Genomic DNA, 97,349 nt, shown 5'->3' on the forward strand with positions numbered 1-97,349 from the left:
GCTACGCGCGCCGCAACGCGGCCATGCCCTGCTGATTCCGCTTTATCCCCGCGTCAACCCCGCCCGTCGGCATAGTTCTTCCGGACGATGCCGGCGGGTCCCGCCTAGGCCAATCGCCGTCGCTCCCCTGCTCCACCAGCGAATGGCCTGCGCGGCACGCGCTCCGTAAGCTGCAAGTGTCCCTGCTGGAGCCAAACCATGAGTCATTTCCTCGATCGACTGAAGTTCCTGTCGCGCGTCACGTCCACCTATGCCGACGGCCACGGCGCCGTGGTCAACGAAGACCGCAAGTGGGAGAACGGCTACCGTACCCGCTGGCAGCACGACAAGGTGGTGCGGTCCACCCACGGCGTCAACTGCACGGGCTCCTGCTCGTGGAAGGTCTACGTCAAGAACGGCCTGATTACCTGGGAAACCCAGCAGACCGACTACCCCCGCACCCGCCCGGACCTGCCCAACCATGAGCCGCGCGGCTGCCCGCGCGGCGCCTCGTACAGCTGGTACGTCTATTCCGCCCAGCGCGTGAAGTACCCGATGATCCGCGGCCGGCTGATGGAAATGTGGCGCGAAGCCCGCCAGACCATGGACCCGATCACCGCCTGGGCCTGGATCAGCCAGGACCCGGAGCGCGCCGCCCGCTACAAGAGCGTGCGCGGGCTGGGCGGCTTCGTCCGGGCTGACTGGAACACCGCCACCGAGATCATCGCCGCCGCCAACGCCTTCACGGTCAAGCAGTACGGCCCGGACCGCGTGATCGGCTTTTCCCCCATCCCGGCCATGTCGATGGTGTCCTACGCGGCCGGCGCGCGCTACCTGAGCCTGCTCGGCGGCGCCTGCCTGTCCTTCTACGACTGGTACTGCGACCTCCCGCCGGCCAGCCCGCAGACCTGGGGCGAGCAGACCGACGTGCCCGAGTCCGCCGACTGGTACAACGCCACCTACCTGATGGTCTGGGGCTCCAACGTGCCGCAGACGCGCACGCCAGACGCCCACTTCTACACCGAGGTGCGCTACAAGGGCACCAAGACCGTGGCGGTCTCGTCCGACTACGGCGAGATGGTCAAGTTCGGCGACATCTGGCTCGCCCCCAAGCAGGGCACCGACGCCGCGCTGGCCATGGCCATGGGCCACGTCGTGCTCAAGGAATTCCACGTGGGCGGCAAATCCGCCTACTTCCGTGACTACCTGAAGCAGTACACCGACATGCCGATGCTGGTGCGGCTGCGCGAGCAGGACGGCACGCTGGTGCCTGACCACTTCCTGCGCGCCTCCCACCTGGACGGCAACCTCGGGCAATCCCGGCATGCGGAGTGGAAGACGCTGTTGATCGACGATGCCACCGGCGAAGTCACGGCCCCGAACGGCTCGATCGGCTTCCGCTGGACCCCCGGCGACGATAATAATGACCGCGCCGGCCGCTGGAACCTGGAGCTGCGCGACAGCCAGGACGGCCGCGCTATCGATCCGCGCCTGTCGCTGCTCGGCAATGAAGACGCTGTGGTGGAGGTCGGCTTCCCCTACTTCGGCGGCGAGCACGACGCGCTGCTGCGCCGCCGCGTGCCGGTGCGCCGCCTGACGCTGGCCGATGGCAGCACGACGCTGGTCGCCACGGTCTACGATCTGCAACTGGCCAACTATGGCGTGGACCAGGGCCTGGGCGGGCCGAACGTGGCGGCCTCGTTCGATGATGACGTGCCCTACACCCCGGCCTGGCAGGAGAAGCACACCACGGTGCCGGCCCGGCTGGTGACACAGGTGGCGCGCGAGTTCGCCGAGAACGCCCACCGCACGCAGGGCAAGAGCATGGTCATCGTGGGCGCCGCGCTGAACCACTGGTACCACAACGACATGATCTATCGCGGCATCATCAACCTGCTGATGATGTGCGGCTGCATTGGCAAGAGCGGCGGCGGCTGGGCGCACTACGTGGGGCAGGAGAAGCTGCGGCCCCAGTTCGGCTGGGCGCCGCTGGCCTTCGGGCTCGACTGGTCGCGCCCGCCGCGCCAGATGAACGGCACCTCGTTCTTCTACAACCACACCAGCCAGTGGCGCCACGAGAAGCTGGCCGTGGACGAAATCCTCGCGCCGACGGCGGACAAGGCGCGCTATGCCGGCCTGTCGCTGCTGGACCTCAACGCCAAGTCGGAGCGCATGGGCTGGCTGCCGTCCGCGCCGCAGCTGGGCGCCAATCCGCTCGATGTGGTGGATGCCGCCGAGCGCGCCGGGCAGGACCCCGTGGCCTACACCGTCAGCCAGCTCAAATCCGGCGCGCTGCAATTCGCCTGCGACGACCCCGACAACCCCGCCAACTTCCCGCGCAACATGTTCGTGTGGCGCTCCAACATCCTGGGGAGTTCCGGCAAGGGGCATGAGTACTTCCTCAAGTACCTGCTCGGCACGCAGAACGCCGTGTTCAGCGACGAGCGCGACGCCATCCGCCCGAGCGAGGTCAACGTGCGCCCGGCCGCGGAGGGCAAGCTGGACCTGCTCACGGTGCTCGACTTCCGCATGAGCACGACCTGCCTCTACGGCGACATCGTGCTCCCCACGGCCACCTGGTACGAGAAAGACGACCTGAACACGTCGGACATGCACCCGTTCATCCACCCGCTCTCCGAAGCCGTGCAGCCGCTGTGGGAGAGCAAGACCGACTGGGAGATCTACAAGGCCATCGCCGCGAAGTTCAGCGAGATTGGCGGCCCCTGCCTGGGCACGCGCAAGGACCTGGTCTGCACCCCGCTGCTGCACGACACGCCGGGCGAGCTGGGCCAGCCCTTCGAGCCGCGCGACTGGAAGCACGGCGAGTGCGATCTGATTCCCGGCAAGACGGCCCCGTCGATGACCGTGGTGGAGCGCAACTACGCGGACCTTTACAAGAAGTTCACCTCGGTGGGGCCGCTGCTGGACAAGCTGGGCAATGGCGGCAAGGGCATCGGCTGGGATACCACCCACGAGGTGGCCGAACTGGGCCGACTGACCCAGACCGTGACCGCGCCCGGCGTCAGCTACGGCCGGCCCCGGCTGGAGACCGCCATCGACGCCGCCGAGATGATCCTGACCTTGGCGCCGGAGACCAACGGCCACGTGGCCGTGAAGGCGTGGGAAGCGCTGTCCAGGATCACCGGCCGCCCGCACGCCCACCTGGCGCTGGGCCGCGAGCACGACAAGATTCGCTTCCGGGACGTACAGGCCCAGCCGCGCAAGATCATCTCGGCGCCGACGTGGTCCGGGCTGGAATCGGAGGAAGTCAGCTACAACGCCGGCTACACCAATGTCCACGAGCTGATTCCCTGGCGCACGCTGACCGGGCGCCAGCAGTTCTACCAGGACCACCGCTGGATGCTCGACTTTGGCGAGGGCGCCTGCGTCTACAAGCCGGCCATCGACACCCGCACGGTGGCGCCGATGCTGGGCCGGAAGCCCAACGGCAACCCGGAGCTGGTGCTGAACTGGATCACCCCGCACCAGAAGTGGGGCATCCACTCCACCTACTCGGACAACCTGCGCATGCTCACGCTCTCGCGCGGCGGGCCGCACGTGTGGATCTCGGAGGCCGAGGCCAGTGCCAACGGCATCCGGGACAACGACTGGGTGGAGGTTTTCAACGTGAACGGCACGCTGACCGCCCGGGTGGTGGTGTCCCAGCGCGTGCCGCAAGGCATGTGCCTGATGTATCACGCGCAGGAAAAGATCGTGAACGTGCCCGGCGCCGAGATGAGCGGCATGCGCGGCGGCATCCACAACTCGGTCACGCGGGCGGTCACCAAGCCGACCCACATGATCGGCGGCTACGCGCAGCTGGCCTACGGCTTCAACTACTACGGCACGGTCGGCAGCAATCGCGATGAATTCGTGATCCTGCGCAAGATGAACAAGGTGGACTGGATGGATACCCCCCTGCCCCAGTCCGCACAAGAAGAAGGAGCCCCGCGATGAAGATCCGCGCCCAGGTGGCCATGGTGCTGAACCTCGACAAGTGCATCGGCTGCCATACCTGCTCAGTAACCTGCAAGAACGTCTGGACCAGCCGCGACGGCGTGGAGTACGCCTGGTTCAACAACGTCGAGACCAAGCCCGGCATCGGCTACCCCAAGGAATGGGAGAACCAGCGCAAGTGGAATGGCGGCTGGCAGCGCCAGCCCGACGGCTCGCTCACGCCGCGCCAGGGCGGCCGCGCCCGCATCCTCTCGAACCTGTTCGCCAACCCGAACCTGCCGCAGATCGACGACTACTACGAGCCGTTCACCTACGACTACGAGCACCTCCAGAAGGCGCCGCTGATGCCGACGCCGCCCACCGCCCGGCCGGTGTCCGTGCTGACGGGCAAGAAGATGGAGAAGATCGAATGGGGGCCGAACTGGGAGGATGACCTCGGCGGCGAGTTCGCCTCGCGCAGCCGCGACCAGCTGTTCGAGAACGTGCAGAAGGAGATGTACTCGACCTTCGAGAACACCTTCATGATGTACCTGCCCCGCCTGTGCGAGCACTGCCTGAACCCGGCCTGCGTGGCGTCCTGCCCGAGCGGCTCGGTCTACAAGCGCGAGGACGACGGCATCGTGCTGGTCGACCAGGACAAATGCCGGGGCTGGCGCATGTGCATCTCCGGTTGTCCGTACAAGAAGATCTACTTCAACTGGCAGAGCGGCAAGGCGGAGAAGTGCACGTTCTGCTTCCCGCGCATCGAGGGCGGCCAGCCGACGGTCTGCTCCGAGACCTGCGTCGGCCGCATCCGCTACCTCGGCGTGATGCTGTACGACGCGGACCGCATCGCCAGCGCCGCCGGCGTGGAGGACGAGCGCGACCTGTACCAGGCGCAGCTCGACGTCTTCCTCGACCCGAACGACCCGGCCGTGCAGGCCGAGGCGCTGCGCCAGGGCATTCCGCAGGGCTGGCTCGACGCCGCGCGCAAGTCCCCGGTCTACCGCATGGCCTGCGAGTGGAAGATCGCCTTCCCGCTGCATCCCGAGTACCGAACGCTGCCGATGGTCTGGTACGTGCCGCCGCTCTCGCCGATCCAATCGGCGGCGGAAGGCGGCTTCATGGGCATGAACGGGATGATCCCCGACGTGCAGAGCCTGCGCATTCCGCTCAAGTACCTCGCCAACCTGCTGACCGCCGGCGACGTGGCGCCCGTGCTGACCGCCTTGCAGCGCATGCTGGCCATGCGGGCGTTCAAGCGCTCGGAGGTGGTGGATGGCGAGGCAGACCTCGCCGTGCTGCGGCAGGTGGGACTGACCCCGGCGCAGGTGGAAGACATGTACCGCCTGCTGGCCATCGCCAATTACGAGGATCGCTTTGTGATTCCATCATCACACAAGGAACTGGTCGAGGACAGCTTCAACGAGAAGGGTAGCTGCGGCTTCACGTTCGGCAACGGCTGCTCGGGCGGCACGTCCGAGGGCTCGCTGTTCGGCAGGAAATCCGAGGGCAGCGTGGTGTTCGCGGACATGCCCAGGTCGCGCAAGAAGCCGACCGAAACCTGCTGATACCTGCTGACATTGGAGCCATCATGACCTTGTACCCCGTGCTCAGCGCCCTGCTGGGCTACCCCGAAGCGCCGCTGCAGGCGGCCATGCCCGAGATCGAACAGGCGCTCGACGCCTGGCCGGCCGCCCGCGCGGTGCTGGCCCCGCTGACCGGCCCGCTGCGCGACAGCCCGCTGATCGCGCTGCAGGAGCAGTACGTGGCCACCTTCGACCGCAATCCCGCGCATTCGCTGCACCTGTTCGAGCACGTCCATGGCGAGTCCCGCGACCGCGGCCAGGCCATGGTCGATCTGATCGACGAATACCGGCGCGCCGGCTTCGAGCCGGTGGCGAACGAGCTGCCGGACTACGTGCCGCTGTTCCTGGAGTTCCTCGGCGCGCTGGCCGATGACGGGCAGGCGGCGCGCGCCGGGCAGTTGCTTGGCGAGGCCATCCACGTGCTGGCGGCCATCGGCGACCGGCTGGCGCGCCACGACAGCCCGTACGCCGCCGTGTTCACGGTGCTGCGCTCGCTCACCTCCGTGCAGCCCGAGGCCCGCACCGATCCGCCCGTGCGGGACATGGACGAAGCGCTGGAACGGTTCGGCCCCGGCGCGGATGGCGTGGAGCCGCTGCTGACGGCCGCCATGCCGGCTGAACAAGTGGTGCGCTTCCACGACCGGCACGCGCCCTCCCCCCAATGACCTCCATGACCTCCATGACGACGCAGGCGACCACCATGTCATTCGCCCACCAGTTCCTCTTCGGCATCTACCCGTATATCGCCGCCGCGCTGTTCCTGTTCGGCAGCCTGGCGCGCTTCGAGCGCGAGCAATACGGCTGGAAGGCCGACAGCTCCCAGTTGCTCTATCGCGGCAACCTGCGGCTGGGCAGCATCCTGTTCCACGTTGGCATCCTCGGGCTGTTCTTCGGCCATCTGGCGGGCCTGCTCACGCCCGTAGTGGTGTGGGACGCGCTCGGCGTCTCCCACACCCTCAAGCAGGCCGTGGCGATGGGCGCCGGCGGGGTCATGGGCACGATCTGCCTGATCGGCCTGCTGATCCTGCTGCACCGGCGCTTCACCAACGCCCGGGTTGCCGCCGTCACGCGTACCGGCGACAAGGTGCTGCTGCTCTGGCTGCTGGCGACGCTGCTGGCCGGGCTCTCGACCATCTATGTCTCCGCCGGCCACATGGACGGCCACATGATGGTGCAGCTGATGACCTGGGCCCAGCACATCGTCACGCTGCGCGCCGATGCGCCCGACTTCATCGCCGATGCCCCGCTGCTGTTCCGCGTGCATCTGTTCCTGGGCATCTCGCTGTTCGCGATCTTCCCGTTCACGCGGCTGGTGCATGTCTGGAGCGGCTTCGCCTCGGTCACCTACCTGGGGCGGGCCTGGCAGCTTGTGCGGGGGCGCTGATCCGCGCGCTTGATGGGCGTCAACGGGGCGGCCGGGCATCCGGCTCATCATGGCGGGCACGCAATCCTGCCCGCCGCCCCGGATATCGCCATGATCGACGAGACTGCACTCTATCAACGCCTTCGGCAAGATTTCCCGCTGGAGCCACGGCCCTACCGGTGCCTGGCCCGGGCGCTCGGCCTGTCCGAGCATGGCTTGCTGTCGCTGCTGGCGCGCGACGTCGGCAGCGGCCGCATCAGCCATATCGGCGCCCGCTTCGCGCCAAACACCATTGGTGCCACCACGCTGGCGGCGCTGTCCGTGCCGCCAGCGCGACTGGAGAGCGTGGCGCGGCGCCTCAATGCCGACCCGTCCATTGGTCATCATTACTGCCGGACCGGCCACCGCTACAACCTCTGGTTCGTGGCCGGGGCGCGCAACGCCGGCGACCTGGCGGCGGTACTCGACGGCATCGGGGAGGACGTCCGCCAGACGCCCCTGGCGCTGCCACTGGAATGTGAGTACCACGTCGATGCCGGGGTGCCGCTACGGCCCCTGATGACCGATGCCGACTGGCGGCTGGTGGCCGCGCTGGAGGACGGCCTGCCGCTGACACCCGAGCCTTACCGCGCCATGGCGCGCGGCACGGGCATCGGGCAGCACGAACTCTGGCGCCGGCTGGCACATTGGCGCGATGCCGGTGTGATCCGCCGCTTCGGCGCCATTCTCCAGCCCGGTCAGCTCGGCTTCGTGCACAACGCGATGTGCGTATGGAATGCGCCCGACGAGCGTGTGGATGTCCTGGGCAAGCGGCTGGCCCGCCTGCCCGCCGTGGCGCTCTGCTACCGGCGCGCACGCCGGGGTGCAGCATGGCCCTTCAACCTGTTCGCGCTGGTGCGGGCGCGCAGCCCGGCCGACCTTCAGGCGACGCTCGACGGCTTCGCGGCCATGCCCGCGCTCGCCAAACTCCCCGGCGCCGTACTCCGCGCCCGTTGCTGCTTCAAGCCGCGCGGCGTGCGCTACGGCGATCTGGCGCCCGAGGCCTGACGGGCACACCCGCCCCGTTCACACGGCGCGGACTTCGGGAAACAGGACCGCCAGCCGCGTCACAAAGGGCTCCACCCAGGCCGGACGCGGCGTGGCATCGAGCCAGTACTTGACCTCCAACCCCAACGCCGTGTCACCGTGAATCGAGAGCCGGCGCTGGAAGAACAGCGTGTCGGTATCGGCGTGGCCGGCGAGCAGTTGCAGGTAATCGGCGGCGCGGGCGCGTAGTGTCAGCGCCGGGGCCGATCCGGGATCGAACGGCCCCATCCGGAACACGCCCCCCACGCAGCGGAAACGCAGGTCCAGCCCGAGGTCTTCCACGCCAAGCCGGAAGGCATGGCCGTCCAGCGCGGCCGGCGGCTGGAGCCAGCCGGCGCGGCGCGCGGACTCCAGCGCCATCACGAACGGCAGGGCCTGCGCGGGCGCGGGCAGGCGGCGGTGGATGCGGGCAATCAGGGAGGAAGACATCATCGATGGTTTCGTGGCAGTCATGCGGGCGCGCCGGCTATCCAGGCAATGCCGGGCTGGCCGGTCCAATAGCCATTGCTCGCCGGGGCGCCGGCGGGCGCGATGCCGCTGGGCGCGGCGCCGGTGCGGCCATGGCGCACGGCGTCGAGCAGCGACACCACGTCCAGCGTGCCGGCGGCGTGCGGGCTGACGCGGACCAGATCCACGCCCATCGCCTGGATCTCCGGCAGATGCGCGCAGAGGTCCAGGCAGCTTGCGGACTGGGTCTGGATGCCGTTCAGCGCGAAGAACGGCTGCCCTTCGCCCGTGCGGGCAACCAGCCCGTCCGGGTAGTCCAGGCAACGGAACTCGCACGCGTCCTTGCGCAGCCGGTGGTGCCGGGCCGTGAAGCAACGCGCGGAGATCGCCAGCGGCATGCGGCCCCAGACCATCGCCTCGAACTGCATGCCGGCGGGTCGCGCCGCCGCCAGCGCGGCCAGCGCCGCGTGGTCCATCTCGACCGGCGCCACGGCCCCGCGCGCGCCCAGCGTGGCCAGCCAGGCCGCCGTATCGGCGTGATAGACATTCAGATGCGGCCCGGCGACGAACGGCCGCCCGTGCCGCGCACGCACCGCGCCGAGATCATTGGCCTCCACGAGGAATTCGTCCTGGTCGCAGATGCGGCGCATGGCGGCGATGTCGCTGTCCGACTCGACCAGTACCGGGCTGGACAGCACCACCTCCTTGCCGGCATCGCGCAGCATTCGCGCCACGTCCAGCCAGTCGGCAGGGCGCAGTTCGTGGCGGCGCGTGCAGACCGCCTCGCCCAGGTAGACACGGTCCACGGGGGCGTCGGCGATGTCGGCATAGAACCGCAACACGTCCGCGCGAGGCCAGTAGTAGAGCAGCGGGCCGAGTGCGATGGCGATTGGATAGGGAAAATCGGGAGTGGTCATGGTGGGTAGGGTGCGGACGGTTTCAGCGCCACGGACGGTCATAGGCGCCCTGGGTCACCTGGTCGCCCTCGGCGTGGCGCCCCAGCGTGGCCTGCCATTCCTGGCGCGGCACGAAGCGCCGGGGGTCGCCCCAGGCATCGTCGATAGCGGCGCGCAGCACGCCCACCACATCGGCCACATAGCGCGGGCTGCGCTGGCGCCCTTCGATCTTGATGGCGGCAATGCCGATGTCGATCAGTGCCGGCAGCAGGGACAGCGCGTTGAGGCTGGTGGGCTCCTCCAGCACGTAGCCGTGCTCGCCCTCCACGGTGAAACGGCCCTTGCACAGCGTGGGATAGCCGGCCGGCTCGCCGGGCGCGTAGCTGTCAATCAGGATGCCGGAGAGCCGCGCGTGCATCGTGCCGTCCGCCTCGTCCCAGCGCACGGCGTGGGCCGGCGAGCAGACGCCGCGGTTGTTGGGCGAATCGCCGGTCGCGTACGAGGACAGCAGGCAGCGGCCCTCGGCCATCACGCACAGGCTGCCAAAGCCGAAGACCTCGAGCTCCACATCGGTCTGCCTGGCGAGCTTGGCGATCTGCGCCAGCGTCAGCACGCGTGGCAGCACTACGCGCCGGATGCCGAAGCGCTCGCGCATCAGCGCGATGGCATCGGCATGCGTGGCCGAGCCTTGCACGGACAGGTGCAGGCGCAGGTCCGGATGCTTCTCCGCCGCGTAGACCATCAGGCCGGGGTCGGCCATGATCACCGCGTCGGCACCCAGCGCGGCGGCGGCGTCCACGGCGCGATGCCAGCGGTCCACCTGCCCCATCTGCGCAAACGTGTTGATGGCGAACAGCACTTCGGCGCCGCGCGCGCGGGCCTCGGCCACGCCCGTGCGGATGTCGTCCTCGGAAAAGTTCAGGCCGCCGAAGTTGCGCGCGTTGGTGGCATCGCGCAACCCCAGGTAGATGGCATCTGCGCCGTGCTGCAGGGCCATGCGCAGGGCCGCCAGTGAACCGGCCGGGGCCACCAGTTGCGGCCGGCGCGACTGGCGCGGCTGGCAGGGTGGCGAGTCGGATGGAGATGTTGGCACATGATGCGCATCATGCACATTGGGTGCAGCGGGCGGGAAAGCATCCATGGCGAGAAATGCGCGTGGCGGCGCATGGGGTGGGGATCGACCAAAGATGCTAGTCATGCCCATAGGGGGAACCCTTGACCGCGCGCAAACCCCGGCGGGGTTACATTTTTCTGGTTCCATCGAACTAGGTCCTCGGAACAGGCCGCCGATCCCCCGCAAATTGATCTGGCGCAAACTGCCACCCCGGTGCGCGTGAGACGCTGGGCCGTTTTTTGCCCCTCCTGACTCCGGATTTCCTCATGACACATCGATGGCTCAACCTGGCCGGCCGCAAGCTGCTTCCTATCGTGCAGGGCGGCATGGGCGTGGGCATTTCCGCGCACCGGCTCGCCGGCACCGTGGCCCGCCACAACGCCATGGGCACCATCGCCAGCATCGACCTGCGCCATCATCACTCCGACCTGATGGCCGGCACGGCCAGACGCGACAAGGTCGCGATCGAACACGCCAACCTCATCGCGCTTGACCGCGAGGTGCGCGCGGCGAAGGCGTTGGCGGGTGGGCAAGGGATGATCGCCGTCAACGTGATGAAGGCCGTCGGCGCCCACGCGGCACTGGTCCGGCAGGCGTGCGACAGTGGCGCGGATGCCATCGTCATGGGCGCCGGCCTGCCGCTCGACCTCCCCGAACTGACCGCCAATCACCCGAAGGTGGCCCTGATCCCGATCCTGTCCGACGCCCGTGGCGTCAGCCTGGTCCTGCGCAAGTGGATGAAGAAGGGGCGGCTGCCCGATGCCATCGTGATCGAACATCCCGCACATGCCGGCGGGCATCTCGGCGCCTCGCGCATGGAGGACATCGGCGACGCGCGGTTCTCGTTCGCGCGTGTGCTGGACGAATGCCGCACGCTGTTCGCCAGCCTGGGGCTGGCCTGGGAGTCCGTGCCGCTGATCCTGGCTGGCGGGTTGGGCCACCACGGCAAGCTGCATCACTGGCTGGCGCAGGGCGCGGCCGGGGTGCAGGTGGGCACCGCCTTTGCCGTGACCGAGGAGTGCGACGCGCACCCCGCGTTCAAGCAGGTGCTGGCTTCCGCACCGCAGGAACAGATCAGCGAGTTCACCAGTGTGGCGGGGCTGCCGGCGCGCGCGGTGCTGACGCCGTGGCTCAAGCGCTATCTCTCGCGGGAATCGGCGCTCCAGGCACGTGCCAAGGTGCGCGAGTGCCTGGAGGGCTTCGACTGCCTGCAATCGTGCGGCCTGCGCGACGGCGTGGCGCGTATCGGCCAGTTCTGCATCGACCGCAAGCTCTCTCAGGCGCTCAAGGGCGACGTGGAGCGCGGCCTGTTCTTCCGCGGCAAGGGCACGCTGCCGTTTGGCGACGCCATCCGGCCCGTGGCGGACCTGATTCACTACCTGATGTCGGGCGAAAAGCCGGCGGGGATCGCACGGGCCTGATCGGGGTGTTGCCGGAATGCGAATCCCGCGCGAGTTCCCAATCCATCCCTCGGCAATTTGATCCAGCGCAGGAAACGGCACAATCGCCGGCACCAGAATGGCAGGTGTCCTGACGCCCTGCCCTCGCCCCCACAACATGCCAGCCCCCTTTCCTGACGCCGCGTTCGATACGCACGCGGACCCCCAAGCCACCTCGGCGGTCGGGCTGCCGGGGCTGCGCCACCGCCTCTCCACCCGCATCATCTCGCTGTCCCTGATCTCGCTGCTGGTTGTCCTGACAATGATCGGCGGCACCCTGTGGCTCTCCTGGAACCTCGAAGGCGCCGGCGCGGCGATCAACGATGCCGGCAGCGTACGGATGCACGCCAACGCGGTGGCCATCGAACTGACCCGGGCCCGCACTCATCAACCCCACGCCCTCGCGCCACGGATCGCCCAGTTGGACGAGACGCTGGCGCAACTGCGCCGGGGCGACGCCAAGCGGCCGCTGTTCCTGCCTGCCGTGCCAGCCATCCACGACCAGCTGGACCGCGTGGCCCGGGCGTGGGATGAGCGGATGAAGCCGCTGGCCGAGCAGGACATGAACGCGCCGGACGGCACGCCGCTCGCCTATGTGGCCGCACTGTCCGACTTTGTCGCGCAGGCGGACCAGCTGGTGCGCATGATCGAGGCCGACAACGCACGCAAGACGGACCTGCTGCGCATGTCCCAGGCCGCGCTGGCCGCCATCGCCTGCATGGGCACCGTCGCAGTCATCTACCTGCTCTATCTCTGGATCATCCTGCCCGTGCTGACGCTGCAGGACGGGCTGCGCCGCATGGCGGCCCGCGAATTCTCGCTGCGCCTGCCGGTCACCAGCCGTGACGAATTCGGCACGCTGAGCACCGGTTTCAATCGGATGGCGGCCGAGCTCCAGGAACTCTACCGGGGGCTCGAGGCCCGCGTGGCCCAGAAAACCGCCGAACTGGCCCGGCGCAACCGCGACCTCGAGACGCTCTACGACATCGCCGCCTACCTGAACCAGCCGAACGAGGCCGAGGCGCTGTGCCGGGGCTTCCTGACACGGATCATGCGGCGCCTGGACGCCGATGGCGGCAGCGTGCGCATGCTCGATGCGGTGCCGGAGAACCTCCACATGGTGGTTTCCGAAGGACTGCCCGCCACGCTGGTCGAGCAGGAGCAGCGCATGGGGGCCGATGCCTGCCACTGCGGCGCCGCCACGCGGCAGCGCGTGGTCACCTGGCCGGCCCTGCCCCATGCGCGGCCCTCGCCGCCGATGGCGTGCGGCTTCGGCGGCTTCGCGGCGTTCCGCATCGACACACCGCGCGGGGTGATCGGCATGTTCTCCCTCCACTTCCGCTCGCCACGGGTGCTTAACGCGTCAGACCGGCAACTGCTTGAAACGCTGGCCCAGCATCTGGGCGTGGCGCTAGAACACCAGCGCCTATCCGCCACCGCGCGCCAGTTGGCCGTGGTGGAGGAGCGCAACCTCGTGGCGCAGGGCCTGCACGACAGCATCGCCCAGGGCCTGAACTACCTGAACCTGCAAGCCCAGCTGCTGGAAGAAGCCGTCTCGCGCGGGGCGCTGGCCGATGTGGCGGCGATCGTGCCGATGCTCCGTTGCGGGGTGGACGAGAGCTACCAGGATGTGCGCGAGTTGCTGCTGAACTTCCGCACCCGGCTCACACAGGGCGAGTTGCGGCAGGCAGCGGAAGACACCGTGGCGCGCTTCCGGCGCCAGTGCGCCACCGAGGCGCGGCTGGAGGTGGAAGGCTACGACAACGCCCGGCCGCTGCCGCCCGATGCCCAGCTGCAGGTGCTGTTCGTTCTGCAGGAGGCGCTCTCCAACGTGCGCAAGCACGCGCAGGCCGGCCACGTGCTGGTGCGGCTGCAAGGCGGGCGCGATCTTGAACTGGTGGTGCAGGACGATGGCGAGGGCTTCGACGCCGCCGGGCTCGCCACGCGCTGCGAGATGCAGGTGGGCCTGCACATCATGCGCGAGCGCGCCGCGCGCCTCAACGCACAGTTGTCGATTGAGTCCGCACCCGGGCGCGGCACCCGCGTGGCCCTGCGCGTGCCCGGCGCCCATGTGTCCGGCGAGGCCAGCGAGGCCAATGAAATCAACGAAATGAGTCTCCAGTCATGACCATCCGCATCCTGCTGATCGACGATCACACGCTGTTCCGTTCGGGCATTCGCGCGCTGTTGCAGCGCCAGCCCGATTTTGCCGTCGTGGACGAGGCGGCCGATGGCGTGGAGGGGCTCAAGCGCGCCAAGCAGCATCGCCCCGACGTGATCCTGCTGGACCTGAACATGCCCGGGCTATCCGGGCTCGAGACACTGGCCCTGCTGGCGCAGGACCTGCCGGACACCGCGGTGCTGATCCTCACGGTGTCCGAGGAGGCCGAAGAGCTGGCCAGCGCGCTGCGCGGCGGTGCCCGGGGCTATCTGCTGAAGAATATCGAGGCGGACTTCCTGGCTTCGGCCATCCGCCGCGCCGCGTCCGGCGAGCCGGTGATTTCGGATGGCATGACGGCCAAGCTCGTGGCGCAGTTCCGCGCGCCGGCGCAGCCATCCGCCACGCCGGCCCCGAGCGCCGAGGACGGCGCGCGGCTGACCGTGCGCGAGCGCGAGATCGTGCGCGGGCTGACCCGGGGCGAGAGCAACAAGCAGATCGCGCGCGACCTCGGCGTGGCCGAGAGCACGGTCAAGATCCACGTGCAGAACATCCTCAAGAAGCTGAATCTGGCCAGCCGCGTGCAGGTGGCGGTGTTCGCGGTCGAACATGGCCTGACCGCGTGACGGCTTCCCCGATCGGGGACGTTACCGCCGGGCGCCGAGCCGGGCTGACAGTTGGTCCGCCAGCGCCCGCACCTGCTGGCCGATCCGCTCGCCGGTGGCCGCATCGATCTCGTTGGTCAGATAGCTGACCGCGATGGCCCCCGCCGCGCACGGGGCGGCCGCATCGAACACCGGCGCGCCGAAGCACGTCATGCCTTCGCGCATCTGACCGTTGTCGGTCGAATATCCCACCTCCCGCACCTGCGCCAGTTCGGCCTGCAGGGCCTCCACATCGGCCACGCTGGCCCGCGTAAGCGGCGGCGGCATGCCCGGCGCGAACAGGTCGCGCACCTCGGCCGGCAGCAGCGTGCTTAGCATCGCCTTGCCCGTGGCCGTATAGGGCGCCGGCAGGCGCATGCCGATGCGGAACGTGACGCCGAGCGGGCGGTCGCCATTCTGGCAGGCCAGGTAGACCACCTCCGCGCCATCCAGCATCGACAACGTGACCGTGGCATCGTGGAAGGCATCGGTCTGCTCCCAGAGCGCGCGGAACTCGCTCGTCATCTGCGTCTGCGAGAGGAACGCGTTGGCCCAAGCCATCACGTGCGGGCCGACCGCCATCGCCCCGTTCGGCAGGCGCTTGAGCAGTTGCAGCTGGACGAGGGTGTCGCACATGCCGTGGAGGGAACTCTTGGGCGCGCCGGTCAGCCGGGTCAGGTCCGCCAGCGTCAGCGGTTCCGGGGCGGCGGCCACGGCATCCATGACATGTACCGCGCGCACCACCGCCGGCGACGTGGACTTCAGCGACGGCGCGGCATCATCGGCAGGAGCGTTATAGGCGGACTTGGGCATCGGGGAATACGGAAGGATTGGGCGGAATTGTACCGGCTGCGCGGAACACTTCCGGGCGGTTGGCAGTCTGCCGTGCATGGGCGTATCATACGCTCACGTTCGACATACCGAATATCGTTCCATCTATTGAACGATATAAATCAACCCGCTCAGGAAAGCCGCCATGCAACTCAAGGACCCCTCGCTACTGAAACAGCTGGCCTATGTGAATGGCCAATGGATTGGCGCCGACTCCGGCGCCACCTTTGACGTCACGGACCCGGCCACCGGGGAGGTGGTCGCCAAGGTGGCCGACCTGGGCGCGGCCGAGACCGGGCGCGCCATCGCCGCCGCCGAGGTTGCGCAACGCGCCTGGGCCGCCAAGACCGGCAAGGAGCGCGCCAACCTGCTGCGCCGCTGGTTCGACCTGATGATCGCCAACACGGACGACCTGGCCTACCTGATGACGCGCGAACAGGGCAAGCCGCTGGCCGAGGCACGCGGCGAGATCGCGTATGCGGCCAGCTTTATCGAATGGTTTGCCGAGGAAGCCAAGCGCGTGGACGGCGAAGTGCTGGCCACGCCCGCCGCCGACAAGCGCCTGGTCACGCTGCGCCAACCCGTTGGCGTCTGCGCGGCCATCACCCCGTGGAACTTCCCGGCGGCGATGATCACCCGCAAGGCCGCCCCTGCCCTGGCCGCCGGGTGCGCCATCGTCATCAAACCGGCCGAACTGACCCCGCTGTCCGCCTTCGCGCTGGCCGAACTGGCGCACCGGGCCGGCATTCCGGCCGGCGTGCTCCAGGTGGTGACCGGCGACGCCAAGACGATCGGCGCCGAACTGACTGGCAGCCCCATCGTGCGCAAGCTGTCGTTCACGGGATCGACCGAAGTCGGGCGCATCCTGATGGCGCAGTCGGCGCCCACCGTGAAGCGCCTCTCGCTGGAACTGGGCGGCAATGCGCCGTTCATCGTCTTTGACGATGCCGACGTGGACGCCGCCGTGGAAGGCGCACTGGCCGCCAAGTACCGCAACGGCGGGCAGACCTGCGTCTGCGCCAACCGCTTCTACGTGCAGGACGGCATCTACGAAGCCTTCGCCACGAAGCTGGCCGAGCGCACCGGCCAACTGCGCGTGGGCAACGGGCTGGAAGACGGCGTGACGATCGGCCCGCTGATCGAGGGCGCCGCGCTGGACAAGGTGGCGTCCCTGGTGGACGACGCCCGCGCCAAGGGCGGCCGCGTGCTGACCGGCGGCGCCGCGCACGCACTGGGTGGCACCTTCTATACCCCCACCGTCATCGCCGACGCCACCGCCGACATGCGCATGGCCCGCGAGGAGATCTTCGGGCCGGTGGCGCCGCTGTTCCGCTTCAAGACCGACGCCGAGGCCGTGACCGCCGCCAACGCCACCGAGTACGGACTGGCCGCCTATTTGTATACGCGCGATATCGCGCGGGCCTGGCGCACGGCCGAGGCGCTCGAGTACGGCATGGTCGGCCTGAACACCGGCCTGATCTCGAACGAGGTGGCGCCGTTCGGCGGCATCAAGCAGTCTGGCGTGGGCCGCGAGGGGTCGCGCCACGGCATCGACGAATATCTCGAGATCAAGTACCTCTGCCTGCAGATGTGATGCAGGCGGGCGGGCCGGGTGCATACTGTGCCGGCCCGCCTTATTGGCACCCTTATGGGCACCCTTATTGGCCCCATCGCTGACCAAGGGCGACCCCGATCGCCCGGCGTGCCCCGCCCGCCCGATATTCCGGAGACAACATGAACCCGTTCCGCTTTCAGACCGTGCCGACGGTCATCGTCGAATTCGGCGCCGCGCGCCGGCTGGGCGCCCTGCTGCGCGAGTCGTTCCCGCAGGCCCGGCGCCTGTGCGTGGTGACTGACGGCTTCCTGGCCAAGAGCGGCCTGCTCGCGCCGGCGCTGGAAGACCTCGCCAGGCATGACTGGCAGGTCACCGTGATCGACGATGTTATTGCCGATCCGCCCGAGCACGTTGTGCTGGACGCCACCGAGCGCGCGCGCCAGGCCGACGCCGAGGTGGTGCTGGGGCTGGGCGGCGGGTCGTCGATGGATGTGGCCAAGCTGATTGCCGTGCTGCTGCCCGCCACGCAGGCGCTCAAGGACATGTACGGCGTGAAGAAGGTCACCGGCGCCCGGCTGCCGCTGGTGCAGATGCCGACCACCGCCGGCACCGGCTCCGAAGTGACGGCGGTATCGATCGTCACGACCGGCGAAACCACGAAGATGGGCGTGGTGGCGCCGCAGCTCTTCGCCGACCTCGCCATTCTCGACGCCGAACTGACACTCGGCCTGCCCCGCGCGGCCACCGCCGCCACCGGCATCGACGCCATGGTGCATGCCATCGAGGCCTACACCAGTGCCCACCTCAAGAATCCGGTCTCGGACATGCTGGCCATCCGCGCGCTGGACCTGCTCTCGCGCAACCTGATGCTGGCCTGCGACAACGGCAACGACCGCAACGCCCGGGAGGCGATGCTGCTCGGCGCGATGTTCGCCGGCCAGGCCTTTGCCAACTCGCCGGTGGCCGCCGTGCATGCGCTGGCCTACCCGATCGGCGGCATTTTCCATGTGCCGCACGGCCTCTCGAACGCGCTCGTGCTGCCGCACGTGATGAAGTTCAATGCCGACGCCGCCAGCAAGCGCTACGCGGAACTGACCGATGTGGTACTGCCCGGCACGACCGGCAGCTGTGAAACCAAGACTGCGGCGCTGATCGCCCATATCGAAGGGCTGGTGCTGGCCACCGGCATCCCGCGCACGCTGCGCGAAGTCGGCGTGAAGGAAGCAGACCTGAACCGCCTGGCCAGCGACGCCATGCTTCAGACACGCCTGCTCGTCAACAATCCGCGCGAAGTGAGCGAGGCGGACGCACTGGGGATCTATCGCGCGGCGTTTTGAGCAATGGAAAACTACCCTGGATAACCCAAAGTCGTCCAATTCCTACACCGATATCAGCCCTAGCCCGCCTTGGTTGTGCCGCCTGCTGTTCTACCCTGAATCTACAAGGCAACGAGGCAACGCCGAGGCAAGGCTTGGGCTGCGCCTCCTGAACAACAATAGGGAAACAAGGAGCACGCCATGGGTATCGGCACCATTCTTCTCATTATTCTGATCCTGCTGCTCGTCGGCGCGCTCCCGGCGTGGCCGTATAGCTCGGGCTGGGGCTATTGGCCCAGCGGCGGGCTGGGTCTCATCGTTCTCATCGTGGTCCTGCTGGTGGTATTGGGCCGAATATAAGGAGTGCTTGTCATGCCCGCGAAATCGAAGGCACAGCAAATGGCCGCAGGCGCGGCGCTCTCCGCCAAGCGTGGAGACAAGAAGGCTGGCGCGCTGAAGGGCGCGTCCAAGTCGATGTACAAGTCCATGAGCGAAAAGGAGCTGGACAAGATGGCCAGCACCAAGCAAAAGGGCAAGCCGATGCACAAATCCAAGCGCTGACACCTTCCTGCTTCGTGGCGCCTCGTGCCCCTGACGGATCGCATCCGCAGGGGCACGAGGCTTTTCAGGGGCCTATTTCTTGCGCGGCACGCAGGGGCCGGTCCAGCCCGGGAGCTTGCGCGCCTTGCTGGTGCGCGCCAGCGGAATAGCGAGAGTCATCGCGCGCGCGAAGCCGGCGATGCTGTGCATGTCTTCCTCCACATGGCTGCGGAAGAAGCCCGCCCAGCTGAAGTCGCCGTAGGCATTGCCTGGTTTCGCGTAGGCGCCGGCGTTGCGCGTGAAGGCGGCCAGGCTGCGGTAGGGGTCGTCGCGCATCCCCATCACCGTGGCGGGGAGCGCATCGATGTCGAGGTGCTTGCCGTGTTCGTCCACTGGATGCACATGCCCAAGCGCGCGCATCTTCTTCCAGAACGCGCTGAGGGAAAGATTGCTGAGATCGGCGTCGATGCTGACCGGCGCCGTCCGCCAGCCGAGTTCCAGCCACGCGCGCGCCCAATGGTGATGATCGGCGATGTACAGTGCCCCGCCCGGCCCGGCGATGGTCCGGATGCGGTGGTCGCGCAAGAACTTGCGCATCGCGGCCGGCTCACGCGGCTGGGCGCTGACGTCCATCTTCTCGTGGACCTGATAAAAGCCCAGCGTCAATTGCGTGGGGCGCAGGGTGTCGAGATCCGCCGTTTCGGTCTTGGCCATGGATGGCACCCGAGCTAGCTGTGGCTCGACACCTGCCGGTCCACGTAATGCTCCAGCTCGCTGCCGGGGTCTTCGTTACCCGTGCTGTCCACGGCGACGGCCTCCTCGGCTACCGGCGCGGCGTGCGCAGGCCGCGCGTCGCCATTGGACTGGCTGGACTGGCTGGACTGGCTGGACTGGCTGGACTGGCTGGAATAGCGGGACGCGGCGGGCGCGGGCCAGCACTCGCCTTCCGGGGTATCCACCAGCTTGGGCTGCCGCTTCGGGTCGAAGTCGGCCCACTGCCCGCCTTCCCACGTGCCGCTGGCCCGCTCGATGTCGCAGGCGCCGCCTTCACGCAGCACGTCCGCCACTTCCTCGCGGCGGTCGCCCTTGGCGCGGGCGGCCAGCAGCACGCCCGGCGGGCGCGCGCCGCCCGGATTGACGGACATGATCGACACATTCCAAACCGAGAACCCGCGCGCGTACAGCTTCTGGGCGATGTCCTCGGCTTCGGGGATGGAGGCGAACCGGCCGGCTACGATGGATGACATGATGTGCTCCCTTGCGATGCGTCGCGATTAATCGAATCGATGCGGGCGTGGTCAACCGTTGACCACTTCGCCGCCATTGATGTGCAGGATCTGGCCGGTGATATAGCTCGCGGCGTCCGACGCCAGGAAAACATAGCCGGCCGCCACCTCGAACGGTTGGCCGGGCCGCCCCATCGGCGTCTTCTTGCCGAACGCGGCCACTTCTTCCTCGGTGAATGTGGACGGAATCAGCGGCGTCCAGATCGGCCCCGGGGCCACGCCGTTGACGCGGATGCCACGCTTGACGATCTGGAGCGCCAGCGAACGCGTGAACGACACGATGGCCCCCTTCGTCGCCGAATAGTCGAGCAGATGCCCGCTGCCGCGGTAGGCGGTCACTGATGTCGTGTTCAGGATCGACGCACCTTTCTGCAGGTGCCGCAGCGCGGCGCGCGTGACGTGGAACATCGCGAAGACGTTGGTGCGGAAGGTGGCTTCCAGCTGGCTGATGTCGATGTCATCCAGCGAATCCTGCGGATGCTGCTCGGCAGCGTTGTTGACCAGGATGTCGAGCCGGCCGAACCGCCTGACGGTCTGGGCCACCACCTCATCCGCGTGACTGACATCGGACAGATCCCCGGCGATGACCAGGGCCCGGCGGCCCGCCTGCTCGATCAGGCTGGCGGTTTCCTTCGCGTCGCCGTGTTCGTCCAGATAGGCGATCGCCACGTCAGCGCCTTCGCGCGCGTAGGCCACGGCGATGGCACGGCCGATGCCGCTGTCGCCGCCCGTCACCAGTGCGACCTTGCCTTCGAGGCGCCCGCTGCCCACGTAATCATCGGCGCCGCTGTCCGGGCGCGGTTCCATCTCGCTTTCCAGACCCGGCTGGCGCTGCTGATGCTGGGGCGGTACCTGTTTCGGTGTAGCCATGACAATACCTTTGGGGAAGGGTCGAATTGGGATGTCAGGCAAGGTCAGCGCAAATTCCATGCCGCGCGCCGTGGCGCGCCCGCTATGGAAGGTTAGACGCCGGTAGCCTTCACGGCGCGTAACGGTTACAACGTGTGGCAAGGATTGCACCCGGCGCCCGGCGCGACGGGCATCGCGCACATCGCGCCGGCACGGGCGCGCGCGGCATGGAACTTGCGGCTGGGCGAACACCGAACCGCAAGGAGCGCGACATGTTCAATTTCCGAGGAGACCGCGGTACCAGCCGCATGGGCCGCGCCACGCCCGAGCCGGCCAGCCCGACGCATGAGGACTGGGGACAGGAATGGGGCGAAGACTGGCGCGGCGATCCAACCTCCCCCAACTGGCGCGAGCAGGCCGAGCGCGACCGCGCACAACGCGGCGGCCAGCCATCCTATGGCGGCGCCGGCTACTACGGCGACAGCCGTAGCGGCGGGCAGTCGTACAACAGCGCCCAACGCGTGTATCCGGGCGATCCCGGCTATCGCGAACATCCCACGCGGCCGCAAACACTCTCCGGCACCGGGGTGGGCAGCCGCCGTCCAGTGGGCCCCAAGAACTATAAACGGCCCGACGCGCGCGTGCTGGGCGATGTGTGCGACCGCCTGGCCCACCACCCCGACGTGGATGTGTCCGATGTGACCGTCGATGTCGACAAGGGCCTGGTCAAGCTCGGCGGCACGGTGGCAGACCGGCGCCAGAAATACATCGTCGAGGAAATCGCCGATGCCGTGTACGGCGTGAAGGACGTGGAGAACCAGATTCGCGTGCGCCGGCCGGGCGAGGCCGCCGATTCCGCCCAGCGTGACAGCATTGGTAGCTGGGCTGCCGGCGACGAAGCCACCCCCTCCCCCGAACGCACGCTCAACAAGAGCTGAGACCCCCATGGCAAAGCCTCTACGCGAAGGCGCAAAGCTGATGGTGCCGATGGATCATCTGCGGCCCACGCAGATCACCATCGGCGCCTACCACGTCGCACAGAAGATACATGTCACGCGGCGCCTGTCACATGCCGACCTGCCCCCGTTTCTCGACAAGCACCGCGTCCACGTGGTGCTCGGCCCGGAGCACACGCTGTACGTGGTGGATCACCATCACTGGGTTCGTGCCTGGCATGAGATGGGCATGGAGATGGTGCCGGCACACGTGCGGGAAGACCTGAGCCATCTGTCGCAGCGCAAGTTCTGGGCATACATGGTGGATAACCACATGGTCCACCCGTACGACGAGCAGGGCCGGCGCCAGCCCATCAAGGCGCTGCCGCCGGACATCCATGCCATGCGCGACGATCCCTACCGCAGCCTGGAGGCGTTCGTGCAGCTTTCCGGGGGGTATCGCAAGGTCAAGGCAGCCTACCCGGATTTCCGCTGGGCCGACTTCTTCCGCAGGCACATCGAAGGGCCATTCGACACCCATCACGGCTTTGCCGCCGCGCTGGCCCGCGCGGTACAGCTCGCGCTAAGCACCAAGGCGCGCGGGCTGCCCGGCTATATCGGGCCGTGCCGCAAGCGGACGGCCGGGTCAAAGGCGGCCAGCAAGAAGAAGGCTTAGTCAGACACCCCTTCAGGCGCCGCGGTCCAGCGGCGCGTCGGGGCGCGGCGAATAGGGGCGCGGGGATTTCGCGGGCTGCGGGGCATCGGGCCGGTCGGGGGCATCGCCCCGGCGCGCCAGGTCGCGCGCCTGCGTCAGCACGCAGCACAGCAGGTAATAGGCACGCTTGAATTCGTTGGCGGCTTCGCGCGTACAGCCATTGGCGGCCTGCCGGAAGCCCGCGTCGAGCCGGGCCTCGATGCCCTGCTCCCATTCCGACTCCGTGAACAGATGGCGCGCACGGTTGCGCCAGAGCGCCATCGTCGACATCCGCCGGCTGGCCAGCGTGGAGGCTTCCCAGCGCCCCTCGCCGTTGCCGAGGTCCAGGCGCATCTCGCACAGCGCCTGCATCAGCACGCGCGTCTGCCTGAGATCGCGCGCGCGTAGCGGCCGAACCGTACCACCGCGCCCCTTGCGGGCAACCGTGGCCAGTCGCGGCATCGGCACTTCGTGATGGTTGTTGAGGGCTGCAACTGCGGACTCCACTTGCGGGAAGTCGTGCTGCACCGTTTCGTGCTGGCTGCCGTCGATACTCAGGCAACGGATGACTGCGTTTTCCACCTTGGCCTCTTGCTAGACTCGCTACGCTGTTGTTATTCATCGGTAGGCGTAGCAATGCAATTGCCGTGCCGGACAACACCGCCTGGCTCATGCTGCTTTGCGAGGCGTCGCCGCCGGCGCACAGGTGCGCTCCAGCAGCGCCAGCAGGCGCGCTTCGTCCGCACGCAGGCGCACGCCGGCACGCGGTGCCGGCAAGCCCTGCAAGGTGTCATCCATGAAAGCTGCGAGCACATCCGGGTGTACGTAGCATTTTCGACAGACGGCCATGGTGTTGCGCAGCCGCTGTGCCACTTCGCGGATGACCTCGGTCACGGCCTTCTTGCGCGCGGTCTCGCTGTCCGCCGTGGTCTTGCGCAGCAGCGCCAGCGCATGGACGCTGCCGGCCCAGGTGCGGAAATCCTTGGCCGTGAAGTCGCCGCCGGTCACCTCCTGCAGGTAGGCGTTGACGTCGACCGAACCGATCTCGCGGATCTCGCCCTCCCCGTCCTTGTACTTGAACAGCCGCTGCCCCGGCAGCTCCGTGCAGGTGCGGACGATGCGGGCCAGCCGCGCATCGTTGACGGACACATCGTGGGTCACACCACTCTTGCCCGTGAACTGGAAGCGCAGGCGGCTGCCGCGCACGGCCACGTGGCGCCGGTGCAGCGTGGTCAGCCCATAGGTGCGATTCTGCCGCGCGTAGCGCGGCGTGCCGACGCGCACGAGGGTGGCGTCCAGCAATGTGACCACGGCAGCGAGGATCTTCTCGCGCGGCATGCCATTGCGCGCCAGGTCACGGGCCAGCCGCGCACGCAGACGCGGCAGCGCATGCCCAAAGGCCATCAGGCGGGTGTACTTGTTGGTGTCGCGCAGCGCAGCCCAGTCCGGGTGATAGAGGTATTGCTTGCGGCCGCGCGCATCCCGGCCCGTGGCCTGGAGATGCCCGGCGGGATCGGCGCAGATCCATACCGACTCATAGGCCGGCGGAATCGCCAGCGTCTGGATGCGCGCGAGCGTGGCCTTGTCCTCGATCCGCTTGCCCCTGGCATCGACGTAGTAGAAGCCCGTGCCCGCGCGGCGCCGCGTGATCCCCGCTTCACCGTCATCGGCATGGCGCAACCCCACGGCGCGCAACGCCGCGTCGACCGGTTGCTCGGCAGTCTCTGCGGGGGAAGGGGTGACGGACGCGGGGCTCATGTGGCTCCGCCAACGCACAAGGCATGCCAGCCGATAGCCGCCTCAGATGCAGCAACTTACACGGCCATTGCAAAAATTTCCGGCGCGTCTGGCAGGAACCACACGGCCTGCAATCGCTACAAAGCGATCTTCGCGGGGCGCCCCGGGGCTACTTGCGGGTCGATAGCGCCGACGCCGCAATCACCTGCGGATCATTCTCGTCATCGGCATCGCCAGCCGCCACGGCGGTCTCGTTGTCGTCCTCGTCGGGCGCCAGGCCGGCATCGGCCCGCGGCGGGGGTGGCTTTTGCCGCGCTACCGTGAATTCGGGGGATGGGGTCGACGTCGTCTTGACGGTAGAGGGTGCACTTGGCCGGGGCGGCGCCACCGCCGGGCCGGTACGCGCTTCGGTCACCATCTCGCGCAGCCATCCCACCAGCAGCTTGCCGTAGGCGCGCTGGTGGTCTTCCGTCGAGAGGCCGTGGTCGGCGCCTTTCAGAATCCGGTAGGTGATCGACCAGGCCTCGCAGCAGGCGTCCACGTAGCTGAGTACCGCCGCGTGGGGCACGATGTTGTCATGCTGGGATTCCACCACCAGCACATCGCCCTTGAAGTTGGTGCAGGCGCGCAGCGCCCGGTTGGTATCGGGGGCCACCACCTTGCGCCGGTAGGCCACCAGATCCTGGTCATGGTGCAGCTGCCGCTTGGGCGACTCCCATCCGCTATCCATGTAGAGCGCCGGGGCGCGCAGGGCCAGCCAGCGCACCGGGCGCAGTTCGCAGAGCACCGCGGCCAGGTAGCCGCCGTAACTGCTGCCCACCACGGCGATGGCGTTGCGGTCTACCTCGGGGTGCCGCACCAGCACGTCATAGGCAGCCAGCACATCGGCCAGGTTGCGCATGCGGCTGACGGTTTCGTATTGCGCGGCGGTACCGGCGTGACCGGTCAGGTCGAATGTCATGCAGACGCAGCCCAGGCCGGCCACCTCGCGCGCGCGCGCCAGGTATTGCTGCTGGCTGCCGCCCCACCCGTGCACGAACAGCACGCCGGGGAGCTTGGTGGCCGGCGTGATCAGCGTGCCGGCGATGGTTCCGCCATCGGTATGGATCTGTAACGATTCCTCATGTGTGGCCATCAGAACTGGACTCCAGAATTGCATACTTCGTCAACGGGCCGACGTTGCGGTCTTCTCCCTGGTAATAGACGTCCGCGCCGGGCGGCACGGGTACGTCGGTGCCATAGATCTCGCGCGTGCTGGCCGTGGCCCGCACGCATTGGGGGTCGGCCTGGAACGCCGCCAACGCGGCCAGTTCGGCCCCGGTGGCGCCGCCCACGCGCCAGGACTGTTCGAGCACACCCAGCCGCCGCTGGCCGTTGTCGGTGCCCATCGCCACGTCGTAGTTGCAGCGGGAGACCATCGTGCCCGGATAGCACGCCACAGCTGCGGCGTGATAGGCCAGCGCGGCCTGCACGGCTTCGCGCAGGTGCGCCTCGATCGGATGCGCGCACAGGTCTTCCAGCGAGCCCCGCACCACGCGCAACGTCGAGCCGCCGTAGACCATCTCGCCGGCATGGTTGCGGGTGAGGCCCTGGGTGCCGCAATAGCTCGCGCGCAGCGCGCCCACTTCCACTTGCCCGACGCTGAAGGTAGTCACGTCCTCGAGGTTGCGTTCCAGCACCAGCCCTTCGCGCTCGATCTGCCGGGCGTCCAGCGCCGCCAGCGCGGCGTCGAGTTCGGCGGCGTCCGCCACCACCTGCTGGCCGAGTCCGCCGATGCCGCACGGCTCCTTCACGCGAACCTTGCCCCCGCCCAGCATGGCCTGCCCGGCCCGCCGCGCATCCTCCACCGAGAACGCGGTGTAGCCCGGCAAGACGTACGGCGCGATGCGCGCGCCGAAGTCTTGGCTCCAGCCCTCCGGCGCCCTGCCATCGGGCGCGACCAGCCCGTGGGAAATCGCCTTCGTGCCAACGAAATCGTGCGGCACCACGCCACCGAGCAGGTCGTGCAGGCTGGCGATGCCGAGCTGGTGCGCGCTGTCGATGCCGGTCAGCGTGTCGGCGGGCACGAAATAGAGGCGGTCCGTCGCGGCGCGGTGGGTCACGGCGTCGTAGCTGCCCGCGTAGCGGAAGCCAGCCAGTGCCGCCACGCGCTCTGCGATGTTCCGCAGCGTTGTGCCCGGATGGCTCGCCGGGTCGTCGCAATCCGCGCGCCCATAGACCACCACGCGCACCTCGCGTGGCTGGGCCAGCGGCGCCGGCTCGGTGGACGCCGTCGAAACTGCAGGATTCGGAGTTGCCGGGGTGGCCAAAATGGTCTCCTCAGGGATCAGACGTGCCAGGAATGTGGAGCCAGATCCATGCCAGCTAGGTGGCGGGCTCGGCATCGGCGTGGGCGGCACCCGATTCACGTGCAGCGTGCCGCGCGCGCCGTTTCGCGGCGTGGTTCTCGTTGGCGTCGTCCAGGGAGTGGCTGCACTTCACTCCGCCCTCCCGGTCCGCCAACTCGGCCAGATGGCGATAGAACAGCACCAGCTGGCGCAACTCGTCCTCGTCGAGTTCCTCGATCGAGATCAGATGGTTGCTCGCCGGCTTGCTCGACGCCAGCAACTCGTTCAGCTTCAGGTGCACCGCCATCGAGTCCTTGTTCTGACTCTGCTGGATCAGGAACACCATCAGGAAGGTGATGATCGTGGTGCCGGTGTTGATCACGAGCTGCCAGGTCTCCGAGTAGCCGAAGATGGGGCCGGTCAAGGCCCAGATTCCCACCACCAGCACGGCCAGCACGAAGGCCGCTGGAGAGCCCGCATGGCGCGTAGCGGCGCCGGCGAAGTGATCGAACAGATGCATGATCCGGTGCTGCTTCATGAAAGGCTCCTGCGCAAACCCATGACTGTCTACATTGTAGAGAGCGGACCGTGGCCTGATCAGGCGGCGGTGTCCTACAAGGCTGTCAGCGCGTTGTGACGCGTCGTTTTTACAAGACAGCGCCAGCTCGGGCGGCGCCTCCGATGCGGCGCAGCAGGCATGCCGATTGCGTCGCACGGCCATGCAGGACTCTTGTTACCCAGTGAAAGGAAGCGCCATGCAGACGGAAACCCAGGACACCGCCCGGACCAGTCCAGACGAAGACGACGAATTGCTGCGCGAACGCGTGGGCACGTGCATCGCCGAAGCGTGCGGCGGGGACATGCCCGATGGCGTGGCCGTGCACGTGGTGGACCGGCGCGTCACGCTCACGGGCCGCGTGGAGGACATCGACCTGTCGCAACGGCTCGAGAAGGCCGCCGCCACGCCGCCGGGCATTCTCGGTGTGTCGAACCAGCTCAGCACGCGGGTACCGCCGCCCCCGGAGCCGGCCGGACAGCCTGCCGCCAGCGGCATGCGCGCCGATCCATCGAGCAAACCCTCGGGGCAGGTCAACCACAAGGTCTGAGCCGGTCTGAGCCGGTCTGAGCCGGTCTGAGCTCCACCTCCGCCCAACGAAAAACCGGCGCCCTCGGGCGCCGGCTTTGTTTGATTGGGCCTCAAGCCCACGGATCGTACCGATCCTTCTCCCAGTACGGCGAAATGCCGTAGTACTCGTGGATCGTGGTGGCCCACTGCGAGTTCGCCATGGTCGGCCAGTGCTCCTTGTCGAAACCCGGCGCGGCCTTGATGCGTTCGCGCTCCACGCCCAGCACGAAGCACTTGCGCCGCGTGTCCAGCGTCAACGCCGACCACGGCAGGGCGTGCAGTTTCTCGCCAATGCCGAGGAAGCCGCCCATCGCCAGCACCGCATAGGCGATGCGGCCGCCCAGCACGTCGAGCATGATGTGGTCGATGGTGCCGATTTCCTCGCCCGAAGGATCCACCACCTTGTTGCCCTCGAGCGTATCGGACGCCATCACGAACGGTCCCGGGCCGGCACTGTGCTGCTCCGCCCCGCCGATGATGGCTGCGCCCTTCGCTCCGGGCCCGCCGGGCGGCATGCCGGGCGGTTCTGGCGTGTTGTCTATGCGATGCATGGCTGCTCCTCTTGTGAAGGGGTGAAAGGCATGGTGATAAAAAAACCGCGCGGTGCCTACGCCTACGCCTACTACTGGTGCCGCGCGCGAGCTGAATCTTCCCCGACCAACGGACCCGCCGGCACCGGCGGCGCCAACGGATCGAAATCTTCCCAGCGGCCATCGCGCCACTGGCCTTCGGCACGCTCGACATCTTCCGCGCCGCCCTGCCGCAATTCGTTGGCCACCAGCGCCGTGTTATCGGGCGAGACGTGCGCGGCCAGCAGCACGCCGGCATGCCGCATGCGGACCTCGCCGGTGCGCGGATCGCGCTTGCCGGCGCTCGTCATCGACAGCGCGCCCATCAGCGACCCGCCATAGGCGCCCACGCCCGTGGCAATCGCCAGCGTCAGCACGATCACCCAGGGCTGCGGCGGCGTGGCGAACCACGCGCGCACGGCGGCGGCCAGGCAGATCCCCACGGCCGCGCCCAGCGCCGCGCCAATCATCAGACCCCGCCCGGCGCCCTTGCCAGACTGCCGGGCGGCTGGATCCACCGCCTGGTCGCCCCCGATCGGGTACGTGGCATGCTGGCCGGCCGGGTTCACATAGAACAGGCTGAGGTCCTGCTCGCTCACCCCCTTGGCCCGCAAGCGGGCGGCGGCGGTCTCTGCGTGGTCAAACGTATCGAATCGTCCTGCGATGATCGTAGACATACGGATGCTCCGTTCAAAGCGTTGATGCGGTACAGATGTGCCAGGGCGCACGAAGAATCACAGGCGGCCACCCGAAGGCAGGGGCCGCCTGTGTTCAGGCTACTTCTTGCCGGACTTGGCCGTGCTCTTGTCCTTGCGGGCGGATTGGGCAGATTGGGCGGATTTGACGGACTTGCCGGCCTTGCCTGACTTGCCCGCCTTGTCGCTGGCGCCCTTCCGTTCAGCGGCAGCCTTGCCGCTGGCCACCTGATGCTCGCTACCCTTCTTCAGGGTCCAGTCCACGTCATCACGCTTGGTGGTGGTCTTTTTCTCGGCATGCAACGCCGCGCTCGGCGAAATCGGGTCGCTGGCCGGGAAGGTCATGTCGAGCGAATCGTCCACGGCGGCCTGATAGGTCTTCTTTTTGGGCTTGTCCTTCTCGTGCTTGCCATCCGCCTTCTCGGCGCCGGTGATGGCAGGCGCTGCAGGATGATTGGCAGCCGTGGGGAAGGGGTTCTGCGATCCCTTGGAAGCGTGGGCTTTCTGCATGGCATCTCTCCTGTTGGGTATCGAGTTCGGGTCCCCTCATGGCGGGGCTCCACGGATAACCATGCAAACGCTGGGCCAGCGGGTGGGTCACCTGACGGGGCTGCGGCCAGCGCGCGCCAGGCGTCATTCCCGCCGCTTTTTCAGGTGACGGAAAGGGGGCGGATGGGTGCAGATTGTGCTGGATGCGGTAAAAAATGCCGGAATGCGGCAGAGCGGCGGAGGGTCAGACGGCCGGCCGGCGCGGAATGCGCACGGCGATGCAGACGCTGACGTTGTCGGCGTCGCAGTTATCGTTCTCGGCAGTCAGCTGGGCGCCCTGCAGTTCCACCATGCGCCGCGTGAGCAGCAGCGCCGTGCTCTGCCGGGGCGAGTGGGCACCGGCTTCGGCCACGCTGCGCCCGAAGAAGTCGGTCAGCACCGCCAACCGGGAGGCCCCGCGCGAGCGGTCCAGCGGCGGGCTCTCGGAGATGCGGAATTTCACGTAGTCGGCCTCGGCCACCAGGTGCACGCGCACCGATCCGCCGGCAGGCGCGCGCCAGATGCAATGGATCAGCAGGTGGCGCAGCAGCGGCGCCAGACGCAGCCCATCGCCCTGCACGCAGAAGTCCGCCCCGCCCGGGCTCTGGCATTCGAGCGAGGCCAGGATCACGCCGCGCGCTTCGGCCGCCGCGCGCTTGTCCGCCATGGCTTCCTCAGCGGCCACGCGCAGGTCCGTGGTTTCCCATTCCGGCTTGCGCTCGTCGGCCAGCAGGCGCACGGCCTCCTCCATCTCCTCGATCAGCGCCAGCTGCTGCTGCATGCCGGAACGGATGCCGTCGAGCGCGCGCTGCGCCGGGGCTGCCGGGGTGTCGATGGAGCGGTCCAGCACGTAGCCCCAGCTCTGGATCGCGTTGAGTGACGAGCGCAAATCATGGGACGCCTGCTCGATCAGCGCGGCCACCTCGGCGATGCTGCGCACGGCCGGGAACGCGAGGTCCCCGGCGGCGCCGTCGTGCGAGGGTTGTGGAGTGGGGCTGGGTGCGTCGGCCATGGCCATCTTCAGGTCAGCTCAGTCAGAGCGTGTCAATCAAAAGGAATCCGCCAAAGCGGTCTTCATGCAAGAACCATGCACCGGCAAGCCCGGCGCCGCGGATTTCCTGTCACGCACCCTGCCTGCGCCCGCCCTCACGAGGCGGCGGGCGGGCCGGAGTCGCCGTTGCGCGATGCGCGCAGCCATTCGGGCAGCTCGCCCTTGGCGGCATAGTCTTCCAGCCGGTTATACAAAGTCTTCAAACTGATGCCCAGAATCTCCGCCGCATGCTTCTTTACGCCCGAGCACTGCTCCAGCGTGGCGAAAATCAACTGGCGGTCCGCCTCGGCCAGGGACATGCCCACCGGCACCGACACAACGGCCGTGCCGGCCGAGGGCGCCGCCGCCACTTGCAGCGGAATCTGTACCTCGGTAATCACATCCTGGTCGGCCATGATGTAGGCGCGCTGCACGAAGTTGCGCAGTTCGCGCACATTGCCGGGCCAGGCGTGCATGCGCAGGCTCTCCAGCACACTCGCCGAAAAGCGCCGCTGGGTGCCCTGCTCGCCGTTCAGCTGTTCCAGCATGGTGTTGGCGATCTGCACCACGTCGTCGCCGCGCGCGCGCAGCGGCGGCAACTCGATCGGAAACACGTTCAGCCGGTGGTACAGGTCGGCGCGCAGCTTGCCCTCGGCCACGGCTTCCTCGGGGTTGCGGTTGGTGGCGGCCAGCACGCGCACATCGGCGTGCTGCTCGCGGTTGGTGCCCACGCGCATGAAGGTGCCGGTCTCGAGCACGCGCAGCAGCTTGACCTGCAACTCCAGCGGCATCTCGGTAATTTCGTCGAGAAACAGCGTGCCGCCGTCGGCCCGTTCGAAATAGCCCTTGTGCTGGCGATCGGCGCCGGTGAAGCTGCCGCGCTCGTGGCCGAACATCTCGGTCTCGATCAGCGTGGGCGAGATCGCGCCGCAGTTCACGGCCAGGAACGGCTGGCGCCGGCGCGCGGACAGCTCGTGCACGGTCTGCGCCGCCAGTTCCTTGCCCGTGCCGCTCTCGCCAATCAGCAGCACGGTGGCCTCGGTCGGGCCAACCTTGCTCAGTTGGTCGTAGACCGCCTGCATGGCTTCAGAACTGCCCAGCAGCCGGCCGAAGCGCCCGTAGCGGCGCAACTCGCCGCGCAGCGAATGGATTTCCGCCTTCAGCTCGCCGGTGGTGGCGATACGCTTGAGGACGGTCTGGAGCCGCGTGACGTTGATCGGCTTGACGAGGTAGTCGGTGGCGCCCAGGCGCAGCGCCTCCACGGCGCTCTCCACACTGGCGTAGCCGGTGGTCAGGATGACTTCCACGCCGGACGAACCCACTTCCTCGAACAGCTCCATGCCGCTGCCATCGGGCAGGCGCAGGTCCGCCAGCACCGCATCGGGCATGCGCCAGCCAATCTGGAGGCGCGCCTCGCGCAGGTTGCCGGCGGTGGCGGAGGAAAACCCCTCGATCGCGACAATTTCTGCCAGCGCCGCGCAGGCGTTTTCGTCGTCGTCTACGATCAGGATGTGTGGCATAGGCTGCGCTGGGGTCCGTTGGCGCGGGATTCCTGTCGGAAATCGGTCCGGAGTCTGATTCTCATGGGCCCGTTGGCCTTTCGATTCGGTGGATGCGGAGTTGTGCGGCGCTGCCGCGACGACAAACCGCCTGGCAAAGGTTTCGCAAAGGTCTGGCTAAGGTTGGCAAAGGTCTCGCCGTGCAACGGGCGGCACAGGCCGCAAGATAGGCTGAAGTCTAGCCACAGCCTCTTGGCCGATATGCCGGTGTCCGTCTGACACAGGTGTCGGACCTTTCCGCGACGGGGCCTTGGGCGGTAGCCACCCGTAACGCGACCAGTTAGCATTAAAGCATCAATGACCAATCCGATGCCGTCGGCCCCCTTCCCCCAATTTCCTGGGATGGCGGGCGCAGGCGGCCACACTGCCACCCGTGTCAACCACCGCGACGCTTCCTTCCGCACGTTCCTCGGCGCCCCCGCCGCGCGCGCCGGGCCGCCGTGCCGCGCCCGGGCAGGTTTCCCTGCTCTGGGAGAGTACCGCGCCAGCCATGCAGCGGCTGATCACCCAGCTCAACCGGGTGGCGGCCACGGACGTCACCATGCTGGCGGTGGGCGAGAGCGGCAGCGGCAAGGAAGTGGTGGCGCGGGCCGTGCATGAGCGCAGCAGCCGCGCCGGCGGCCCGTTCGTGGCGGTGAACTGCGGCGCCATCGCCCCCACGCTGATCGAATCCGAGCTGTTCGGGCACGAAAAGGGCGGCTTCACGGGCGCGCTGGAGCAGAAGGCCGGCTACTTCGAGCAGGCTCAGGGCGGTACGCTGTTCCTCGACGAAGTCACCGAAATGCCGGTGGAAATGCAGATCAAGCTGCTGCGCGTGCTGGAAAGCCGCAACTTCCACCGCGTGGGCGGCGACACCCTGCTGGTGAGCGACGTCCGCATCCTGGCCGCCACCAACCGCGACCCCATGGAGGCCGTGCGCGATGGCCAGTTGCGCGAGGACCTGCTGTACCGGCTGGCGGTCTTCCCGCTCCATATTCCGCCGCTGCGCGAACGTACCGAAGACATCGTCCCGCTGGCGCGCCACTTCCTGGCCGAATTCAACGCCATGGAGCAGACCGAAAAGGCCTTTTCGGCGAGCACGCTGGAACGGCTGGTGCGCTATGACTGGCCCGGCAATGTGCGCGAACTGAAGAATTCCGTTTATCGCGCCTATATTCTGGCCGATAAACTCGTGGAAATCGGCAATCCCAATCTCGCCAACCAGCCGATGCGGCCCACTACCGTCGATGGCGTGGTCAGCGTGCGGGTGGGAACGACCCTGGCCGATACCCAGCGGGAGATTATCCTGGCCACGCTGGCGCGCTTCGACGGCGACAAGCGGCAGGCCGCCAAGGCGCTAGGCATCAGCCTGAAGACGCTTTACAACCGGCTGGATGTATATCGGGCCGGATAATGACCCGCCACCCCCACTGAAAATCGTCCCTGCCCTATGGCGGGGTTTTTTTTGCCTGCTGCCCGCAGGTTATCTGGCCGATTTTCCGGCGCTATTCCACGGCATTTATCGATCCATTCGATTTCACGCAGGCCGTATTCCTTACTTTACATCCGCCCGTCACCGTGTATTTCTTACATATGCGGTCCGGACGCGCGGCCGGACGCATCGGTCCCCTGCCCTTGCTGCACCGCAGTTCCCGGCCCGCGCGCCCCCCGACCCCGCCGCGTTGGCACACCCTTCGCGTGCCCGGTCAGAATCGGCGCGCAGCAGGCGCCACGGCCAAGGACCTGTCACGTGCGAATCTGCCAACTGAACCTGACCGATTCCCGAAAGGTGGACCCGGAAGCGCTTGCGCGCACCGCCACACTCGGTTTCGACCATGTATTGCTGGCCGGCTGGGCCATCCCGCATATCCGCCCCGACCTCCTGGCATCGACCTTTGCGGCGTGCCGGTCACATGGGCTGCTTCCCCTGCTCGATCTCTCCCTGGACCGCTTTCCCGCTGAGGCGGCGGCCATGCACGATGGCTGGGTGGACCATGCCCGCCCCGCCGGCAGCCCGGACGCCACGGACAGCCATCTGCCCGGCGTGCGTCTGCGCTGGTACGACGAGGGGCTCGCCCCCGCCCTGGTGGCATGGTGGAGCGCCCAGATCCGTGAAGCGATCGATGCCGGCGCTGCCGGCTTCTGCTGCCGCGCGCCATCGCGCGTGCCGGGCCGGCATTGGGCGGAGATCATCGAGACCGCCGGGCGGGGCAGCAGCAAGAACGGCGGCGACGATCCCGTGTTCCTCGCCTTCACCCCCGGCACCCATCCGCAACAGCTGGCCGACCTGGCCCTCGCCCCGTTCAACGGCGCGTTCTGCTCGCTCCCGTGGTGGGACTACCGCAGCGCGTGGCTGACCGAGGAGATGGCGCGCCTGCGCTCCTTCGGCCGCGTGCTGGCCGCACCCGCGCTGGCGCCCGATGGCACTGACGTGCTGGCCGCCCGCCGCGCGCTGTGGACCGCCGCCGCCATCGGCGACGGGCTGATGGTGCCAGCCGGCTTCGAGACCGGTGCCCAAGGGAGCGCCCCCGAAGCGCAGTCCGATGGCCATCCCGACGACATCGTCGATGCCCCCTACGACCTCACCCACGAGCTGATGCAGTGCAACGCCTGGCTGGCCGCGCGCGATCCTGCGCCGGCCGTCACGGTCAGGCAGGTCAGCGGCCCGGACGCCCCCCTGACCGTGCTGGCCCGCCTGCCGCGCCATCTTGCCAATGGTGCCAATGGCGCCAATGGCGCCACCGGCCCCGCCGCGCTGACCGTGGTGCTGAACCCCAGCCCGATCGAGCCGGCCTCGTTCGGCGCGGACCGCGTGCTGAGCGCGCTGCCGCAGGCCGCTGCCACGCTGCGATCCGCCGATGGCGGCCCCGGCGGCACGCTGGACGCCGCCAACCAGCTCGACCCCAGCGCGACCATCACCCTGGCGCCGGCCGATATCCGCCTGTATGAAGCGCTGCCGGTCAGCGCGCAGGCCAAGACGCGCCGCAATGGCGGCGGCAATCACCGCAAGGCCATCGACCGCGAGCTGGCCACCGCCATGCAGGCGCCGCGCGTGGCCATCGAGAACCTGGCCCCCACAGCCGACCACGGCCGCTTTGCCGTGCGCCGCACGGTGGGCGAGCGCGTGGAGGTCACCGCCGATATCTGGATGGACGGCCACGACAAGCTCGCCGCCGCCGTGCTGTGGCGCGCGCCGGGCGAGCAGGTCTGGCATGCCTCGCCGATGGAGCCCGTCATCAACGACCGCTGGCGCGGCAGTTTTCCGATCGTGGCGCTGGGCCGCCACGAGTTCACTGTCGAAGCATGGCGCGATACCTTCGCCAGCTGGCTCGACGAGATCGGCAAGAAACGCAAGGCCGGCGTGGACGTGACGCTGGAGATCGAGGAAGGCGCCCGGCTGGTGGCCGCCACACTGGACACCCCCGAAGGCAGCGCCATCCCCGATGCCGGCGCGCTGCTGGCAGAACTGAAAGCCGCCGCCGGCGACGACGCCCTGCGGCTAGAGATCCTGCTCTCCCCGCGCACCGGAAGCGCCATGCACGCCGCGATGGACACGCCCGCCGGGCGCCCGTTCATCAGCCGCTATCCCACGGTGATGCCGGTGGAAGCAGACCGCCTCGCCGCCCGCTTCGCCAGCTGGTACGAGCTGTTCCCGCGCTCGGAGAGTGGCGACGAGAACCGCCACGGCACCTTCGACGACGTGATCCGCCGGCTGCCGGCCATCCGTGCGATGGGCTTCGACGTGCTCTATTTCCCGCCGATCCACCCCATCGGCCAGGCCCACCGCAAGGGCCGCAACAACAGCCTCAAGGCCGAGCCGGGCGACGTGGGCAGCCCTTACGCCATCGGCAGCGCCGAAGGCGGCCACGATGCCCTGCACCCGCAGCTCGGCACGTTCGAAGACTTCCAGCGGCTGCGCCGCGCCGCCGCCGACCACGGCCTGGAGCTGGCCCTCGACTTCGCCATCCAGTGCTCGCCGGACCACCCGTGGCTGCGCGAGCATCCCGAGTGGTTCTCGCACCGCCCGGACGGCACGCTGCGCTACGCCGAGAACCCGCCCAAGAAGTACGAGGACATCGTCAACGTCGATTTCTACGCGCCCCCGCCCGCCGGCGAGCATCTCTGGCAGGCGCTGCGCGACGTGGTGATGTTCTGGGCCGACCAGGGCGTGCGCATCTTCCGGGTGGACAACCCGCACACCAAGCCGCTGCCGTTCTGGGAGTGGATGATTGCCGACGTGCGCGCCAAGCATCCGGACACGCTGTTCCTGGCCGAGGCCTTCACGCGGCCCAAGATGATGGCGCGGCTGGCCAAGCTCGGCTTTTCCCAGTCGTACACCTACTTCACCTGGCGCAACACCAAGGCCGAGCTGACCGAGTACATGACCGAGCTGACGCAGACCCCGCTGCGCGAGTTCTACCGCCCGCACTTCTTCGTCAACACGCCGGATATCAACCCGTACTTCCTGCACGACGGCGGCCGCCCGGCATTCCTGATCCGCGCGGCGCTGGCGGCGCTGCTCTCAGGGCTCTGGGGCATGTACAACGGCTTCGAGGTCTGCGAGGGCGCGCCGCTGGTGCTGAACGGCGTGGAGCGCGAGGAATACCTCGACTCCGAGAAGTACCAGATCCGCGTGCGCGACTGGAACCAGCCCGGCAACATCGTGGCCGAGATCTCGCGGCTGAACCAGATCCGCGCCAGCCATCCGGCCCTGCAGGACCACCTTGGCGTGCGCTTCTACCACGCCAGCGACGACGCGGTGCTGTACTTCGCGCGCTACGTGCCGGCCGGACCCGGTGGCCCTGCAGGAGGACCCGGCAGCGGCCCCACCTTCGGCAACGACGTGCTGCTGGTGGCCATCAGCCTGGACCCGCGCGCGCCGCGCGAATCCGCGATCGAACTGCCGCTGTGGGAGTGGGGCCTGCCCGACCACGGCACCCTGCAGGCCGAGGAACTGATGTCCGGCCGCCGCTTCACCTGGACCGGCAAGGCCCAGCGCATCCGCTTGAATCCGCATGAACTGCCGTTCGCGCTGTGGCACGTCCGGCCCCAACCACAAACCGGAGAAACGGCATGAAGCGCGCATCCGACCGCGTCAGCGCCGCCCTGCTCAACGCCGACCCGCTCTGGTACAAGGACGCGGTCATCTATCAACTGCACATTAAGTCGTTCTATGACGCCAATGGCGATGGCGTCGGCGACTTCGCGGGGCTGCTGGCCAAGCTGGACTATCTGGTCAACCTCGGCGTGGACACGATCTGGCTGCTGCCGTTCTATCCCTCGCCGCGCCGCGACGACGGCTATGACATTGCCGACTACCGCAACGTGCACCCGGACTACGGCACGCTGACCGAGGCCCGCCGCTTCGTCGCGGCGGCCCATGCGCGCGGGCTGCGCGTGATCACCGAGCTGGTGATCAACCACACCTCCGACCAGCACCCGTGGTTCCAGCGCGCGCGCAAGGCCAAGCCCGGCTCGGCGGCCCGCAACTACTATGTGTGGTCCGACAACGACCAGTCCTACGCCGGCACGCGCATCATCTTCTGCGACACGGAAAAGTCGAACTGGAGCTGGGACGCCGAGGCCGGCGCCTACTTCTGGCACCGCTTCTACTCGCACCAGCCGGACCTGAACTTCGACAACCCGCAGGTGCTCAACGAGGTGCTGAGCGTGATGCGGTTCTGGCTCGACATCGGCATCGACGGCCTGCGGCTGGACGCCGTGCCCTACCTGGTGGAGCGCGAAGGCACCAGCAACGAGAACCTGCCCGAGACGCACGAGGTCATCCGCAAGATCCGCCGCCACCTGGACGAGCACTACACCGGCCGCCTGCTGCTGGCCGAAGCCAATATGTGGCCGGAAGACGCCCAGCAGTACTTCGGCGGCGCCAGCGGCGGCGGCACGGCAGACACCACCGGCGCGGCCAGCCCGGACGGCGGCGTGGTGGGCGACGAATGCCACATGGCCTTCCACTTTCCGCTGATGCCGCGCATGTACATGGCCATCGCCCGGGAAGACCGCTTCCCGATCACCGACATCATGCGGCAGACCCCCGAGGTGCCGCCGAACTGCCAGTGGGCGATCTTCCTGCGCAACCACGACGAACTGACGCTGGAAATGGTCACCAGCAGCGAGCGGGACTACCTGTGGGAGGTCTACGCCTCCGACCGCCGCGCGCGCATCAACCTCGGCATCCGCCGCCGGCTGGCGCCGCTGATGGAACGCGACCGCCGCCGCATCGAGCTGATGAACAGCCTGCTGTTCTCGATGCCCGGCACGCCGGTGATCTACTACGGCGACGAAATCGGCATGGGCGACAACATCCACCTCGGCGACCGCGACGGCGTGCGCACGCCGATGCAGTGGTCGCCGGACCGTAATGGCGGCTTCTCCCACGCGGACCCCGAGCGGCTGGTGCTGCCGCCGCTGCAGGGGCCGCTGTACGGCTATGAAGCGGTCAACGTGGAGGCCCAGAACCGCGACCCGCACTCGCTGCTGAACTGGATGCGCCGCATGCTGGCCCTGCGCCGGCAGCATCACGCCTTCGGGCGCGGCACGCTGCGCTTCCTGTTCCCCGGCAACCGCAAGGTACTGGCCTACCTGCGCGAGTTCGACGGCGAGCACGTGCTGTGCGTGGCCAACCTGTCGCGCGCGCCGCAGGCCGTGGAGCTGGACCTCTCGCAGTTCCAGGGCCGCGTGCCGGTGGAGATGCTCGGTGCCACGCCCTTCCCCGCCATCGGCCAGCTGACCTACCTGCTCACGCTGCCGCCGTATGGCTTTTACTGGTTTGTGTTGAGCGAGGACGCCCAGCCGCCTTCCTGGCACGTGGATGCCCCCGAGCAAATGGCCGATCAAATCACCCTGGTGCTCCAGAACAACGCCGGCCGCTCGGAGCTCACCGAGTCCGCCCGCCGCGCGCTGACCACCGAAGTCCTGCCGATCTACCTCGCGCGCCGGCGCTGGTTCGCCTCGAAGGCGGACCGCATCGAGCGCGTGAGCGTGGCCTATGCGTGGCCGATCGCCCGGGTCGGCAACAACGAGGAGGTGTTCCACTGCGAGGTCGAGGTGACCCTGCCCGGCCGCATCGAGTGCTACCAGCTGCCGGTGGCGCTGCTGTGGGACCGCGAGAACACCGAAGGCATGCCGCAGCTGATGCACGGCCTGTCCATGGCGCGCGTGCGCCGGGGCAGCCGCGTGGGCGTGGCCACCGACGGCTTTGTGGTGGAGGCCTACGCGCGCGCCGTGGTCAAGGCCATGCGCGACGGCACCGAGGCGCCGACCACGCACGGCGTGATCCGCTTCCTGCCCGAGCCGGGGCTGGCCGACGTCACGCTGGAGGACCAGCCCGTGCAATGGATGTCCGCCGAGCAGTCGAACAGCTCGCTGGCCTACGGCAACAACGGCGTGCTCAAGCTGGTGCGCCGCGTGGCGGGTGGCATCCACCCCGAAGCCGAGATGACGCGCTACCTGACCAGCCACGGCTACACGCACTCCGCGCCGCTGCTGGGCGAGGTGGTGCGCACCGGCGCCGACGGCACGCCCCACACGCTGATGCTGTTGCAGGGCTACATCCTCAATCAGGGCGATGGCTGGGACTGGACGCTCGACTACCTGAGCCGCCTGATCGACGACGCCATGCCGTCCGAAGACGCCAATGGCGAATTCGTCGAAGCCATGGCCGGCTATTCGACCATGGTCGGCACGCTGGGCCGCCGCCTGGCCGAGCTGCACGCGGTGCTGGCCCAGCCCACCGACGAGGCCGCCTTCTCGCCCGAACCTGCCACCGAGGCCCAGGCCGAGGAATGGGCCGAGGGCGCGCTGAAATCCCTCAACGAGGCCCTCGACCTGCTCGAGGCGCGCCGCGATAACGCCACCGGCGCCTTCGCCACGGATATCGAAACGCTGCTCGCCGCACGCGGCAAGCTGCCCAAGCTGGTGGCGCGGCTGGCGCAGGCCGCCCCGGGCGGCCTCCAGACCCGCATCCACGGCGATTTCCACTTCGGGCAGGTGCTGATCGCCCAGAGCGACACCTATATCGTCGATTTCGAAGGCGAACCGCGCCAGCCGCTGGCCTTCCGCCGGCGCAAGACCTCGCCGCTGCGCGACGTGGCCGGCCTGCTGCGCTCGCTCGACTACGCGGCGGCCACGGTGGGCACGGACCGCCACGAGCGCACCCACGCCACGCTGCCGCCCGCGCTGGCGGAGCGCCGCGCGGCGCTGCTGGAGCGCTTCCGCAGCGCCGCCAGCCAGGCCTTCTTGCACTGCTACCAGCTGTCGATGCAGGCCGCGCCGCGGCAATGGGCGGAGCCTGGGGAAAGGGGGCAGGCGGGGCAGATGGAGCAGCTGCTCGACCTGTTCCTGCTCGAGCGCGCCGCCTATGAAGTGGGCTACGAAGCCGCCAACCGCGTGGCATGGATCGACCTGCCCACCAGCGGGCTGGCCCGGCTGGTCCGCAAGCTGCTGGGAGCCAACGATGGCACGAACTGATAGCGCCACGATGGAACGGGCCCCGACGCTGCCCGACGCCGTGATCGACGCGCTGCTGCAAGGCCGGCTGGCCGATCCGTTCGGCGTGCTCGGCCCCCACCGGGACGAGCACGGGGTGGTGGTGCGCGCCATCGCCCCCGGCGCCGAATCGGTCTCGCTGGCCGACCGGACGGGCAAGGCCATCGCACCGATGACCGCGCTGCACCCCGGCGGCGTGTTCGCCGGCCGCCTGCCCGGCACGGAGCCGCCAAAGCCGGGCGACTACCGCCTGCTGATCCGCTGGCCGGACGGCAACGAGCAATGCAGCGCCGACCCCTACGCCTTCGGCCTGCTGCTGGGCGATCTGGACCTGCACCTGCTCAACGAAGGCCGCCACCTCGAACTCGGCAACTGCCTCGGCGCGCAATGCCTGACCGTCGATGGCGAAGCCGGCGTGCGCTTCGCGGTGTGGGCGCCCAACGCCCAGCGCGTGTCGGTCATCGCCGACTTCAACGGCTGGAACCCGGTGCGCCACCCCATGCGCCTGCGCCACGGCGCCGGCATCTGGGAGCTGTTCATCCCGGAGGCGCTCGGCGCCCACGGCGGCAGCCGCTACAAGTACGACATCATCGGCGCGCAAGGCCAAGCCCTGCCGGACAAGGCCGACCCGGTGGCGCTGGCCACCGAACCGCCGCCCGCCACGGCGTCCGTGGTGGCCTGTCGCGGCCACGGCGCCCCGCCGTTCCAGTGGAACGATCAGGCGTGGATGGACAAGCGCGCCCGCACCGATCCCTACGCCGCGCCGATGTCCGTCTACGAACTCCACGCGATGTCCTGGCAGCGCGCCGCCAACGACACCGCGCACGGCTGGCAGATCCTGGCCGACCGGCTGGTGCCCTATATCCGCGACCTCGGCTTCACGCATATCGAGCTGCTGCCGATCACCGAGCACCCGTTCGGCGGCTCCTGGGGCTACCAGCCGCTGTCGCTGTTCGCGCCCACCTCGCGGCTCGGCCCGCCGGACCAGTTCGCCGCCTTTGTCGACCGCTGCCATCAGGCCGATATCGGCGTGATCCTCGACTGGGTGCCCGCGCACTTCCCCACCGACCCGCACGGGCTGGCCGAATTCGACGGCACGGCGCTCTACGAGCACCAGGACCCGCGCGAAGGCTTCCATCAGGACTGGAACACGCTGATCTACAACCTCGGCCGCAACGAGGTGCGCGGCTTCCTGCTGGCGGGGGCGGTGCACTGGCTCGAACAATTCCATGCCGATGCGCTGCGCGTGGACGCCGTGGCCTCCATGCTCTACCGCGACTACAGCCGCCAGCCGGGCCAGTGGGTGCCCAACCGCTTCGGCGGGCGCGAGAACCTGGAGGCCGTGGCCTTCCTGCGCGACCTCAACACCATCGTCCACGAACGCTGCCCCGGCGCGCTGACCATCGCCGAGGAATCCACGGCATGGCCCGGCGTGACGGCCAGCGTGGCATCCGGCGGGCTCGGCTTCGACTTCAAGTGGAACATGGGCTGGATGCACGACTCGCTGCGCTACCTGAGCCAGAACCCCATCCACCGCCCCTGGCATCACAACGAGCTGACCTTCGGCCTGGTCTACGCGTGGTCCGAAGCCTTCGTGCTGCCGCTTTCGCACGATGAAGTGGTGCACGGCAAGGGGTCGATGATCGGCAAGGCACCCGGCGACGACTGGCAGCGCTTTGCCAACCTGCGCGCCTACTACGGCTTCATGTGGACGCACCCCGGCAAGAAGCTGCTGTTCATGGGCGGCGAGTTTGCCCAATGGCGCGAGTGGAACCACGACGAGGAACTCGACTGGCCGCTGCTGGACCAGCCGCTGCACCGTGGCGTGCACTCGCTGGTGCGTGACCTGAACCGGCTGTACCGCGAGCTGCCGGCCCTGCACGCACTGGATCACCGGCCCGAGGGCTTCCAGTGGATTGTCGGCGATGACCACCAGAACAGCGTCTTCGCCTACCTGCGCCGCGCCGCGCCAGACAGCCAGGAGGTGGTGCTGGTGGTGGTCAACATGACCCCGGTGCCGCGCGAGGGGTATCGCCTCGGCGTGCCGTTCGCGGGCGACTGGGAGGAATGCCTGAATACCGATGCCGGCTACTACGGCGGCAGCAACCTCGGCAATGGCGGCCGCGTGCAGGCGGCCAACGCGCCGTCGCACGGCCAGCCGGCCTCGGTCACGCTGACCCTGCCGCCGCTGGCGACGCTGGTTCTCCGCTACAAGCCGGATGGGCCACCCGGCTGACCCCTGAGCGAACGAAACCCCATCATCACGAGCCACCCAGAATAACCAGAACAAAGGAGCCATGCACATGGCGATTGCCACCATCGACCGTCTGCTGCCCGGCAAGCCCTACCCCCTTGGCGCGCATTGGGACGGCCTGGGCGTCAACTTCGCGGTTTTCTCCGCCAACGCCACACGCATCGAGCTGTGCCTGTTTTCGCCCAACGGCCGCAAGGAGATCCAGCGCCTGTCGCTGCCCGAATGCACCGACGAGGTCTGGCACGGCTACCTGCCGCTGGCCCAGCCCGGCGTGCTGTACGGCTACCGCGCCTACGGCCCCTACGAGCCAGGCAGAGGCCAGCGATTCAATCCGCACAAGCTGCTGCTGGACCCCTACGCGCGCCTGCTGAGCGGCCCGGTGCGCTGGTCCGACGCGCTGTTCGGCTACCGGCTCAACAGCCCGCGTGCAGACCTGACGCCGGACCGCCGCGACAGCGCGCCGATGATGCCGAAGGCCGTGGTCGTGGACGAGAGCTTCTACTGGGGCGATGACCGCCCGCTGGACCGGCCATGGCCGGAGACCTCGATCTACGAGGTGCACGTGCGCGGCGCGTCCATGCTGCGCGAAGACCTGCTGCCGCACCAGCGCGGCACCTTCGCGGCACTGGCCGATCCGCGCTTCGTCGACCATCTGCACCGGCTGGGCGTGACGGCGGTGGAGTTGCTGCCGGTCCACGCCTTCCTGCAGGACCGCTTCCTGGTGGAGCGCGGCCTGCGCAACTACTGGGGCTACAACACGCTGGCCTTCTTCGCGCCGGAGCCGCTCTACCTGTCCGCCAACGAGCTGCACGAGGCCAAGGTGGCCATCCGCCGGCTCCACGCGGCGGGCATCGAGGTCATCCTCGACGTGGTCTACAACCACACCTGCGAAGGCAACGAACTGGGGCCAACCATGTCCTGGCGCGGGCTGGACAACGCCAGCTACTACCGCCTGATTCCGGGCGACGAGCGCTACTACATCAACGACACCGGCTGCGGCAACACGCTCAACCTGTCGCACCCGCGCGTGCTCCAGATGGTGATGGACTCGCTGCGCTACTGGGTGGAGGCCTTCCACGTGGATGGCTTCCGCTTCGACCTCGGCAGCACGCTGGGCCGCGAGGCCACCGGCTTCGACCCCGGTGCGGGCTTCTTCGACGCCATCCTCCAGGACCCGGTGCTGTCACGCGTGAAGCTGATCTCGGAGCCATGGGACCTTGGCCCCGGCGGCTACCAGGTGGGCAACCAGCCGCCCGGCTTTGCCGAATGGAACGACAAGTTCCGCGACAACGTGCGCCGCTTCTGGCGCGGCGACGCCGGCCAGCGGGGCGAACTGGCGGCGCGGCTCACCGGCTCGGCGGACCTGTTTGACCGCCGCCACCGCAAGCCGTGGGCCAGCGTCAACTTCATCACCGCGCACGACGGCTTCACGCTGGCCGACCTGGTCAGCTACCACAGCAAGCACAACGAGGCCAACGGCGAGGACAACCGCGACGGCAACGACGACAACGCCAGCGCCAACTGGAGCCCGGACGGCAGCGTGGAAGGCCCCACCGACGACGAACAGATCCTGGAGACCCGTGGCCGCGTGGCCCGGGCGATGATGGCCACGCTGCTGCTCTCCCAGGGCACGCCCATGCTCACCGCCGGCGACGAATGGGGCCGCAGCCAGCAGGGCAACAACAACGCCTACTGCCAGGACAGCCCGCTCTCGTGGCTGAACTGGGAGGACGCCGCCGACCCCGCCAACGCGCCGATGATGGCCTGCGTGAGCCAGTTGCTGGCGCTGCGCCGCCAGTTGCCGATGCTGACCGAGAACCGCTTCGTGCACGGCCGCTCGCGTCCGGCGCCCGGCGTGCCGGACATCGCGTGGTTCGGCCCCGATGGCAACGAGCTGTCGCCCGAGCAGTGGGCCAATGGCGAGGACCGCACGCTGGCGCTGCGCCGCGCCACGCACGGCAACGGCGAGGACGAGGTGGCCGTGATGCTGCTGTGCCTGAACGCCAGCAACGACGACGTGACCTTCCGCGCGCCGGCCCCCGGCGAGGACTGGCGCGTGCTGTTCGACAGCGCCGCGCCGGACGCCGGCGAAAGCCCGCTGCCGAATGGAGAAGGTGGAGAAGGTGGAGAAGGTGGAGAAGGTGGCGAGGGCCGCGACGGCCAGCCCAGCTACACCGTGGTGGCCCACAGCGTGGCGCTGCTGCTGGCCAGCGTGCCGAAGGTCCGCAAGGAGGAACCCCCGCGATGAGCCACGACGCCGCCGCCCTCCAGCGGCTGGCCGAGCGCGCCGGCCTGCAAACCCAGTGGCGCGATGCCTGGGGCCGGCCCCAGGCCCTCACCGAAGAGGCCCTGCATACGGTGCTGGCTGCGCTCGACCTGCCCTGCGACACGCCCGGCGCCTGTGAATCCTCGCTCGCGCGGCTGGCCGCCGACGACGCCGCCCATCCGCTGCCGCCGCTGCTCACGGCCAACCAGGGCCAGCCCGTGGCCGTGCCATGGCCGCATACGCTGGCGCAGCGCCCCTATCGGCTGGAAATGGAAGATGGTCGCGTGATCGAGGGCATCGCCCAGCGCAACGCGGACGGGTTGATGGCGATTCCCCCGGTGGCGGACTGGGGCTACCACCGGCTGCTGCTGGGCGATCTGGCCACCACGCTGGCCGTGGCGCCGCCGCGCTGCTACGGCGTGGCCGATGCGCTGGCGGCTAGCCCGCGTGCCGTACACACCAGCAAGCCATGGGGGCTCTCCGTGCAGCTATACAGCCTGCGCCGGGGCGCGCCCACCGGGCTGGGCGACCTCACCGCGCTGGCCCTGACCTGCGAGGCCGCCGCGCGTGAAGGCGCCGACGCGGTCGCCATCAACCCGCTCCACGCGGGCTTTGCCGGACTGCCGGCGCGCTACAGCCCCTATGCGCCGTCCAGCCGGATCTTCCACAACGCGCTCTACGCCGACCCCGCCGCCGTGTTCGGGCAGGACGCGGTGGATCAGGGCATCGCGGCGCTGAACATCGGCCACCGGCTCGCCGCCGCCGAGGCGCGCGACGAAATCGACTGGCCCACGCTATCCGTGGCGCGCCATGCGCTGCTGCGCTGGCTGTGGGACCGTCACGACACCCTGCTTGGCGCAGACGCCCAGCAGGCCTTCGCCGCCTTCCGCGCGCGGGGCGGCAGCGGGCTGCTGGCCCACGCCTGCTTCGAGGCCATCCAGGCCAGCCTGCTGGCGCAAGCCAGAGATGATGCTGATGACATGCGGCGGCAGGCGGCATCCGACTGGCGCCAGTGGCCGGTGACGCTGCGCTCGCCAGACAGCGCGGCGGTAGCCGCCTTCGAGACCCAATATCCGCAGGAGATCGGCTATCACGCCTTCCTGCAGTGGCTCGCCGCGCAAGGGCTGGAGACCGCCCAGCACCGCGCGCGCGCCGCCGGCATGGCCGTGGGGCTGATCGCCGATCTCGCCGTGGGCACCGACCCCGGCGGCAGCCACGCGTGGATGCGCCAGACCGAGATCCTCAACGGCTTCCACGCCGGCGCGCCGCCGGACGTCTACAACCCGCTCGGGCAGGACTGGGGCGTGGCGGTGTTCTCGCCGCGCGGGCTGCGCCGCAACGGCTACGCCGCCTTTATCGAGATGCTGCGCGCCAACCTCGCCCATGCCGGCGGGCTGCGCATCGACCACGTGCTGGGGCTGGCGCGGATGTGGTTGGTGCCAGCCGGTGCGCCGGCCACGGCGGGCGCCTACCTGACCTATCCGCTGGACGACCTGCTGCGGCTGGTGGCGATCGAATCGTGGCGGCAGCGCGCCATCATCATCGGCGAGAACCTCGGCACGGTGCCGGAGACGCTCAACACGGCACTGGCCGCGCGCGGGGTGATGGGCATCGACGTGCTGTGGTTCGAACGCCAGCCGGCGGACGAGGATGCCGGTGCGGATATCGAGACTGACACCCCCGCCCCCTTCCTGCCGCCCGAGCAATGGCCCGCCGAGGCGGTGGCCACCACCACCACGCACGACCTGCCGACCATCGTCGGCTGGTGGACCGGAAACGACATCGCCTGGCGCGCGCGGCTGCATCAACTGGGCGAGGGGGAGACCGAAGCCGGCCTGATGGCGATGCGCGCCGCCGAGCGCACGGCGCTGTGGCAGGCCATGTGCGCGGGCGGGGTGGTCAACGATGTCGATGATGTCGATGGTGCCGAGCCCGACGCGGCATCCGCGCCGGTGGAAGCGGTGCTGCGCTGGCTGGCCCGCGCACGGACCCCGCTACGGCTGGTGCCCGTGGAAGACCTGCTTGGCGCCGCCGAACAGCCCAACCTGCCCGGCACGGTGAGCGGGCACCCCAACTGGCAGCGCCGGCTCGATGCCGACGTGCGCGAGCTCTTCGATCATGCGGACGTACGCGTCCGTGTGGCGGCGGTACGGGGGGACGGTTGAGATGGGCGTGGTTGGCAGGGACGGCCTCGTGACATCACCCCGCCCCATCCCCCGCCAGCGCGCGGCACAGCGCCTCGATCGACAGCGGCTTGACGAGGTGCGCGTCGAAGCCCGCCGCCAGCGTGCGCCTGCGGTCGTCCGAGGTACCGTGTCCGGTCAGGGCGAAGATGCGCGGGCCAGTGCCATCGACGCTGGCCGGATCGGGCCGCAGCACCGCCAGCACCTCGAAGCCGTTCATGTCCGGCATCTCCAGGTCGAGCAGCACCACGTCCGGGTCAAAGCCGCGCGCCAGTTCCAGCGCCTGCGTGCCGCTGTAGGCCGGCCGGGCGTCGTGGCCCAGCACGGTCAGCAGTTCGGCCATGCTGTCGGCGGAGTCGGCGCTGTCATCCACGATCAGGATGCGCAGCCCGGTGCAATCGGTGGCCGTTGCGCGCGGCACGGTGGCGCCGTCCATTTCCACCTCCGGCAGGATCACGGTGAAGGTGCTGCCGCACCCGAGCCCGCCGCTGCTGGCCTGGATGGCGCCGCCATGCGCCTCCACCACGGCACGCGCCAGCGCCAGGCCGATGCCGAGCCCGCCGCGCGCGCCATCGTCGCCCTCCTGCGCGAACAGGTTGAAGATGCGGTCCAGCGCCTCCGGCGCGATGCCCTGCCCCGAGTCGCTGATGGCCGTGATCACGTTGCCGCCCTCGGTGGCCACGTGGAGCGAAACGGCGCCGCCGCGTGGCGTGTACTTGGTGGCATTGCTCAGCAGGTTGGAGAGCACCTGCCCCAGCCGCCCCGCATCGGCATTGACGAAGACCGGGCCGGCGGGCAGCGTGAGCGAGAGGCTCTGCCCCGCCGCCTCCAGCGCAGGCCGGATGGCTTCCACCGCCGCCGTGACGATGTCGTTGACCATCGTCGGCACCGGCTGCACCTTGAGCTTGCCCGTGGTGACGCGGCCCACGTCCATCAGGTCGGTGACCAGCCGCGTCAGCAGTTGCAGCTGGCGGCCGATGATCTCGGCGCAGTGACGGGTGCGCGCGTCCGTCGCGGGCATCAGGCGGATCACGTCCACGGCGTTGCGGATGGGCGCCAGCGGATTGCGCAGCTCGTGGGCCAGGATGGCGAGGAAGGCCTGCACGCGCCGGCCGGCGCCCTCCAGTTCCTCGAGCCGGGCCTTGTCCGACATATCGCGCGCCGTCCACAGGATGCCCATCGGGCAGCCGCCGGCATCGCGCAGCAGCGCCTGGCGGATATGACAGCGCACCAGCGCGCCGTCCTGCCGCTGCAGGCGCGCCTCGCCGGTCCACTGGCCGTTGGCGCGCACCTCGCCCAGCGTGGCCAGGTCATGGCCGCTGGCCACGTCCTGGCGCGAGTACAGCAGCGAGACCGGCCGGCCCACGGCCTCCTCCGCGCTGTAGCCGAACAGCGCACCCGCGCCGCTGTTCCAGACGCGGATCTCGCCATCGAGGCCGAGTTCGCACACCGCCTGCTCGTGCAGCGTATCGAGCAGTTGCTGGTGGCGCGCCTCTACCTCCCGGGTGCGCTCCTCGGCGGCGTAGCGGATGGTGATATCGCGGTAGACCACCGTGAAGCCGTCCGGGCCCCCATCGGCATCGGTCATCGCCTGGATGACCACGCTGGCATAGAACGCGGTGCCGTCGCGGCGCACGCGCCAGCCGCGTTCCTCGGCCCGGCCCAGCGTGCGGGCGGTGTCCAGCAGGCGCGCGGGCTCGCCGGCCTGGACCGATTCCGGCGTGTGGAAACGGGCGAGCTGGCAGCCGGTTACCTCGTCGGCGGTGTAGAGCAAGGCACGTTCGGCGGCCCCGCTCCATGTGCGGACGCGCCCGTCGGGGGTCAGATCGAAGATGGCGACGTCATCCAGCGCGGCGAGCCAGACACCCGCGCGCGCGGTCTGGGGTGCCGTGTCATGCCTGGCGCCCGCGGCGGCAAGGACCCCCTCCCCGATGGATGCGAGATCCGGCGTCTGCCGATCCGGCATAGGAATTCCCTCTCTGATGGCGTTGTCGTGATTATTCTTGGAAGCCAGGCTGAAGGCCAGGGGTGCGCCGGAGCCGGCTACTGGCGCTTCCATCATAGACGGTGCGCCCGCCGGCGCCATGGACGGGCGCCCACGGGCACCTTTATCTTTGCCGTTACCTTTACCTTTACCTTTACTTTTACCGTTACCGGCAATCCATGCAAAACCGCCGTCGGCGGTGAACCAGACGGCGGTTTGCGCGGTCTCTCGGCAATCAGTAGTTCTCGACGGGCGGCTCGTCCGATTCGCTGTTGTGCCGCTTCACCGACGGCGGCACGGGATGCTTGTCAGGCAGGTTGCGCGCGGGTTGATCCCCTTTTTCCTTGTTGTGATCGGGACACTGGTCGGGCCGGCGGTCTGGCCGGCGCGCGGGGTCATGCGGAATATGGTTCGACATGCTGGGGGCCTCGTCGTCGCAGGAAATGGGTAGAACATCCAAGGGTAGAACACCCACGGGTAGACACCCCCGACAAGGCAGCAGTTTCCATACCAGCCTGCTTTTTCAGCCTTTCAGGAGCCAAGTGATGAACGAAGCATCCCGGCTGCGGCCAGCCCCATCTGGTGCCTCTGGCCCCTCTGGCCCCTCTGGTCCTTCTCCGGCCGCCGAACCGTCGGACGACACCCGGACGTCGATGTCCAGCGCCACCATCCGGCGCGCCTTTCTCGATCACGTGTTCTACACCCAGGGCAAGCTGCCCGGCCACGCCAGCGGCAACGACCTCTACCAGGCGCTGGCCCACACCGTGCGCGACCGCCTGGTGCAGCGCTGGATCAGCACCGCCGAGGCCTACCAGAGCCAGCCATCGCGCACGGTGGCCTACCTGTCCGCCGAATTCCTGATGGGGCCGCACCTGGGCAACAACCTCGTCAACCTCGGCATCGTGGAGGAAGTGCGTACGGCCATGGCCACGCTCAACCTGGACCTCGACCATATCCTCGCGCAGGAGGAGGAGCCCGGACTCGGCAACGGCGGCCTGGGCCGGCTGGCGGCCTGCTTCATGGATTCGCTGGCCACGCTGGAGATTCCCGCGCTGGGCTACGGCATCCGCTACGAGTACGGCATCTTTCACCAGAGCATCATCGACGGCATGCAGGTGGAGAGCACCGACACCTGGCTGCGCAACGGCAATCCGTGGGAGATCCAGCGCTCCGAATGGGCGGTGGAGGTGCGCCTCGGCGGCCATACCGAGCACTACACCGACGACCGGGGCCGCTACCGCGTGCGCTGGGTGCCGGCCAAGACGGTGGTGGGCGTGCCGTTCGACTCGCCGATCCTCGGCTACCGCGTCAACACGGTCAACACGCTGCGGCTGTGGCGCGCGGAGGCCACCGAGGCGTTCGACTTCCACACCTTCAACCGGGGCGATTACCTGGGCGCGGTGAACAAGAAGGTGACGTCGGAGAACCTTACCAAGGTGCTCTACCCCAACGACGAGACCCAGCAGGGCAAGGAGCTGCGGCTGGAGCAGCAGTACTTCTTCGTGGCCTGCTCGCTGCAGGACATGCTGCGCCTGCTCGCCACGCAGGGCCTGCCGGTCACGCGCTTCCACGAGAAGTTCACGGTGCAGCTGAACGACACCCACCCGGCGGTGGGCATTGCCGAGCTGATGCGGCTGCTGATCGACGACCATGACCTGGCCTGGGACGAGGCCTGGCACATCACCCGCCGCGCCTTCGCCTACACCAACCACACCCTGCTGCCGGAGGCGCTGGAGCAATGGCCGCTGCCGCTGTTCCAGCGCATCCTGCCGCGCCATCTGGAGATCATCTACGAGATCAACGCGCGCTTCCTGGACGAGGTGCGCATCCGCTTCTATGGCGACGAATCGCGGCTGGCGCGGCTCTCGCTGATCAGCGAGGGTGGCGAGCGCCATGTGCGCATGGCCCATCTGGCGTGCGTTGGCAGTCACACCATCAACGGCGTGGCGGAGTTGCATTCCCGGCTGATGCGCGAGGACGTGCTCAAGGATCTCTACGAGATGTGGCCCGAGAAGTTCACCAGCATCACCAACGGCGTCACCCCGCGCCGCTGGCTGGCGCTGGCCAACCCCCGGCTGACGCGGCTGGTCAGCGAGGCCATCGGCGACGGCTGGATCAAGGATCTCGGGCAGATCCGGGCGCTGGAGCCCTATGCCGACGACCCCGCCTTCCGGGAGCGCTGGCAGGCCGTGCGGCGCGAGAACAAGCAGGACCTGGCCCGGCTGGTGCGCGACACCACCGGCGTGGTGGTGGACCCCAACTCGATGTTCGACGTGATGGTCAAGCGCATCCACGAGTACAAGCGCCAGCACCTGGCCGTGCTCCACATCATCGCGCTCTACCACCGCATCAAGTCCGATCCGCACGCGGATGTGCAGCCGCGCACCTTCCTGTTCGCCGGCAAGGCCGCGCCGGGCTACCACTACGCCAAGTTGATGATCCGCTTCGTCACCTCGGTGGCGGGCGTGGTCAACCGCGACCCCCAGGTGCGTGACCGCCTGAAGGTGGTGTTCCTGCCCAACTTCAACGTCACCCACGGCCAGAAGATCTACCCCGCCGCCGACCTCTCCGAGCAGATCTCGCTGGCTGGCAAGGAGGCTTCCGGCACCGGCAACATGAAGTTTGCGATGAACGGCGCCATCACCATCGGCACCATGGATGGCGCCAATATCGAGCTGCGCGACGCCATCGGCACCGACAACTTCTTCCCGTTCGGCCTCAACGCGTCCGAGGTCTACGCGCTCAAGGCCGCCGGCTATCACCCCTCCACCTACTACGACAGCAGCCCCGAGCTGCGCGCCGTGGTGGACCTGATCCAGCACGGCTTCTTCTCGAAGGGCGACGCCGCCGTGTTCCGCCCCCTGTTCGACGGCCTGCTCCAGCACGACCCCTACCTGTTGATGGCCGACTTCGCCTCCTACCTGCACTGCCAGCAGCAGGTCTCGGCCGCCTATGGCGACACCGAGCGCTGGCAGCGCATGTCCGTGCTCTCCAGCGCGCGCTCCGGGCGGTTCTCGTCCGACCGGGCGATCGAGCAGTACTGCCAGCGCGTCTGGCACGCGCAGGCGGTGCCGGTCTGCCTGCTGCACCGGTCGAGCGGGCAGGTGCAGGGCGCCCGCCGCGCGGAGGCCGACGGCATCGGCACCTTCAGCGAGCGCTGCGGGGGCGGCGGATCGTAAGTGCTATCAACGGCGGCGGGCGCGGTAGTTTCTACAACCGGGCAAGCACCTTATACACAACCCGGCCCCGCCGCGCCGCCCGCCCCGCCGCCAGCCCCCCGCCAGCCCCCCGCCAGCCACGACGCGGCGCGCCCGTCACGCAGTGCAACATGCTGGCACGGAGTTCGCATTGCTGAAGCCGCGCGATTTTCCGGCGCCCTTCGCATCCCGGGTTGTTCGCTCGCCATCCGCCGCCTTCAGACTTCTTCCTTCTGACTGCGCGGATCGGTGTCCCGGTGGTCCCATATTGCGACGGCGCCCTGCGCAGGCAAGACAAGAAGAACGAACCCGGCGCCATGGCGGCAGGCAAGCCCGCCCGCGCGTTCGTTTCCAATCGACCTGGAAGCGGAGTCTCATCTTGAAGGCGAACATCCTGTTTGTGGCGGCAGAGGCGCATCCCCTGGCAAAGACCGGCGGGCTGGCGGATGTAGTGGGCGGACTGGCGCAGGCGCTGCATCAGCGCGGCGCCGATGTCACGATCCTGATGCCCGGCTATCCCCGGGCCATGGCGGCGGCAAAGCACCTGCGCAGCCTCGGCGCAATCCGGCTGCCGATGGCGCTGCCGCCCGGCCACAGCCCGGCGCGGCTGCTGGAGGGCCAGGCGCCGGACAGCGGCGTGCGCGTGGTGCTGCTGGACTGCCCATCGCTCTACGACCGCCCCGGCTCGCTCTATGTGGACGCCACCGGGCGAGACTTCTGCGACAACGCCCAGCGCTTCGCCGCGCTGGCCCACGCCGCCACACTGGTCGCCGCCGGCGAGACGCCGCTGCCCGCGCCCCAACTGGTCCACGCGCACGACTGGCATGCGGCGCTCACGCCACTGCTGATGCGCGCGCGCGGCCTGCCGGTGCCCACGGTGGCCACCATCCACAACCTCGCCTTCCAGGGTGTGTTCCCGATGGAATGCGCCCCCGCGCTGGGCCTGCCGCCGGCCTGCCTGACGCCGGACGGCATCGAGTTCTGGGGCAAGCTCAATTTCCTGAAGGCCGGCATCCGCTACGCGGACCGCGTGACCACGGTGAGCCACACCTACGCGCGCGAGATCCTTACCGAGCACTTCGGCCACGGGCTGGATGGCCTGCTGCGCCACCGCGCCGACGTGCTCGGCGCCATTCCCAACGGCGTGGACACGGACGCGTGGTCGCCCCACGCCGACCGCCTGCTGCCGCAGCGCTACGACGCCCGCGACCTCGCCGGCAAGCGCGCCTGCAAGGCCGCGCTCCAGGCGCGCCACGGCCTGCCGCAGGCGCCGGACCGGCCCCTGATCGCCATGGGCAGCCGGCTCACGCACCAGAAAATGGCTGATGTGGCGGTGCTGGCGATGGAGGCCGCGCTGCGCCGCCATGACGATGTGCAGTTCGTGGTGCTGGGCTGCGGCGACCCGGCGCTGGAGGCGGCGTACCGCGCGCTCGGCGCCCGCCACCCGGACCGCGTGGGCATCTCCATCGGCTATCGCGAGGAAGACGCCCACCTGCTCCACGCCGGCGCGGACGCCCTGCTGCACGGCAGCCGCTTCGAGCCATTCGGCCTCACGCCGGTCTACGCCATGCGCTACGGCACGGTGCCCATCGTCTCGCGCGTGGGCGGCATGGCCGACACCGTGCGCGACGTTGGCGAAGTCGGCGAGGACACCGCGCCCGCCCCACGCGCCACCGGCATCGTGTTCGATGGCGAATCGGTCGAAACGATGGGCGCCGCCATCGCGCGCGCACTAGACTGGTTCCACCGCCCCCGCCACTGGCGCGCGATGCAGCGCGCCGGCATGCAGACGGAGTTTGGCTGGGACGGCCCGGCACAGCAGTATCTGGCGATGTACCGCGCGCTGGCGCCGGCCCTCGCCCACGTGCCTGCCAACATGCCTGCCCACGTGCCTGCCGCCGTGCCCGCCCTGCAGCCGGAAGCCATGGCGGCTCCCGCCGCGCGCCCGTCGCGCGTTCGCCGTCCCTCCCCGACCACGCCCGCCGTGGAACCGGTCACATCGGGCCTGCCGGCCTGAAGGTAGCGCACCATGATGTATGCCATGCCCGCGCCCGGCTCCGGCGCCCGGCCCGCCCCCCCGGTTCCGCAATGGCAGACGCTTGGCGCGGACACGCGCCTGCTGCCGTGTGACGATGAAAGCGCCGAGGCCTACCGCTTCGGCCCGGCGCGGCTGGCCGATGGCCGCGTGCGCTTCCGCCTCTGGGCGCCGGACGCCGCCGCGCAGGACCAGCCCGTGCGGCTCGAAGTGGCCGGCATGACGCCAGTGATGATGGCGCCCACCGAACACGGCTGGTTCGAAGCCGTGACCGCCTGCTGCGACGGCGCGCGCTACTGGTTCCGGCTCGACGACGGCACCATCGTGCCGGACCCCGCCTCCCGGCTCCAGGCCGACGACGTGCACGGCGCCAGCGTGCTGTGCCAGCCGGCCGAGCCGTTCCCGTGGCAGCACACCGAGTGGCGCGGGCGCCCCTGGCACGAGGCCGTGATCTATGAAATGCACGTGGGGCTGGCCGGCGGCTACGCCGGGGCCACCGCGCAGCTGCACCGGCTGGCCGCGCTGGGCTTCACCGCCATCGAACTGATGCCGCTGGCCGAGTTTCCCGGCGCGCGCAACTGGGGCTATGACGGCGTGCTGCCGTTCGCGCCCGAGCGCAGCTATGGCACGCCGGACGAACTGCGCACGCTGGTGGACACCGCGCACGGCCTGGGCATGATGGTGCTGCTCGATGTGGTCTACAACCACTTCGGCCCCGAGGGCAACTACCTGCACCGCTACGCCAGCACGTTCTTCCGGGCCGACCGCCAGACCCCGTGGGGGCCGGCCATCGACTTCCGGCGCCCGGAGGTGCGGCGCTTCTTTGGCGAGAGCGCGCGCTACTGGCTCGAATCGTTCCGCTTCGATGGACTGCGGCTGGACGCCGTACACGCCATCGAGGACGAAGGCTGGCTGCCGCAGCTGGCGCACGACCTGCGCCAGTGCCTGCCGGGCCGCCATCTGCACCTGGTGCTGGAGAACGATCACAACGACGCGGCGCTGCTGGCTGCCGGCTACGATGCCCAGTGGAACGACGACGCCCACCACGCGCTGCACGTGCTGCTGACCGGCGAGCACGACGGCTACTACAAGGAGTACCACGCCAGCCTGCCGGAGACCGTGGCGGTAAGCGTCGACAAGGCGGCCAGCACGCCGCCGATCCACCATCTGGCCCGGGTGCTGGCCGAAGGCTTCGCGTGGCAGGGCGAGGTGTCGCCCCATCGCTCCGGCGACGAAAACGGCCCGCTGCAGGGCCGCGAGGTGCGGCGCGGGCAGCCTAGCGCGCAACTGCCGCCCACGGCCTTCGTCACTTTCCTCCAGAACCACGACCAGACCGGCAACCGCGCCTTCGGCGAGCGGCTGGCCAGCCTGGCCGAGCCGGACGCGCTGCGCGCCGCCGTGGCGCTGCAACTGCTCTGCCCGCAGATCCCGCTCGTTTTCATGGGCGAGGAGCACGGCGCGCGCACGCCGTTCCTGTACTTCACCGATCACCCGCCCGAACTGGCCCAGGCCGTGCGCGACGGCCGCCGGCGCGAATTTGCGGCGTCCGAAGCCTTCCGCGACGACACCCGCTCGGCGCAGATCGCCGATCCCAACGCGCCAGAGACCTTCGACGCCTCCTGCCCGATCTGCGACGACACCGACGGCTATTGCCGTGCGTGGAACCACTACTACGGCGAGCTGCTGTCCATCCGCCGCAACGAGTTGATGCCGCGCCTGCGCAACGCCCGCGCCGATGGCGTGACCGTGCTGGGCGACAAAGCCCTCGTGGCGCGCTGGCGGCTGGGCGACGGCAGCCGGCTGTCGATCTGGCTGAATCTGGGCGAGGAGCCCGTGGTGGTCGACTGCGACGGCGGCGCGATGATCCACGCCAGCCAGCCCGGCGCCATCGCCACGCTGGCTGCCGGCACGCTGCCGGAACACTGCTGCGTGACCTGCCTGCAACGCCCATGACCGACCTCGACCACGCCGGCGTGCCGCGCGCCACCGCGCGCCTCCAGCTGCACGCCGGGTTCACCTTCGCCGATGTCGAGGCGCTGGTGCCCTATTACGCCGGGCTGGGCGTCAGCCACCTGTATCTCTCGCCGGTCACCACGGCGCGCCCCGGCTCCACCCACGGCTACGACGTCACCGATTTCACGCAGGTCAACCCCGAACTGGGCGGCGAAGATGGCCTGCTGGCGCTGGCCACGCGCGCCCGCGCGGCGGGGCTGGGCCTGGTGGTGGACATCGTGCCGAACCACATGGCTGCCGATGCCACGCACAACGGCTGGTGGCGCGACGTGCTCGCGCACGGCCAGCGCAGCGCCCATGCGCAATATTTCGACATCGACTGGCAGCCGGCCGACCCCGCGCTGCACGGCAAGGTGCTGCTGCCGATCCTCGGCGACCCGTACTGGGACACGCTGGCCTCGGGCGCGCTCCGGCTGGAGCGGCCCCCGGGCGGGCCGGCCACGCTGCGCTACGGCGATCACAGCCTGCCGCTGGCCGAGCCGATGCCCGAGCCGATGCCTGACATGGCCGAGCTGGGCGACCCGAGCACTCCCGAAGGGCTGCACGCGCTGCTGGAGCGCCAGCACTACCGGCTGGCGTGGTGGCGCACCGGCGCCGCCGAGCTGAACTGGCGGCGCTTTTTCGAGATCACCGAGCTGGTGGGCGTGCGGGAGGAAGACGAGGACGTGTTCGAGGCCGTTCACGCGCTGGCCTTCCGCCTCTATGCCGAAGGCTGGGTGGACGGGCTGCGCGTGGATCATGTTGACGGGCTGGCCGACCCGGCCGGCTACTGCCGGCGCCTGCGCGCCCGGCTGGACCTGCTGCGCCCCGGCCGCCCCGCCGAAGGCGCCCGCGCGCACCCGTGGATCGTGGTGGAAAAGATCCTTGGCGAGGACGAACCGCTGCCCGCCGACTGGGGCGTGGACGGCACCACGGGCTACGACTTCATGGACGAGGTGGCCGCCGTGCTCCACGACGCCAGCGGCGAAGGCGCGCTGAACATGCTGTGGATGCGCATCAGCGGCGACAGCCGGCCCTACGCGGACTATGTGAAGTCGGCCCGCCACCGCGTGATCGCCCGGCACCTCGTGGCCGAAGTCGACGCGGTCTGCACGCGCCTGCACGCGCTGGCGCGCTCGGCACCGGCCACGCGCGACCTCAGCGCTCACGCACTGCGCCACGCGCTGACCGCCTTCCTCGCCGCAGTGCCGGTTTATCGCAGCTACTACACCGCCTCGCCACATGGCGCGGACCCAGATGCGCGGGCCTTCGACGACGCCATGGTCGCCTCTGCCGCCGCGCAGGCGCGCACCCACCTCGCCCCGGACGAGGCGGCGGCGCTCGACTTCCTGCTCGGCTGCCTGCAAGGCGATGCCGGGGCGGACACCCCAGCCGACACCCCGGCCAGCGCCATCCGCACCCGGCTGCAGCAGGTCATGCCAGCGCTGGCGGCCAAGTCCACGGAAGACACCGCCTTCTATCGCTACGGCCGGCTGCTGTCCCGTAACGAAGTGGGCAGTTTTCCCGGCACGCTGGCGCTGGCGCCGGAACGGTTCCACGCGCGCATGGCGCACCGCCAGGCGCACTGGCCGCACGCGATGCTGACCGTGGCCACGCACGACCACAAGCGCGGCGAGGACGCGCGCATGCGGCTGGCGGTACTGAGCGAGATGGCCGGGACGTGGGCCGAGGCCGTGGCCGGCTGGGAAGCGCAGATCGGCCCGCTGCTGGTGGCCTCCCCGAAGGGGCCGGACGGCACCGACCGGGCGATGCTCTACCAGACGCTGCTGGGTGCCTGGCCGGCGGAGCCCGGCGCGCTGGCGAGCGAGGACGCCCAGCGCGACTTCATCGCCCGCATTCTGGCGTGGCAGCGCAAGGCCATCCGCGAAGCCAAGCGCCACGGGAGCTGGACCCATCCCGACGAGGCCTACGAGGCCGCCTGCGAAGCCTTCCTGGCGGCGCTTGGCATGGGTGGGAAAGACAGTGGGGAAGACAGTGGGAAAGACAGCGTGCTGGAGCAGATCGGCCGCTTCGCGGACCGCATCGGCCCGGCCGCCGCGCTCAACAGCCTTGCCCAGACGCTGCTCGCGCTGACGGCGCCCGGCGTGCCGGACTGCTATCAGGGCAACGAGGGCTGGGACTTCAGCCTTGTCGATCCCGACAACCGGCGCCCGCCAGACTACGCGCTGCTTCAGGCGCGCCTGGAATGCCGGGCCGGCTGGGCGCAGTGGCTGGCGCGCTGGCGCGATGGCCGCATCAAGCAGCAGTTGATCCGGTCGGTGCTGGCGTTCCGGGCCGAACAGCCGGCGCTGTTCAGCCGGGGCGAGTACACCGCGCGGGCGGCCACCGGCAAGCTGGCGCCGCAGGTGCTGGCGTTTTCGCGCCGCTGCGGGTCGGTGGGGTCGGTGGGGTCGGTGGGGTCGGTGGGGTCGGTGGAGGCGATGGTGATCGTCACCCGGCTTGCCGCCGCCCATGTGGACCCGGCGCTACCCCGCATTCCGCCGCATTGCTGGGGCGATACCGCGCTGCATGCGGAAGGGGATTGGGTCGATGCGCTGACCGGCCACGCGGTGCCGTCCCACGCGGGCTACGTGCGCGTGAAGGACGCGCTGGCCAGCCTGCCGGTGGCGCTGCTGGTGCGGGCTTGAATCGACAAACTCGCCTGCACCAGCTCACTCACTCCTGGCGCCGCCGCAGTTGCACCAGCCCCGCCATGGTCGCTGCCGCGCCCACCATCAGCGCCGTGGTCAGCAGCGGGTGCCGGGTGGACGCCGTGTACGGGCAGGACTGGATCGCCCTGCGGTTGCCGGTGCGCTCCTGCAGGCAGTTGCCGGCGTCGTAGAGCGTATTGTCCTCGCGCGGGCCCGCCGGGTCGCGCGTCTGCTGGGCGCGGCTCATGAAGCGGCTCATGAAGCGGTCGAACGCGTGGGGGGCATGGTAGGCGGCGGCGGAGAACGCCTTGGCGGAGGCGCCCACGAACATGTCCCGGCGCGGGTGCGCGGCGGCGAACAGGATGGCGTCGGCGGCCATCGCCGGGTCATAGAGCGGCGCCGCCAGTTTCGGCTCCACGTGCAGGAAGTTCTTGGCGTGACTGACCATCGGCGTCTCCAGCCCGGCGGGCTTGATCAGCGTCACCGAGATGGGCGCCTTTTCCTGCTCCAGTTCCAGCCGCAGCGTGTCAGTGAAGCCCTTGATGGCGTGCTGGGAGGCCGCGTAGGCGCCCTGCAGCGGCATGGCGCAGTCGGACGCCTCGCTGCCCATGTTGATGATCGCCCCGCCATGCTGGCGCAGGTGCGCGGCGGCGGCCAGCGAGCCGTGCACCACGCCCCAGTAGTTGGTGTCGAACAGGCGGCGCTGGTCTTCCAGCGGCACGTCGTCATGGCGGCCGAAGATGGTCACGCCGGCATTGTTGACCCAGGTGTCGAAGCCGCCGAACCGCGCGATGGCCGCCTCCGCCAGCTGGGCCACGTCGTCCTGGTTGCCCACGTCGGTCTTGACGGTAATGACCTCGGTCCCGTGTTCGCGCAACTCCTCGGCCAGCTTGTGCAGCACGTCCTCGCTGCGCGCCGCCAGCACGAGCCGGGCGCCGGCGGCAGCCGCCTTGCGCGCGGTGATCAGGCCCACGCCGCTGGTGGCGCCGGTCAGCACGATGACCTGCGAGCCAATTGGTTTCAGGGGTCTCATTTCCGTGTCGTCCTCTGCCAGGCCCGGTTCGGATGGGATGCGGCGCGCGGGCATCCGGGCTACTGCGGGCGCACGCAGGGGGTTCTCCCCTGTCGACGTCGCAAGTCCCGTTCCCGGCTGGCGGCAGCGGCGCGCCGATGTGCGGCGCAGCATTGGGGGTCAGGAATTACAACAACCGGAAACAACCACCAGGAAACAACCACCAGGAAACAACAACTGGAAAGTAAAAGCGGCGGCGGTGTAGGACGGCCCCCGCTTTCGCAGGCGGCGTGTGCTGCATAAGCTGGAAGCCGTAGCCCCCGCCGCCTCCGAAGGACAGACCATGGCCAAGACCACCCGTGCCACCGACGCCGCGCCCGACGCCGCCGAACCGCTCGGCAAGTACCGGCGCAAGCGCGACTTCGCGGCCACGCCCGAGCCCAGCGGGGCCAAGGCAGCCCGCCCCACTGCACGCAAGCGCGCGGGGCCGGCGCTGTCGTTCGTGATCCAGAAGCACGCCGCGCGGCGGCTGCATTACGACTTCCGGCTCGAACTGGACGGCACGCTCAAGAGCTGGGCGGTGCCCAAGGGGCCGAGCTACGACCCGGCCGACAAGCGCATGGCCGTGCACGTGGAGGACCACCCGCTCGATTACGCCAACTTCGAGGGCGTGATTCCGGCCGGACACTACGGCGCCGGCACGGTCATCGTGTGGGACCGGGGCACCTGGGTGCCCGACGGCGACCCGGCCGCCGCCCGACGCGCCTATCAGGACGGCAAGCTCAAGTTCGAACTGCGCGGGGAGAAGCTCAAGGGCCACTGGACCCTCGTGCGCATGGGCGGCAAGCGCCAGCGCGACGACCAACGCGACAACAACGGCTGGCTCCTGATCAAGGAGCGCGACGAATACGCGCAAGCCGCGTCGGCCTTCAACGTGGTGGACGCCATGCCGGACAGCGTGCTGGCCGGGACGGCCAAGGCGGCGAAGACAGCGAAGACAGCCAAGGCGGCAGCAAAGAAGGCCCCGGCCAAATCAGTCGCCAAATCGGTCGCCAAGTCAGCCGCCAAACCAGTCGCCAGGAAGGCCAAGGCCCGCGACCTCCCCGCCCTGCCCGAGGGCGCCAGGAAGGCCAGGCTGCCGCTGGCGCTGGCGCCCCAGCTCGCCACGCTGGTGGAAAAGGCGCCGGCCGACAGCAGCCAGTGGCAGTACGAGATCAAGTTCGACGGCTACCGCGTGCTGGCCCGGGTCGATGGCGACGACGTGCGCCTGTTCACCCGGCAGGGCAACGACTGGACCTCGAAGCTGCGCGGCCTGGCGGCGGAGATCCGCACGCTGGGCCTGCCCGATGGCTGGCTGGACGGCGAGATCGTGGTGGTGGATGCGCACGGCATCACCGACTTCCAGGCGCTGCAGAACGCGTTCGAGACCTCACGCGTGGACGCCATCCAGTTCTACGCCTTCGATCTCCCCTACTACGCCGGCCACGACCTGCGCGCCGTGCCGCTGGACCAGCGCCGGATGCTGCTGCGCCGGCTGTTCGAGGCCAACACCGCGCCCCGGCTCCATTTCAGCGAGAGCTTCGAGGCCAGCCCGGACGAGATGCTCGCCGCCGCCTGCCGCATGAAGCTGGAAGGCGTGATCGGCAAGCGCAACGACGCGCCCTACGTCAGCACGCGCGCCAATACGTGGATCAAGCTCAAATGCACGCTGCGGCAGGAGTTCGTGATCGGCGGCTTTACCGACCCGAAGGGCAGCCGCAGCGGGCTCGGCTCCCTGCTGCTGGGCGTGCACGACGCGCAGGGCAAGCTGCGCTATGCCGGCAACGTCGGCACCGGCTTTGACACGGCGATGCTCGACACGCTGCGCAAGCAGCTCGATCCGCTGGTCACGGATGCCACGCCGTTCGACGACCTGCCGCGCGGCATTCGCGGCCACTGGGTCAAGCCGAAGCTGGTAGCGGAGGTGTCCTTCGGCGCCTGGACCAAGGAGGGCCGCGTGCGGCATTCGGTGTTCCACGGCCTGCGCACGGACAAGCCGGCCGGCGCGGTCTCGGTAGAGAAGCCGGCGGCGGCGGCAAAGACGGTGGCAAAGACGGCAGCAAAGCAGACACCGGCCCGGAAAGGCGCCGCGAAGGAGACCATCGGCAAGATCGTCGTCAGCCATGCGGACCGGGTCATCGACAAGTCCACCGGGCTGACCAAGGGCGACCTCGTGCGCTACTACGCCAGCGCGGCCGGGCTGATGCTGCCCTACCTCAAGGGCCGGCCAATCGCGCTGGTGCGCGCGCCGTCCGGCGTGGAGGGCGAGCAGTTCTTCCAGCGCCATGGCGACACCCTCAAGATCGATGGCGTGCGCCCGCTCGACCCCAAGCTCTGGCCCGGCCATCCGCCGCTGCTGGAGATCACCACGGAGGCCGCCATCGTGGCAGTGGCGCAGCTCAATGTGGTGGAGTTTCACACCTGGAACGCGGTGGCACGCAGCCTCGACAAGCCGAACCGGATCATTTTCGACATCGACCCCGGCGAGGGCGTGAAATGGCCGGCGATCCAGGAGGCCGCCGCGCTGACCAAGGGGCTGCTGGACGAACTCGGGCTGCAAAGCTTCCTGAAAACCAGCGGCGGCAAGGGCCTGCACGTGGTGGTGCCGCTGGCGCCGCGTGCGAACTGGGGCTGGGAGCCGGTGCGGGACTTCGCCCAGGCCGTGGTGCAGCACATGGCAGCCGCCATTCCGGACCGTTTCGTGGCCAAGAGCGGGCCGCGCAACCGGGTTGGCAAGATTTTCATCGATTACCTGCGCAACGGTGTCGGGGCTACTACGGCTGCCGCGTTCTCGGCACGTGCGCGGCCCGGGCTGGGCGTGTCCGTGCCGGTGGCCTGGGAGGAGTTGGCCGAGCTGACCTCGGCGGCGCACTGGACCATCGCCAACGTGGGCCCGCGCCTTGAGGAAATGGCCCGGCATGACCCGTGGGCCGGGCACGACGCCGTGCGCCAGACGCTGACCCAGGCCAGCAAGCGGTTGGCCGGGTCCTGAGCGCCGGCCGGACCACCCCGAACCTCACTCGCCCGCTCCGGTCAGCCTGTCCGGCTCCGTTCTGTCCGGCTCCGTCTGTCAGCGTCTCGGCATGTGCGGCACGCTTCTTGCCAGTCTCATCGGAAAACCCCCGCCGACGCCGGCACACAAGACGAGGCAAATCCGATGAGACATCTTCCTGATCCATGGTTCTCCAACGACTTCTGGCAACGCGCCGTGCTGGGCGGGCTGACGTTGGCGATGGTCTTCCTGCTCGCCGCCAATGCCGAGGCCAAGCTCCCTCCGCCCACCCCTGAACAACAGCAGGCAGCCGAGGCCAAGAAGGCCAAGGAAGCCGAGGAAGCCAAGGTGCAGGCGGCTCAACTGGCGCAGGTGCAGGACAAACTGGCCGCGCGCTTTGGCAAGGGCCCCAGCGCGGGCGGGCAGACCTCGGAGAGCAAGTTGCCGCAAAAGTCGGTCGAGGCACCCGGCTCGGCGGGCCCGCAAGGCGGCACCTCGCCCAGCGCGGAAGCGCATAGCGGCGAGGCGCAGCGCAAATGACGGCCACGCGGACAGCCAATGAAAAGTAAATTTATCGCCACTTTTCAAGCCTGAACGGCGCATGTCGAAACTACAACGGAACCGGGCTGTATGCAGGTAATTATTACAATACGATCCTTAATCCCGACACCTGACGCCGCGTTGCCGGCACGTCCGGCCGGCCTTGCCACGTGTGGCGCACTCCGGGCACCTGTTTTCACTATCGCGGCCGATCCTGCCGCCTGCCAGCCATGAACGCCTCGACCGCCCATCCCAGCCGGCGCCCGCTGATTCTCAACGTGGAGGATCGTGAGGGACCGCGCTACGTCAAGAGCCGGATCCTGCACCGGGCCGACTTCTCCGTGCTGGAAGCGTCGACCGGCCAGGCCGCGCTGTCGCTGGTCCGCCAGCACACCCCGGATCTCGTGCTGCTGGGCATGCAGTTGCCCGATGTGGACGGCCTGGAAGTCTGCCGCCTGATCAAGAATGACCCGCAGAGCGCGCGTACGCTGGTGCTGCTGACGTCACCCGGCGTCTCGGATTCCCACCGGCGCGTGCAAGCTCTAAACGGTGGCGCTGACAGCTTCCTGATCGAGCCGGTGGAGTCTGAGGAACTGGTATCCAGCATCAACGCCCTGCTGCGCATGCGCGGGGCCGAGGATGCCTTCCGTCGCACCTCACAGGCGCTGCACGAGAACGAGGATCTGTTCCGCCAGTTGGCGGAGGCGCTGGCCGATGTGGTCTGGATTCTCGACCCCACCACCCGGCGCTTCCTGTTCGTCAGCCCCTCGTTCGAATCGCTCTGGGGCCGCCCGGCGCAATCGGTGCTGCAAGACCCGCACCGCTGGCTCGAATGGGTACTGCCGGAGGAACGTTCGCGCATGGAAGCCGAATGGCAGAGCATGCTGCGCGACGGCCGGCTCGACACCGAATTCCAGCTCGAACGCCCTAACGGCGAGATCCGCGAAGTCCATATGCGTGCCTTCCCCGTGCGCGGCGCGGATGGCCGCTGCCTGCGCGTGGCGGGCATCTGCCAGGACGTGACGCGCCACAAGCGCGCCGAGCGCACACTGCATAACGAGGAACGCCGCAAGGACGAATTCCTCGCCATGCTGGCCCACGAGCTGCGCAACCCGCTGGCGCCGATGCGCAGCGCGGTGGACATGCTCCAGCAGTTCTCCCCGAGCCGCGAGGACATGTTCCGCGCGCGCGACATCATCGGCCGGCAGCTGCATCACCTGACCCGGCTGGTGGACGAACTGCTCGACGTGTCCCGCTTCAACCAGGGCAAGATCACGCTGCGGCGGGATCTCGTGGAGTTGCGCGGCGCGCTGAACACGGCCGTGGAGACCGTGCGCCCGCTGCTGGAGGAACGCCAGCACGCGCTGCGGCTGTCGCTGCCCGAGCAACCGCTGCCGATTCGCGGCGACATGGTGCGCCTGACCCAGATCTTCGCCAACCTGCTGCATAACGCGGCCCAGTACACGCCCGAGGGCGGCACGCTGGCCGTGGAGGCCGCCGCGGCCGATGGCAAGGTGATCGTGCGCGTTAGCGACAACGGCGCCGGGCTCTCCCCGGCGCTGCAACGGCAACTGTTCGATCCGCTGGCGCCGGAGTCCGGCAACCCGCTGGAGGAGATGCCGACCCCGGACGCCACCTCGATCGGCGCAGCCAATCTCACGGCCAACCCGCCCCCGAGCCTGAACACGCTGCACGCCGAGCACGATGACCGGCACGGCGATGGCTCCCGGCCGCCAGAGCCCGCCTCGGACAACGAAACCTTTGCCGCGCGCGAGGGCGCCGGCATCGGCCTGACGCTGGTGCAGAAGCTGGTCACGCTGCATGGCGGCCGGGTCAGCGCCGAGAGCCCGGGCCGCAACCTGGGCAGCACCTTCGTGGTGGAACTGCCCGTGGAACCTTGGCAGAACTGGCATCCGCCGACCGGGAAAGCGCGCCCGCAGCCGGGTGCGGCGCACACCATCATGCTGGTCGATGACAACGCCGATGCGCTGGAAGCCATGACCATGACGCTGGAGACGCTGGGGCATACCGTGGTGACGGCGCCCGACGGCCAGAGCGCCGTGGCGTGCGCGGCCAGCGTGCGGCCGGACGTGGTGCTGCTGGACCTGGGCATGCCGACCATGGACGGCTTCGAGACCGCACGCCGGCTGCGCGAGATTCCCGAACTGCGCCACGCGCGCATCGTGGCGCTGACCGGCTTCGGCCAGCCCGACGACCGCCGGCGCACCCGCGCGGCGGGGTTCGATCTGCATCTGGTCAAACCCGCCGACCTCGGTGCCCTGACCCGCATGCTCGATGAACTAGACGCCTGACCAAGGAGCCTCATGCTGGATCTGCCCCTGCCCCCGCCCCTGCACCTGCACATCACGCCCGAACCCGACATCGTGCCCCCCAAGCCCGAGGCCCCGCCGCCGGAGCCGCCACCGGGTCCGCCCGAGCCGGTCAGCGATCCGCCCCCGGGCGATCTCCCGCCCCCGCCGCCGCAGCGCGCCTAGGGCCGCCGAGGCATGTCCCGCATCATCTGGAAGGGGGCCATCAGCTTTGGCCTCGTCAATATCCCGGTCGCGCTGAAGGCTGCCTCGCGCAGCCACACGCTTGACCTCGACCTGCTGGACCAGCGCGACATGGCGCCGGTGGGCTACCAGCGCATCAACAAGCACACCGGCAAGGTCATCGACGCCGAACACATCGTCAAGGGCTACCAGTACGAGAAGGACGAGTACGTGCTGCTCAGCGACGAGGATTTCCGGCAGGCCAATGTCGAGGCCACGCAGACGGTGGATATCGTCAGCTTCGTGGAGGCGGACAGCATCCCGCCCTACTACTTCGACACCCCCTATTACCTGGAGCCGGACAAACGTGGCGAGCGCGGCTACGCGCTGTTGCACGAGACCCTGCGCAAGACCGGCCGCGCCGCGCTGGCGCTGGTGGTACTGCGCAACCGCCAGCACCTGACGGCGCTGCTGGTGGTGGGCAAGGCGCTGGTGCTGAACACGATGCGCTTTGCGGACGAGGTGGTGCCGATCGAGGACCTGAGTCTGCCCAAGGGCGGCAAAGGCAAGGCGGCGAGCCCGCGCGAGGTAAGCATGGCCACCAAGCTGGTGGAGGACATGAGCGAGGACTGGAAGCCCGAGCAATACCGCGACACCTATCGCGACGATTTGATGGCCCGCATCCACGCCAAGATCAAGGCCGGCAAGACGCACCTGCTGACGCCGGCATCCGAGGAACCGCCGCCGAGCGGCAAGGGCGCCAAGGTCATCGACATGATGGCGCTGCTCAAGCAGAGCATTGGCCAGCGGGGCCACCGGGGCCACGCGGGCGCGAAGCCGGCTACCCGCAATGCCGATCTTCAGGAAGACGAGGAAACGGAAGAGGTAAACAAGCCCGCGCGGAAGAAGGCGGTAGCGAAGCAGGCATCGGCCAAGAAAACGGCGACAAAGAAAACGGCGACAAAGAAAACAGCGACAAAGAAGGCGGCGCCGAAGAGAGCCGCGGCCAAAAAGGCCGCTCCCGCCAAAAAACGCAAAGCGGCTTGATCTAAGTCAAAGCCGCAAAAAGAGCCGCGGTACGTGGGATGACCGCGGCTCCGCGCAGCGGGCGACCACGAGGTCGCCGCGCACAAAAACTAGCGCGTGTGCATGGACGGCGCGTGCATGAACGGCGTGTGCATTAACGCGACGACACCTTCAGGTTATCGCGCACCGAACTCACACCTTCCACCGAGCGCACGGTCTCCAGCGCCATCTCGTGCTGGTCCTTCGTCGGCACCGTGCCGGTCAGGTCCACCACGCGGTCCTTCGTCTTCACGTGAATGCCGGTGGACTTGAGATCCTTGGTGGCCAGCAGCTTGGTCTTGACCTTGGTGGTCAGCGCGCTGTCGGTGACGGCCTGCTTGGTGTTGTCCACGCCCTTGTCCACACTGGCATCGACCTTGGCGTCAGTGGTAGCGGCGGGACGCTTTTCCTTGTCACCTTCGGTATGGCCCGGCATGCCCGGCGCATTGTTGGCCGGCGGGGCCGCGCTATTGTCGCTGCGGACGTCGCTGCGGACGCTGGCGTCGGCCACCTTGATAAAGCCGCCGCCACCCATTTCGAGGGCATGCGCGCCACCCGCAGCGGCGAGCGCCGCGGTCATCAGTGCAATACGCAGGGTCTGTGCTGTCTTCATGCTCGATCTCCTTGTTGAGGCAGTGACAGCCACTGTTCTGCACATCGCGTGCCAGATCGGCGAAATGACGCGTGGACGGGGCCTGGCGGCGGTTTCTCGCCCCGGAGCGGCGTGGGCGCATCGCCCGACCGGTAAAAACACGGCACGCGTTGTAAATCGGCGCACATGGGGAGCCACGCATGCGTTACCTGTATGTCTGACAGATGCCATACCCCCGACATTCGCGGCCCCGGCGGGGATGGCACGGCCATTGCAACTCTGGGCCTGCGGCAGCCTCGCCGCGCGACATGGAGACTAGCAATGGGACAGCAGCAACAGGGGAACCAATCCCAACCGGGCCAGAAGCAGCAAGAGCAGCAGCAACCCGGCCAGCGCGGTAACCAGCAAGGTGGCAGCCAGGACCAACAACGCCAAGGCGGGGGCCAGATGGGCAACCAGGACCAACGCGGTGGTCAGCAGCAACAGGAGTCCGGCCGTCAAGGCCAGCAGGGCGGACAACAGGGCGGCCAGCAAGGACAACAAGGCCAGCAAGGTGGCCAGAAGGACCAGGACAAGAGCCGCCAGCCGTAAGTCGGCGCCCTCTTCGTTTTCTCTTCGTTTTTCCGGACCCCGCGCGGCATTTCCACGGTTGCCGCAGCGCGCTGAAATCAAGGCGCGGCAGATGAACGGGGTCCACCGCCGGGGCACTCGCAAGGGTGCCCCGGCGTCTTTCTTACCATCCTCTCTCTATATATAGGCAGCTCGCCCGGACCAAGCCCGGACCAAGCCCGGACCAAGCCTGGACCAAGCGTCAGGCGAGCCGGCTGGCCACGCGCCCGATGGCCTGCCGCCATACCTCGCGGTCGCGCGCCAGGTAGTCGGCCGCCTGCGCGCCAGTGAGCGCCAGCGGCTCGGCGCCATCCTGCCCGAGGCGTTGCCGCAGTGCCGGCGTGCGCAGCAGCCGCGTGAAGCGGTCCGCCAGCGCCGCGCAGGCGCGCGCCGGCATGCTGGGCGCCGCCAGCACGCCGTACCAGGCGTCCTGCCGCATGCCGGGCACGCCGGCCTCCTCGAAGGTCGGCACACCCGGCGCAAGCGGGCTGCGCGCGGCGCCGGTCACCGCCAGCGCGCGCACCTTGCCCTGCCGCATCAGCGGCAGCGCGGCCTGCAGCGTGCTGACCAGCAGCGCCACGTGACCACCCTGCAGATCGACCAGCGCACGGGCACTGCCCGGATACGGCACGTGGTTCATCGACACCCCCGCCTGCTGGCAGATCAGTTCGCCCACCAGATGGGCGCTGGAATGGGTGCCGAGCGAGGCGTAGGCCAGTTCGCCGGGGCGCCGGCGCGCTTCCGCCAGCCGGGCCTGGAGCGTTTGCGTGGTAGCAGGCGCCCCGGCGGAGGCCAGCAGCACGTGCGGCGTGCTGGCGACGATGGCCACCGGCTGCAACGGCGTGGCCGGCGGCTCGGGTGCGGCGGCCAGCAAGGGGCCGATGCTGACCGAGCCCACCGTGCCAAGCAGCAAGGTGCGCGGGCCGGACGTGGCGCGCGCCACCTCGTGCAGGGCGATCTGGCCGGCAGCGCCGGGGCGGTTCTCGACGATGGTGGGCACGCCGTCCGTGGTCAGGCTGTCGGCGACGAGACGGGCGATATGGTCGGCACCCCCGCCGGCGGCATAGCCGACCAACAGGTGCGTGGTGTCTGCGCCGTATGCGGCGCGGGGGAACAGCGGGAGTACCGCCAGTCCGGCCAGTCCAGCCAGACCATGGGTCAGGCGGCGGCGAGCCCGGTCAGGCGGAACCGGAGGGAACGGCATGGATGCAGGGGCGCGAGTCGAATAGCTCGCGGCATGCTAGCACCACCCCGCCCCGCCCGCCGTGGGGGCAAACCCCGTCTTGCCCAGGCCCTTACAGCTGCGGCGCGCGGCACGCGGCGCCCGCCGCATTGGCAGCCGGGTCCATGCCAAACACAGCCTGCGCGCCACACTGCGAGCCGAACATGCGCGCCTGATCGTGGCCCACGCCCACCACTTCAAAGGCGCGATGGCGACTGGTCTGGCCCGGCTTGGCGAGGAATTGCTCGTAGCGCTGGTAGGCCCGCCCGCGCTGGAGACGCGTGGGGCCTTCGGCCTCGGCCCCACATGCCTTATCGAGCACACGATGGTTCGGATCGTTGTCCTCGCTACCCACCATGTAGGTAACCTGACGCTGCATGTAGCGCTGGTAGAGCGTCATGCCATCGGCGCCCTTGGCGTAAGCCACGATGTCCTGCATGCCGTAGCGGTACTTGTTGTAATCGGCACAGGTGGCGGTGCTGTAGGGCGCGAAGCGCTTCAGGTCGGGCGCCACCGGCCGGTCTGGCGTGAAATAGAGATAGGACGAGGGATTGGCCACCACGTAGCGCAGGTCGATGCCGCGCGCGCGCACGCGCTCGTCCACGTTGTTGAGCACCGCGTAGCGGTGGACGATCTGGGCGCCGCCCGAATGGCCCGCCACCGTGACCTTGCTCACGGCGGGGAAGCGCGACTTGTCGGTGACGAAGGCCAGCAGGTCGTCCAGCACCTGGAGCGAGCTGACGCCGGCGCCGGGGCCGGACACCGCGTCTTCGCCGCCGATCCAGCCTTGCACGGTCCAGACCGGCATGTTGTCGAAATGCTTGGCGGCATCGGGCGTGCCGGGGAAGTTCGGGGCAATCAGCAGCACCTCTTCCGGCTTGCGGCCGCTGGCCTGGAGCAGCGCGGCACCGGCGGCGTAGTAATCGTCGCCATTGCGCTGGAGGCCGTGCTGTACGAACACCACCTCGCGGATGCCACGCAGGTCCGCCGTCAGCGGGTGGTTGGCGTAGACCGGGAAGTCATAGCCGGCACCGCTGCCCAGGTGTACGCGCTGCCATTGGGGCTTGGCGGCGGCGGAGGGGGCGGCTGGCGCGGCGGACGGCGCGGAAACCGAAGGCGCCGGGGGCTGGCTGGCGCAGCCGGCGGCAAGCGCCGCCGTGGCGGCCATCAGCAAGGTGAATCGGGCGAAGCGCGGCGCGCCGGGCATGGGTGTCTCCTTGGTCTTATGTCTGCCGTATCAGGCAAAACGCCAATACTAGGCCGGCGGGGCCCGCTCGTAAAATATATGCTTTCGGCATCTGCCATATTCACGACATATCGGACCACCGATGGAACTGAGACACCTGCGTTACTTCCTGGCCGTGGCCGAGACCGGCTCCGTGACCCGCGCCGCCGAGCAACTGGGCATCCAGCAGCCCCCGCTCTCCCAGCAACTGAAGGCGCTGGAGACCGAGCTGGGCGTGTCCCTGTTCGACCGCCAGCCACGCGGCGTGGCGCTGACCGCCGCCGGCACCGCGCTCCATGGCGACGCCGTGGAGCTCTTCGCCCGCATCGAGCAGATGCGCGCGCGCATGCAGCGCATGGCGCGTGGCGACGAAGGCGCGCTGGCCATCGGCTTCACCAGTTCGGCGGCGGCGCACAAGCTCACCCCCGAGGTACTGCGCGCATGCCGGCGGCAGTTTCCGCGCGTGACGCTCTCCCTGACCGAGCGCAACGCGGCGGAAGCCATCGAGCAACTGGCCGATGGCACGCTCAGCGCCGCCCTGCTCCGCGCGCCGGTGCAGCACCCGGAAGGCGTGCGCTTCGACCTCCTGCTCGAGGAAGAAATGGTGATCGCCCTGCCGCTGGACCACGCGCTGCTGCGGCGCCGGGCGGCGGAAGGCGTGGCCGCCGGCACGCCGGTATCGCTACGCGAACTGAAGGGCGATCCGTTCATCCTGGTTCGCCGGCCCGGCGCGCCGGGCATGTACGGCGACCTGCTGCGCGAGTGCGAGGCCCTGGGTTTCACGCCCCGCATTGGCGCCGAAGTGGAACGCATGCTGACCAACCTCAACCTGGTGGCCGCCGGCGCCGGCGTGAGCGTGGTGCCGGCGTCGATGGCCGGCCTCAACCGCCACGGCGTGGCCTATTGCCGCATGGTCGAGACCGACCGCCTGCGCGCCCCGCTCACCCTCGGCTACCGCACCAACAACGCCGACCCCGCCGTCGCCGCGCTCGTGGCGCTGACGCATCGGATTGCGGCCAGGCACAGGAAGGATCGGGATGCGGCGGGCGGGGAGGTGCCGGATTGATTTTCCTTTTTTGGGGGGGCGAGAACAGCCGGTGCGGGCCATTCAACCGAATTCCTCGTATTGCGGCAGTCCGTCAGTAATGGCATACCACGGCGCCTTTGACCCCACGAAAATATGAGCCGTGGGGCGAATGGAGGGCGTATCGGCGAGCGTCCCCAGGGTGACGTGAACGTATTGGCCATCACGAACCACCGAGAACATCAGGCTTCCGCATACCTTGCAGCGGACATCGTGCGATGCATCGTCATCGCCGAAAATCGATACCTTGTCTTCGCCTTCCGTGATACGCAATTTGTCGCGCACGATCCCCGCGAAGGGCTTGAACGCGGAGCCCGTCGCGCGGCGGCAATTTGAGCAGTGGCAGTTCAACGCATAGACGAATTCGTCTTCTACCGAGTAACGGACCACACCGCACAGGCATCCGCCGGCGAGCAATGATTTCATGGCTGCTTCCTGGACTGAGGGCACTTTCGGAAGTAAAGCAGCGATGATTATCGGCGAGCCACGGGTCGATGTCGAATAACTGGAGGTGGTCGAACTTTGATATAGACCTGGCACTTCGCTTGTGGGTCAGCCTGGTACTGCAACGCGCCGGCCGAAAAATAGCTGCTGCATGTGGTGTCAATTACAGTATCGCGAATCGCGCGAAACGCTGCAGACGTAGTACTTCGACGCGGTCAGGTAGTCTTTTCTGAAGATGCCGCCGTTCTGTTTATCCAGATCCAGGGCTTTGTGGAAATATGGATAGGCACTCGCGGCATCACCCTTATCCATCGCAGATTGCCCCATGTCGTTGTACATGATGGCTACCAGTAGCATTAGCCCAACCGCATCCATCCCCTCACGCTTAGACTGCGCAATGAAAGCTTGCATCTCGGGATAGGAGCCACCCCATCGTGGGGTGATGTATGCAATATAGCGCGTTCGCGCAAGATGGTTAGACGGCAGAGCCTTGTTGGCAATTTGGATTGCACGCCTGGAAGCGGCCCGGTCCCCCTCTAGGGAGGAAATGCCCAGTAGATGAAATGCTGCCAGATACGGCTTGGGAGTCAGTGCCAAGGCACGTTCCGTTTCAGGGCGGGCTTCATCCAGAAGCGCACGCATGCGGGCGATTTTCTCCGGAGGCGTCTTGTCAATGAATTCATTGCCGCGTGCCTCCCCTGCCCTTCGCCGCAAAAACACTCCTAGCGCCAGATGTGCGGAATACGAATTTGGCGACACACGAACCCATTCTCGTGCCGCAGCTTCTTGCGATGGAGTGAGTTTGTAGAACGGCCGAAAGGCGTCACGAAGCTCGACCTCCGTGGCTTGACCAGCTTCGAAGCGCGCCTGCAAACCATTCAGGGTGGCATCCAGTTGCTTGAACTGACGGCTGTCGAGTGCTACCAGCGTTGGATTCGCCTGTGCGCTGGTCATAAGCGCACAGAAAAGTCCCAGCAGGACGGACACTTTATGAAATAGACGGATTCGCAGCGGCCGATTGCCGGCAAGAAGCATTGATGACTCCGCTCAAGACACGGGTGGACGAAAATACCTGGACTCAAAGGGGGGTAATCTATCAATGAACTGCCGCTCACCGTGTGTGACGAAGTGGGGTGTCTGAACACCGCAACAGCCAGAAGCGGCCAATCACGGAGCCGCCTTGCGCCCCAATAGCAGTCGGTCCAGCGGACTGCACACCCCCAAGCCGCCCATACGCATCACGTGGGTGTAGATCATCGATGCGGCTGCGTCCGCATAGCCTGGCAGTTCCAGCACCATGCGAAGTAACAATGCCCCACAACACGTTAGGCCCCACAGACAGTACCGACCTCAACCGAAGGACCGAACGATGACGAAATACCTGATTTCATTTCCTGGAAGGGCGATGGAAGTCCCCGTCGAGGACTTTGCCGCGGTGGGCGAAGCGGCGCGCGAGGTCATACGCGAGGCGAAGGCTGCCGGCGTGTATGTGTTCGGTGGGGGTATCAACGAGGGTGTCGCACCACTCATGGTCGCCGCAGACGGCGCGGTCTCAAGCGAGACTTATCCGCAGACGAAGGAGTTCGACGGCGGCTTCTGCGTCCTGGAGCTCCCCTCGCGCGAAGCCGCCATCCAGTGGGCTGCAAAGATCGCCCAAGCTTGCCGCTGCTCGCAGGAACTCCGCGAGTTCGGCTATGACCCGGAGAGCTGACATTTGTCACGCTCCAGGACCGCCGCGAGTCCTTGTGAACGCGCGGCGGCATTCCTGACAACCGTCAGGATCAATAATCCCACTGCACCGGCACGAAACGGTAGCTTTCCCCGTTCTTGGCAATATGGCCGATGGACGGGAACGCGATGTGCGCCGCGGCCAGCATGGAGCCGGTTTCAGCGGCTTCGTCGAGCAGCGCGATACGGGCTTGCGTCGCTACCTCAGGCTCGTGCTCGAAGCCGTTTTGCCACGTGGGATGCTCGAAGCCGACTTCGAAGATCGCGTCGCCGACGAAGGTCAGCTTCTCGCCTTTCGATGCGACGTCCACCACGCAGTGCCCCGGCGTGTGGCCGCCGGTCACGCGCGCCGACACGCCCGCGGCAACTTCCACGGTCTGGCCGAACTGCACGATGTTCTCGCTGTAGAGCTCCACGAACCGTGCCGCCGCCTTGCGCAGCGCAGGCGGCACCGTTTCCGGCATCACCGTCTTGCTGAAATCCGGATTCTTCCAGAACTCCACCTCCGCCGCCGCCACGTGGATGCGCACGTCCGGGCGCAGCTTGGCCTTGACGCCAGCCACGTTCAGCCCGCCGACGTGATCCATGTGCATATGGGTAATCACGATATCGGTGATCGCAGCGAGGTCGATGCCAGCCGTTTCCAGGCGCAACACCGAGCGACCGGCGCGCGAGAAGTATTCGAAACCGTCGCCCACGCCCGAATCGACCAGGATCAGGCGGTCACCGCTGCGCACGAGCGCGATATTCAGCGCCCAGTCGAACATGTCACGTTGCAGGAAGCGATCATCGAACCATTCGTTGCGGTCCGCTTCGCTCACGTTGGTGGACATCGTGGTGGTCGGCAGCGGCAGAACGCCATCGCTGATCAGCAAGACATCGACGTCCCCCACGCGCACGGCGTAGCGGGAAGACACGAGCTCGCCAAAACCTTCCTTGCCAACGTTGGCGATAACCGGCTGCACATTATGGATTGTTTCGCTCATTTTCATTCGTCCTGTTATTTGCGGGGGGTAAGCCGCACGGGGTGGCGCGGTGCACAAGCACGACCGCGAATCTCGCGCGCTTCGTTGTGCTCGCGTTTTCGACTGACCGTGTGACCGAGTGTAGGCATGGGGCGCGCGCGCCGGTAGTACCGTGAAGGCACTCAGCATGTTGTCCTGGCGGCAACAATCGCCAGCCCTCGTGAGAGAATCCGCCGTATCAACTTTTTGAAGTCGACTATGGCGGATATCGAACGAGAAGCCCTCGGGGTATTAACGCTTGCGCCTTCCACCGCTGCCGACGGCCGCCCACCAGACGCCACGGGCTTCTCAATCTCCGTACGGCATGTCACGGTGACATTGCCGGATGGCAGGACGCTGCTGCACGACCTGAATGAAACATTCCAGCGCGAGCGTACCGGATTGCTGGGTCGAAATGGCACGGGCAAGAGTGTGCTGGCGAGAGCGTTGGTTGGCTTGTTCAAACCGGAGAATGGACAGGTCACACGTCATGGCTCGGTCGCCTACGTGCCTCAGGAAATCGTCCCTGCAACAGGGGCGACGGTTGCAGACGTCGCCGGATTGACACCGATACTCGATGCGCTGACGCGAATGGAAGGCGGGGCGCCGCATCCCGCTGACTTCGACTTGCTGGATGGAAGGTGGAATATCCGATCGAGTCTGGAGCAGGCGCTGACGGACAGCGGCTTGGCACACCTGCACCCGCAAGGGCTGGCGGGCGCGCTGAGTGGCGGTGAACTCACCCGCGTTGCCTTGATAGGCGCGTTCCTTTCCGACGCCGAAGGTCTGGTACTCGACGAACCCACCAACCATCTGGACCGCACCGCGCGCGACTGGCTGCGTGACAAGCTGACGCGGTGGACAGGCGGTCTGATCCTCGTCAGTCACGACCGCGAATTACTGGACCTGATGGACCGCATCGTAGAACTGACGCCGGGCGGGATGCGCAGTTACGGCGGTAACTACACGCTCTATGAGGCTCAGCGCAGCGCCGAAGCGTCGGCGGCGCAAGCTTTGCTCGACCGCGCACGGACAGATCGCAACGCCGCCGAACGTGCGGCGCGGCGACAACATGACGCACAGCAGCGCCGCACCGCCCATCAGGCAAAAGGCGCGAAGGAGGCGAACATGCCGGGCATCGCCCTGGGCCGTCGCAAGGATGGCGCAGAGGCGTCTGCGGGCCGGCAGCGCCTTCGCCGGCAGGAAATGCAGGTTAAGGCCGACGAGGCGGTTCAACAGGCGGCGCGGCGCATCGAGCCCGACAAAACCGTCGCACTCATCCTGCCAGCCACTGCCATTGCGGCGGGAAAGCGCGTGATCCATCTGCAAGACGCCGTCCCGCCGTTTCCGCAAGACAGCGCGCCCCTTACGCTGAGGCTGACGGGACCGGTGCGCGTCGCCGTGACCGGTCCAAATGGCTGTGGCAAAACCACGCTGCTAAAGATGTTGGCCGGCACACTTGCCCCGGTCTCTGGCATTTGCCAGACTGGCGTGCGCAGCGCATGGCTCGACCAGCAGGCGACCCGCGTATTGCCACCGCAACTATCGGTGCTCGATCGCTTGCACGCGCTGAAAACACCGCTGCCGGACGGGCTGCTGCGCAGCCATCTTTCGTTGCTGGGCTTGAATGCCGACGTGGTGAACCTGCCATCCGGCGCGTTGAGCGGCGGTGAGCGCCTGAAAGGTGCGTTGGCGTGCGTACTGTGGAGCACCGAACCAGCGCAGCTGCTATTGCTGGACGAACCGACGAATCACGTCGATCTGGAATCCATTCAGGCGCTGGAGCAGGCATTGGAGGACTTTCCCGGTGCCCTGGTCGTGGCTTCTCATGACACGCGTTTCCTTCAGTCGCTTCGTTTCACGCACCGGCTGGAGTCAGATGGAAGACATTGGCAATTGATAGCGGAGTGAATCGCAGGCGGGGGCCGGCTGCGGACTCTGTTCAGTCTGGTGACAAGGCGGCGGCCGACTCAGGCGCTTCTGCCAGCGGGAGGGTCATGGAGAACACCGCGCCCCGGCCCGGCGCGCTGTCAAGCCCAATGCCACCGGCATGCCGCTCGACCACGGTGCGAACGAACAACAGGCCCAGCCCCGTGCCGCGCGTGGGCCGGGCGCCTTCCGCCCGCAACGTACTGAATGGCTGGAACAGCCGGGGCTGGTCGGCCAGCGCGATACCGGGTCCGCGATCGGCGATGGAGACGGTGCCGCTGTTGCCGGTCCTGCGCACGGTCACGGTAACAGTGCCGCCGTCCGGACTGAACTTGATCGCGTTGTCGACAAGGTTAGCCACAGCCCGCATCAGCAACGAGGGCTCGGCGCGCACGACCAGTTCCTCCTCCGCGATATCGAGCGAAATGCCGATGCGCCGCGCATGCGCTACCGGCCAGAGCTCGTCGGTGGCGTCCATGACGAGGCTCGAAAGATCGGTCTCGACCAGACGCAGCGCCTGCGATTCGGCACGTGCCAGCGTGATGAAATCATCCGCGAGCTCGAGCGTACGGGACGCGAAATGCTGGATCCGCTCAAGCAGCGCGTCGTACGGCATGGCTCGGGCTGGCTCGGACTGCAGTTCGACAAGCGCAAGGATCGACGCCTGCGGCGAGCGCATGTCGTGGGAAATGAAGCGCAGCGTCTCTTCGCGCCGGCGCTCGGCCGCGCGCGCCTCAGTAATATCGACGAAGCTCAGCGCGATGCCGGCCACACCGCCGTCACTGCTCCGTAGCGACGCGGCGCGCACGAGCATCGGGCAGTCGGTGTGCGTAGTCAGTTCCACGGCATCGAAGACCGGCGGCGCACCAGCCGCCGGCATCGTCTCGACGCACGCCCGCCGCACGGTGTTCCAGTAGTCCATGCCGCGCTGTGGCACAGCGAACGCTTCGGTCATTACCGCACGAATCTCGGGTGCTGGCGCGCCCGCCTGGGCCAGCCCTCCCAAGCTGCGTGGCATCAGCGCCAGGCTCCTCGCGTTGGCCAGCAGCACGTTGCCATCGATATTGCAGATCAACGTGGCGTCGGGCAGGCCGGACATCGCATCCGCGAGGAACTGCCGCATATCTCGCAGCCGGGTGGTCATCCAATACATGGCCTGCATGCGTGCGTCCAACGAGGGGCCGAGCCCGGCCACCGGCGACGGTTGCCCACGCAGCATCGGTTCCTGCTCGCGCTCAAGCCTGGCCACTTCGCCGGCCAGGAACGCAAGCGTCGCTTCCTGTCCGCGCCAGCTCCACAGCGGATAACAGGCCAGGCACGCGAGCATCGCGGGCACCGGGTCGAACCAGGCATGCGCACCCCGGACCAGCATGATGCTTGCGCCGAGCAGGCCGGCTACCATCGCCAGGCTGACCAGCAGCGCCATGCGCGGCGACAGGCGCAGCGCGGCGACCCACACCACGCCCAGTGCGGCGAATGCCAGGGCCCAGGATGCGGTGCGGTCCAGCGCGACAATGGCTTGGCCGTCGAGCAGCGTCTGTGCCGCGTTTGCCATGATCTCCACCCCGCTCATGCCGGCGCCGTCCCGTGACAATGGCACGGCGAACATGCCACCGAGGCCGGCGGCCGTGACGCCGATCAGCACGAGCCGGTTGCGGAACATCGCCGGATCGACGCGACCCGCCATCACGTCGCGCGCGGACACCGTAGCGAACGTGCCCGCCGGGCCGGCGAACGCGATGCGCACGCGGCCATCGCGGCGCCACGCCGCGGCTGACGCCGCTGGATACGGTTCCTGGCGCAGCTGGCTAATGACATCGGGGCCGTCCCGCAGCGCCAGCATCCGCACGACCAGATGGTCGATCTCCCGCCCTGGCGGCCCTTCGCGAAGAAAGACGTCGCGAACCGGGCCGTCGCCGTCCAAGCCGATGTTGATGTGGCCCACATCCGCGCGCAGCGCCGGTATCGGATAACGCAGACCGTCCGGCGCCTCGGCAGCCACAGCGGGCAATACCACCTTCCCGGCCCGGGCGATGCTGCCGGCGAGCGTGGCGTCGTCGCCGGGATGGCGCTCGTCAGGCTCCGTCAGCACCACATCGAGTGCGATGACCGCTGGTTTGCCCGCGGCCACGCCATCGACGAGCCGGCTGAGCTGAGTGCGCCGCCATGGCCATCTCCCGCTGGCCTCGAGCGTGCCGTCGTCGATGGCGACGATGACGATGTCCTGGCGCGGCGCATGCTGCTGGGCCGCGATGGCGACGTCATAGACCGCCAGACTGGCGCGGCTGGTCCAGCCGAGGACGCTGGCACCCACCATGAACGCGGCGAGCATGGCCAGCAGCAGTCCCCATTCTGCCAACGTGCGCAAGCGATAGCCGCCGACGAGCCCCAGGCGCGCGGCGGGCGTGGCGGCGTCATCCACCATGGCGCACCGGGGCATCGGTCGCCCGCACGGGGTTCCCCGCGGCATCGCGCAGGTAAGCCGGCAGGACGATGCGTTGCGGCGCAGAGTAAGGCGACGTCGCGCCATCCGGCTCGATGCGCGCTACGCGCACCCAGTAGTCGCCTGCTGGCGGACGCGGCACCGCGGCCTCGCCCTCGATGCTGCGCAGGTCGGCCCGCACATGGGCAAAGCGCGGATCATCGGCAAGCTGGAGCCGGTATGCGGCCGGCTTTGCCACCGTGGCATCCACGCCCCAGCCCAGCCGGAGCACGGCGCCGTCGTCGCCAGTGACCGCCGCGGCGGGCGCAGCCGGCGAGATCGAGAACGGCAGCACGGCGCTCCACGGCCCCGGCTCGCCATCGGCATCTAGGGAGCGGATGCGCCACCACCAGTCGCCCGGCGCCAGCGGTACCTGCCAGTTGACCTCGGCGGTCGTCTGGCGCGTCTCGACGGTAGCAAATCCGGCGTCGCGGGCCAGTTCGATCTCGTAGCGCGCGGCGTTCGCGACAGCCGCCCACTGCAGCGTGATCGCGCTGCCGTGATGGCGGGTCCGTGCGCCCGGCTCCAGTGTGAAAGGCGCGGCCGGCTCTAGCTTGACGTCGAGCGGCGCGACAGCGGGATAGCCGGCGAAGCCGTCAGCGCCAACGGCCCGAACCGAGAGGTACAGCCTGCCATGCGGCAGGCCGGCCGGCGTGGCATGCGGCTCGCGCATCGTGGCGGACCAGATCGGTTCGGTGCGTGCGCTGTCGCGCGACACGATGACGCGCCATGCAGTGGCGCCCGGCGCGGGCTGCCAGGCCACGTTCAGGCTCGGCGCGTAGATCCGTGCGGGCAGCGGCTGGAGTATCGGGGCCGCCTGCAGCGGGCGCGGGGGCGCCAGCCTGCCGCCCGGGCCCACGGCAATGCCGAAACCGTCGGGCACTTCCTGGCTGCCGTGCCGCGCCGCGACGGTCACGCGGCCCTCTAATACCGTGCTGCGCGACTGGGCGCCGCTGGCCTCTACCTCGAAGCGCGTGCCGCGCACGCCGGTAATCATCGTCCGCGTGCGCATCTCAAAGCGGCCGACGCCATTGTGGTTGGGCGCCACGCTGGCATCGGCGCCGCCGCGCTCGATACGCAGCACCGTATCCTGCAGCAGCGCCCGCGCAAAGACGCGTAGCCGGCTCACCTCGACGACCGAGTCCGGCGGCAGCGCCACCCGCGAGCCATCGTCAAGCTCCAGCGTGGCGCGCCCATCGGCGCCGGTCACGACGCGGGCCGCCTCGTCCAGCTGCGTGCCTGGGCGCAGCGGCGTATCGCCAAGCCGTACCGTCCCGCTCGCGGCAATCACCCTGACGTTGGCGGGTCGCGTCGGAATCCAGCTGAGCGGTATCCGTATACGTAGCCCCGGCGGCAGCCGTCGGGGGTCCGCGACCTGGTTGATCCGTTGCAGCTCAGTCCATTTGCGGGCATCGCCGAGATAGCGGTCAGCCAGGCCGATCAGCGTATCGCCCGAGTCCACTACATGGATGAAACGGTCGCCGTCGGCGCCCGCCGGGCCGGCAAGCACGCCTGCCTGCCAGCCGAGCAGCAGCCCGGCCAGGACCGCAGCGCGGCGCCTGCCGTGCCGGTTGGAATCGCGGCGGTCAGCCGGCATGGCTGCTCCCGCCGCACCGCTCGAAGCGATAGCCGTACGAATACACGGAGGCCAGCCGCACGCCGTTCTCGGGCCGAAGTCCGAGCTTGACGCGCAAGCGCGACAGATGGCTGTCGAGCGTGCGCGACCCCACGCCCATGGCGCGGCCCCACACGGCCAGCTCGACGAATTCGCGCGAGAGTAGCCGGTCCATGTTCCTGAACAGGAACCACGCGACGTCGAACTCCTTGGGCGACACCTCCACCGGCCGCCCATCGACGGTGACCGTGCGCGCCACGGGATCGAGGCAATAGGCGCCCTCGCGGACCGATTCCTGCGACAGCACCGTGGGATAGGTCCGCCGCAACAGCGCCGCCACGCGCGCGGTCAGCTCGCCGCTGCGGACCGGCTTGACCATGTAATCGTCGGCACCGGCAGCCAGGCCGGCCACGATGTCTTCCTCCAGCGAGCGCGTGGTCAGGAAAATTATTGGCGGCACGGCGCCGGAGCGCCCCCGGATATGGACGATCACGTCGTAGCCGCTGATGTCCGGCAGTTGCCAGTCCATGACCAAGAGGTCGAACTGCCGGTCACGCATGGCGCGAAGCAATGACTGGCCATCGGGGTAGCTTTCACAATCGTGGCCCGCGCCGGTCAGGATCTTCTTGATCAGGGCCGCCTGGCCCGGATCGTCTTCCACGGATGCAATATTCATGATTCTGTGACGTCCTCGTCCGCGCGGGATGCGGTTCGACGCGCATCCTATCCAATCCCATCGGGGGCAATTGTCAATGATTGTTGCGATCTGACGGGGTCGGGTGCGCATGTTCGACTGGATCAGCAGAACTGTCAAATATTGTTGTTTGGTGGCAAAACGGACAGTCCGCCGCGCCCCTTTCGGTAGAATCGCTCGCCATTCGAGACCGGCCCGGACACCGCCGCGACTGCATGCCGCAGGCGGCCAGCGAGCCGTACGGGGATGCGGAAATGCCTTCAGACATGGATCTACCGAGCTTCGCCGCGATCGTGCTGTTCGCCGGCCTGACCGGCATCGCCATGGCGCTCCGCGCTGGCGCGGATGGCAGCGACCGCACCGCATGGGCCGGTGCCAACGTGCTCGCGTCGCTCAGCGGCATGCTGCTGGCGTTAAACGCAAGCTGGGACGTCACCGCGCTGGCCGTGGCCGGGCACATGGTCGGCATCGTCGGCCAGCTGGGGCTGCTGCAATCGTTACGGCGGCCGCAGCCCGTCGATGGCCCGCGGGCCCATTGGTCGCAAAACGTGCCGGCCGTCGCGACGGTATCCATCGGGCTCGCAGCGATGCTCGTCGCGCATCTCGACACGGCGCTGATCGCCCTACTGGGACATGGCGCCACGGTCGCCGTGGTCTGCGTGACGACAGACACGCTGTTGCGCGACCGCCGTCGGGCCATGGGCATGGGCCGCCCGCTCGCGCTCATGGCGTGCCTGATCCAGCTGACGGCGCAGGCCGGCTTCCTGGTCATGCTCGGATGGCGCTGGGAAGACGGCCCCCTGCTGCTGTCCATGGTGCCGGCGGCAATCCAGTGGCTGGGCTGCATGCCGGCCCTATTGCTGCTGATGGCGACGTTCGCCAGTATTGCGGCCTTCGCGCTGATGGCAATCGAGGACCGCGCAGCGCTCGACATGGCTCGCGCGCGGCTTGATCCGCTCACCGGTGTGCTGCATCGCGGCGCCCTGGACAAGCATGCGCTTCGGATGGCGGCGGCCCACGCGCAGCAAGCCAAACCGCTGGCCTGCCTGGTCATCGACATCGACCATTTCAAGCGTGTCAACGACAACGCGGGGCATCGCGCGGGGGATATGGTGCTGCAGGCGGTCGCGCGCGTCCTGCAGGACACCGTGCGCACGATTGACGTGGTAGGGCGCTACGGCGGCGAGGAGTTCTGTGTGTTGTGCCCGCGCACCACGATGGAGGAAGCCGCGGCGATTGCCAAGCGTGTGGTGGAGCGCGTCTGCACCCTGCCGCTGCCCGCGCCGCTGCCGGGGCACGTCAGTGTCAGCATTGGCGTGGCGGCGGTCAACACGACCGGAGACGCACGCCGCTTGTGGGACACCCTGTTCGAAGCCGCCGATCGCGCGCTCTACGTCTCTAAACGGGCCGGCCGCAACGGCGTGGTCCGCGCAGACGCTTTGCTGATGCAGCCGTATACGACGCTGGCCTCCGCCGCCGGCGAGCGGTAACCGCCCCGCCCCGCCTCACCGACTCAGGCTTGCGCGCCAGCACTCCGGGGCGCGCGGGTGTCCGGGCCCCCGCAAGGCCACGATGACTCGCCCATCGCCCTGACTCCGGAAAAAGAAGCCCGTTTCGAAAGAAACGGGCTTCGTCAGTTACGCGTAAGCCTTAGGACGTGAGAATAGCGGCCTGCACACATTTCGCGTATCGCAAGGTCGCGAAGTTCCGACAGCGCGTTTTCTCACGCATATGAGTGTCTCTCACGACTCTCCGCGAGAAAAGAAAGTATTTCTTATGAGAGCAAAAATATCTTTGATGGCGGGATCCGTCGCCGCGCAAACCGTGGCCAAGTTATGATGAACGAAGAAACATTACGACGTAATCCGGAACCGGCGTCGGCAGCGCAGCGCATGAAAAGGCACTTTAAATCCGAGCAGCTCCGCACGTTTCTTGTCGTCGCACAGCTTCGGAGCTTCACTAAGGCGGCGAAGGTCCTGCATCTCACCCAGGCCGCAGTCAGCACGCAACTTCGTCAGCTAGAGGCAGAAGCTTCCGTGAAATTGCTTGCGCGCACCCCGGGCTCACTCACGCTTACCCCGGCTGGAGAGACGTTAAGGACATATGCTGAGCGGATCCTGGATTTGCATGAACAAGCGCGGGAAGAACTGGCATGCGAGTCCAGCGAGAATATCTTGCGGGTCGGCACACCCGATGCCTATGCCAGGCTGATATTCCCGGCTGCACTGCGCGCACTGACTGACCAGTTCCCGAAGATTCGTGTCGACGTCGTCTGTGTACCTACGCTTGAACTAGGCCGTCGACTCGAAAGTGGAGCGCTGGACCTGGCTGTAGGCACTTGCTGCTCCCAATTTCCTGGCCCTCCGATCTTCTTCGAAGAACTTGTATGGGTCGCGCTTGAGTCTGCGACCGGCCTGGCCGCATTGCGACCAATACCGCTTGCGCTCTTCGAGATTGGATCTGTGCCTCGATCACTTGTTGCCGAGGCACTGGGCACGGCCGGGATACCCTATCGCTGTGTTTATGCAAGCCCAGATACAGCAGGAATACTGGCTGCTGTCCAAACTGGAAAAGCAGTTGCGGCACTCCCGATTCACTCGATAAGCGGCGATCTTAAGATACTTGGCAGGCATGAGAACCTGCCGGACCTTCCTTCGCTTGCGCTTACCGTGGCAACCGGTAGGACTCCGAATCGGCCGGAGAAGGACGCGTTGATGGCACTGCTCACTCAACGCGCGTCGAGTAAATTGAGGACAACCAGGGATTGACGGGCGACTGACTCAAGAATTCGTGCGGCGAGCCGTTGACGTGAAAGTGACACTTCCGGCGGAATCGAATTGCCCTTGAATCATCGCTCCATCCCGTACGCCCTGGATCAACCATTCGGGCACGACATCTCGCCAGCGCAGGGTGAGTCTTCCGTTCTTGAATGGTTGCTACATGACGACCAGGTCATGCGGGAGTGCTTCCGGCACGCTACCGCGATACTCAAGAGCGTTACGCAGGGCTCCATCTCCGCAATTCTCCTGCTGGATGCCGAGCACCAGCACTATCGCGCTGAGGTCGGGCTGTCTGTCCTTCCTATCCCTCGCAGGCAATCATTGTGCAATTACGCTGTGCAAGCCAATGATCTGTTCATCGTGGATGACACACGGTCGGATGCACGGTTTTCTGACTGCATACTGGTCAAATCCGCGCCATACGCCCGGTCCTACGCGGCGATCCCACTGCGCGGGCCCGATGGCGGCATCGTCGGCGCGCTATGTGCGATGGACTCCCTGCCGGGTCGCTTCACGCGTGCGCACGCGGACGTGTTCCGGCACCTGAGTGCGATGATCGAGAACGACCTCAGACTGCGCACCGCAAGCGCCACCGACCCGCTCACGCAACTGTTCAATCGTCGCTACATGCTCGAGAGCATCCGGAGAACCTGGGATGATGCTGCGGACGGCGTCGAGATAGGCGCAGTGATGGTCGACATCGACTGGTTCAAGCAGTACAACGACACCTATGGTCATCAGGCCGGGGATGCCTGCCTGCGTGAGGTGGCGAACGTGCTTCGCGCTGTCGCCGACGAGCACAAGATGATTGCAGGACGTCTGGGAGGCGAAGAGTTCGGGCTGTCTCAGTGCGGGCTGCAGCGTCTCGCGTTCGAGGCCGCGCTGGAAGATCTGCGCGCTGGCGTGATGAACCTGGCGATTGAACATCGCCAGTCACCCACAGGCGTGGTGACCGTCAGTATCGGGGCCGCTGTCACACAACGGATTGGAAGCAACGATCTGGCGCGCCAGACAACGTTTGAATCCGCGGATCGCGCACTGTACCGGGCAAAAGCCAAAGGGCGTAACCGTGTCGTGATGTTCTAGACGGCGCCGGGGTCTATGGTGACCCAACGGGGTTGCCCGGGACGGGTGTCGTAGCGGGCAACCACGGCATTCCGCACGCGGCGTCGGCCCAAGCCGCGCATCGCAGACCACGAATGGGGGGATCTTCTCGTCCCGTTTGAAAGTCATTCAACGTCCAGCCGAATTATCAAAGCGGCGTCATCGCCAGACAATGCGTCCACGGCACGGCGAGCATCCACGCGCCCGTCTGTATCGGCAACCCCGCACCGCATGCCCGGTGCATCAAGGGCGCGCATGCGCCAATAGGACGCACATCATGTCTCAGTTCCAAGATTCGTCGGCTCCGTCGGCGCAACCCAGCCGCAGAACCTTCATGACCCGCGCCGGCGCCGGAATTGGCGCAGGCATCCTGGCGATGAACGCCGCGTTGCCATCGACCCCGGCGCATGCGCAAGGCTCGGCGCAACAGTCCGCCAGCGGCCCCACGCCGAATCGGGGCGACTTCTGGCCAAACGGGGCGCGGCTGGTCGTTTCTATATCGATGCAGTTCGAAGCCGGCGGACAGCCGCCCAAGGGAGCGGACAATCCGTTCCCGAAAGTTGATTTTCCGAGCAGCGTGCCGGCCGATCTCGCCGCGCAGACATGGTTTGCATACGGCTACCGCGAAGGCATTCCACGCATGCTCGACCTGTGGGACCGTCACGACGTGAAAGTGACCGCCCACATGATCGGCGAAGCGGCGACACGGCATCCAGCACTGGCCCGCGAGATCGTCGCGCGCGGACATGAAGCCTCCGGCCACGGTCCGCGCTGGAGTTCCCAGTTCGCGATGTCACGCACCGAGGAGCGCGAATTTCTGCTGAAAGCGATGACGATGGTCGAGCAGGTCACGGGCCAGCGCCCCACCGGCTTCAACGCCAACTGGCTGCGCCGCAGCCCGAATACCTTGCCGCTGTTGCAGGAACTTGGTTACCTCTATCACATCGACGATCTGAGCCGTGACGAGCCATTTATCGAAACGGTCAACGGCAAGGACTTTGTCGTCGTGCCCTACACGCTGCGCAACAACGATATTTTTCTGGTCGAAGGCCGCAATTATTCGCCCGACCGGTTCCTTGAGCAGATCAAGCTGGAATTTGATCAGCTCTACGAAGAGGGCGGCTCGCGCCGCAGGATGATGTCGGTCAGCGCGCATGACCGGATCAGCGGATCGCCGCAGATGGTGCGCGTCTGGGATGCGTTCCTGCGCTATGCAAAGCGCCATCCCGGTGTGGCCTTCATGAGAAAGGACGACATCGCGCGCTACGTGCTGCAAAGTACGCTGACGCTGCGCGAGACGGAAACCATCTGAGCGCTCGCTGTTCGACACGGCAGCACGGATTCGTTGGAGTGCCCCATGCATCTCGATCACGTTACGCTCGTTGCCGATGACCTCGAGGCGCTGCGACGGTTCTTCGTCGATATCGCCGGGCTGCGCGTGGGCCCACGGCCGCCGCCTTTTCGCGTGGACGGGTACTGGCTGTATCTCGATGGCCGCGCGGTGCTTCACCTCGTCCGCTCCAGCTCTCCTGCACTGCATGCCAGGCCGACACCGCGCATCGATCACTGCGCGTTTCGCGTCGACGATCCGCAGGCATGGCAGGCGCTGATCGACCGCCTGCGCGCGGCATCGATGCCCTTTCAGACCGCCGAAGTTCCATTGACGGGCGAACGCCAGATCTTCGTGGCGCTCACGCCAGCCGTGAGTGCCGAGTTCGTCATGTCGGCGGCGCAGCGCTAAGCGCGATTCTTCGGCTGTTTTTGAAAATCAATCAACTGCCAGACCCATTATCAAATCCGTCTGGCGCACCGAGAATGCATGACACCGGCCGCACGCAAGCTACTGCGGACCGGACTGAAGGCTCGATGCCCAGGCAAACCATCTTCCCGCCCGCGGCCCTCGCGCTTGCCAATCTGCCGCTGGCCATCTATTGAAAGATTCTCATGTCCCGCACTGTTCCTTTCGCTTCGCATATCCGCGCCGCTGCCGCCGGTTCGGCCGCTCTTGCCATTGCCTTGCTCGGATTCGCGTTGCCCGCATCGGCCGTCGCGGCCGCTCATGCCGACGACCGCCTCATCGTGCCGCACACGCTGATCGTTGATCACGCATTGCCTAAGCCGCAGATCGACGCGCAGATTCGCGCGGCACGCACCTACGGCACCTTCTGGAGCACCGGCGACGAAGCGCTGGCTCGGGAGGCGCTGGCCGATGACTTCACGGATCGCACCTTGCCGCCCGGCCGCCCGCAAGGCATCGCCGGTGCGCTGGCGGCGTCGAAGGTGTTCCATGCGGCCGTGCCAGACGTCAAGGTATCGATCGAGCAGATGATCGTCGCCGGCGATCGCGTCGTCACGCATCTGCACTTTACGGGTCATTTCAGCGGCACATTCAATGGTCTTCGCGGCCAGGGCCAGCCGGTTGATTTCGTCGCAACCGACATCTATCGTATCCGCGACGGCAAGATCGCGGACAACTGGCATCTGGAAGACAATCTGACGTTTCTGCAGCAACTTGGCGTCGTCGCCAGGTAGGTCGCCGTTACGCATACCTCAAGGAGAAACAGCATGTCCACGCAGACATTCGAAGGGCAGACAGTGCTCGTCGTCGGAGGCAGTTCAGGGATCGGCGCGGCGGTCGCGCAGAGGTTTGTCGACGCGGGCGCGGCGACCACGATCGCGTCGCGCAACGCAGCAAAGCTTGCATCGATCGCGCAGCAGATTGGCGGCGATGTGAAGACGGCGACGCTGGACTTCACCAACGACGAAGCTGTCGCGGCATTTTTTGCCGATGCTCCCGCGTATGATCACGTCGTCGTGACGGCAGGCGAGACGGCAACCGGTCCGGTGCGCGGCTTGGCCCTCGACGACGCCTATGCCGCGATGAACAGCAAGTTCTGGGGCGCCTATCGCGTGGCGCGCGCTGCAAGCATTCGCGAAGGCGGATCGCTCACCCTGGTTTCGGGCTTTCTGAGCGTGCGGCCGAGCAAGTCGTCCGTGCTGCAAGGCGCGATCAACGCTGCACTGGAGGCGCTGGGGCGCGGGCTGGCGCTGGAACTGTCGCCGGTGCGCGTCAATACGGTTTCGCCAGGACTGATCGCAACACCGTTGTGGTCCAAGCTTGACGCCGAGGCGCGCGACAAGATGTTCGAGGCCGCTGCGGCACGCCTGCCGGCGCGACGCGTCGGCCAGGCGGAAGACGTCGCGCGCGCCGTGCTGTATCTTGCATCGACGCGCTATGCAACGGGATCGACGGTACTGGTCGACGGCGGCGGCGCGATCGCCTAGCAATCGATAAGACTTACGCTAACCATAAGGAGCAGCAGCGCGTGGATAACCTCGGTGACCTGCGGTTGTTTGTTGAAGCCGCCGCGCTTGGCAGCCTGTCCGCCGCAGGGCGCAAGCTCGACCTGTCGCCGGCGGCAGCGAGCGCGCGTCTGGTGCGGCTGGAAAGCGCGCTGGGTGTGCAGTTGTTCGAACGCACCACGCGCAGCCTGCGCCTGACGGACGAAGGGCACACCTACCTGGTGCACTGCCAGCACGCACTGCAGACACTGGACGATGCGCATGCCGCCATGCAGGCGGGACGCCAGATCGTCAGCGGAAAGTTGCGCGTGTCCGCCACTTCAGACTTCGGCCGCAACGTGCTGCGGCATTGGCTAGACGCTTTCAATGCACAGCATCCGGGCGTGAGCATCGCGCTCGTGCTGTCCGATTCGCTGTCGCATCTGCTGCAGGACGATATCGATCTGGCGATCCGCTTCGGCGTGCCGGCAGAAAGCACGATGGTCGCCAGGCGGCTCGCGCCCAACCGTCGCGCGCTGTGCGCGTCGCCCGCGTATCTCGACGCACACGGCACCCCTGCCGATTTCGATGCGCTGGCAAAGCACCGCTTCGTGCTGCTGTCGTCATCAGCCGGCGTCGCCAACGATTGGCGCTTCGAACGCCACGGCGAGAGCGCAACGTTCACCGCCCCCACTTCGCCATCGCGCGAAACCAACGACGGTGCAATCGCACGCGAATGGGCGCTCGAAGGTCACGGAATCGTAATGAAATCGATCTGGGACATCGGCGCAGATCTGCAGTCCGGCCGCCTGCGACTTGTACTGCCAGAATGGCGCTGCCATGACCTGCCCGTGCACGCGCTATTCCAGCGACGCCAGTTCATGGCCCCCCGCGTCCGCGCGCTGCTCGATTTCCTCGCGGAGCGCTTCGCCGAAAGCGCGAGTCAGTATGCGGCCCATCTGGACGGCTTTGGTTCGGGGATGGAGTGAGGCAGTGGCGGCCCTTGGCGTGCTCGCGACAGAGTCTCGGTACCGGCCAGTCCCATCCAAGCCAAGCGACGCAGATCCGTGGCCGCTGCCTTGACCAGAAGTGCATGGACGACCGTTTCCCGCGAGTCCGCGAATGGCGAGATAGTTTCCTTTTTCGCAGACCGGAGAGCTGGTCGTTCAAGGTTGATCAGCCAGTTGCGCCAACTCAGATGCAGGTGAATGCTGCCATGTTTCCCTTGATAACCGCCAACGTCGTGCACTTCTTATGAAGGATGCCTCGGCAGATCAAAAGTGACTTGGTAAACACCGCTTGTTTTGTGAATTGCGGACCCTTGCGTTGCCTAGAATCGTCAGCGCCGGAATACCCCGGCTTCACCTATTTTCTTCAGGAGATATTGATGAGCCAACTCAGACTCGGTGGACTTGATTCGATCCGCAGCGCGCAAGAATGGTCGTCACTCAGGCACACGCAGACCGCCGAAACGGCGAGCGCAAATGCTGGTGCCATGGCGCGCTTCAAGGCACGCGGCGTTCCCCTGAAGTTGGTGGACATGGTCGATGCGTTCAAAGAGGATAAGCTCAAGGCCACCGATCTTAATCACGATGACGTGGTGTCCCTCAGCGAGCTTGGCAAGCAATTGGCCGGCAAGAGTGAGGAGGAGCTGTCGAAAATCCATGAGGCCATGGACGTCGATAAAGACGGTCTGGTGTCTGCCTCGGAATTCAAGGACAGCATGCCCCTCGATGAATACTTCAACATGACGGACGCGGCCAGCAACAAGGGCGAGCTGATGGCACGTTTCAGCGGGCTGCGTACCGGCATATTTCAAGCAGCAAGCGCTCCGTGGTTTTCACCGAGCAACGTCGTGCCTCCCAATCAGCCTAACTCGTCCGATCTCCTCGCGCTTTTGCCGTAGCAACGGAATCCAACGGGGTCGACGCCAATCAAGACTTGCACAGCTGGTGGTAAAGCCAAGATAGCGACCAACACGTATTGACCTTGGATACGCCGAAGAATCCCATCCGCGCCCGGCGCGGATGGCTGACCGTTCAGCTATCGCGTGCGCGAGCACTGGAGAGTAGTGGACGTCGGCGGCGGCCGATTCACCGCCGCAAGGGCCCAAGGGGCCGTTCACGGCGGCTTTTCCGCATGCCACTAGAAACCAGCTGTGGCTCAATCAACAATGAAAAGCTTGGCACCTGTCTTGGTAAAAGACTGATGTGGCTCTGCGTTGTCGCCTACCTGATAGCTCATGCCCGCCGTCAAAACATACTTCCGTCCGTCTTCGAGCGTTGTCTCCAACTCACCTTCCATGCAGAAGAGGACATGTCCCTTCTGGCACCAATGGTCCGCGAGGTAGCCAGGGGTGTATTCCACCATCCGCACCCGAATCTGATTTGGCTCTTCACCGAAGAATCGAGTGCGCCAATAAGCCATGCCGGTTTCCCCCTGGTGCTCTGTCTTCTCGACTTCCGCCCAGTTGGTCGTCCCAAATGCAAATGCATCCATTTTCATGCTGTCATCCCTTGTCTAGTCTTGGCTCACGCTATCGTAGTCGATGCGGCCGCTAGGCGTGTCGGTTCACAATTGCCGCCGCTGCCAGCGTTTCACGTATGCCTGGGCGATCGGCGGGCGAAGCAAGGCCGATGCAAACCGATAGTTCCTCGCCCTCGACCAACGACCTGTAGACGACGCCAGCGCGTCGTAATGCGGTGAACGACTTCGGCAGCAGGGCGATACCCTTTCCATTCGCCACATCAGCAAGTAGAACGTGATGGTCCGATGGCTCCCTCAATTTGGACGGGGCGAAACCATGGCGGGAGAAAACTGCTTGGCAGTGATCGAAGAACGCGGGCTGTCGCGCACGCTCGAACCAGAAGACTTGCTCACGAGCCAGGTCCGCGAGTCCAATTCTTCTGCGCTTGGCCAGAAGATGGCGTGACGGTATCGCAACGACCATCGGCAGTCGGTCGAGCTCCTTGACCTCCAGCTCGTGCGTGTCTGTAGGCAGCGCGATGAACGCTGCATCCAGCTTTCCAGCGCGAAGCTGACGTACGAGCCGGGGCGATGTATCGGAGAAGGTCGAGACGACGGTTCCGGGATGACTCGCCTGCACCCGTTGGGCCAGCCCTTGGAACCAGGCCGGTTCCACGGCGCTTGTCAGACCAAGCCGGAGGTTGGCCGGCAGACCCTTGATCGTGAGCGCTGCCTCGGCCTCGCGAAGCAATTTAGCAATGCTGCGTGCGTAAGGGAGCAGCTTCTCTCCAGCGAGAGTAAGCGTCACGCCCTTTGTATTGCGGTCAAACAACCGCGTTCCCAACCGCTCTTCGAGTTCTCGAATTGCCCGGCTCAGCGGGGGCTGGGAAAGATGCAGCGTCTCGGCCGCCTGCCGGAAGCTTAGCGCGTCCGCCACGGCAAGGAAAAGCAAAAGGGATCGGGAATGGAGACGATCAGACATACCAAAAAGGTATCATAAACTTGGTTATTCCGCTTCCGCAATGCGCGTCCTACATTTACGGCACCCACTCTTATGGAGAAGATCAATGAACCTGACTCATCATGCTGTCCGGGCCGCTGCTTACCGGCGCAATTGTCAAGGGGGTGACCTATGAGCGCAGAACGTTACGAGCGTGGCCTGGGGATGCTGGCGGCAGTCGATGGAGTTGCCGGTCAGAATGTCGTCGACACGCTGGCACAATCGTTTCCGGACTTTGCGCGCTATGTGGTTGAGTTTCCGTTCGGCGACATCTACGCGCGGAACGGGCTCGGCTTGCGCGAGCGGGAACTTGCAGCTGTCGCAGCGCTATGCGCACTCGGCAGTGCGTTACCGCAGCTTCGCGTGCATGTACAGGCTGCATTGCACGTCGGCTGCAAACCGCGAGAGGTGGTGGAAGTTGTGATGCAGATGGCGGTATACGCGGGATTTCCGTCGGCACTGAACGGCTTGTCCGTCGTACGCGAGGTATTCGCAGAGAATGGGATACCGCTACCACTGGATTGAGACCGCGGGCCCGACGCGGAATTCTGCACACTGACCGTCTCAGAATGGCCGGCAAGCGCCTGACCGACCCAGCAATCCGCTCTGGTGGTGTCGGTCGGCAGGAGCCGACCCACAACGGCTCTACTTTTTCCCAGAAGCAGACACCGCGGAAGTATCTTCCGTTTATGTCCTATGGCAGGCTACTGGCATCGTCAATGAGTACAAGCGGCCCGGTGCTCTTCACGAGCTCGCCGAGGACTCGCGTCCGCGCAAGGTTGGCGCAACGGAGCAAGGCTCAGATGCGCTGGCCGCCCGATACCTCGATGCGTTGCGCGTTGATCCACCGGTTGTCGGCGGAGAGCAGACTCGCAATCATGGGGCCAATATCGTCGGGCACGCCGACGCGGCCCAGAGCGGTCATCGCTGCGAAGGACTGGTTCAGCTCGGGATTGTCTCGCACCGCACCGCCGCCGAAGTCGGTCTCGATTGCTCCCGGTGCCACCGTGTTGACCGCGATGCCGCGCTGGCCCAACTCCTTGGCCAGGTAGACCGACAGCACCTCGATGGCGCCCTTAGCCGCTGCATAAGCGGCGTAGCCGGGATAGCTGACGCGTGTCAGGCCCGACGATAGATTGACGATGCGGCCGCCATCGGCAATCAGAGGCAGCAGCGCTTGCGTCAGGAAGTAGACGCCTTTGAAATGCACATCCACCAGCCGATCGAATTGCGCCTCGGTAGTATCCGCGATCAGTGCGTAGTCGCCGTGGCCGGCGTTGTTGACCAGATGGTCGAACGAGTTGCGGCCCCAATGTTGTTGTAACGCCTTCCGCAGTTGTTCGGCGAAGGGCGCAAAGGTGACGACAGCCCCGGAGTCGAGCTGGAACGCCATCGCCTTGCGTCCCATGGCCTCGATTTCCGCCACGACGGCTTGGGCATCCTGCGCCCGGCTTTGATAGGTGATGATGACGTCGCCGCCCTGGCGGGCGATGCTCAGTGCGGTATTGCGGCCAAGCCCACGGCTTGCGCCGGTAACAACGGTGATTCGGGTCATGTCTGGCTCCTGTCTGGGGTGTGGATGACTGGAAGCCAGTATCGAATTCCACCGCCTCGAGGGGTTGTCGGAAACTCGGAAATTCTTGCCTGATCCTGCAAATTAGTCGCACCACTGCCGCCACAGGTGTAGGCTTGTCGCCATGGAATCCACACTACTCTCCGCCGTCCGACGCTATGCCGACGCCCATTCCGATGCAGCGGGCACGGCCCTGACGCCTGTTCCCGGACTGACCATCATCCAGGCCACGTCGGCGAGCGCGCTGCTCTATTCGATCTCGCGGCCATTGATCTGCCTCGTACAGCAGGGCAGCAAACGCGTGACGATAGATGCACAGAATTTTGATTTCACCGCCGGGGATTCGCTGGTGATTTCGGCTGATGTGCCGACCGTCAGCCAGATCACCCGGGCAAGCATCGCCGCACCGTATCTGTCGCTGGTCATGGAACTCGATATCCTGCTGATCGCCGGGCTGTGCCAGGAGATTGGCGCTGCCGGCGATATCGATGAGACGCCCGTCCGCGTCGATCGCACCGATACGGAAGTGACAGACGCTGCCTTGCGGTTGATGCGTTTGCTCGATCGTCCAGCGGCTGTCCCGGTATTACAGGCACAACTCGTGCGCGAACTGCATTACTGGTTGCTGATGGGGCGCCACGGCACGGCAATCCGAAAGTTGGGCAAGGTAAATAGTCACGCGCAACGCGTGGCACGCGCCGTCGCCGTGATTCGCGCCGAATTCGACAAGCCGCTGACTGTGGAGCGGCTCGCAGCGGTGGCAGGCATGAGCCAGGGCTCCTTTCATCAGCATTTCCGTTCAGTGACATCGCTGACACCGCTGCAATTCCAGAAGTACCTTCGCCTCATCGAGGCGCGGCGCCTGATGTTGTCAGAGAGCGCAACTGCCAGCCGCGCGGCCTTCGCCGTCGGCTATGAAAGCGTGCCGCAGTTCACGCGCGAATACGGACGCATGTTCGGCCAGTCGCCGGCGCGGGATACGCGGGCGGCGCGCGGCAATATCAAGGATGCGGCATAAGGTCCACGCGATCCGTAAGACTAGCCGGCCGTAGTATCTTCCAATCCTTTCTCTTTGATACCGGGATCGTCGACGATACATTGAGGATCGTCGAATGACTGCTCATGGCCGAGGGCTGCCCGTGGCGGCAATGCAAGACTAACCCGCAGGGAAAGCGACAAACCTAAGTCACAGTCCGGCCAGGAGCGGTCTCTACACTCAACAGATCAAGGGCCGGCACTCAGCCCAAAGCGGCCGCTTAACATTGCAGCATTCAACGAGCTGCCAGTGCGCCGCTGATTTCAATTCACGCGGCCTTAGACCTGGCCACTGGATTTTCCTGATGTCGACGAAGTGACATCTCGGGCGATTTCGGCCAGGCTCTTCTTTCCAAAAATCCGAAGCATCGTCGTCTCTGCAGAACTCAGTCCCTCATTGATGTGGCGATTCACGGCAGCCTCTACCGGGCATGCCGGATTGTCATCAGCGGGGCCGAGTGCGAAAAGCGCCGTGTGCGCAATCGCCACGTAGACATCCTTTACCGTGAAGTCCTCCAGGTCTCGCGCAAGCTCCCACCCGCCCCCTCGTCCGCCCGCGGATTGGACGTAGCCTGCGTCGCGCAGCGACGCCATCGTTCTTCGAACCACAACCGGGTTGGTGTGCAGCATCAGTGCAATGTTCTCGGACGTGGTTGAACCACCGCGTAGATGCATGTGCACCAGAACGTGCAGGAGTCGAGCCAGTCGGGTGTCGAGTCGCATGAAATCAGAGCTGTTGATGTTCCGTAATGTTTGATGTTACGCTAACGCGATCAGTGCTGTAAACGACCATATTACCGAGCCAACATGAGCGCCTACCGTCACAGCTTTATTGAAGCCAATGGCATCCGATTGCATGTCGCAGAGCAAGGCAAGGGGCCCTTGGTGCTGCTTTGCCATGGGTTTCCAGAGACATCGCATGCTTGGCGGCATCAACTCGCAGCACTGGCGCAGGCCGGTTTTCACGCTGTCGCGCCAGACTTGCGCGGATATGGGTTGAGCGACTGCCCCGAAGGTATCGGGCAATACACGACGCTCGACGTTGTCGGCGATCTTGTTGCGCTCGTTGGCGTACTCGGCGAAAGCGAAGGAGTCATCGTCGGAAACGATTGGGGTGCAACTATTGCGTGGCAGGCGGCAATGCTTCGGCCTGATCGATTTCGGGGTGTGGTGGCGCTCGGCGTTCCGATGATGGGCCGCGCACCACTTGCGCCAAGTCACCTTTTTCCGCAGAACGACCAGGCGTGGTTTTACACCCATTACTTCTCCAAGCCTGGACTCGCCGAAAGCGAGCTTGAGCTTGACGTTGCTGCGACCCTGCGCAAGATCTATTTTTCGGCCTCGGGCGATGTCGGCGATCGCGACGCTAGCACTCCGAACCCGTTCGGATTGGTGCCTCGGGACAAGCAATACCTCGACGCCCTCGGTGATTTCCCGTCGTTGCCGGATTGGCTTGGTTCCGCCGATCTGGAAGCGTTCGTGCGCGCCTTCGATGTCTCTGGCTTTCGAGGGGGACTGAACTACTATCGGAACCTCGACAGAAATTGGGAAATGCAAGCCGCGTTTGAGGGGCTTCGAATCGAAGTGCCTGCCCTTTACCTTGTCGGCGAAAGAGATACGGGGCTCGCTATGCCCGGCATGCGTGAAATTATCGACGCCATGCCCAAAATCGTGCCAAATCTGCGTAAGTCTGATGTGGTTTCGACGGCAGGACACTGGTTGCCCCAAGAAGCACCGGGCGTCGTCAACGCAGCGTTAGTCGAATTTCTCCGGGGGCTTTGACGCCATCGATCCTCGCCGCCCCTTCCTGGCTCGTCACCGGACATTGCCCGGGGCGCAAGCAAGGGACTGCAACGGATCGTTCTGCCAGCCTCAGTCCCCGCAGACAGGCGATGAACCAAAAAAAAGCGGGCCCTCAATGAACTGCACCCCAAAAGTTGGACACCCGTTCAACCTTTGGGGTGTTTTTCATGGCGAAGTACAACGAGGCGTTCAAGCGCCAGGTGGTTCAGGAATATTTGTCCGGGGGAGTTGGGACTGGGACACTGAGCCGGAAGCACGGAATAG

80 protein-coding genes (1 of these 80 only partly in view) are annotated in these 97,349 nt (G+C 67.4%); 46 read left to right on the forward strand and 34 right to left on the reverse strand.

Going from position 1 to position 97,349, the window contains the following annotated elements; translation table 11 throughout:
• The 6 genes from AB4120_RS04300 to ahbB form a co-directional block, all read left to right on the forward strand.
• Positions 1–35, forward strand: partial view of a NarK family nitrate/nitrite MFS transporter gene (locus tag AB4120_RS04300; RefSeq protein WP_441641882.1) — the 3' portion only. 1,348 nt of this gene lie to the left of the window's left edge; the window shows 35 of its 1,383 coding nt (coding positions 1,349–1,383); its start codon lies off the left edge, out of view; its stop codon occupies positions 33–35.
• 163 nt (positions 36–198) lie between these two features.
• The gene (locus AB4120_RS04305; protein ID WP_149139022.1) at positions 199–3,936 is read left to right on the forward strand and encodes a nitrate reductase subunit alpha; all 3,738 of its coding nucleotides are present in this window, start codon (positions 199–201) and stop codon (positions 3,934–3,936) included.
• On the forward strand, positions 3,933–5,486 hold the full coding sequence (gene narH / locus AB4120_RS04310) for a nitrate reductase subunit beta (RefSeq protein WP_149139021.1): 1,554 nt from the start codon (positions 3,933–3,935) through the stop codon (positions 5,484–5,486). Before AB4120_RS04305 ends, narH begins: the two co-directional genes overlap by 4 nt.
• Before the next feature lie 23 nt (positions 5,487–5,509).
• Positions 5,510–6,169, forward strand: a complete 660-nt coding sequence (gene narJ / locus AB4120_RS04315) for a nitrate reductase molybdenum cofactor assembly chaperone (RefSeq protein ID WP_149139020.1) — start codon at positions 5,510–5,512, stop codon at positions 6,167–6,169.
• A 35-nt stretch (positions 6,170–6,204) separates the two neighbouring features.
• Positions 6,205–6,888, forward strand: coding sequence for a respiratory nitrate reductase subunit gamma (gene narI / locus AB4120_RS04320; RefSeq protein WP_149139019.1), 684 nt, complete (start codon positions 6,205–6,207; stop codon positions 6,886–6,888).
• A 90-nt stretch (positions 6,889–6,978) separates the two neighbouring features.
• Complete coding sequence (gene ahbB, locus AB4120_RS04325; protein WP_149139018.1) at positions 6,979–7,914, forward strand: siroheme decarboxylase subunit beta; 936 nt, start codon at positions 6,979–6,981, stop codon at positions 7,912–7,914.
• A gap of 18 nt (positions 7,915–7,932) precedes the next feature.
• Here ahbB and ubiT read toward each other — a convergent pair whose 3' ends face one another.
• The 3 genes from ubiT to ubiU are packed head-to-tail and all read right to left on the reverse strand — an operon-like array spanning position 7,933 to position 10,389.
• A complete protein-coding gene (gene ubiT / locus AB4120_RS04330; RefSeq protein ID WP_392388529.1) occupies positions 7,933–8,385 on the reverse strand; it encodes a ubiquinone anaerobic biosynthesis accessory factor UbiT in 453 nt (150 codons plus the stop codon).
• A 17-nt stretch (positions 8,386–8,402) separates the two neighbouring features.
• A complete protein-coding gene (locus AB4120_RS04335) occupies positions 8,403–9,317 on the reverse strand; it encodes a U32 family peptidase (RefSeq protein ID WP_149139017.1) in 915 nt (304 codons plus the stop codon).
• A gap of 22 nt (positions 9,318–9,339) precedes the next feature.
• Entirely contained in the window at positions 9,340–10,389 is a 1,050-nt protein-coding gene (gene ubiU / locus AB4120_RS04340; RefSeq protein ID WP_262389783.1) for a ubiquinone anaerobic biosynthesis protein UbiU, read from the reverse strand.
• Between the two features lie 287 nt (positions 10,390–10,676).
• On the opposite strand from ubiU, the gene AB4120_RS04345 reads away from it, so the two are divergent.
• From AB4120_RS04345 to AB4120_RS04355, 3 genes are all read left to right on the forward strand, one after another.
• Complete coding sequence (locus AB4120_RS04345) at positions 10,677–11,831, forward strand: NAD(P)H-dependent flavin oxidoreductase (RefSeq protein ID WP_149139016.1); 1,155 nt, start codon at positions 10,677–10,679, stop codon at positions 11,829–11,831.
• 136 nt (positions 11,832–11,967) lie between these two features.
• Positions 11,968–13,977 carry a type IV pili methyl-accepting chemotaxis transducer N-terminal domain-containing protein gene (locus AB4120_RS04350; RefSeq protein ID WP_149139015.1) on the forward strand — a complete coding sequence of 670 codons (2,010 nt, stop codon included), beginning with the start codon at positions 11,968–11,970 and terminating at the stop codon, positions 13,975–13,977.
• Entirely contained in the window at positions 13,974–14,633 is a 660-nt protein-coding gene (locus tag AB4120_RS04355; RefSeq protein WP_441641883.1) for a response regulator, read from the forward strand. Before AB4120_RS04350 ends, AB4120_RS04355 begins: the two co-directional genes overlap by 4 nt.
• A 21-nt stretch (positions 14,634–14,654) precedes the next feature.
• On the opposite strand, the gene AB4120_RS04360 is transcribed toward AB4120_RS04355, so the two are convergent.
• On the reverse strand, positions 14,655–15,464 hold the full coding sequence (locus tag AB4120_RS04360) for an IclR family transcriptional regulator (RefSeq protein ID WP_149139014.1): 810 nt from the start codon (positions 15,462–15,464) through the stop codon (positions 14,655–14,657).
• 163 nt (positions 15,465–15,627) lie between these two features.
• On the opposite strand from AB4120_RS04360, the gene AB4120_RS04365 reads away from it, so the two are divergent.
• From AB4120_RS04365 to AB4120_RS04380, 4 genes are all read left to right on the forward strand, one after another.
• On the forward strand, positions 15,628–17,076 hold the full coding sequence (locus tag AB4120_RS04365; protein ID WP_149139013.1) for an NAD-dependent succinate-semialdehyde dehydrogenase: 1,449 nt from the start codon (positions 15,628–15,630) through the stop codon (positions 17,074–17,076).
• A 140-nt stretch (positions 17,077–17,216) separates the two neighbouring features.
• On the forward strand, positions 17,217–18,374 hold the full coding sequence (locus AB4120_RS04370; protein ID WP_149139012.1) for an iron-containing alcohol dehydrogenase: 1,158 nt from the start codon (positions 17,217–17,219) through the stop codon (positions 18,372–18,374).
• Positions 18,375–18,554: 180 nt separating this feature from the next.
• A complete protein-coding gene (locus AB4120_RS04375) occupies positions 18,555–18,713 on the forward strand; it encodes a DUF3309 family protein (RefSeq protein ID WP_022539625.1) in 159 nt (52 codons plus the stop codon).
• Positions 18,714–18,725: 12 nt separating this feature from the next.
• Positions 18,726–18,914, forward strand: a complete 189-nt coding sequence (locus AB4120_RS04380; protein ID WP_149139011.1) for a DUF3008 family protein — start codon at positions 18,726–18,728, stop codon at positions 18,912–18,914.
• A gap of 72 nt (positions 18,915–18,986) precedes the next feature.
• Here AB4120_RS04380 and AB4120_RS04385 read toward each other — a convergent pair whose 3' ends face one another.
• Genes AB4120_RS04385 through AB4120_RS04395 form a run of 3 tightly spaced genes read right to left on the reverse strand, consistent with a single transcriptional unit; the run spans position 18,987 to position 21,049 of the window.
• A complete protein-coding gene (locus AB4120_RS04385) occupies positions 18,987–19,607 on the reverse strand; it encodes a ParB-like protein (protein WP_149139010.1) in 621 nt (206 codons plus the stop codon).
• Between the two features lie 14 nt (positions 19,608–19,621).
• Positions 19,622–20,140 (reverse strand): hypothetical protein, encoded by a 519-nt coding sequence (locus AB4120_RS04390; RefSeq protein WP_149139009.1) that lies wholly within the window; start codon positions 20,138–20,140, stop codon positions 19,622–19,624.
• A 51-nt stretch (positions 20,141–20,191) separates the two neighbouring features.
• Entirely contained in the window at positions 20,192–21,049 is an 858-nt protein-coding gene (locus AB4120_RS04395; RefSeq protein WP_149139008.1) for an SDR family oxidoreductase, read from the reverse strand.
• A 251-nt stretch (positions 21,050–21,300) separates the two neighbouring features.
• Between AB4120_RS04395 and AB4120_RS04400 the strand changes: the two genes are divergently transcribed.
• On the forward strand, positions 21,301–21,966 hold the full coding sequence (locus tag AB4120_RS04400; RefSeq protein ID WP_262389782.1) for a BON domain-containing protein: 666 nt from the start codon (positions 21,301–21,303) through the stop codon (positions 21,964–21,966).
• A gap of 7 nt (positions 21,967–21,973) precedes the next feature.
• On the forward strand, positions 21,974–22,639 hold the full coding sequence (locus AB4120_RS04405; RefSeq protein WP_441641884.1) for a ParB-like protein: 666 nt from the start codon (positions 21,974–21,976) through the stop codon (positions 22,637–22,639).
• Between the two features lie 12 nt (positions 22,640–22,651).
• Here AB4120_RS04405 and AB4120_RS04410 read toward each other — a convergent pair whose 3' ends face one another.
• The 5 genes from AB4120_RS04410 to AB4120_RS04430 all read right to left on the reverse strand — a co-directional run bounded on the left by AB4120_RS04410 (position 22,652) and on the right by AB4120_RS04430 (position 27,259).
• Positions 22,652–23,239, reverse strand: a complete 588-nt coding sequence (locus tag AB4120_RS04410; RefSeq protein ID WP_149139007.1) for a hypothetical protein — start codon at positions 23,237–23,239, stop codon at positions 22,652–22,654.
• Between the two features lie 87 nt (positions 23,240–23,326).
• Positions 23,327–24,415 (reverse strand): DNA topoisomerase IB, encoded by a 1,089-nt coding sequence (locus AB4120_RS04415; RefSeq protein WP_149139006.1) that lies wholly within the window; start codon positions 24,413–24,415, stop codon positions 23,327–23,329.
• A gap of 148 nt (positions 24,416–24,563) precedes the next feature.
• Positions 24,564–25,529, reverse strand: a complete 966-nt coding sequence (locus AB4120_RS04420; RefSeq protein ID WP_149139005.1) for an alpha/beta hydrolase family protein — start codon at positions 25,527–25,529, stop codon at positions 24,564–24,566.
• Positions 25,516–26,703, reverse strand: a complete 1,188-nt coding sequence (locus AB4120_RS04425; RefSeq protein WP_262389780.1) for a DUF3182 family protein — start codon at positions 26,701–26,703, stop codon at positions 25,516–25,518. Before AB4120_RS04425 ends, AB4120_RS04420 begins: the two co-directional genes overlap by 14 nt.
• Before the next feature lie 55 nt (positions 26,704–26,758).
• Positions 26,759–27,259 (reverse strand): low affinity iron permease family protein, encoded by a 501-nt coding sequence (locus AB4120_RS04430; protein ID WP_149139004.1) that lies wholly within the window; start codon positions 27,257–27,259, stop codon positions 26,759–26,761.
• A gap of 217 nt (positions 27,260–27,476) precedes the next feature.
• Here AB4120_RS04430 and AB4120_RS04435 point away from each other — a divergent pair, with 217 nt between their 5' ends.
• Positions 27,477–27,827, forward strand: a complete 351-nt coding sequence (locus AB4120_RS04435) for a BON domain-containing protein (protein ID WP_144196865.1) — start codon at positions 27,477–27,479, stop codon at positions 27,825–27,827.
• A gap of 91 nt (positions 27,828–27,918) precedes the next feature.
• Here the strand turns inward: AB4120_RS04435 and AB4120_RS04440 are convergent, their stop codons facing one another.
• From AB4120_RS04440 to AB4120_RS04460, 5 genes are all read right to left on the reverse strand, one after another.
• Positions 27,919–28,362, reverse strand: a complete 444-nt coding sequence (locus AB4120_RS04440) for a PRC-barrel domain-containing protein (protein WP_392388565.1) — start codon at positions 28,360–28,362, stop codon at positions 27,919–27,921.
• Between the two features lie 107 nt (positions 28,363–28,469).
• Positions 28,470–29,093, reverse strand: a complete 624-nt coding sequence (locus AB4120_RS04445; protein ID WP_149139002.1) for a hypothetical protein — start codon at positions 29,091–29,093, stop codon at positions 28,470–28,472.
• Positions 29,094–29,192: 99 nt separating this feature from the next.
• Positions 29,193–29,621 carry a hypothetical protein gene (locus tag AB4120_RS04450; protein WP_262389779.1) on the reverse strand — a complete coding sequence of 143 codons (429 nt, stop codon included), beginning with the start codon at positions 29,619–29,621 and terminating at the stop codon, positions 29,193–29,195.
• Between the two features lie 223 nt (positions 29,622–29,844).
• Positions 29,845–30,651 carry a sensor histidine kinase gene (locus AB4120_RS04455; protein WP_262389778.1) on the reverse strand — a complete coding sequence of 269 codons (807 nt, stop codon included), beginning with the start codon at positions 30,649–30,651 and terminating at the stop codon, positions 29,845–29,847.
• A 134-nt stretch (positions 30,652–30,785) separates the two neighbouring features.
• Positions 30,786–32,189: a sigma-54-dependent transcriptional regulator gene (locus AB4120_RS04460; RefSeq protein WP_144196862.1), complete on the reverse strand. Its 1,404-nt coding sequence runs from the start codon at positions 32,187–32,189 to the stop codon at positions 30,786–30,788.
• Positions 32,190–32,601: 412 nt separating this feature from the next.
• Here AB4120_RS04460 and AB4120_RS04465 point away from each other — a divergent pair, with 412 nt between their 5' ends.
• The 6 genes from AB4120_RS04465 (at position 32,602) to malQ (ending at position 47,397) form a co-directional block, all read left to right on the forward strand.
• Positions 32,602–33,621 (forward strand): sigma-54 interaction domain-containing protein, encoded by a 1,020-nt coding sequence (locus AB4120_RS04465; RefSeq protein WP_149139001.1) that lies wholly within the window; start codon positions 32,602–32,604, stop codon positions 33,619–33,621.
• Positions 33,622–33,957: 336 nt separating this feature from the next.
• On the forward strand, positions 33,958–37,284 hold the full coding sequence (locus AB4120_RS04470) for an alpha-1,4-glucan--maltose-1-phosphate maltosyltransferase (protein ID WP_262389777.1): 3,327 nt from the start codon (positions 33,958–33,960) through the stop codon (positions 37,282–37,284).
• Entirely contained in the window at positions 37,281–40,694 is a 3,414-nt protein-coding gene (gene treS / locus AB4120_RS04475; RefSeq protein WP_149138999.1) for a maltose alpha-D-glucosyltransferase, read from the forward strand. The genes AB4120_RS04470 and treS overlap by 4 nt, the downstream gene beginning before the upstream one ends.
• Positions 40,681–42,948 (forward strand): 1,4-alpha-glucan branching protein GlgB, encoded by a 2,268-nt coding sequence (glgB, locus tag AB4120_RS04480; RefSeq protein WP_149138998.1) that lies wholly within the window; start codon positions 40,681–40,683, stop codon positions 42,946–42,948. The genes treS and glgB overlap by 14 nt, the downstream gene beginning before the upstream one ends.
• A 67-nt stretch (positions 42,949–43,015) precedes the next feature.
• Complete coding sequence (gene glgX, locus AB4120_RS04485) at positions 43,016–45,214, forward strand: glycogen debranching protein GlgX (RefSeq protein ID WP_149138997.1); 2,199 nt, start codon at positions 43,016–43,018, stop codon at positions 45,212–45,214.
• Entirely contained in the window at positions 45,211–47,397 is a 2,187-nt protein-coding gene (gene malQ, locus AB4120_RS04490) for a 4-alpha-glucanotransferase (protein ID WP_441641885.1), read from the forward strand. The genes glgX and malQ overlap by 4 nt, the downstream gene beginning before the upstream one ends.
• 34 nt (positions 47,398–47,431) lie before the next feature.
• Here the strand turns inward: malQ and AB4120_RS04495 are convergent, their stop codons facing one another.
• Together AB4120_RS04495 and AB4120_RS04500 are read right to left on the reverse strand one after the other, a co-directional pair.
• On the reverse strand, positions 47,432–49,381 hold the full coding sequence (locus AB4120_RS04495) for a hybrid sensor histidine kinase/response regulator (RefSeq protein ID WP_441641886.1): 1,950 nt from the start codon (positions 49,379–49,381) through the stop codon (positions 47,432–47,434).
• A gap of 253 nt (positions 49,382–49,634) precedes the next feature.
• Positions 49,635–49,817, reverse strand: coding sequence for a hypothetical protein (locus AB4120_RS04500; RefSeq protein WP_092301406.1), 183 nt, complete (start codon positions 49,815–49,817; stop codon positions 49,635–49,637).
• A gap of 235 nt (positions 49,818–50,052) precedes the next feature.
• Here AB4120_RS04500 and AB4120_RS04505 point away from each other — a divergent pair, with 235 nt between their 5' ends.
• The 4 genes from AB4120_RS04505 (at position 50,053) to treY (ending at position 59,271) form a co-directional block, all read left to right on the forward strand.
• Positions 50,053–52,578 (forward strand): glycogen/starch/alpha-glucan phosphorylase, encoded by a 2,526-nt coding sequence (locus tag AB4120_RS04505; RefSeq protein ID WP_149138995.1) that lies wholly within the window; start codon positions 50,053–50,055, stop codon positions 52,576–52,578.
• Positions 52,579–52,972: 394 nt separating this feature from the next.
• Positions 52,973–54,613, forward strand: a complete 1,641-nt coding sequence (glgA, locus tag AB4120_RS04510; protein WP_392388563.1) for a glycogen synthase GlgA — start codon at positions 52,973–52,975, stop codon at positions 54,611–54,613.
• A gap of 15 nt (positions 54,614–54,628) precedes the next feature.
• Complete coding sequence (gene treZ, locus AB4120_RS04515; protein WP_149139403.1) at positions 54,629–56,584, forward strand: malto-oligosyltrehalose trehalohydrolase; 1,956 nt, start codon at positions 54,629–54,631, stop codon at positions 56,582–56,584.
• Positions 56,581–59,271, forward strand: coding sequence for a malto-oligosyltrehalose synthase (gene treY / locus AB4120_RS04520; RefSeq protein ID WP_441641887.1), 2,691 nt, complete (start codon positions 56,581–56,583; stop codon positions 59,269–59,271). Before treZ ends, treY begins: the two co-directional genes overlap by 4 nt.
• A 28-nt stretch (positions 59,272–59,299) precedes the next feature.
• On the opposite strand, the gene AB4120_RS04525 is transcribed toward treY, so the two are convergent.
• Positions 59,300–60,307 (reverse strand): SDR family oxidoreductase, encoded by a 1,008-nt coding sequence (locus AB4120_RS04525; protein WP_149138993.1) that lies wholly within the window; start codon positions 60,305–60,307, stop codon positions 59,300–59,302.
• A gap of 322 nt (positions 60,308–60,629) precedes the next feature.
• Here AB4120_RS04525 and ligD point away from each other — a divergent pair, with 322 nt between their 5' ends.
• From ligD to ku, 5 genes are all read left to right on the forward strand, one after another.
• Positions 60,630–63,317 carry a DNA ligase D gene (gene ligD, locus AB4120_RS04530; protein ID WP_149138992.1) on the forward strand — a complete coding sequence of 896 codons (2,688 nt, stop codon included), beginning with the start codon at positions 60,630–60,632 and terminating at the stop codon, positions 63,315–63,317.
• A gap of 165 nt (positions 63,318–63,482) precedes the next feature.
• Entirely contained in the window at positions 63,483–63,857 is a 375-nt protein-coding gene (locus AB4120_RS04535) for a hypothetical protein (RefSeq protein WP_187645233.1), read from the forward strand.
• A gap of 230 nt (positions 63,858–64,087) precedes the next feature.
• Positions 64,088–66,169, forward strand: a complete 2,082-nt coding sequence (locus AB4120_RS04540) for a hybrid sensor histidine kinase/response regulator (protein ID WP_149138991.1) — start codon at positions 64,088–64,090, stop codon at positions 66,167–66,169.
• Between the two features lie 12 nt (positions 66,170–66,181).
• A complete protein-coding gene (locus tag AB4120_RS04545; RefSeq protein ID WP_441641888.1) occupies positions 66,182–66,352 on the forward strand; it encodes a hypothetical protein in 171 nt (56 codons plus the stop codon).
• Positions 66,353–66,364: 12 nt separating this feature from the next.
• Positions 66,365–67,396, forward strand: a complete 1,032-nt coding sequence (gene ku, locus AB4120_RS04550) for a non-homologous end joining protein Ku (protein WP_149138990.1) — start codon at positions 66,365–66,367, stop codon at positions 67,394–67,396.
• A 133-nt stretch (positions 67,397–67,529) separates the two neighbouring features.
• On the opposite strand, the gene AB4120_RS04555 is transcribed toward ku, so the two are convergent.
• The 4 genes from AB4120_RS04555 to AB4120_RS04570 form a co-directional block, all read right to left on the reverse strand.
• A complete protein-coding gene (locus AB4120_RS04555; protein WP_149138989.1) occupies positions 67,530–68,027 on the reverse strand; it encodes a BON domain-containing protein in 498 nt (165 codons plus the stop codon).
• 294 nt (positions 68,028–68,321) lie between these two features.
• Positions 68,322–68,678, reverse strand: a complete 357-nt coding sequence (locus AB4120_RS04560) for a hypothetical protein (RefSeq protein WP_187645232.1) — start codon at positions 68,676–68,678, stop codon at positions 68,322–68,324.
• 139 nt (positions 68,679–68,817) lie between these two features.
• Positions 68,818–69,819, reverse strand: coding sequence for a tripartite tricarboxylate transporter substrate binding protein (locus AB4120_RS04565; protein ID WP_149138988.1), 1,002 nt, complete (start codon positions 69,817–69,819; stop codon positions 68,818–68,820).
• A gap of 91 nt (positions 69,820–69,910) precedes the next feature.
• The gene (locus AB4120_RS04570; protein ID WP_149138987.1) at positions 69,911–71,044 is read right to left on the reverse strand and encodes a hypothetical protein; all 1,134 of its coding nucleotides are present in this window, start codon (positions 71,042–71,044) and stop codon (positions 69,911–69,913) included.
• Positions 71,045–71,165: 121 nt separating this feature from the next.
• Between AB4120_RS04570 and AB4120_RS04575 the strand changes: the two genes are divergently transcribed.
• A complete protein-coding gene (locus AB4120_RS04575; RefSeq protein WP_149138986.1) occupies positions 71,166–72,128 on the forward strand; it encodes a LysR family transcriptional regulator in 963 nt (320 codons plus the stop codon).
• Positions 72,129–72,170: 42 nt separating this feature from the next.
• Here AB4120_RS04575 and AB4120_RS04580 read toward each other — a convergent pair whose 3' ends face one another.
• The gene (locus tag AB4120_RS04580; RefSeq protein WP_149138985.1) at positions 72,171–72,572 is read right to left on the reverse strand and encodes a GFA family protein; all 402 of its coding nucleotides are present in this window, start codon (positions 72,570–72,572) and stop codon (positions 72,171–72,173) included.
• 177 nt (positions 72,573–72,749) lie between these two features.
• Positions 72,750–73,625 (reverse strand): DUF4034 domain-containing protein, encoded by an 876-nt coding sequence (locus AB4120_RS04585; protein WP_149138984.1) that lies wholly within the window; start codon positions 73,623–73,625, stop codon positions 72,750–72,752.
• A gap of 334 nt (positions 73,626–73,959) precedes the next feature.
• Between AB4120_RS04585 and AB4120_RS04590 the strand changes: the two genes are divergently transcribed.
• Positions 73,960–74,301, forward strand: coding sequence for a YciI family protein (locus AB4120_RS04590; RefSeq protein WP_187645231.1), 342 nt, complete (start codon positions 73,960–73,962; stop codon positions 74,299–74,301).
• A 70-nt stretch (positions 74,302–74,371) separates the two neighbouring features.
• Here the strand turns inward: AB4120_RS04590 and AB4120_RS04595 are convergent, their stop codons facing one another.
• Complete coding sequence (locus AB4120_RS04595; protein ID WP_149138983.1) at positions 74,372–75,304, reverse strand: MBL fold metallo-hydrolase; 933 nt, start codon at positions 75,302–75,304, stop codon at positions 74,372–74,374.
• 237 nt (positions 75,305–75,541) lie between these two features.
• On the opposite strand from AB4120_RS04595, the gene AB4120_RS04600 reads away from it, so the two are divergent.
• On the forward strand, positions 75,542–77,233 hold the full coding sequence (locus tag AB4120_RS04600; RefSeq protein ID WP_149138982.1) for an ABC-F family ATP-binding cassette domain-containing protein: 1,692 nt from the start codon (positions 75,542–75,544) through the stop codon (positions 77,231–77,233).
• A gap of 31 nt (positions 77,234–77,264) precedes the next feature.
• Here the strand turns inward: AB4120_RS04600 and AB4120_RS04605 are convergent, their stop codons facing one another.
• From AB4120_RS04605 to AB4120_RS04615, 3 genes are read right to left on the reverse strand one after another with little or no spacing between them, the layout of a single operon-like run.
• Positions 77,265–79,676, reverse strand: a complete 2,412-nt coding sequence (locus AB4120_RS04605) for a CHASE2 domain-containing protein (protein WP_441641889.1) — start codon at positions 79,674–79,676, stop codon at positions 77,265–77,267.
• Positions 79,666–81,330, reverse strand: coding sequence for a FecR domain-containing protein (locus tag AB4120_RS04610; protein WP_149138980.1), 1,665 nt, complete (start codon positions 81,328–81,330; stop codon positions 79,666–79,668). Before AB4120_RS04610 ends, AB4120_RS04605 begins: the two co-directional genes overlap by 11 nt.
• Entirely contained in the window at positions 81,320–82,024 is a 705-nt protein-coding gene (locus tag AB4120_RS04615) for a response regulator transcription factor (RefSeq protein ID WP_149138979.1), read from the reverse strand. The genes AB4120_RS04610 and AB4120_RS04615 overlap by 11 nt, the downstream gene beginning before the upstream one ends.
• A 284-nt stretch (positions 82,025–82,308) precedes the next feature.
• On the opposite strand from AB4120_RS04615, the gene AB4120_RS04620 reads away from it, so the two are divergent.
• The 9 genes from AB4120_RS04620 (at position 82,309) to AB4120_RS04660 (ending at position 91,114) form a co-directional block, all read left to right on the forward strand.
• The gene (locus AB4120_RS04620) at positions 82,309–83,532 is read left to right on the forward strand and encodes a diguanylate cyclase (protein ID WP_441641890.1); all 1,224 of its coding nucleotides are present in this window, start codon (positions 82,309–82,311) and stop codon (positions 83,530–83,532) included.
• A gap of 345 nt (positions 83,533–83,877) precedes the next feature.
• The gene (locus AB4120_RS04625; RefSeq protein WP_149138977.1) at positions 83,878–84,810 is read left to right on the forward strand and encodes a LysR family transcriptional regulator; all 933 of its coding nucleotides are present in this window, start codon (positions 83,878–83,880) and stop codon (positions 84,808–84,810) included.
• Positions 84,811–84,885: 75 nt separating this feature from the next.
• A complete protein-coding gene (locus AB4120_RS04630) occupies positions 84,886–85,908 on the forward strand; it encodes a GGDEF domain-containing protein (RefSeq protein WP_262389774.1) in 1,023 nt (340 codons plus the stop codon).
• Between the two features lie 295 nt (positions 85,909–86,203).
• A complete protein-coding gene (locus AB4120_RS04635) occupies positions 86,204–87,238 on the forward strand; it encodes a polysaccharide deacetylase family protein (RefSeq protein WP_149138976.1) in 1,035 nt (344 codons plus the stop codon).
• A gap of 45 nt (positions 87,239–87,283) precedes the next feature.
• Positions 87,284–87,667 (forward strand): VOC family protein, encoded by a 384-nt coding sequence (locus AB4120_RS04640; RefSeq protein WP_149138975.1) that lies wholly within the window; start codon positions 87,284–87,286, stop codon positions 87,665–87,667.
• A 203-nt stretch (positions 87,668–87,870) separates the two neighbouring features.
• A complete protein-coding gene (locus AB4120_RS04645) occupies positions 87,871–88,458 on the forward strand; it encodes an ester cyclase (protein ID WP_149138974.1) in 588 nt (195 codons plus the stop codon).
• 33 nt (positions 88,459–88,491) lie between these two features.
• Positions 88,492–89,211, forward strand: coding sequence for an SDR family oxidoreductase (locus tag AB4120_RS04650; RefSeq protein WP_441641891.1), 720 nt, complete (start codon positions 88,492–88,494; stop codon positions 89,209–89,211).
• 41 nt (positions 89,212–89,252) lie between these two features.
• Entirely contained in the window at positions 89,253–90,197 is a 945-nt protein-coding gene (locus AB4120_RS04655; RefSeq protein WP_441641892.1) for a LysR substrate-binding domain-containing protein, read from the forward strand.
• Positions 90,198–90,595: 398 nt separating this feature from the next.
• On the forward strand, positions 90,596–91,114 hold the full coding sequence (locus tag AB4120_RS04660) for an EF-hand domain-containing protein (protein WP_149138971.1): 519 nt from the start codon (positions 90,596–90,598) through the stop codon (positions 91,112–91,114).
• Between the two features lie 257 nt (positions 91,115–91,371).
• Here AB4120_RS04660 and AB4120_RS04665 read toward each other — a convergent pair whose 3' ends face one another.
• Positions 91,372–91,713, reverse strand: a complete 342-nt coding sequence (locus AB4120_RS04665; protein ID WP_149138970.1) for a DHCW motif cupin fold protein — start codon at positions 91,711–91,713, stop codon at positions 91,372–91,374.
• A 52-nt stretch (positions 91,714–91,765) separates the two neighbouring features.
• Positions 91,766–92,656, reverse strand: a complete 891-nt coding sequence (locus AB4120_RS04670; RefSeq protein WP_149138969.1) for a LysR family transcriptional regulator — start codon at positions 92,654–92,656, stop codon at positions 91,766–91,768.
• A 150-nt stretch (positions 92,657–92,806) separates the two neighbouring features.
• Here AB4120_RS04670 and AB4120_RS04675 point away from each other — a divergent pair, with 150 nt between their 5' ends.
• Positions 92,807–93,199, forward strand: coding sequence for a carboxymuconolactone decarboxylase family protein (locus AB4120_RS04675; RefSeq protein ID WP_441641893.1), 393 nt, complete (start codon positions 92,807–92,809; stop codon positions 93,197–93,199).
• A gap of 274 nt (positions 93,200–93,473) precedes the next feature.
• On the opposite strand, the gene AB4120_RS04680 is transcribed toward AB4120_RS04675, so the two are convergent.
• Positions 93,474–94,229, reverse strand: coding sequence for an SDR family NAD(P)-dependent oxidoreductase (locus AB4120_RS04680; protein WP_149138968.1), 756 nt, complete (start codon positions 94,227–94,229; stop codon positions 93,474–93,476).
• 142 nt (positions 94,230–94,371) lie between these two features.
• On the opposite strand from AB4120_RS04680, the gene AB4120_RS04685 reads away from it, so the two are divergent.
• Entirely contained in the window at positions 94,372–95,265 is an 894-nt protein-coding gene (locus tag AB4120_RS04685; RefSeq protein WP_144203668.1) for an AraC family transcriptional regulator, read from the forward strand.
• Positions 95,266–95,561: 296 nt separating this feature from the next.
• Here AB4120_RS04685 and AB4120_RS04690 read toward each other — a convergent pair whose 3' ends face one another.
• On the reverse strand, positions 95,562–96,005 hold the full coding sequence (locus AB4120_RS04690; protein ID WP_144203670.1) for an RrF2 family transcriptional regulator: 444 nt from the start codon (positions 96,003–96,005) through the stop codon (positions 95,562–95,564).
• 84 nt (positions 96,006–96,089) lie between these two features.
• Between AB4120_RS04690 and AB4120_RS04695 the strand changes: the two genes are divergently transcribed.
• Positions 96,090–97,064 (forward strand): alpha/beta fold hydrolase, encoded by a 975-nt coding sequence (locus AB4120_RS04695; RefSeq protein WP_211944291.1) that lies wholly within the window; start codon positions 96,090–96,092, stop codon positions 97,062–97,064.
• The last annotated feature ends 285 nt before the right edge of the window (positions 97,065–97,349 follow it).

The organism is Cupriavidus sp. 2KB_3 (genome assembly GCF_052115685.1).
Classification (GTDB): Bacteria; Pseudomonadota; Gammaproteobacteria; order Burkholderiales; family Burkholderiaceae; genus Cupriavidus; species Cupriavidus campinensis.

Bases quoted from the DNA above. Each gene is read 5' to 3' on its own strand.
- AB4120_RS04585 (WP_149138984.1), bottom strand. From the start codon at position 73,625: ATGCTTCTTGCCGGCAATCGGCCGCTGCGAATCCGTCTATTTCATAAA.
- AB4120_RS04405 (WP_441641884.1), top strand. From the start codon at position 21,974: ATGGCAAAGCCTCTACGCGAAGGCGCAAAGCTGATGGTGCCGATGGAT.
- AB4120_RS04600 (WP_149138982.1), top strand. From the start codon at position 75,542: ATGGCGGATATCGAACGAGAAGCCCTCGGGGTATTAACGCTTGCGCCT.
- AB4120_RS04360 (WP_149139014.1), bottom strand. From the start codon at position 15,464: ATGCCCAAGTCCGCCTATAACGCTCCTGCCGATGATGCCGCGCCGTCG.
- AB4120_RS04305 (WP_149139022.1), top strand. From the start codon at position 199: ATGAGTCATTTCCTCGATCGACTGAAGTTCCTGTCGCGCGTCACGTCC.
- AB4120_RS04415 (WP_149139006.1), bottom strand. From the start codon at position 24,415: ATGAGCCCCGCGTCCGTCACCCCTTCCCCCGCAGAGACTGCCGAGCAA.
- ligD (WP_149138992.1), top strand. From the start codon at position 60,630: ATGGCCAAGACCACCCGTGCCACCGACGCCGCGCCCGACGCCGCCGAA.
- AB4120_RS04605 (WP_441641889.1), bottom strand. From the start codon at position 79,676: ATGGTGGATGACGCCGCCACGCCCGCCGCGCGCCTGGGGCTCGTCGGC.
- AB4120_RS04525 (WP_149138993.1), bottom strand. From the start codon at position 60,307: ATGAGACCCCTGAAACCAATTGGCTCGCAGGTCATCGTGCTGACCGGC.
- AB4120_RS04455 (WP_262389778.1), bottom strand. From the start codon at position 30,651: ATGGCCGACGCACCCAGCCCCACTCCACAACCCTCGCACGACGGCGCC.
- AB4120_RS04620 (WP_441641890.1), top strand. From the start codon at position 82,309: ATGGATCTACCGAGCTTCGCCGCGATCGTGCTGTTCGCCGGCCTGACC.
- AB4120_RS04565 (WP_149138988.1), bottom strand. From the start codon at position 69,819: ATGCCGTTCCCTCCGGTTCCGCCTGACCGGGCTCGCCGCCGCCTGACC.
- AB4120_RS04445 (WP_149139002.1), bottom strand. From the start codon at position 29,093: ATGTCTACGATCATCGCAGGACGATTCGATACGTTTGACCACGCAGAG.
- AB4120_RS04670 (WP_149138969.1), bottom strand. From the start codon at position 92,656: ATGTCTGATCGTCTCCATTCCCGATCCCTTTTGCTTTTCCTTGCCGTG.
- AB4120_RS04645 (WP_149138974.1), top strand. From the start codon at position 87,871: ATGTCCCGCACTGTTCCTTTCGCTTCGCATATCCGCGCCGCTGCCGCC.
- AB4120_RS04375 (WP_022539625.1), top strand. From the start codon at position 18,555: ATGGGTATCGGCACCATTCTTCTCATTATTCTGATCCTGCTGCTCGTC.
- treZ (WP_149139403.1), top strand. From the start codon at position 54,629: ATGTATGCCATGCCCGCGCCCGGCTCCGGCGCCCGGCCCGCCCCCCCG.
- AB4120_RS04580 (WP_149138985.1), bottom strand. From the start codon at position 72,572: ATGAAATCATTGCTCGCCGGCGGATGCCTGTGCGGTGTGGTCCGTTAC.
- AB4120_RS04460 (WP_144196862.1), bottom strand. From the start codon at position 32,189: ATGCCACACATCCTGATCGTAGACGACGACGAAAACGCCTGCGCGGCG.
- AB4120_RS04335 (WP_149139017.1), bottom strand. From the start codon at position 9,317: ATGACCACTCCCGATTTTCCCTATCCAATCGCCATCGCACTCGGCCCG.
- treS (WP_149138999.1), top strand. From the start codon at position 37,281: ATGAAGCGCGCATCCGACCGCGTCAGCGCCGCCCTGCTCAACGCCGAC.
- AB4120_RS04400 (WP_262389782.1), top strand. From the start codon at position 21,301: ATGTTCAATTTCCGAGGAGACCGCGGTACCAGCCGCATGGGCCGCGCC.
- AB4120_RS04495 (WP_441641886.1), bottom strand. From the start codon at position 49,381: ATGCCGGATCGGCAGACGCCGGATCTCGCATCCATCGGGGAGGGGGTC.
- AB4120_RS04685 (WP_144203668.1), top strand. From the start codon at position 94,372: ATGGAATCCACACTACTCTCCGCCGTCCGACGCTATGCCGACGCCCAT.
- AB4120_RS04615 (WP_149138979.1), bottom strand. From the start codon at position 82,024: ATGAATATTGCATCCGTGGAAGACGATCCGGGCCAGGCGGCCCTGATC.
- AB4120_RS04390 (WP_149139009.1), bottom strand. From the start codon at position 20,140: ATGTCATCCATCGTAGCCGGCCGGTTCGCCTCCATCCCCGAAGCCGAG.
- AB4120_RS04555 (WP_149138989.1), bottom strand. From the start codon at position 68,027: ATGAAGACAGCACAGACCCTGCGTATTGCACTGATGACCGCGGCGCTC.
- AB4120_RS04440 (WP_392388565.1), bottom strand. From the start codon at position 28,362: ATGCCGCCCGGCGGGCCCGGAGCGAAGGGCGCAGCCATCATCGGCGGG.
- AB4120_RS04350 (WP_149139015.1), top strand. From the start codon at position 11,968: ATGCCAGCCCCCTTTCCTGACGCCGCGTTCGATACGCACGCGGACCCC.
- ku (WP_149138990.1), top strand. From the start codon at position 66,365: ATGTCCCGCATCATCTGGAAGGGGGCCATCAGCTTTGGCCTCGTCAAT.
- glgB (WP_149138998.1), top strand. From the start codon at position 40,681: ATGGCACGAACTGATAGCGCCACGATGGAACGGGCCCCGACGCTGCCC.
- AB4120_RS04380 (WP_149139011.1), top strand. From the start codon at position 18,726: ATGCCCGCGAAATCGAAGGCACAGCAAATGGCCGCAGGCGCGGCGCTC.
- glgX (WP_149138997.1), top strand. From the start codon at position 43,016: ATGGCGATTGCCACCATCGACCGTCTGCTGCCCGGCAAGCCCTACCCC.
- AB4120_RS04505 (WP_149138995.1), top strand. From the start codon at position 50,053: ATGTCCAGCGCCACCATCCGGCGCGCCTTTCTCGATCACGTGTTCTAC.
- AB4120_RS04570 (WP_149138987.1), bottom strand. From the start codon at position 71,044: ATGCCCGGCGCGCCGCGCTTCGCCCGATTCACCTTGCTGATGGCCGCC.
- AB4120_RS04650 (WP_441641891.1), top strand. From the start codon at position 88,492: ATGTCCACGCAGACATTCGAAGGGCAGACAGTGCTCGTCGTCGGAGGC.
- AB4120_RS04500 (WP_092301406.1), bottom strand. From the start codon at position 49,817: ATGTCGAACCATATTCCGCATGACCCCGCGCGCCGGCCAGACCGCCGG.
- treY (WP_441641887.1), top strand. From the start codon at position 56,581: ATGACCGACCTCGACCACGCCGGCGTGCCGCGCGCCACCGCGCGCCTC.
- AB4120_RS04355 (WP_441641883.1), top strand. From the start codon at position 13,974: ATGACCATCCGCATCCTGCTGATCGACGATCACACGCTGTTCCGTTCG.
- AB4120_RS04610 (WP_149138980.1), bottom strand. From the start codon at position 81,330: ATGCCGGCTGACCGCCGCGATTCCAACCGGCACGGCAGGCGCCGCGCT.
- AB4120_RS04420 (WP_149139005.1), bottom strand. From the start codon at position 25,529: ATGGCCACACATGAGGAATCGTTACAGATCCATACCGATGGCGGAACC.
- AB4120_RS04635 (WP_149138976.1), top strand. From the start codon at position 86,204: ATGTCTCAGTTCCAAGATTCGTCGGCTCCGTCGGCGCAACCCAGCCGC.
- AB4120_RS04345 (WP_149139016.1), top strand. From the start codon at position 10,677: ATGACACATCGATGGCTCAACCTGGCCGGCCGCAAGCTGCTTCCTATC.
- ahbB (WP_149139018.1), top strand. From the start codon at position 6,979: ATGATCGACGAGACTGCACTCTATCAACGCCTTCGGCAAGATTTCCCG.
- narI (WP_149139019.1), top strand. From the start codon at position 6,205: ATGTCATTCGCCCACCAGTTCCTCTTCGGCATCTACCCGTATATCGCC.
- malQ (WP_441641885.1), top strand. From the start codon at position 45,211: ATGAGCCACGACGCCGCCGCCCTCCAGCGGCTGGCCGAGCGCGCCGGC.
- AB4120_RS04595 (WP_149138983.1), bottom strand. From the start codon at position 75,304: ATGAGCGAAACAATCCATAATGTGCAGCCGGTTATCGCCAACGTTGGC.
- AB4120_RS04545 (WP_441641888.1), top strand. From the start codon at position 66,182: ATGCTGGATCTGCCCCTGCCCCCGCCCCTGCACCTGCACATCACGCCC.
- AB4120_RS04590 (WP_187645231.1), top strand. From the start codon at position 73,960: ATGACGAAATACCTGATTTCATTTCCTGGAAGGGCGATGGAAGTCCCC.
- AB4120_RS04370 (WP_149139012.1), top strand. From the start codon at position 17,217: ATGAACCCGTTCCGCTTTCAGACCGTGCCGACGGTCATCGTCGAATTC.
- AB4120_RS04665 (WP_149138970.1), bottom strand. From the start codon at position 91,713: ATGAAAATGGATGCATTTGCATTTGGGACGACCAACTGGGCGGAAGTC.
- AB4120_RS04430 (WP_149139004.1), bottom strand. From the start codon at position 27,259: ATGAAGCAGCACCGGATCATGCATCTGTTCGATCACTTCGCCGGCGCC.
- AB4120_RS04450 (WP_262389779.1), bottom strand. From the start codon at position 29,621: ATGCAGAAAGCCCACGCTTCCAAGGGATCGCAGAACCCCTTCCCCACG.
- AB4120_RS04395 (WP_149139008.1), bottom strand. From the start codon at position 21,049: ATGGCTACACCGAAACAGGTACCGCCCCAGCATCAGCAGCGCCAGCCG.
- ubiT (WP_392388529.1), bottom strand. From the start codon at position 8,385: ATGATGTCTTCCTCCCTGATTGCCCGCATCCACCGCCGCCTGCCCGCG.
- AB4120_RS04640 (WP_149138975.1), top strand. From the start codon at position 87,284: ATGCATCTCGATCACGTTACGCTCGTTGCCGATGACCTCGAGGCGCTG.
- narJ (WP_149139020.1), top strand. From the start codon at position 5,510: ATGACCTTGTACCCCGTGCTCAGCGCCCTGCTGGGCTACCCCGAAGCG.
- AB4120_RS04675 (WP_441641893.1), top strand. From the start codon at position 92,807: ATGAGCGCAGAACGTTACGAGCGTGGCCTGGGGATGCTGGCGGCAGTC.
- AB4120_RS04660 (WP_149138971.1), top strand. From the start codon at position 90,596: ATGAGCCAACTCAGACTCGGTGGACTTGATTCGATCCGCAGCGCGCAA.
- narH (WP_149139021.1), top strand. From the start codon at position 3,933: ATGAAGATCCGCGCCCAGGTGGCCATGGTGCTGAACCTCGACAAGTGC.
- AB4120_RS04695 (WP_211944291.1), top strand. From the start codon at position 96,090: ATGAGCGCCTACCGTCACAGCTTTATTGAAGCCAATGGCATCCGATTG.
- AB4120_RS04690 (WP_144203670.1), bottom strand. From the start codon at position 96,005: ATGCGACTCGACACCCGACTGGCTCGACTCCTGCACGTTCTGGTGCAC.
- AB4120_RS04680 (WP_149138968.1), bottom strand. From the start codon at position 94,229: ATGACCCGAATCACCGTTGTTACCGGCGCAAGCCGTGGGCTTGGCCGC.
- AB4120_RS04535 (WP_187645233.1), top strand. From the start codon at position 63,483: ATGAGACATCTTCCTGATCCATGGTTCTCCAACGACTTCTGGCAACGC.
- AB4120_RS04385 (WP_149139010.1), bottom strand. From the start codon at position 19,607: ATGGCCAAGACCGAAACGGCGGATCTCGACACCCTGCGCCCCACGCAA.
- AB4120_RS04365 (WP_149139013.1), top strand. From the start codon at position 15,628: ATGCAACTCAAGGACCCCTCGCTACTGAAACAGCTGGCCTATGTGAAT.
- AB4120_RS04435 (WP_144196865.1), top strand. From the start codon at position 27,477: ATGCAGACGGAAACCCAGGACACCGCCCGGACCAGTCCAGACGAAGAC.
- AB4120_RS04625 (WP_149138977.1), top strand. From the start codon at position 83,878: ATGATGAACGAAGAAACATTACGACGTAATCCGGAACCGGCGTCGGCA.
- AB4120_RS04540 (WP_149138991.1), top strand. From the start codon at position 64,088: ATGAACGCCTCGACCGCCCATCCCAGCCGGCGCCCGCTGATTCTCAAC.
- AB4120_RS04575 (WP_149138986.1), top strand. From the start codon at position 71,166: ATGGAACTGAGACACCTGCGTTACTTCCTGGCCGTGGCCGAGACCGGC.